Origin of the sequence: Pseudomonas sp. GW456-12-10-14-LB2 (assembly GCF_002884345.1) — a bacterium.
Classification (GTDB): Bacteria; Pseudomonadota; Gammaproteobacteria; order Pseudomonadales; family Pseudomonadaceae; genus Aquipseudomonas; species Aquipseudomonas paraglycinae.
In genome coordinates this window covers 57,672-160,466 of the sequence record NZ_POHV01000012.1, presented here as the reverse complement: position 1 = coordinate 160,466, position 102,795 = coordinate 57,672, and the positions used below count along the sequence as shown (strand labels likewise).

The 102,795-nt window shown below is 60.7% G+C and carries 91 protein-coding genes and 2 tRNA genes (1 of these 93 cut by a window edge); 46 read left to right on the top strand and 47 right to left on the bottom strand.

Annotated elements, in window-relative coordinates:
* Window positions 1–189: 189 nt before the first annotated feature.
* A complete protein-coding gene (locus C1X29_RS10890; protein WP_085611854.1) occupies window positions 190–1,866 on the top strand; it encodes an MFS transporter in 1,677 nt (558 codons plus the stop codon).
* A gap of 124 nt (window positions 1,867–1,990) precedes the next feature.
* Window positions 1,991–2,959, top strand: a complete 969-nt coding sequence (locus tag C1X29_RS10885; RefSeq protein WP_102717437.1) for an AraC family transcriptional regulator — start codon at window positions 1,991–1,993, stop codon at window positions 2,957–2,959.
* Between the two features lie 29 nt (window positions 2,960–2,988).
* Here C1X29_RS10885 and C1X29_RS10880 read toward each other — a convergent pair whose 3' ends face one another.
* Entirely contained in the window at window positions 2,989–4,899 is a 1,911-nt protein-coding gene (locus C1X29_RS10880; protein ID WP_102717436.1) for a tyrosine-protein phosphatase, read from the bottom strand.
* Between the two features lie 224 nt (window positions 4,900–5,123).
* On the opposite strand from C1X29_RS10880, the gene C1X29_RS10875 reads away from it, so the two are divergent.
* The 4 genes from C1X29_RS10875 to C1X29_RS10860 are packed head-to-tail and all read left to right on the top strand — an operon-like array spanning window position 5,124 to window position 7,053.
* Window positions 5,124–5,378 (top strand): DUF4880 domain-containing protein, encoded by a 255-nt coding sequence (locus tag C1X29_RS10875; RefSeq protein WP_102717435.1) that lies wholly within the window; start codon window positions 5,124–5,126, stop codon window positions 5,376–5,378.
* Window positions 5,379–5,433: 55 nt separating this feature from the next.
* Window positions 5,434–5,928, top strand: a complete 495-nt coding sequence (locus C1X29_RS10870; protein WP_102717434.1) for a PaaI family thioesterase — start codon at window positions 5,434–5,436, stop codon at window positions 5,926–5,928.
* 24 nt (window positions 5,929–5,952) lie between these two features.
* Complete coding sequence (locus C1X29_RS10865) at window positions 5,953–6,360, top strand: RidA family protein (protein ID WP_102717433.1); 408 nt, start codon at window positions 5,953–5,955, stop codon at window positions 6,358–6,360.
* Between the two features lie 30 nt (window positions 6,361–6,390).
* Window positions 6,391–7,053 carry a glutathione S-transferase family protein gene (locus tag C1X29_RS10860; RefSeq protein WP_102717432.1) on the top strand — a complete coding sequence of 221 codons (663 nt, stop codon included), beginning with the start codon at window positions 6,391–6,393 and terminating at the stop codon, window positions 7,051–7,053.
* A 9-nt stretch (window positions 7,054–7,062) separates the two neighbouring features.
* Here the strand turns inward: C1X29_RS10860 and C1X29_RS10855 are convergent, their stop codons facing one another.
* Genes C1X29_RS10855 through C1X29_RS10840 form a run of 4 tightly spaced genes read right to left on the bottom strand, consistent with a single transcriptional unit; the run spans window position 7,063 to window position 11,298 of the window.
* Entirely contained in the window at window positions 7,063–8,181 is a 1,119-nt protein-coding gene (locus C1X29_RS10855) for an agmatine/peptidylarginine deiminase (RefSeq protein WP_102717431.1), read from the bottom strand.
* Between the two features lie 47 nt (window positions 8,182–8,228).
* The gene (locus C1X29_RS10850; RefSeq protein ID WP_102717430.1) at window positions 8,229–9,332 is read right to left on the bottom strand and encodes an extracellular solute-binding protein; all 1,104 of its coding nucleotides are present in this window, start codon (window positions 9,330–9,332) and stop codon (window positions 8,229–8,231) included.
* Window position 9,333: 1 nt separating this feature from the next.
* Entirely contained in the window at window positions 9,334–10,242 is a 909-nt protein-coding gene (gene aguB / locus C1X29_RS10845) for an N-carbamoylputrescine amidase (protein WP_102717429.1), read from the bottom strand.
* Window positions 10,243–10,245: 3 nt separating this feature from the next.
* Window positions 10,246–11,298, bottom strand: coding sequence for an agmatine/peptidylarginine deiminase (locus C1X29_RS10840; RefSeq protein WP_102717428.1), 1,053 nt, complete (start codon window positions 11,296–11,298; stop codon window positions 10,246–10,248).
* A 137-nt stretch (window positions 11,299–11,435) separates the two neighbouring features.
* Between C1X29_RS10840 and C1X29_RS10835 the strand changes: the two genes are divergently transcribed.
* Window positions 11,436–12,323 (top strand): LysR substrate-binding domain-containing protein, encoded by an 888-nt coding sequence (locus C1X29_RS10835; RefSeq protein WP_102717427.1) that lies wholly within the window; start codon window positions 11,436–11,438, stop codon window positions 12,321–12,323.
* Here the strand turns inward: C1X29_RS10835 and C1X29_RS10830 are convergent.
* Both C1X29_RS10830 and C1X29_RS10825 read right to left on the bottom strand, forming a co-directional pair.
* Window positions 12,305–13,465 (bottom strand): radical SAM protein, encoded by a 1,161-nt coding sequence (locus C1X29_RS10830; RefSeq protein WP_102717426.1) that lies wholly within the window; start codon window positions 13,463–13,465, stop codon window positions 12,305–12,307. The genes C1X29_RS10835 and C1X29_RS10830 overlap by 19 nt on opposite strands.
* A 70-nt stretch (window positions 13,466–13,535) precedes the next feature.
* Window positions 13,536–14,483 (bottom strand): LysR family transcriptional regulator, encoded by a 948-nt coding sequence (locus C1X29_RS10825; protein WP_102717425.1) that lies wholly within the window; start codon window positions 14,481–14,483, stop codon window positions 13,536–13,538.
* Window positions 14,484–14,617: 134 nt separating this feature from the next.
* Between C1X29_RS10825 and C1X29_RS10820 the strand changes: the two genes are divergently transcribed.
* From C1X29_RS10820 to leuD, 3 genes are all read left to right on the top strand, one after another.
* Window positions 14,618–15,034: a RidA family protein gene (locus tag C1X29_RS10820; RefSeq protein ID WP_085747471.1), complete on the top strand. Its 417-nt coding sequence runs from the start codon at window positions 14,618–14,620 to the stop codon at window positions 15,032–15,034.
* A 122-nt stretch (window positions 15,035–15,156) separates the two neighbouring features.
* Window positions 15,157–16,578, top strand: coding sequence for a 3-isopropylmalate dehydratase large subunit (gene leuC / locus C1X29_RS10815; RefSeq protein WP_102717424.1), 1,422 nt, complete (start codon window positions 15,157–15,159; stop codon window positions 16,576–16,578).
* Between the two features lie 3 nt (window positions 16,579–16,581).
* Window positions 16,582–17,190, top strand: coding sequence for a 3-isopropylmalate dehydratase small subunit (gene leuD / locus C1X29_RS10810; RefSeq protein WP_102717423.1), 609 nt, complete (start codon window positions 16,582–16,584; stop codon window positions 17,188–17,190).
* Between the two features lie 38 nt (window positions 17,191–17,228).
* Here leuD and C1X29_RS10805 read toward each other — a convergent pair whose 3' ends face one another.
* Window positions 17,229–18,146 (bottom strand): LysR substrate-binding domain-containing protein, encoded by a 918-nt coding sequence (locus C1X29_RS10805; RefSeq protein WP_102717422.1) that lies wholly within the window; start codon window positions 18,144–18,146, stop codon window positions 17,229–17,231.
* 131 nt (window positions 18,147–18,277) lie between these two features.
* Here C1X29_RS10805 and C1X29_RS10800 point away from each other — a divergent pair, with 131 nt between their 5' ends.
* The 3 genes from C1X29_RS10800 (at window position 18,278) to C1X29_RS10790 (ending at window position 20,264) form a co-directional block, all read left to right on the top strand.
* Entirely contained in the window at window positions 18,278–19,615 is a 1,338-nt protein-coding gene (locus tag C1X29_RS10800) for a 2-hydroxycarboxylate transporter family protein (protein WP_102717421.1), read from the top strand.
* Between the two features lie 138 nt (window positions 19,616–19,753).
* Complete coding sequence (locus C1X29_RS10795; RefSeq protein ID WP_102717420.1) at window positions 19,754–19,960, top strand: hypothetical protein; 207 nt, start codon at window positions 19,754–19,756, stop codon at window positions 19,958–19,960.
* Between the two features lie 229 nt (window positions 19,961–20,189).
* Window positions 20,190–20,264 (top strand) — tRNA-Gln (locus C1X29_RS10790).
* Between the two features lie 50 nt (window positions 20,265–20,314).
* On the opposite strand, the gene C1X29_RS10785 is transcribed toward C1X29_RS10790, so the two are convergent.
* The 3 genes from C1X29_RS10785 to C1X29_RS10775 all read right to left on the bottom strand — a co-directional run bounded on the left by C1X29_RS10785 (window position 20,315) and on the right by C1X29_RS10775 (window position 21,935).
* Window positions 20,315–20,707: a DUF1801 domain-containing protein gene (locus tag C1X29_RS10785; RefSeq protein WP_102686720.1), complete on the bottom strand. Its 393-nt coding sequence runs from the start codon at window positions 20,705–20,707 to the stop codon at window positions 20,315–20,317.
* A gap of 153 nt (window positions 20,708–20,860) precedes the next feature.
* A complete protein-coding gene (locus tag C1X29_RS10780; RefSeq protein ID WP_085747478.1) occupies window positions 20,861–21,202 on the bottom strand; it encodes a hypothetical protein in 342 nt (113 codons plus the stop codon).
* 85 nt (window positions 21,203–21,287) lie between these two features.
* Complete coding sequence (locus tag C1X29_RS10775; protein WP_085747479.1) at window positions 21,288–21,935, bottom strand: ATPase; 648 nt, start codon at window positions 21,933–21,935, stop codon at window positions 21,288–21,290.
* A gap of 163 nt (window positions 21,936–22,098) precedes the next feature.
* On the opposite strand from C1X29_RS10775, the gene C1X29_RS10770 reads away from it, so the two are divergent.
* The 6 genes from C1X29_RS10770 (at window position 22,099) to C1X29_RS10750 (ending at window position 26,675) form a co-directional block, all read left to right on the top strand.
* Window positions 22,099–22,344, top strand: a complete 246-nt coding sequence (locus C1X29_RS10770) for a hypothetical protein (protein ID WP_085655376.1) — start codon at window positions 22,099–22,101, stop codon at window positions 22,342–22,344.
* Window positions 22,345–22,395: 51 nt separating this feature from the next.
* Window positions 22,396–23,427: an NAD(P)-dependent alcohol dehydrogenase gene (locus C1X29_RS10765; RefSeq protein WP_102717419.1), complete on the top strand. Its 1,032-nt coding sequence runs from the start codon at window positions 22,396–22,398 to the stop codon at window positions 23,425–23,427.
* Between the two features lie 153 nt (window positions 23,428–23,580).
* The gene (locus C1X29_RS10760) at window positions 23,581–24,768 is read left to right on the top strand and encodes an MFS transporter (protein ID WP_085747481.1); all 1,188 of its coding nucleotides are present in this window, start codon (window positions 23,581–23,583) and stop codon (window positions 24,766–24,768) included.
* A 104-nt stretch (window positions 24,769–24,872) separates the two neighbouring features.
* On the top strand, window positions 24,873–25,757 hold the full coding sequence (locus C1X29_RS10755; RefSeq protein WP_102717418.1) for a LysR family transcriptional regulator: 885 nt from the start codon (window positions 24,873–24,875) through the stop codon (window positions 25,755–25,757).
* A 112-nt stretch (window positions 25,758–25,869) separates the two neighbouring features.
* Window positions 25,870–26,031 carry a hypothetical protein gene (locus C1X29_RS29410; protein WP_165369527.1) on the top strand — a complete coding sequence of 54 codons (162 nt, stop codon included), beginning with the start codon at window positions 25,870–25,872 and terminating at the stop codon, window positions 26,029–26,031.
* 53 nt (window positions 26,032–26,084) lie between these two features.
* On the top strand, window positions 26,085–26,675 hold the full coding sequence (locus C1X29_RS10750) for a helix-turn-helix domain-containing protein (protein ID WP_162130482.1): 591 nt from the start codon (window positions 26,085–26,087) through the stop codon (window positions 26,673–26,675).
* Window positions 26,676–26,740: 65 nt separating this feature from the next.
* Here C1X29_RS10750 and C1X29_RS29670 read toward each other — a convergent pair whose 3' ends face one another.
* Complete coding sequence (locus tag C1X29_RS29670; RefSeq protein ID WP_007955499.1) at window positions 26,741–27,250, bottom strand: hypothetical protein; 510 nt, start codon at window positions 27,248–27,250, stop codon at window positions 26,741–26,743.
* Between the two features lie 390 nt (window positions 27,251–27,640).
* On the opposite strand from C1X29_RS29670, the gene C1X29_RS10740 reads away from it, so the two are divergent.
* Complete coding sequence (locus tag C1X29_RS10740) at window positions 27,641–28,102, top strand: DUF3574 domain-containing protein (protein ID WP_102717417.1); 462 nt, start codon at window positions 27,641–27,643, stop codon at window positions 28,100–28,102.
* A gap of 131 nt (window positions 28,103–28,233) precedes the next feature.
* On the opposite strand, the gene C1X29_RS10735 is transcribed toward C1X29_RS10740, so the two are convergent.
* From C1X29_RS10735 to C1X29_RS10670, 14 genes are all read right to left on the bottom strand, one after another.
* Window positions 28,234–29,631, bottom strand: coding sequence for an APC family permease (locus tag C1X29_RS10735; protein ID WP_102717416.1), 1,398 nt, complete (start codon window positions 29,629–29,631; stop codon window positions 28,234–28,236).
* Window positions 29,632–29,673: 42 nt separating this feature from the next.
* The gene (locus C1X29_RS10730) at window positions 29,674–32,061 is read right to left on the bottom strand and encodes a TonB-dependent siderophore receptor (RefSeq protein ID WP_102717415.1); all 2,388 of its coding nucleotides are present in this window, start codon (window positions 32,059–32,061) and stop codon (window positions 29,674–29,676) included.
* Window positions 32,062–32,448: 387 nt separating this feature from the next.
* Window positions 32,449–33,114 carry a sulfite oxidase-like oxidoreductase gene (locus C1X29_RS10725; protein ID WP_102686712.1) on the bottom strand — a complete coding sequence of 222 codons (666 nt, stop codon included), beginning with the start codon at window positions 33,112–33,114 and terminating at the stop codon, window positions 32,449–32,451.
* 9 nt (window positions 33,115–33,123) lie between these two features.
* Entirely contained in the window at window positions 33,124–34,179 is a 1,056-nt protein-coding gene (locus C1X29_RS10720) for a substrate-binding domain-containing protein (RefSeq protein ID WP_102686711.1), read from the bottom strand.
* 31 nt (window positions 34,180–34,210) lie between these two features.
* A complete protein-coding gene (locus C1X29_RS10715) occupies window positions 34,211–35,236 on the bottom strand; it encodes an ABC transporter permease (protein WP_102717414.1) in 1,026 nt (341 codons plus the stop codon).
* Window positions 35,229–36,785: a sugar ABC transporter ATP-binding protein gene (locus tag C1X29_RS10710; RefSeq protein WP_102717413.1), complete on the bottom strand. Its 1,557-nt coding sequence runs from the start codon at window positions 36,783–36,785 to the stop codon at window positions 35,229–35,231. Before C1X29_RS10710 ends, C1X29_RS10715 begins: the two co-directional genes overlap by 8 nt.
* An 8-nt stretch (window positions 36,786–36,793) precedes the next feature.
* On the bottom strand, window positions 36,794–37,465 hold the full coding sequence (locus C1X29_RS10705) for a methionine ABC transporter permease (RefSeq protein ID WP_074690781.1): 672 nt from the start codon (window positions 37,463–37,465) through the stop codon (window positions 36,794–36,796).
* Window positions 37,462–38,262 carry a methionine ABC transporter ATP-binding protein gene (locus tag C1X29_RS10700; RefSeq protein ID WP_102717412.1) on the bottom strand — a complete coding sequence of 267 codons (801 nt, stop codon included), beginning with the start codon at window positions 38,260–38,262 and terminating at the stop codon, window positions 37,462–37,464. The genes C1X29_RS10705 and C1X29_RS10700 overlap by 4 nt, the downstream gene beginning before the upstream one ends.
* Window positions 38,259–39,068 carry a MetQ/NlpA family ABC transporter substrate-binding protein gene (locus tag C1X29_RS10695; protein WP_102717411.1) on the bottom strand — a complete coding sequence of 270 codons (810 nt, stop codon included), beginning with the start codon at window positions 39,066–39,068 and terminating at the stop codon, window positions 38,259–38,261. The genes C1X29_RS10700 and C1X29_RS10695 overlap by 4 nt, the downstream gene beginning before the upstream one ends.
* A gap of 27 nt (window positions 39,069–39,095) precedes the next feature.
* Window positions 39,096–40,148 (bottom strand): isopenicillin N synthase family oxygenase, encoded by a 1,053-nt coding sequence (locus tag C1X29_RS10690; RefSeq protein ID WP_102717410.1) that lies wholly within the window; start codon window positions 40,146–40,148, stop codon window positions 39,096–39,098.
* A gap of 183 nt (window positions 40,149–40,331) precedes the next feature.
* Window positions 40,332–40,595, bottom strand: a complete 264-nt coding sequence (locus tag C1X29_RS10685) for a PAAR domain-containing protein (RefSeq protein WP_039771176.1) — start codon at window positions 40,593–40,595, stop codon at window positions 40,332–40,334.
* 86 nt (window positions 40,596–40,681) lie between these two features.
* A complete protein-coding gene (locus C1X29_RS10680; protein WP_102686706.1) occupies window positions 40,682–41,122 on the bottom strand; it encodes a hypothetical protein in 441 nt (146 codons plus the stop codon).
* 8 nt (window positions 41,123–41,130) lie between these two features.
* Window positions 41,131–41,613: a hypothetical protein gene (locus tag C1X29_RS29510; RefSeq protein WP_178084654.1), complete on the bottom strand. Its 483-nt coding sequence runs from the start codon at window positions 41,611–41,613 to the stop codon at window positions 41,131–41,133.
* Between the two features lie 60 nt (window positions 41,614–41,673).
* A complete protein-coding gene (locus C1X29_RS10670) occupies window positions 41,674–43,800 on the bottom strand; it encodes a TonB-dependent receptor (protein ID WP_102717409.1) in 2,127 nt (708 codons plus the stop codon).
* Window positions 43,801–43,944: 144 nt separating this feature from the next.
* Between C1X29_RS10670 and C1X29_RS10665 the strand changes: the two genes are divergently transcribed.
* Entirely contained in the window at window positions 43,945–44,373 is a 429-nt protein-coding gene (locus tag C1X29_RS10665) for a hypothetical protein (protein ID WP_102717408.1), read from the top strand.
* Between the two features lie 56 nt (window positions 44,374–44,429).
* Here the strand turns inward: C1X29_RS10665 and C1X29_RS10660 are convergent, their stop codons facing one another.
* Together C1X29_RS10660 and C1X29_RS10655 are read right to left on the bottom strand one after the other, a co-directional pair.
* Entirely contained in the window at window positions 44,430–44,711 is a 282-nt protein-coding gene (locus C1X29_RS10660) for a hypothetical protein (protein WP_085747503.1), read from the bottom strand.
* Window positions 44,712–44,772: 61 nt separating this feature from the next.
* Complete coding sequence (locus tag C1X29_RS10655; RefSeq protein WP_085747504.1) at window positions 44,773–45,543, bottom strand: AraC family transcriptional regulator; 771 nt, start codon at window positions 45,541–45,543, stop codon at window positions 44,773–44,775.
* A 239-nt stretch (window positions 45,544–45,782) separates the two neighbouring features.
* On the opposite strand from C1X29_RS10655, the gene C1X29_RS10650 reads away from it, so the two are divergent.
* The 5 genes from C1X29_RS10650 to C1X29_RS10630 all read left to right on the top strand — a co-directional run bounded on the left by C1X29_RS10650 (window position 45,783) and on the right by C1X29_RS10630 (window position 52,290).
* Window positions 45,783–47,414: an APC family permease gene (locus tag C1X29_RS10650; protein WP_102717407.1), complete on the top strand. Its 1,632-nt coding sequence runs from the start codon at window positions 45,783–45,785 to the stop codon at window positions 47,412–47,414.
* Window positions 47,415–47,436: 22 nt separating this feature from the next.
* Entirely contained in the window at window positions 47,437–48,363 is a 927-nt protein-coding gene (locus C1X29_RS10645; RefSeq protein ID WP_102717406.1) for a 4-hydroxyproline epimerase, read from the top strand.
* 55 nt (window positions 48,364–48,418) lie between these two features.
* Window positions 48,419–49,366: a dihydrodipicolinate synthase family protein gene (locus tag C1X29_RS10640; RefSeq protein ID WP_102717405.1), complete on the top strand. Its 948-nt coding sequence runs from the start codon at window positions 48,419–48,421 to the stop codon at window positions 49,364–49,366.
* Window positions 49,367–49,445: 79 nt separating this feature from the next.
* Window positions 49,446–51,038 carry an aldehyde dehydrogenase (NADP(+)) gene (locus C1X29_RS10635; RefSeq protein WP_102717404.1) on the top strand — a complete coding sequence of 531 codons (1,593 nt, stop codon included), beginning with the start codon at window positions 49,446–49,448 and terminating at the stop codon, window positions 51,036–51,038.
* A complete protein-coding gene (locus C1X29_RS10630; protein ID WP_102686699.1) occupies window positions 51,028–52,290 on the top strand; it encodes an FAD-binding oxidoreductase in 1,263 nt (420 codons plus the stop codon). The genes C1X29_RS10635 and C1X29_RS10630 overlap by 11 nt, the downstream gene beginning before the upstream one ends.
* 8 nt (window positions 52,291–52,298) lie before the next feature.
* On the opposite strand, the gene C1X29_RS10625 is transcribed toward C1X29_RS10630, so the two are convergent.
* Window positions 52,299–53,474, bottom strand: coding sequence for a XylR family transcriptional regulator (locus tag C1X29_RS10625; RefSeq protein ID WP_085649126.1), 1,176 nt, complete (start codon window positions 53,472–53,474; stop codon window positions 52,299–52,301).
* A 188-nt stretch (window positions 53,475–53,662) separates the two neighbouring features.
* Here C1X29_RS10625 and xylA point away from each other — a divergent pair, with 188 nt between their 5' ends.
* The 4 genes from xylA (at window position 53,663) to C1X29_RS10605 (ending at window position 58,895) form a co-directional block, all read left to right on the top strand.
* Window positions 53,663–54,979, top strand: a complete 1,317-nt coding sequence (gene xylA / locus C1X29_RS10620) for a xylose isomerase (protein ID WP_102717403.1) — start codon at window positions 53,663–53,665, stop codon at window positions 54,977–54,979.
* Window positions 54,980–55,121: 142 nt separating this feature from the next.
* The gene (xylF, locus tag C1X29_RS10615) at window positions 55,122–56,123 is read left to right on the top strand and encodes a D-xylose ABC transporter substrate-binding protein (protein WP_102686696.1); all 1,002 of its coding nucleotides are present in this window, start codon (window positions 55,122–55,124) and stop codon (window positions 56,121–56,123) included.
* 78 nt (window positions 56,124–56,201) lie between these two features.
* Window positions 56,202–57,758 carry a D-xylose ABC transporter ATP-binding protein gene (gene xylG / locus C1X29_RS10610; protein WP_102717402.1) on the top strand — a complete coding sequence of 519 codons (1,557 nt, stop codon included), beginning with the start codon at window positions 56,202–56,204 and terminating at the stop codon, window positions 57,756–57,758.
* Window positions 57,759–58,895: a sugar ABC transporter permease gene (locus tag C1X29_RS10605; RefSeq protein ID WP_102717401.1), complete on the top strand. Its 1,137-nt coding sequence runs from the start codon at window positions 57,759–57,761 to the stop codon at window positions 58,893–58,895.
* 77 nt (window positions 58,896–58,972) lie between these two features.
* On the opposite strand, the gene C1X29_RS10600 is transcribed toward C1X29_RS10605, so the two are convergent.
* From C1X29_RS10600 to C1X29_RS10590, 3 genes are all read right to left on the bottom strand, one after another.
* Window positions 58,973–61,249: a hypothetical protein gene (locus tag C1X29_RS10600; protein WP_102717400.1), complete on the bottom strand. Its 2,277-nt coding sequence runs from the start codon at window positions 61,247–61,249 to the stop codon at window positions 58,973–58,975.
* A 24-nt stretch (window positions 61,250–61,273) separates the two neighbouring features.
* A tRNA-Lys gene (locus C1X29_RS10595) sits at window positions 61,274–61,348 on the bottom strand.
* A gap of 107 nt (window positions 61,349–61,455) precedes the next feature.
* Entirely contained in the window at window positions 61,456–62,337 is an 882-nt protein-coding gene (locus C1X29_RS10590; protein WP_102717399.1) for a LysR family transcriptional regulator, read from the bottom strand.
* A 126-nt stretch (window positions 62,338–62,463) separates the two neighbouring features.
* Here C1X29_RS10590 and C1X29_RS10585 point away from each other — a divergent pair, with 126 nt between their 5' ends.
* Complete coding sequence (locus C1X29_RS10585) at window positions 62,464–63,453, top strand: zinc-dependent alcohol dehydrogenase family protein (RefSeq protein WP_102717398.1); 990 nt, start codon at window positions 62,464–62,466, stop codon at window positions 63,451–63,453.
* A gap of 88 nt (window positions 63,454–63,541) precedes the next feature.
* Here C1X29_RS10585 and ycaC read toward each other — a convergent pair whose 3' ends face one another.
* A complete protein-coding gene (ycaC, locus tag C1X29_RS10580) occupies window positions 63,542–64,174 on the bottom strand; it encodes an isochorismate family cysteine hydrolase YcaC (protein ID WP_007958138.1) in 633 nt (210 codons plus the stop codon).
* 219 nt (window positions 64,175–64,393) lie between these two features.
* On the opposite strand from ycaC, the gene C1X29_RS10575 reads away from it, so the two are divergent.
* The 5 genes from C1X29_RS10575 to C1X29_RS10555 all read left to right on the top strand — a co-directional run bounded on the left by C1X29_RS10575 (window position 64,394) and on the right by C1X29_RS10555 (window position 69,970).
* The gene (locus C1X29_RS10575; protein WP_102717397.1) at window positions 64,394–65,995 is read left to right on the top strand and encodes a sensor domain-containing diguanylate cyclase; all 1,602 of its coding nucleotides are present in this window, start codon (window positions 64,394–64,396) and stop codon (window positions 65,993–65,995) included.
* 138 nt (window positions 65,996–66,133) lie between these two features.
* The gene (locus C1X29_RS10570) at window positions 66,134–66,670 is read left to right on the top strand and encodes an N-acetyltransferase (RefSeq protein WP_085747516.1); all 537 of its coding nucleotides are present in this window, start codon (window positions 66,134–66,136) and stop codon (window positions 66,668–66,670) included.
* A 422-nt stretch (window positions 66,671–67,092) separates the two neighbouring features.
* On the top strand, window positions 67,093–67,599 hold the full coding sequence (gene msrA, locus C1X29_RS10565) for a peptide-methionine (S)-S-oxide reductase MsrA (RefSeq protein WP_011333723.1): 507 nt from the start codon (window positions 67,093–67,095) through the stop codon (window positions 67,597–67,599).
* A gap of 157 nt (window positions 67,600–67,756) precedes the next feature.
* Window positions 67,757–69,268, top strand: coding sequence for a diguanylate cyclase (locus C1X29_RS10560; protein WP_102717396.1), 1,512 nt, complete (start codon window positions 67,757–67,759; stop codon window positions 69,266–69,268).
* Window positions 69,269–69,343: 75 nt separating this feature from the next.
* Entirely contained in the window at window positions 69,344–69,970 is a 627-nt protein-coding gene (locus tag C1X29_RS10555) for a DUF4157 domain-containing protein (RefSeq protein WP_102717395.1), read from the top strand.
* Window positions 69,971–70,029: 59 nt separating this feature from the next.
* On the opposite strand, the gene gabP is transcribed toward C1X29_RS10555, so the two are convergent.
* The 3 genes from gabP to C1X29_RS10540 form a co-directional block, all read right to left on the bottom strand.
* On the bottom strand, window positions 70,030–71,436 hold the full coding sequence (gene gabP, locus C1X29_RS10550) for a GABA permease (RefSeq protein WP_007958149.1): 1,407 nt from the start codon (window positions 71,434–71,436) through the stop codon (window positions 70,030–70,032).
* 328 nt (window positions 71,437–71,764) lie between these two features.
* Entirely contained in the window at window positions 71,765–72,979 is a 1,215-nt protein-coding gene (locus C1X29_RS10545) for an aldose 1-epimerase family protein (protein ID WP_102717394.1), read from the bottom strand.
* 61 nt (window positions 72,980–73,040) lie between these two features.
* Window positions 73,041–73,955 carry a LysR family transcriptional regulator gene (locus C1X29_RS10540; RefSeq protein WP_102686688.1) on the bottom strand — a complete coding sequence of 305 codons (915 nt, stop codon included), beginning with the start codon at window positions 73,953–73,955 and terminating at the stop codon, window positions 73,041–73,043.
* Window positions 73,956–74,125: 170 nt separating this feature from the next.
* Here C1X29_RS10540 and C1X29_RS10535 point away from each other — a divergent pair, with 170 nt between their 5' ends.
* A complete protein-coding gene (locus C1X29_RS10535; protein ID WP_102717393.1) occupies window positions 74,126–75,136 on the top strand; it encodes an NAD(P)-dependent alcohol dehydrogenase in 1,011 nt (336 codons plus the stop codon).
* A 531-nt stretch (window positions 75,137–75,667) separates the two neighbouring features.
* On the top strand, window positions 75,668–76,030 hold the full coding sequence (locus C1X29_RS10530) for a hypothetical protein (protein ID WP_007958158.1): 363 nt from the start codon (window positions 75,668–75,670) through the stop codon (window positions 76,028–76,030).
* A gap of 211 nt (window positions 76,031–76,241) precedes the next feature.
* On the opposite strand, the gene C1X29_RS10525 is transcribed toward C1X29_RS10530, so the two are convergent.
* The 6 genes from C1X29_RS10525 to C1X29_RS10505 form a co-directional block, all read right to left on the bottom strand.
* Window positions 76,242–77,270 carry a DUF4238 domain-containing protein gene (locus C1X29_RS10525; RefSeq protein WP_102717392.1) on the bottom strand — a complete coding sequence of 343 codons (1,029 nt, stop codon included), beginning with the start codon at window positions 77,268–77,270 and terminating at the stop codon, window positions 76,242–76,244.
* A 74-nt stretch (window positions 77,271–77,344) separates the two neighbouring features.
* The gene (locus tag C1X29_RS29665; RefSeq protein WP_256584347.1) at window positions 77,345–78,118 is read right to left on the bottom strand and encodes a hypothetical protein; all 774 of its coding nucleotides are present in this window, start codon (window positions 78,116–78,118) and stop codon (window positions 77,345–77,347) included.
* 88 nt (window positions 78,119–78,206) lie between these two features.
* Complete coding sequence (locus tag C1X29_RS29660) at window positions 78,207–79,100, bottom strand: UvrD-helicase domain-containing protein (RefSeq protein ID WP_256584346.1); 894 nt, start codon at window positions 79,098–79,100, stop codon at window positions 78,207–78,209.
* Window positions 79,093–81,171: an ATP-dependent endonuclease gene (locus C1X29_RS10515; protein WP_102717441.1), complete on the bottom strand. Its 2,079-nt coding sequence runs from the start codon at window positions 81,169–81,171 to the stop codon at window positions 79,093–79,095. The genes C1X29_RS29660 and C1X29_RS10515 overlap by 8 nt, the downstream gene beginning before the upstream one ends.
* A gap of 172 nt (window positions 81,172–81,343) precedes the next feature.
* Window positions 81,344–82,507 (bottom strand): N-methyl-L-tryptophan oxidase, encoded by a 1,164-nt coding sequence (solA, locus tag C1X29_RS10510; protein WP_173940185.1) that lies wholly within the window; start codon window positions 82,505–82,507, stop codon window positions 81,344–81,346.
* Between the two features lie 280 nt (window positions 82,508–82,787).
* Window positions 82,788–83,711: a LysR family transcriptional regulator gene (locus C1X29_RS10505; RefSeq protein ID WP_102717391.1), complete on the bottom strand. Its 924-nt coding sequence runs from the start codon at window positions 83,709–83,711 to the stop codon at window positions 82,788–82,790.
* 105 nt (window positions 83,712–83,816) lie between these two features.
* Between C1X29_RS10505 and C1X29_RS10500 the strand changes: the two genes are divergently transcribed.
* The 3 genes from C1X29_RS10500 to C1X29_RS10490 all read left to right on the top strand — a co-directional run bounded on the left by C1X29_RS10500 (window position 83,817) and on the right by C1X29_RS10490 (window position 88,002).
* Window positions 83,817–85,784 (top strand): alkyl/aryl-sulfatase, encoded by a 1,968-nt coding sequence (locus tag C1X29_RS10500; protein WP_102717390.1) that lies wholly within the window; start codon window positions 83,817–83,819, stop codon window positions 85,782–85,784.
* A gap of 168 nt (window positions 85,785–85,952) precedes the next feature.
* The gene (locus C1X29_RS10495; protein ID WP_102686677.1) at window positions 85,953–86,801 is read left to right on the top strand and encodes a GyrI-like domain-containing protein; all 849 of its coding nucleotides are present in this window, start codon (window positions 85,953–85,955) and stop codon (window positions 86,799–86,801) included.
* A 151-nt stretch (window positions 86,802–86,952) separates the two neighbouring features.
* Entirely contained in the window at window positions 86,953–88,002 is a 1,050-nt protein-coding gene (locus C1X29_RS10490) for an NAD(P)-dependent alcohol dehydrogenase (protein WP_102686676.1), read from the top strand.
* Between the two features lie 4 nt (window positions 88,003–88,006).
* Here the strand turns inward: C1X29_RS10490 and C1X29_RS10485 are convergent, their stop codons facing one another.
* Entirely contained in the window at window positions 88,007–89,575 is a 1,569-nt protein-coding gene (locus tag C1X29_RS10485; RefSeq protein WP_102717439.1) for a winged helix-turn-helix domain-containing protein, read from the bottom strand.
* Window positions 89,576–89,826: 251 nt separating this feature from the next.
* On the opposite strand from C1X29_RS10485, the gene C1X29_RS10480 reads away from it, so the two are divergent.
* From C1X29_RS10480 to C1X29_RS10460, 5 genes are all read left to right on the top strand, one after another.
* Window positions 89,827–90,582 (top strand): SDR family oxidoreductase, encoded by a 756-nt coding sequence (locus tag C1X29_RS10480; RefSeq protein WP_102717389.1) that lies wholly within the window; start codon window positions 89,827–89,829, stop codon window positions 90,580–90,582.
* A gap of 31 nt (window positions 90,583–90,613) precedes the next feature.
* Window positions 90,614–91,027, top strand: coding sequence for a cupin domain-containing protein (locus C1X29_RS10475; protein ID WP_102717388.1), 414 nt, complete (start codon window positions 90,614–90,616; stop codon window positions 91,025–91,027).
* A 166-nt stretch (window positions 91,028–91,193) separates the two neighbouring features.
* Window positions 91,194–91,709: a GNAT family N-acetyltransferase gene (locus C1X29_RS10470; protein WP_085747531.1), complete on the top strand. Its 516-nt coding sequence runs from the start codon at window positions 91,194–91,196 to the stop codon at window positions 91,707–91,709.
* A gap of 37 nt (window positions 91,710–91,746) precedes the next feature.
* Window positions 91,747–92,787 carry a GSCFA domain-containing protein gene (locus tag C1X29_RS10465; protein ID WP_102717387.1) on the top strand — a complete coding sequence of 347 codons (1,041 nt, stop codon included), beginning with the start codon at window positions 91,747–91,749 and terminating at the stop codon, window positions 92,785–92,787.
* Entirely contained in the window at window positions 92,756–93,445 is a 690-nt protein-coding gene (locus C1X29_RS10460; RefSeq protein ID WP_102717386.1) for a hypothetical protein, read from the top strand. The genes C1X29_RS10465 and C1X29_RS10460 overlap by 32 nt, the downstream gene beginning before the upstream one ends.
* 45 nt (window positions 93,446–93,490) lie before the next feature.
* Here the strand turns inward: C1X29_RS10460 and C1X29_RS10455 are convergent, their stop codons facing one another.
* The 4 genes in view from C1X29_RS10455 to C1X29_RS10440 are tightly spaced (at most 15 nt apart) and all read right to left on the bottom strand, a layout consistent with a single transcriptional unit that may run on beyond the window.
* On the bottom strand, window positions 93,491–94,360 hold the full coding sequence (locus C1X29_RS10455) for a TauD/TfdA family dioxygenase (protein ID WP_102686671.1): 870 nt from the start codon (window positions 94,358–94,360) through the stop codon (window positions 93,491–93,493).
* Window positions 94,361–94,375: 15 nt separating this feature from the next.
* Window positions 94,376–94,582, bottom strand: coding sequence for an MbtH family NRPS accessory protein (locus tag C1X29_RS10450; RefSeq protein WP_064595662.1), 207 nt, complete (start codon window positions 94,580–94,582; stop codon window positions 94,376–94,378).
* Entirely contained in the window at window positions 94,575–95,264 is a 690-nt protein-coding gene (locus C1X29_RS10445; protein ID WP_256584345.1) for a hypothetical protein, read from the bottom strand. Before C1X29_RS10445 ends, C1X29_RS10450 begins: the two co-directional genes overlap by 8 nt.
* A protein-coding gene (locus tag C1X29_RS10440; RefSeq protein WP_102717385.1) for a non-ribosomal peptide synthetase crosses the window boundary here: on the bottom strand, window positions 95,261–102,795 show its 3' portion. The gene runs 1,561 nt beyond the window's last position; 7,535 of the gene's 9,096 nt are visible here — the last part of the coding sequence; its start codon lies beyond the right edge, outside the window; it ends in the stop codon at window positions 95,261–95,263. The genes C1X29_RS10445 and C1X29_RS10440 overlap by 4 nt, the downstream gene beginning before the upstream one ends.

The following is a 102,795-nucleotide window of genomic DNA, read 5'->3' as shown; positions in this document are numbered from 1 at the left end:
CCATCCACCGCCGCCACTGGATATCCCCCCAATCCCAATTATGCTCAATGAAACCCCGCCCTCCCGCGCGGGGCGGTGATTCTGTGCACGCTCCACGAAACACCTGATCCGGCATCCGCCACAGGCCTTGGGTACGCGACGTTGATGAAGTGCTCCGGCCTACAAAAACAAGCACGACGGAGAACACCCATGGCAGTACTCGACAGCATGTCCACAGGCAGTGCCCCGCACCACAGCGTCAGCCGGGAGGAGCGCAAGGTCATCTTTGCGTCGTCGCTCGGCACGGTGTTCGAGTGGTACGACTTCTACCTCTACGGCTCCCTGGCGGCGATCATCGCCAAGCACTTCTTTGCCGGGGTGAACGAGACCACGGCGTTTATCTTCGCCCTGCTCGCCTTTGCCGCCGGTTTTGCGGTGCGCCCGTTCGGGGCAATTGTGTTTGGGCGACTGGGTGACATGATCGGGCGCAAGCACACGTTTCTGATCACGATCGTGATCATGGGTGTATCGACGGCGATTGTCGGATTCCTGCCCGGTTACGCGACCATCGGAGTCGCGGCGCCGATCATTCTGATTACCCTGCGCCTGCTGCAGGGCCTGGCGCTGGGCGGCGAATACGGCGGCGCGGCGACGTATGTGGCCGAGCATGCGCCGAAGGGCAAACGCGGTTATTTCACGTCATGGATTCAGACCACCGCGACCCTGGGCCTGTTTATGTCGTTGCTGGTGATCCTCGCCTGCCGTACTGCGCTGGGTACCGAAGCGTTCGAGGCCTGGGGCTGGCGGATTCCGTTCCTGCTGTCGATCCTGCTGCTGGCGGTCTCGGTGTACATCCGGCTGCAACTGAACGAGTCGCCGGTGTTCAAGAAAATGAAGGAAGAAGGCAAGTCGTCGAAAGCCCCGCTGACCGAATCCTTCGCCCGTTGGGACAACCTGAAAATCGTGATCATGGCCCTGCTCGGCGGCACCGCCGGCCAAGCGGTGGTCTGGTACACCGGGCAGTTCTACGCGCTGTTTTTCCTGCTGCAAACCCTGAAGATCGACCCGCAGACCGCCAATCTTTTGATCGCCGGTTCGCTGCTGATCGGCACGCCGTTCTTCGTGATTTTCGGCAGCCTGTCCGACCGCATCGGGCGCAAGGGCATCATCATGGCCGGGTGCATTCTGGCGGCGGTGACCTACTTCCCGATCTTCCATGCGCTGACTCAGTACGGTAACCCCGACGTATTCGTCGCCCAAGAGAAGAACCCGGTCAAAGTGATCGCCAACCCCGACCAGTGCTCGTTCCAGTTTGATCCGGTGGGCAAGGCCAAATTCACCAGCTCGTGCGATCTGGCGAAAACCATCCTCGCCAAACGGGCGATCCCGTATGAAAACGTGGTGGCGGAACCGGGCACCGTGGCTCAGGTGCGCATCGGCGACAAGGTCATCGAAAGCTTCGAAGGCACGACCCTGCCGGCCGCCGACTTCAAGACCCGTAACGACGCGTTCACTGCCAGCCTCGGCGCAGCGCTGAAAGAAGCCGGTTACCCGGAAAAAGCCGACCCGGCCAAAACCAATTACCCGATGGTCTTGCTGCTGCTGACCATCCTCGTCATCTACGTGACCATGGTCTACGGCCCGATTGCGGCCTGGCTGGTCGAACTGTTCCCGGCGCGCATCCGCTACACCTCGATGTCGCTGCCGTACCACATCGGCAACGGCTGGTTCGGCGGGTTCCTGCCGACCGTGGCGTTTGCGATGGTTGCGGCCACGGGGGATATCTACTACGGCTTGTGGTACCCGATTGTCATCGCGGTGATGACGGCGATTCTCGGGATCTTCTTCATGCCGGAGACCAAGGATCGGGACATTCATCACACCTGAAATGACTTCGCTCGATGCTGTGCGTGGCGTTCACGCACAGCATCGAACGTTGTCACATCGGCGTCATTCTCCCTTGGTAACGTCCTCGCGCCCCGATGCCCCGACCACCAAGGTGACCCTCCCGGTGTACTCAAGCCCGACGCGCCAGACCCTCATCCTGCGATCCGACAACATGGCCAGTGACGACTTCGGCGCCCTGTTCTCGCGAATGTTCGGCAACCGTTATGGCGACACACCACCGCCGCCCAAAGACATCATCATTGGCGGCGTTTACGGGCGGTACGAAGGCGTGAGTTTCCGGCGCATGCATTACCGGGGCGATTTCACCGTCGCCTTCCCCGAGCCGTTCGATGAAATCACTTTCGTCATTCCCACTGCCGGCAAGATCGTGTTCAACCATGAATCCGTGGGGCTGAGCGATGTAGGGCTGGCCATCGACAAGGCTGACCTGCGCTCGATGCGTTTTATCGACAATCATGCCCAGCACGGCATGTCGATCAGCCGTGCGGCGCTCACCGAACGGCTGTCGACCCTGCTGGGCAAACCGATCGTGCACAAGTTGCATTTCGAGCCGAGGGTGGATCTGAACAGCCCGGCGTTTCAGGGCATTCGTGCGCTGATCGATCTGGCCACCGGTGCGGAATTCGATCTGCTGTTGAACGCTGGCTCGCTGATGCCGTCACGGCTGCGGGAGATGCTGGTGGACGCGGTATTGGAGGCCTGGCCACACAACTTCAGCGAGGCCCTGCGCCGACCCGAGGCGTTGATTGCACCACGGCATGTGAAGCAGGCCATCGAGTATATTCAGGCGCATCCCGAGCAGATGGTCAGCGGGACGGATCTGGCGGGGTTGGTGAACGTCAGTCTGCGGGCCTTGCAGGAAGGTTTCCGGCGATTCGTCGGCACCTCGATTGTCGCGTACCAGCGACAGGTCAGGCTGGAGCGCGCCTGTTATGCATTGAAGCAAAGCCAATCGTCATCGGTGACCGATGTGGCCTTGCAATTCGGGTTCAGCAACGTCGGCCGGTTCTGCCAGTACTTTCAGGATGCCTACGGCGTGAGCCCCGCAGAAATGCGAAAAGGACTGCGCTGAGGCAGTCCTTTGTCTTAAACGTCAGTTGGTCAGAACTGATAACTGGCCTTGAGCCCGCCGCTGAAACCGTGGCTGTCACCGCCACCACTGGCACCGACCTCGGCGCCAAGGCTCAGAGCACCGAGGTTGGCCATCAGGTTGACGCCCCCGCTGAACTGATCGCGGTTGTCGAACGCCGCGCGCTGCTCGATATCCAGCCCCAACAAATGACCTTCGCTGTCGACCTGATGATCGCCCAGCACATGCTCGTAACCAACGCGCACGCCCGGCACCAGTTGCCACGCGCCCATCGACATCGGGGCGAACGAGACGTCGAGATTGGCCACGGCGCTGCGGCGGGTTTCCTGAATGTCATCGACATTAAGGGCCAATTCGCTGCCCTTCTCCTGAAAGCCCGACAGGTCCAGACGACTGACTCGCACGCCGAGGCTCGGCTCCAGAATCACAGTATTCAGCGGCATGCGATAACCCAGCGCCAGCGTCGCGCCGCTGAGATTACCGTGGGTGTCGCCCTTCGCCGAGCCGAGGCCGCCGCCGAGGTCGCGTTTGCTGTCGTAGTCGACGTAACCGGCGCTGAGGTTGGAATCGACAAACAGGCCACGTTCCAGACTGGTGAAGCCATAACGCGCGCCAAGGTCGAGGAAGGTGAAATCGGTGTCAGCCTCCCCACCTGCGCCGCCCACCGAGCCTTTGCTGTAACCGATGCCGCCGCGAGCGCTGAATTGTTCGGAAAAACGCTGGGTGACGCCAACCATCAGCCCCTGGCTGTGTTCATTGCTGCTTTGCGCATGGGCCGAACCGTCGGTGCCGAGGTAACCGGCGAGCGCGGTGCTCCACAAGCGGTACTGGCCGACCTTGAGGTCAGTGCCGCTGGCGAACGGCGCGGCGGCCTGCTCGATCATTGCGTTTTGACGCAGCAGGTAACTCGCCGCATCGGCGTGCACCTGACCGCCGACCGTGGACTCGACACCGCCGAGGGTGCCGGCGTCGATGGCCGATTGCAGGTAGTAGTTGTAGGCGCTGTAGGTGCCCGAGAGTTTACTGTTCTGCAACTCCCGCAACAGTTGCGCACCGGCGGCAGCGTTGCCGATAAGCCCGACCTGACCCGGCAGGCTGTTGTACTCGACCATTTTGCCGCGCAGTACATAGATGGTTTCCTGGGACAGACCCAGCCCCTGTTTGAGGTAGTTGTCCATGCTGCCGTATTGCGCGGTCACCTGATCCAGACCCGCTTGCAGGTAACTGGCCTCGACGCCCAGCAGCGGCGCGTAGATCGCGGCCATGCTCGGCGGCATCATCGCCAGGGTCTTGGCAACGCGGTCGGCGGTGTAGTCGTTGGTCGCCAGGTAGTTGCTCATGATCGTCGCGTTGTCGACCCCGGCGATGCTTTGCAGCACAGCGGCCGTCCAGCCGGTGCGATCCTTGCCGGCGGTGCAATGGAACAGCGCGGCGCCGTCGACGCCGGCCAGTTCGTTGAACAGCACGCCCAACTGCCCGCGCATGCCGGCGTCGCTGACAAACGCACGGTTGGTCTCTTGCATCATCGCAGTCGCTTCGGCCGCGCTTTTGAACGAGACCGTGGTGATGTTCGCCCCCGACGTGGTGGCGCCGATGATGTCGATATTCTGATAGGTTGCACCGCTGATCATCGTGTCCGGCGTGGCCGCAATTTCGCTTGGGGTGCGCAGGTCGTAAACGGCCTTGATCCCCAGACCGTTGAGGGTCGCCAGGTCCGATGCTGTCGGCGTCAGCGCGTTGGAGCGGTAGAACACACCGGCGCGCATGGTGCCGTCATGGGTCGTCGAGTAGGCCGTGGTGATACCGGCGACATCGCGGAAGTTGTCGATGCCCGTCAGGCGCGGGGTATCGAGATCGGCGGCCTGGGCGGCAGCAATGGACAGACTCAGCACGGACAGCGAACAAACAAGACGTTGAAACACGGGGCAGCCTCACTGGAAACACGTTGGGCTGCCCACTATCTGCATTGAAATGTGACGGAATATGACAATTGCGCGAGGGCCGGAAATAGCGGCGCGATCTGTCCGTTTGCCGCGTTTTCTGTCCGTTTTATACGCACTGATCGTTTAAATCCTCGACACGTTTTGACGTTTTTTTTGCAAGCGGCAACGTAAAATGCCCTCCCCAGCCATCGTGGAAGCCGTCAATGACCGACGCAGACGAAGAAATCCTGAACCAGGCAGCGCACTGGTGCCTGCGCCTGCAGGAGGACGATTGCACACCTGACGAACGCCACGCGTTCCAGCAGTGGATTCAGCAAAGCCCGCGCCACGCCTTTGAATACGCGAAAATGCTGGAAATCTGGGACATCAGTGAGCAATTGCCGAACCACTCGACGACTCGCAAAAAACTGCTGACCGATCCTCCCCGGCCCGCCGCGAAGGAGCAATCCTCACGGTGAGCATTCGGGGTTAGAATCCGCGGGGTTCGGCTTACAGTTTAAGGATGACCCCGGCATGTCCACCCACGACACCTCCCTGCAAGACACCGCCGCCCCCGAGGGCGTCTGCTTCGGCTGCGGCAGCAGCAACCCACACGGTTTGCACATCAAGAGCTTCTGGCACGAAGACGGCGTGCACGTCATGGCCGAGCATGTGCCCGAGGCCAAATACTGCGGCTGGCCGGAGCTGGTCTACGGCGGCCTGATCGCCATGCTGGTGGACTGCCATTCCAACTGGACGGCGATGGCGTATCACTACCGGGCCGAGCAGCGTGAGCCCGAGACCCTGCCACGCATCAACTGCGTCACCGGCAACCTCGGCATCAAGTTCATCAAACCGACGCCGATGGGCGTGCCGCTGACGCTGAAGGCTAAAGTCGAAGGTGAAGTCGGGCGTAAGACCCGAGTGATCTGCGAGGTCTACGCCGGGGATGTGCTCACGGCAGTGGGCGATTCGGTGTTTGTGCGAGTGGATACCGAGCAGTTGGCTGCGGCCGCGCACGGTCGCTGAAATCCGTTACTGAAGGAAAACACGATGTCCGATCGCAAAATCATCATCCCCGACTCCATGAAAACCATCGTCGAACGCGCCGGTTACGCCCCGGCGGTTCTGGTCGGCGACACGCTTTACTGCGCAGGTCAGGTGGGCCGGACGGCTGACTTGAAGGTCATCGAAGACTCCGAGCAACAGTTCATCCGTGCCTGGGAAAACCTCGACGAAGTGCTGAAGGCCGGTGGCTGCACCTTCGACGATGTGGTGGAGATGACCACCTATCACGTCGACATGAGCCAACACATGCCGGTGTTTCGCGAAGTGAAAAACCGCGTGTTCCCCAAGGGCTTCTGCGCCTGGACTTGCATCGGCGTCAGCGAACTGGCCCATCCGGGGCTGCTGGTGGAAATCAAATGCGTGGCCGTGCGCAGGCGCGCTATACCTGAGTAACGCCATTGCCCCACATCGAGGTGTTAAACCATGAACTTGACCCTCTATTACCACCCGTTGTCGTCCTACTGCCACAAGGCGCTGATCGCCCTCTACGAACACAGCGTCGCGTTCGAAAAACGCTTGATCGACCTGTCCAGCGAAGCCGAACGGGCCGAGCTTCAAGCATTGTGGCCGCTGGTCAAATTTCCGGTGCTGCGCGATCACGCGCGCCAGCGCACGGTGCCGGAATCGAGCGTGATCATCGAGTACCTGGATCATCAACCGGGGCAGTCGCAACGACTGATTCCCGAAGACTGGGAGACCGCACTGGACGTGCGTCTATGGGACCGGTTTTTCGACCATTACGTGATGACGCCGATGCAGCAGATCGTCGCCGACCGCATCCAGTCCGCCAATGGCGACCTGAGCAGTCAGCGAGCGCTGCTGGCCACGGCGTACGGCATGCTCGAACAGCAACTGGCCGACCGCGAATGGATCGCCAGCGCGGATTTCAGCCTGGCCGATTGCTCCGCCGCGCCGGCCCTGTTCTACGCCAGCACGCTGGTGCCGTTTGCCGCCGAGCAACCGCGCCTCAGTGCCTATTTCGAACGGCTGGTGCAGCGCCCGTCGTTCAGTCGGGTCATCGAAGAAGCCAAACCGTGGTTCGACTTCTATCCCTTTGCCGAGGCCCTGCCCCAACGTTTCCGCTGAGGCTCGGCCTCACGCCGGCTGGTGACTGGTCACGCAGTGAATCCCGCCACCACCAGCCGCAATGGCGTCGATGTTGATCTGCACCACGTCGCGGTTCGGATAGAGTTTTTTCAGCAGGTCGAAGGCCTTCTTGTCCGCGCCCTTGTCGCCAAATTCCGGGGCAATCACCGCGCCGTTGATCACGAAATAGTTGATGTAACCGGCCGCGAAGTCGTCGTTGTCCTTGTTGAACTTGGTCTTGCGCGGTTTCAGCGGTGGCGAGACGGTGTGGATCTGCAACGGACGACCGTCGGCGTCGGTGGCTTTCTTCAGGATTTCCAGGTGCGCCAGGGTGACCTTGTTGTCGTAGGAGCGCGGGTCGGTGTCGAGGTTGGCGATGACCACGCCGGGCGTGACAAAGCGCGCGTAGAAATCGACGTGTGCATCGGTGATGTCCTTGCCCTTGATGCCCGGCAGCCAGATGATCTTGCGCAAACCGAGGCGTGCTTTCAGTTCCGCCTCGACGTCAGCCTTGCTCCAGCCGGGGTTGCGGTTTTCGTTGACCCAGCAGCTTTCGGTCATGATCGCGGTGCCGTGGCCGTCGACTTCGATGCCGCCGCCCTCGCCCACCAGCTCGCTGCGCTGGTAGGTCGCCTGCGCATCGGCCGCCACGCGCTTGGCGATCTTCGCGTCTTTCGAGTGCTGCTGCTTGTTGCCCCAGCCGCTGAAGTTGAAGTCCACGGCGCCGAGTCCGTTTTTGTCGTCGATGACGAAGTTGGCGCTGATGTCACGCATCCAGATGTCGTCGAGGTTGGCGATCTGGTAGGTGATGTTGGAGGTGCCGCAGATCTCTTCGGCCAGGCTGCGTTCGCCGCTGCGGCAGTAGATGGTCAGCGGTTCGTAGCGAGCGATGGCGCGGGCGATCCGGCCCAGCGCTTCCTGAACGTCTTCGGTGAAGTCTTCCCAGATCGCGTCCTGCGCGCCGAAGGCCATGTAGGCGCGCTCGTGCTTGTCGCCCTCGTCGGGCATGAACCAGCGACCTTCGCTGGCCGCCAGCACGCGCGCCGGTGACAGGCCGAGGCCCATGACGGCAGCGCCTACGCCGGCGGCGACTGAAACCTGTTTGATGAACTCGCGACGAGTCGGCATGTGTACGTTCCTGATGGGTAAGGGGCCACCGAGGCAGCCCGGAAAAATCACTGTGCAGTGGCGGTCTTGAATTTGGTCCACGTGCGCATGCGGGCGCGCATGTCGGCCTGGGGAATATCCTTGCCCGGTATCAGACGAGCATAGGTCGCTTCGTCAAGGTAGATGTCCGGGTTGTTGCGCATCGCCTCATCCACGTTTGGCCGGGCCTTGGCGTTGGAGGTCGGGTAACCGGTGAAATTGCTGATCGCGGCCATGTTCTCCGGGCGCATCACGAAGTTGATGAATTCGTAGGCGTATTCCGGATGTTTGGCATCCACCGGAGTGGCCATGGTGTCCATCCACACCGTGGTGCCTTCGCGCGGCACGCGGTACTGGAAGCGGGTCTGCTTGCCGGCGCTGTCCGAGGTGCGCTGAGCCTGGGTCATGTCGCCGCTGTAGCCGAGGGACAGACACAGGTTGCCGTTGACCAGATCGGTCACCGGTTGCGACTGGAACTTGCGGATGTACGGCCGCAGCTTCATCAGCAAGTCACTGGCCGCCGCCAGATCCGCAGGCTTGGCGCTGCGCGGGTCGCGGCCCAGATAATTGAGCACCACGGCCAGCACTTCGTCCGGCGAGTCGATCATCGAAATCCCGCAATCGGCAAATTTGGCCGCCAGTTCCGGTTTGAACAGCATGTCGAGGCTGTTGACCGGGGCGTCGGCCATGCGCTGTTTGATCTGCTCGGCGTTATAGGTCAGGCCGATGGTGCCCCAGGTGTACGGCACGGTGGCCTTGTTCGAATGCTCGTAATGGCTGCGCAGTTTTTGCAGGCCCGATTCGATATCGTTCATCGCGGTGATCTTCGAAGGATCCAGCGGCAACAGGCTGCCGGCGCGCATCAGGCGTTCGGCCACGGTGTCACCGGGGAAGATCAGGTCGTAGCCGCTGCCGCCGGAGAGCATTTTGGCTTCCAGGGTTTCGCTGCCGTCCATCACGTCGTAGATCACCTTGATCCCGGTTTCGGCGGTGAATTTGCTCAGCGTGTCTTCAGCGAAATAATCCGCCCAGTTGTACAGGCGCAAGGTCTTGTCTTCGGCGTGCACCGTCGGCATCAAACCGGCCAGCGCAAGGCCCAGTGCGCCCAGCAACCATTTGTGTGAAGTAGGCATATCAGACTCCTTGGGGATTCCAACGGGCGTTAAGGTGACGGCCGTCCTGGCTGAGCAAGGCTCCGTACATTTCCGGACGGCGGTCGCGGTAGATGCCCCAGCTCAAGCGATCTTCACGCATGGCTGCCAGATCCAGGCTTTGCACCAAGACACCGGGGCTGGCGCGGTCGGCTTCGGCGAGCATTTTTCCCTTGTGGTTGCAGATGAACGACGAACCGTAGAAATTCATTTGCAGCGTCGCATCGGTGCCCGCCACTTCGCGGCCAACCCGGTTGGAAGCGATCACCGGCAGCAGGTTGGCAGCCGCGTGGCCACGCATGGTCATCTGCCAGTGGTCCCGCGAATCCAGATTCGCGCAGCCCGGTTCCGAGCCGATGGCGGTCGGGAACAACAACACTTCGGCGCCCATCAACGCCATGCAGCGGGCAGTTTCCGGGAACCACTGATCCCAGCAGATGCCCACGCCGAGGCGACCGAATGCGGTGTCCCAGACTTTGAAACCGGTGTCGCCGGGGCTGAAATACTCCTTCTCCTGATAGCCGATGGCGTTGGGGATGTGGGTCTTGCGGTACACGCCCAGCAAACGCCCGTCGGCGTCTGCCACGCTCAGCGAATTGAAATAGGCGTTGCCGGCCTTCTCGTACCAGCTCAGCGGCAACACAACGCCGAGTTCACGGGCCAGCGCGGAGAAGCGCGACAGCACCTGACTGTCGCGGTACTCCTCGGCCAGCCCCATATGGTGGTGGCTCTGTTCGATGCAGAAATACGGCGTGGCGAACAGCTCCTGCAACAGGATCACTTGCGCGCCCTGCGCGGCCGCTTCACGCACCAACTGCTCGGCGCGATCGAGGTTGCCTTTCAGGTCCCAGGTGCACGGCATCTGGGTGGTGGCGACTTTCAATATCGTCATCGATCAACCCTCCACCGGCCAGGCTGGCTGTTGCTGGGTGATGCAGTGCACACCGCCGCCGCCATGGGCCAGGTGATTGATCTGCACCGGCACCACTTCACGTCCCGGGAAGGCCTTGGCCAGGGTTTCTGCCGCGACATGGTCGGCCTCGATGCCGTACGCCGGCATGATGATCGCGCCGTTGGCGATGTAGAAGTTGGTGTACGAGGCGCAGAACACTTCGGCTTCGGTGTCCACCGCATCGGTGGCTTCATACAGCTCGATCAGCTCGAATTTACGGCCCTGAGCATCGGTGGCCAGTTCCAGCGCACGACGGTTTTCCCGCACGACTTCGGCGTACACCGAGTTGCGATCGTGAGTCGCGTCCACCAGCAACACGCCAGGTCGGGCGAAGGCGCAGACGCCATCGACGTGGCCGTCGGTCATGTCACCCGTGACGTAATCCGGATCGCCCGGCAGCCAGATGGTTTTCTTCACGCCAAGCAGGCGGCTGAAGATTTCTTCCATCTCGGCCTTGCTCACGCCGGGGTTGCGATTGGGATTGAGCAGAACCGATTCGGTGGTGATCAACGTGCCCTCGCCGTCAACGTGGATCGCGCCTCCTTCGTTACTCAGCGCGGTGCCGAAGCATTCGCCGCCCAAATGATTGAGCACTCGGCGGGCCAGACTTTCGTCCAGATCATGGGCCGACTTGCCGCCCCAGGCGTTGAAGCGCCAGCTCACCCCGGCCAGACCTTGCTCCGGGTGAACCACGAAGCTTGGGCCGGAGTCGCGGCACCAGCTGTCGTTGACGGCCAGTGGAATCAGTTCGATGTTCGGTCCGCACAAGGCTTTGGCACGGGCGATGGCCGACGGATCGACAACCATTTTCACCGGTTCGAAACGGGCGATGGCATTGGCGACGCGGGCGAAATCTTCCTGCACCAACGGCAAAGTGACGCCCCAGCCCGACTCCCACAGGGCCTGATTGTGTGGCCAGACCATCCAGGTCGCCGCGTGCTTCACCCACTCTGCCGGCATCATCCAACCGCTGTTGTTGTTTTTGTTCTGCTGCATGGTAAAAAGCCCTTTGAGTTAAGCCATTGTGTTCAATGAAAACAGCCTTGGCGGCGTTGACGTGCATGCTAATGGCGGCCTTAAGGGCAAACAAACGATGGATTTAGCGGAAAACTGATTAGAGGAACTTATCGATCATGCTGAAACACTGGCCACCCCTCAGCTCGTTGCGCGGCTTCGAAGCCGCCGCAAGGCTGGGCAGCTTTCACAAGGCCGCCGAGGAACTGAGCCTCACGCAATCGGCCATCAGCCAGCAGATCCGCAGCCTTGAGGCGTATCTGGAACAGCCGCTGTTTTTCCGCAGCGGGCGCAGCGTCAGCCTGACCGACGCCGGCCACGATCTGCTCAGCACCACTCAGGCGATGTTGCAGCAACTGTCGGTGGGCATCCGGCGGCTGGGGCAATATCAGAAACCCAATCAACTGGTGCTCAACACCACGCCGGCGTTTGCCCGGCACTGGTTGCTGCCGCGACTGGGGGATTTCCGCCGTCAGCATCCGAATGTGGACCTGTGGATTTTCAGCACCGATGAAGTGCCGGACATGGCGACCCAGACCATCGATCTGGCGGTGCGCGACGACATCAGTTCGCAGGCTGAATGCAGCTTCAAGGTGCTGCATGCCGACCGCCTCTACCCCGCGTGTCATCCGAGCTTGTTAAGCGTGCCGAGCGCCCAGCGGACGACGCTGCACGGCGAGCGGGAAATGGACTGGAGCCATTGGGCGGTGGAATCGGGGATCGATGTCGGCCAGCAGGATCAGGGCCTGAATTTCTCTGATCCGGGCCTGTTGTTGGACGCGGCGTGTTCAGGTCTGGGGATTGCGCTGGTCAGTCAGTTGCTCAGCCGTCAGGCGCAGCAAAACGGGCTGTTGCAGCCACTGGTGGAGCAAACCATTCGCGGCCCGAACTGGGCGATGCTGACGCACCGCGACAGCGAGAACGACCCGATGGCGCGATGCTTCAGTCAATGGCTTTCAACTCAACTGGCAGAACCCGAGCCGTCGGCTCAGACGGCCGTCAAATGACCTGCACCCGGCCGGCTTTCCAGCCGCCCGAACAGTACGTAATGCTGATAACCGCTGGTGAACGCCCCGGCGGAAATCGCATTTCTGACGTCCTGGTTCAGCTCCAGATATTGCGCTTCGTCAAAGTGTTCGGCACTGACTTCACCACTGCGCCCGAGCCTGTCACTCTCGATCGGCAAGCCCATGATCGTGCGTCGCTGGAAGTCGATTATCCGGTTGACAGCGTGGCTCTGCAGCGGTCCCTGATTGGAGTGCCCCGAGTAGATGTGCAATCCGTTGTTCGCACAGCGATTGCACATGTCGACGCAGTTCGGCTGGGTGGACTTGAGCCTGGTCAGTTGTGCCAGCGGCATATCAAGGTACTTGCCCACCTGATATTCGGTCTGATTGAAAATGGAACAACACAGGATGGTGTTGCCATTGCAGTCGAGCACCAGCCAGTCATCCTTGAGCCCGCATGCCTGCTTCGGATAATGGCGAACCAGATTGACCAGGTCGTCGAAGGGTGGCAACGCGAGTCGCTGCAGGGTCTCGCGATCAGTGTCGGTCACCGACGGGTCGCGCTCGATCAGCGCCAGCGTCTTCTCCAGCGGCATCATCACTGAATACCCGGTCGAGAACTCGAAGCCCAGACGCTGGCTGAATTCGCGCATCAGCCCTTCTTCTTCCATGTTGTCGAGGTAGCGGTGGTAGTAGACCTCGATCCGCGTGTTCAAGCCATGTTGCTGCTTGAGCTCATGCAGTTTGATCATGTTGGCCTTGACGACTTCAATGTCGCCGCCTACGTGCCCCTGCTCGTACGTCTGCTGATAAAACCCGGACAGCGAGATACGGAAGAACCATGGATTGGCGAGCATCGCTGTCTCCATGTTTTTCGCCAGATTCAAATTGGAACTGATACCGCTCTGCAAACCGGCGGCATTGATGATCTCGACAAACTCGCCGATGCGCGGGTGGATCAACGGCTCGGTCCAGTTATACAGAAAAATCGACTCGACCCCTTCGCTTCGGGCCTTCTCGACGATCTTCCTGAACATGTCAACTTGCATGGCTTTCTTGAAGTTGACGTTTTCCGAGTTGCCCATCGGACACGAGGGGCAGCTCAAATTGCACGCGCCGACAATATCGATGTACATATTCATTGCGAGTGAAGCTCCTTGATTGAATAGCGGTGCATCCAGACTTGCCGACTTTATTGATCGCCGATATTCGCTATTTTTTTGACAGTCCGGGAGCGCGGTCAGCAAGTTCCGCGCCATTGGCACGCGTGGCCATCAATTCCACGATCCAATCGATAAATACCCGTAGCTTTTGGCTGATATGCCTGTTCGGCGGGTACGCAACGTACAGCGGCATCGGGTCAAGCGCCCAGCCCTCGAACAGTGCAACCAACTCACCTCGGGCCTCATGCTCCGCCGACATGTAACTCGGCAGCCAGAGCACACCCAGACCGGCAAGGCCTGCCGCCAGATAGGCATTGCCATCATCGACCGCCAGAACATGCCGGCCCTTGATCAGCAGGTTCTCCGTGGCATTGCGCAAGGCGTAAGGCACCGGTCTGCCGGTGCGCGCCCAAAGAAAACCGACCACCCGGTGATGGCTGTTTTCCAGCTCACGGGGATGCATCGGGGTGCCGGCGCGGGCCAGATAACTCGGCGCGGCGTACACGCCAAGCTGAAGATCCGCCACCTTCCGGGCCATCAGTGACTGATCGCGCAGCTCCCCGCCACGGATAACGCAATCGACGTTTTCATCGATGATGTCGACGATCCGGTCACTGACGCCCATGTCGATCTGGATCTCCGGGTAGCGCGCGTAAAACTCGGGCAGCGCCGGCACCAGAATCAGATTGGCCAAGGGGCTGGGCACATCGACCCGCAAACGGCCCTTGGGCTGGGTCGCGGCGCCGGGAAGACTCGTCTCCGCGTCGTCCATGTCCGCCAGCAACTTGATCACCCGCTCGTAATAGGCCGCACCGTCCGCCGTGGCGTTGACCTTGCGCGTGGTGCGGTTGAGCAACTTCACTCGCAGCCGCGCTTCCAGTTGCTGAATGAGCTGGGTCACGGTGGTCTTGCTCATGTGCAGGGTTTCGGCGGCCTTGGTGAAACTGCCCGCCTCCACCACTCGGGCGAAGGCTTGCATCGCGTCAAAACGGTCCATATCCCACCTCTGATAGCGGCTCGATTGTTCGGGATTTGCAAACAGTGATCGCCAAGGTTGCGCGTTTATCGTGCCGAGGCAAGTCCCTACAGTTGCTCCATCACCGGTTTTCAACCCATTGAAGGAGACACCCCATGACCCGTGCCCAGCCAAAACGCGACGTGGTTTTCCCACCTGGACGCCATGCGCTTTACGAGCGCAATCGTTATTCGCCGGCGGTTCGCTCCAACGGTTTTCTGTTCGTCTCAGGGCAAGTCGGCAGCCTAGAGGACGGCTCGCCCGAGCCGGATCTGAAACAACAGGTGCGACTGGCTTTCACCAACCTCAACGCGATTCTCGGTGCGGCCGGCGGCAGCTTCGATGATGTGGTGGACGTGACGGTGTTCATGGTCGATCCGCAATCGACCTTCGAAACCATCTGGGAAGTGGTGCCGGAGTTCTGGGGCGAGGCGCCGCACCCGACGATTACCGCAGTCGGCGTGACGTGGCTGTATGGGTTTCAGTTCGAGATCAAGGTGATTGCCAGGTTGCCGGAGGAGACACGGGCGTAGGCTTGCGGCAATTGCTCACAATCCGTGTTCAACGGCTTCACCGAAGCGCTCTTGATGCCATTTCTGCGATCAATATTCTGTCCTCATGTTGTTTTTGCCCCGGACAGAAAAGAGCGCAAGCCATGCCCAGCCCGAGAACGCTGTACCAGAAGCACATCGACAGTCACACCGTCTGCACCCTCGACGATCAGGGCCACGTGCTGCTTTACATCGACCGCCAGGTCGCCAACGAATACACCAGCCCTCAGGCCTTCAGCGGCCTGCGCGAGGCCGGGCGTACGGTGTGGCGGCCTGCGGCGACGCTGGCGGTGGTCGATCATGTGAACCCGACCGCACCGAAACGCATCGCGACCATGCCCGACGCCGGGGGCGCGCGTCAGGTGTCGTACTTCGAAGAGAACTGCCGTGACTTCGGCATCGAGCTGTTCGATGTGCTGGACAAGCGTCAAGGCATCGAACACGTCGTGGCGCCGGAACAGGGCTTCATTTTGCCGGGCATGGTGGTCGCGGCCGGTGACAGCCACACCACCACTTACGGCGCACTGGGCGCGTTCGGTTTCGGCATCGGCACTTCGGAAATCGAGCACCTGCTGGCAACCCAGACGCTGGTCTACAAACGTCTGAAAACCCTGCGGGTGACGGTCAACGGTGAGCTCGGCGCAGGCGTCACCTCCAAGGACATCATCATGGCGCTGATCGAGAAGATCGGCGCGTCCGGCGCCACCGGTTACGCCATCGAATTCACCGGCCCGGCCATCAGCGCCCTCAGCGTCGAGGCGCGCATGACCATCTGCAACATGGCCGTCGAGGCCGGCGCCCGGGGTGCGTTCATGGCGCCGGACGACAAGGTGTTCGCTTACCTGCAACGCAAGCCGCGTGCGCCCAAGGGCAAGGTCTGGGAGCAGGCAATCGAGCGCTGGAAAACCCTGCACAGCGACGAGGGCGCGGTGTTCGATCGCGAAGTCATCCTCGATGTCGCCGCGCTGGAGCCGATGGTGACCTGGGGCACCAGCCCCGATCAGGCCGCGCCGATCAAAGGGCACGTGCCGGACCCGGCCGCCCAGCCCGATCCGATCCTGCGTCAGGGCCTGCAGCGCGCCCTCGACTACATGGGCCTGACACCCGGCATGCCGCTGAACGAAGTGACGATCAGCCATGCCTTCATCGGTTCCTGCACCAATGCGCGGATCGAAGATTTGCGCGACGTTGCCCGCGTGGTGCGCGGCAAGCGTGTGGCGGCCCATGTGCGGGCGATGATCGTTCCCGGCTCGACGTTGGTGCGCAATCAGGCCGAGGACGAAGGCCTGGCGCAGATTTTTCTCGACGCCGGTTTCGAGTGGCGGCAATCGGGTTGTTCGATGTGCCTGGCGATGAACGACGACGTGCTCGCGCCGGGTGATCGCTGTGCGTCGAGCACCAATCGCAACTTCGAAGGCCGTCAGGGCGCCGGTGCGCGCACCCACCTGATGAGCCCGGCGATGGTCGCAGCGGCGGCCATCAGCGGCCATTTGACTGACGTGCGCACCGTCGCGCTGGAGGCTTGAACCATGCAACCTTTCGACACCGTCAGCGGCAGCGCCGCGCCGTTTCTTGCATCCAACATCGACACCGACGTGATCATGCCCAAGCAGTTTCTCAAGGGCATCGATCGTCAGGGGCTGGATCGCGGGCTGTTCTTCGATCTGCGCTTTCTCGCGTCCGGCGAACCCAACCCTGAATTCGTGCTCAATCAGCCGGCCTGGCAGGACGCGGCGTTTCTGGTGACCGGCCCCAATTTCGGCTGCGGCTCCAGCCGCGAACACGCGGTGTGGGGCTTGAAGCAAGTGGGGATCCGGGCCTTGATCGGCACCACGTTCGCCGGGATTTTCTACGACAACTGCCAGCGCAATGGCGTGCTGGCGATTCAACTGGATGACGCGCAGTTCAAGCGCGTGGCCGAGGCGATCAGCGTCCCGGCAACCGCGCGGATCAGCGTGAACCTGGCGCAGCAGACCCTCGAGCTGGCAGACGGCACGCGGATCGCGTTCGAGATCGATCAGTTGCGCAAACAGTCGCTGCTGCTGGGGCTGGATGCCATCGGCACCACGCTGCAACGCACCGAGCAGATCCGCGCCTTTGAAGCGCGGCATCTGGCGGACAATCCCTGGCTGGGTTGATGGCAAAAAAAACGGGCGGTTCATTGAACCGCCCGTTTTCATTCCACAGACAAATCGCGGAAGTACTCTTCCAGAAATTCCACGCACACCCGCAATTTCGCCGACTCGCTGAGCCGGGTCGGATAGACCGCCCAGACGTTGGCGCTCTGGGTGTAGCCGTCCAGCACCTGCACCAGCCTGCCCTGCTCAAGCATCGGTTTGACGTCCCACATCGAGCGCAACAGGATTCCGCCGCCGCTCAAGGCCCACTCCAGCACGATCTCGCCACTGTTGGAGGACAACGGGCCATTCACTCGCACCGTTTCTTCCTGTCCGTCCTTGCTCAGGGTCCAGATACCGAACGCGTTGTTGCGCTCCTTGAGCACCAGACAATCGTGGTCTTTCAGGTCTTCAAGAGACTGCGGCGTGCCTCGGCGTTCGAGGTATCCCGGCGTGGCGCACAGCACGCGCCGGTTGCTCACCAGTTTGCGCGCCAGATGCTGGCCCGGCAGGTCATCGCCGACGAGGATTTCCAGGTCGAAGCCCTCGCCCACCAGATCGACCACCCGGTCGAACACGTCCAGCCGGATGTCGAGTTTCGGACACGCCCGCGACAACTGACTGATCGCCGGCGCCACATGATTGCGGCCGAAACCGAAGCTGCTGCAAATGTGCAGCGAGCCCGCCGGCTGGTGCCGGGCCTGGGAAATCTCGCCGAGAAACTGATCGAAATCCCCCAGCAGCTTCTCCGCCCAGATCCGCACCCGCTCGCCATCGTCGGTCAACGCGATGCGCCGGGTGGTGCGGTGCAGCAGCTTGGTCGCCAGCGTGGTTTCCAGCACCGAGATGCGTTTGCTGACATAGGCCGGTGAGAAGCCCAACTCGTCAGCGGCGCTGGCAAAACTGTTCTTGCGGATGACGGTGAGGAAGACCTTGAGGTCTTCGGGCAAGGGAAATTGGTCACGATTCGTGTTCATAGGCCGCATGCTTCCGCTGTTTATCACGCATTTTGCGAAGGATACCATCGAATCACCGCCTCGCCACCCGAGCCCGGTGCACCGTGGTTTCCCGTCAATCCTCGATAAAAACAAACATGAGGACATGCGTCATGAGCGACTCCCTTGAGCAATCCCTGAACGTCGACGGCCCACACGCCGGCGGCTTCATCCAGCGCCTGCGTACCTACGAGATCGGCGTGATTCCGCTGCCGATCTTCCTCGGCATCGCCGTGATCGTGTTTCTGTCGGCCCACCTCGGTTTTCTGCCGAAGAACATGATCGGCGGACTGGCCGTGATCATGACCATGGGCGTGTTCTTCGGCCAGATGGGCTCGCGTCTGCCGATCCTGCGGGAAATCGGTGGCGGCGCCATCCTGTGCCTGATGCTGCCGTCGGTGCTGGTGTTCTACGGCTTCTTCGGCGCGCCGACGATCGACGCGACCAAAATGCTGATGAAGGAGGCCAACTTCCTGTACTTCGTGATCGCCAGCCTGGTAGTCGGCAGCATCCTGGGCATGAGCCGGTTCATTCTGGTCCAGGGCATGATCCGCATGTTCATCCCCTTGCTGGCCGGCACCCTGGCCGCCGTCGCGAGCGGGCTGATCGTCGGCAAGCTTGCCGGCTACAGCGTCTACCACACGTTCTTTTTCATCATCGTGCCGATCATCGGCGGCGGCATCGGCGAAGGAATACTGCCGCTGTCGCTGGCCTACTCGGCGATCCTCGGCGGCACGCCGGACATCTACGTCGCGCAACTGGTCCCGGCGGCCGTTGTCGGCAACATTGCAGCGATCATCTGCGCGGGTTACCTGGCACGGCTGGCGCTGGAACGCCCGGCCATCAACGGTGAAGGGGCGCTGATCCGGGCGAAAGCCGAAAACGATAAATTCAAGGTCAAGGATGAGTCCGCCACCGCCATCGACCTGCGACTCATGGGCGCTGGCGTGCTGGTCATTTGTGCGTTCTTCGTCCTCGGCGGCCTGCTGGAAAAGGTCGTCGGGATTCCGGGTCCGGTGATGATGATCCTCGCGGCGGTGCTGTTCAAATACGTGCGCGTGCTGCCGGAGAAACTGGAAAAAGGCGCGCAGTCTTTCTACAAACTGGTTTCCGCCGCCTTCATCTGGCCGGTGATGATTGGCCTTGGAATGTTGTATGTGCCGCTCGACAGCGTGGTGAAAGTGTTTTCGATCGGCTATGTGCTGGTGTGCCTCAGCGTGGTGGTGTCGATGACCGTCGCCGGTTTTTTCATCGGCAACCTGATGAAGATGTACCCCATCGAATCGGCCATCGTGACTTGCTGCCACAGCGGTCTGGGCGGCACCGGCGACGTCGCGATCCTGTCGGCGTCGAACCGGATGTCACTGATGCCCTTTGCCCAGATCTCTACCCGTATCGGCGGCGCTTCGACGGTGATCCTAACGACGCTGTTGCTGGGGTTCGTTGCCTGAACAAAATCGGCTTGTTGCCGGTGAGCTTCCGGCGGTTCATCAACCCGGCTCCGCAGTTTTCCGCACGGTTGCCGCTAAAAAACTAGAACTCGCGCCAAAGCGCTGCATCCAACGTTTAAGCCAACGGAGGTCAGCGCCATGAACAACGACAGTAAAGCCCCACCTACCGATACGTCCGGCAAACCGGTCGATGTGGTGAAACGCGATCTTGAAGACCCGGACGACGACACGCGCGGCGTGGATGAGGTCATCACGCCCTCGTCGACCCGCACCAAGGAGCAGGACGCTGAGGAGTTGCAACGCAAGGTCGACGAAATCGAACGCAAGGTTGCGGACGGTAATTGATCGGTTCGTCGAGGCAGGTCTTTGCCAGGTTTTCGGGCTACATCGGTCGCGCCGGTTTTCATGACGATCGCTGAAAAGCCCGAAAAACCTGACCGGCGATACCGTCCGGGAAATAAGTAGCTGTTTTGCCTGAAATTTATTGGCTTCAGGGGTTCACAGATCGCAAGAGCGCTGGTAAAGTGCCGCCCACTGTTGCAGAGGTCCTCCCGGGACTGAAACCAATAGCTACAGGGGCGTCGCCAAGCGGTAAGGCAGCAGGTTTTGATCCTGCCATGCGTTGGTTCGAATCCAGCCGCCCCTGCCATTTTTTCCTCGTTTAACCCTCCTCCGCGTCACCTCCGCCTCAACGGCAAATCACTTCTTTGAATTCAACGTAATCGCCGAACGCACCAGCGCTTTCAGAGCCTTGGCATCGATCTTGTCGTCTTCGTGAACATCAATCGCCCGCCGGGTATTGCCTTCCAGACTGGCATTGAACAGTCCTGACGGATCCTCCATCGCCGCGCCTTTGGCAAAAGTCATTTTCACCACGGCCTTGTAGGTTTCCCCGGTGCAGATGATGCCGTTGTGTGACCAGACCGGAACGCCGCGCCACTTCCACTCCTCGACGACCTCCGGGTCAGCCTCATGAATGATCGCGCGGATCTCGGCCAGCTTCTGGCCACGCCAGTCATTCAGTTCCTTGATTCTTGCATCGATCAGCGCAGAGGGATTCTCAGTCGCCGCGCCGCTGCTGTCCTTCTTCATATCCTTGTTCTCCCGAAAACCTTTTCCGCTATCCAGCGTAGCGCCGACTGCGCCAAACGCCGGGCAAAAAAAAGCCCCGCAAGGTGCGGGGCAAAGAATTGGTTGGTTGCGGCCAACCAAAGGAGCATCGTCAAAAGCGTTAACCGTCAGGCGTTACAGGCACTCCTGGGCAGCCCGTTCAAAACTCGACGGCAGGAAACTCGACGCCAGCAAGTGGCGCTCATATAAAAACACCTTGCCGCCGTCCTGTGCCTTGTAGGCTTCCAGGACGTTGTCCGCCGCCACCTTGCTCGGCACCACGATCCGGTAGCTGCGCTGGGTCTGCGAAACCGTCGGGTTCAGCGCGCTGCCCTGCAGTTTCGGCACCACGCATTCGGCGTACTGGGCGGGCGTCTTGTGCGTCTGCAGGGTCAGCGTCGGGTCGTTTGGCGCAGAAGCGCAGGCGGTCAGCAACAAACTGGCAGAAGCCATGGCAGGGATAAAAAAGGCACGCATGGATAAAATCCTGAAAATAAAAAGTTCGGTTCTTCGGCAACGTTCAGTGTCACGGGCACTGCCGTTGCCGTTTTGCTTTAGGTGTTCAGCCTGCACTTACCAAGGCTTTGAGCGAGTCATCGAACTGCTTCAAGGCACTCAGTTGCAGGTCGCGCTGCTGTTCGATCCCGGCAGCGATTTCGGGCGCTGCCTTGTTGTGTACCCACACTGACGGCAGTTGCTTCTCCACCGCGCCTTCGGCCTTGCCGATGTATTGCAGGTTGGCGTCGTAGAAGCGTGCGGCGAACCGCGCTTCGACCTGACTGTTGCGTTGGGTCAGCAGACGGTTGTGAGTGTCGAGCATCACCACCACGTCCGGATGAGCCTGCACCAGCGCATCGAGGCTGTCGTAGACGGTCACCGAGAGAAACTGTTGTTGCAGCGAACTCATCAGCCAGTCGATGGCCAGTTCCGGATCGGAGCTGTCGACGAAGGCGTCACGGATCCGCGCATCGAGCGCATCCTTGGCACCGTTCACCGCCACATCGTGGTAACGCTCGAGGTATTGCAGGTTGTCCAGGGTGTTTTCGCTGTACAGCACACCGACGGTTTGCGAGTGCTGCAGCGCGGCGCTGCTGCCGGCGACGGGCAGAAAATGGCACGATTTGGCGTCGTCTGCGTAAGCCGGGGCTACGGTGGCGGCCACCCCGCCCATCAGCAGGGCGACTACAGCCAGTCGGGTCAAAGTCTTCATCGCGCAATTCCTTCAGCGGCGTGTTCGATGGAGGCGATTTTCCGCCGATCGGCGCCAAAGCAGAACTTGCGTTTCTTGATGGTCACTATTACTTGAACCAATAGTTGCGCGGCGTGCAGACTGCTGCACACTCAATCACAACGAAAACAGATGAGGATTACCCGTGCGAACCTTTGATCTGATCCGCGATGCCGTCCTGCCCGAATTCCGCGACCGGGTGGCCGAATACCTGGTCGAATACGAAACCGTGCTGGGCCAGTCAGCGAACGATTCAGAGTCGGTGCGGGCCGTGGCCAATCAGTTGCGCGGTTATCTGCGCGGCCTCAATACCACCCGAGTGCTGGGCATGGCGGATTGGGAAGAACTCGACCGGCGCGTGCTTAACACCTGGCTAGCGCCCGCTCGATGACACGCTAGACTCTTCAGGCTGCGCCCGCAGCGCCAGACCTGGAGGTGTCCCATGAGCAATAACACCGAACCCACGACATTCACCGGCTGGGCCGCCACCTCGGCCGGCGCGCCGCTGGAGCGCTTCAGTTACGACCCCGGCCCGCTGGGGGATGAGGAAGTCGAAGTCGCCGTGGAATACTGCGGCGTCTGTCACTCCGACCAGTCGCTGATCGACAACGACTGGGGCATCAGCCAATACCCGTTCATTCCCGGCCATGAAGTGGTCGGCCGCATCGTGCGCACAGGCCCGCAGGTGCGTGGCCTGGAAGTCGGTCAGCGCGTGGGGATCGGCTGGTACAAGGGCAGTTGCATGCATTGCTCGTCCTGCATCGGCGGTTCCCATCACCTTTGCGCCACCGCCAGACCGACGATCATCGGCAGCCATGGCGGATTCGCCGATCGGCTGCGCACCCATTGGGCCTGGGCGCTGAAGCTCCCGGACAACCTCGACCCGGCCCTCGCCGGCCCGTTGTTCTGCGCCGGCTCCACGGTCTTCAATCCGCTGGTGGAATTCGACATCAAGCCGACCGACCGGGTCGGCGTGGTGGGCATCGGCGGGCTCGGTCACCTGGCGCTGCGCTTTCTCAATGCCTGGGGTTGCGACGTTACCGCGTTCACCTCTTCCCTGAACAAACAGGACGAAGCCAAACGCCTGGGCGCCCACAAAGTCGTCGCATCCACCGACAGCGAAGCGCTGAAAGCGATTGCCGGCACCCTGGACTTTCTGCTGATCACCGCCAACGCCAACCTCGACTGGACGGCCATGCTCGCCACCCTGCGCGGCAAGGGCCGGCTGCACTTCGTCGGCATCGTGCCCGACGCGATTCCGGTGCACGTGTTCAACCTGATCCCGCAACAGAAATCCCTGTCAGCCTCCCCGGTCGGCTCGCCTGCCACGGCGGCGACCATGCTGGAGTTCTGCGCGCGGCATCAGATCCTGCCGCAGGTCGAGGAATTTCCGATGAGCAAGGTCAATGAAGCGGTTGATCATCTGCGCAGCGGCAAGGCGCGGTACCGGATTGTGTTGAACGCCAGCAAATGAACCCAAAGGCGCGTGAGTCAAAAACTCACGCGCCTTTTTTTGCGCTTGCTGAAGACCCATCAATATTTTTATACCTGCACGCCAAAAACAGAATTTCATTTATAGATACGCAATCCCTAGCCTCTCGCCATCGTCCACTTGCGAGAGGCTCCCATGCCATTTGTCATTTACATCTTCACCCTCAGCGCCTTCGCCCTCGGGCTCGCTGAATTCGTGCCGATCGGCCTGACCGAGGTCATGGCGCAAAGTCTCGGCGTTAACGTCGAGGCCACCGGCGCGACCATCACTGCCTATGCCTTGGGCGCTACCGTTGCCGCACCGATCTTCAGCGCACTGACCGCCAGTTGGTCACGCAAGAACGTAATGCTCGCCACCGCATTGGTGTTCAGCGCCGGCAGTCTGGCGGCGGCGTTTTCCAGCACCCTGACGCTGATGCTGATCGCCCGTTTTATCGCCGGTATGGGCCACGGTTTGTTCCTCGCCGTGGCGTCGAGCACCGCCGCGCGCCTGGCGGGTCCCGGCCGAGCAGGCAGCGCGGTCGCCGTGGTGTTTGGTGGTTTTACGCTGGCCATGGCCATCGGCGTGCCGATCAGCACCTATCTGGGCGGCGTGATGTCGTGGCGTCTGGTGTTGGCCGCCATTGCGCTGTTCGGTGCGATCGGCTTCTTCGGCTTGCTGTTCGGCATGCGCGATCCACTGCCGACCGCCGCCGACAGCGGTTCGGCCCTCGACAGTCTCAAGGCATTGTTCAATCGCAAGCTGCTGGCCGGTGCGCTGGTCACGGTGCTCGGTTACGCCGGCTCGTTTGTGGCCTACACCTACATCGCTCCGGTGCTGACGGATGTCACCGGCACCACCGCCGCCACCGTCGGCGTGTTCATGTTGCTGTACGGCGTGATGGCTGCGATCGGCAACGTGCTCGGCGGCAAACTCACCGACGCCTGGGGCGTCGACCGCGCGAGCGCCACGCTGATTGCCGGCATTGCGCTGGTCACCGCGGGCATGTGGGCGTTTTCCGGATCGTCGGTGTTGATGGGTGTGCTGGTGGCGTTGCTCGGAATGTTCAGCTTCGCGGCCGTACCGGCCTTGCAGGCGAGACTGATCGGGATTGCCGAACAGCATGCGCCTCACGCCCACGGCGTCGCTGCCGGCCTGAACATTGCCGGGTTCAACTCCGGCATTGCCCTCGGTTCGGTGGCCGGTGGCGTGACAATCAGCCAGATAGGCCTGAGCTATGTCGGCCTCACCGGCGCCGTGGTTTCGGCACTGGGCCTGCTGCTGATTCTCGGGCAGATGTCCGCGAGCTCCGCGCCGCGTTATCGTCCGGCTGACAACGCCTGACGAACCTTGCTTCGGGAAACGCTGCAACGGCGTTTTCCCGAGGCGAGCACGCCTGCCGCCCGCCATGGTAAAAACCAGATTCAGCCCCCGGACATCGCCAACCCATGAGCCATCTCACGCACCTGCGAACCTTCCTCGAAGCCTACCGCGCCAGGTCGTTTTCCAAAGCTGCCGAGCATCTGGGCATCACCCAGCCGGCGGCTTCGATGCACGTCCAGGCTGTGGAAGCGCTGGTGGGCAAACCGCTGTTCCATCGACTGCCACGAGGTGTCGAGCCGACCGAAGCCGCCGATGAGCTGGCCCGCTCGGTCGCGCCTTACCTGGACGGTCTGGAAAACAAGATCGCCTCGCTGCGCCCCGGCCTGCTCAAGGGCGGCACGATTCATCTGGTCGGCCCTTCGGATTTCATTCACTCGCAAGTCGCCGCCCGCCTCGCACCGTTGATGGATGAAGGATTCCTGCTGCGTTTTCACACCGGCACGAAAAAGCGCATCTACGAAATGCTCGAATCAAAACAGATCGATTTCGCAATCACCGCTTCCCTGCCCGACGAACAGCCCCATGGGTTCGCCCATCTGCTGACCGAACGCATGCTGCTGGTCTACGCGCCGAGCCTGCTGGATCGCTTGGGCCAACACCCGACTCAGGAGCAACTGACCCAGGTGCCGTTGATTGCCTTCGACGAAGACCTCGCCCTGGTGCGCCCGCTGTGGTCGTCGATGTTCCAGATCGCCCCGCAACTGCAAGCGTCGCTGACCATTCCGGATCTGCGGATCATCAAAGACCTCGCCATCGGTGGCCACGGCTGGACGGTCCTGCCGGATTATCAATGTGCCGATGCGATTGCCGATGGCCGCCTGATTTCCCCGACCGTATCGGCTGAAGCGCCGGTCAACGTGCTGTACCTGGTGTGGCGCAAGAGCGCGTTGCAGAGTCCGAGCCGGGTGTATGTGCGGGACTTTCTGTTGAATGCATTCTCCCCGATGTGACAAACCAGCAAATAACCAGAAAGAATTAATAAATAAACAATCAGTATTTATCGTTATAAAAATCTCGGCGTACTCTCACCTCATCCCGTCATTGAACACAGTGAAGTGCGCCATGAAACCGACTGACAACCTGATCGACTTCGCCGTCTACCGCAAACGCCGTCACGCCCAGCAACAGGCCCGGCTGATGTGGGAAATGTATGCGCGCAATGCCGGTTATCAGGCTTGGCAGTGGGTGCAGGCCGCTCGTTCCGGCGAGACGCGTCAAGCGTGAACGCGCGTGAACCCTCGCGCTTTCTGGCGAGCGCCGATGAACCTGTGGTGGACCTGAACAACCTCGATTCCCTGGAAGAAGACCCGATCTGTGAACGTGTCGCGCAGAACCTGCAACGTCTGCGCGGCAAGCGGCATCTGTCGCTCGATGCCCTCGCCCGCCAGTGTGGCGTGAGCCGGGCGATGCTGGCGCAGATCGAATCCGGGCGCAGCGTGCCGTCGATCAAGGTGCTGTGCAAAATCGCCAAGGGTTTGAAGGTGTCGGTGGCGGCGTTTCTCGAACATCGCGCGTTTGAAGGCGTGGCCGTGTTGTCGGCGAGCCAGAGCAAGCGGCTGGTCAGCGCCAGCGGTGCCTTTGTCAGCCGCGCGCTGTTTCCCTTTGATGTGGCGCGCCAGTCGGAATTCTACGAACTGCGCCTGAGCCCGCTGGGCGAAGATCAATCCGAGGGTCATGGCCCGGGCGTGCAGGAAAACCTGGTGGTGGCTCAGGGCGTGCTGGAGATCAGCGTCAACGACGAGCGCTATCTGCTGTCGACGGGCGACTCGATTCTGTTTTACGCCGACCAGCCCCATCGATACCGCAACCCCGCCGACAGCGAAGCCGTGGCGTACCTGGTGGTGACCTACCCCGAACGCCTGGACTGACTGACAGACAACAAAAAGCCCGACCGGGAATTTCCCGGTCGGGCTTTTTCATGCGTTGCCGCAAATCAGCAGGTGCAGCACATCATCGGCATGCCGTTGCAGCTCATCATCATCGGCATGCTGCAGTCGTTCATCATTTTCATCATCAGGGCGCAGCAGTTCTTCATCATGTCCATGTTCATGCCCGGCATCGGCATGATTTTGCACATCATGCAGTCGGCCATCATGGTGCATTCCATCACGCACTTCATCGATGGCATCGGCATGCCCATCATCGGCATTGGCATCATCATGTTCATCATCGGCATGGCCATGGCCGCCGGAGACATGCACATCATGCTCATGTTGCCGCAATGCATCATCATCGGCATGCCGCAGTCCATCATCATCTGCATCATTTCAGCGCTGTTCTTGAACATGGCCATGTCCATGCCAGCGGCCGGCATCATCTTGCACATCATGCCGTCGTCCATCATGTCGCAGCTCATGGTCGCCATCATCATCGGCATGCCCGTCATCGGCATCATCGGCATGTTGGCGTTCATCGGCATTTGCATCTGCATGGCGTTCATCATGGTGTAGCTCCCTGAGGATTAAGAACTGGATGAGAAGTTGATGGAGCGGATTCTAAGGATTGGGAAATACGCAACAAGCTGTCCATCGAGCAGCAAAAACTGCTGTTCAAACGCTTCAAGTGCCGCGTTCCATGCGACTTGAACCGTTGCAGCAGCAGAGTAGACGCCATGACAGATCCGGCAAATGCGGGAGCAGGTTTTTAAATGTCATGGATATGCGATCCAACACCAAGTAAATAACTTAAAGAAATAATCGTTCTAACCAGCGGGCATTATTTTCACTGTGTTTGCTTATTCCATTAGTTCAGCAACGATCCACTTTTTAATCTTTTATTGCTATTAACCCTCCCCTCTATAATTCGGGACAGTTCTTAACAATAAGGAAGTTCCATGCCGCAACGTTTACTACTGGCAGCACTGTTCCTGGCAGTCACCGGATGTGCCAGCTCTCCTCCGGTTTCCGTGCATACCAAGGATCCCGCCAGTTCGACCCTGCAAGGCGATGCCACACGACCCGCGCAGGCGCAATGGGTGCGCACCGAGTTGTACTTCTCGGTGGGGCCGCTGGAAGGCCAGGAAGGTGTGGTGAGCCCTGCGCGCTGGCGCGAGTTTCTCGATCAGGAAGTGACGACGCGGTTCCCGGACGGGTTCAGTGTGTTGGATGCGTATGGGCAGTGGAAGGACCACGACGCGAAAGTGCCCGAGCGGCTGGCGACCAAGGTGATTGTGATCCTGCACGAAAGCAGCGCGAAACGTGAGAGTGACATCGAGGCGATTCGTTTGGCGTACAAGCGGATTACGGGGGATTTATCGGTGTTGCGGTTGTCGCAGCCCGCCGCGGTGTCCTTCTGATCGCCTGCCCTCACCCTAGCCCTCTCCCGGAGGGAGAGGGAACTGACCGTGGGATGCTTCAGAACTACGCCGACCTGAACCTGCCCTTCTGAATCCATAATCGACTCAGTGTTTCAGGTCGATGGATAGCGTCAGACAACCCGGTCGGCCCCCTCTCCCTCCGGGCGGTCCGACGTTTCGGGAGGGCTGGGGTGAGGGCCTGGCGTCAGTCGCCCTACCACTGCCAAAAGCAGAGCCCCCACCAGCAACACCCCAATCCCCAGAAAAGCGCCGAAACCAACCACCGTCACGCTGGAATACAGCATGTAAACGCACAACCCAAAAAACACCAGCGGCAAAACCGGATAAAGCGGCACCCTCACCGGCCGGGGCACCTCAGGAAAGCGCCTGCGCAGAATGATCAACGCGAGACTGCTCAAACTCAAAAACAACCAGTACACCGACGTCAGATACTCGACCATGGTGCTGAAACCGCTCTGGGTAAAACTGCCAAACACCACCAACACCAACGCCACCGCCCCCTCCGCCAGCAACGCCTTGCGCGGTACACCGTCACGCTCGTCCCATTCGCCAAATCGTCGCAGTTGCGGCACATCGCGGGCGGCGGCGTAGGTGGTGCGGGCGCCGACCAGCAAGGTTGAGTTGATAGTGGCGATGGCCGCGATGCCAACCATCAGCAGGATCAGCAGCACGCCCGGGGCACCGAAGGCGCGGTTCAACAATTCCACCGCCGGCGCGTTGCTCGCCGCCAGGCCTTCGAATCCCAGCCCTTGGACGAACGCCCAGTTCAGCGCCAGATAGATCGCCATCAACACCGTCAGCGCACCGAGCATGGCGATGAAGATGCCACGTCGACCGTCGCGCACTTCCGCCGATAACGTCGCCGCATCGCTCCAGCCGCCGAAGGCCAGAAACACGAAGATCATCGCCGCAGAAAACCCTGCCGCGCCAGTGTGCTCAGGCACCACCGGATCGCTGGGCAGCGTTGGTTCGATCCCTTGCCACGCCAGCCAGACCCCGGCGCTGGCAATGCTCAGGAACCCGAGAGCAAGCAGCCCGACCAGCACCGTCTGAGTCATGAAACCAATGTGCTTGTCCGTCAGATTCAACAGCACCAACGCAGCGATGATCGCACCGGCAAACAGCCCCGACCCGTAATGCCCCAACGGCACGACTGCGTTGAAGTAGTCGGCAAACATGAACGCCGACAACGCGATCCACCCGGTGTGCATCACCGAGAATCGCGACCAGGCAAACAGGAACCCCATGCGCTCGCCATAAGCGGTGCGCAGGAAATGATAGTCACCGCCCGGATGCGGGAACGCGGTGGCCATCTCGGCAAAGCACAAGGCCCCGGCCATGGACGCCAGTCCGCCGAGCACCCAGACCCAATAGAAATGTTCCGGCCCGACGTTCAAGGCAACGGTCGGCGCGGTTTTGAGAATGTCGGTGGTGATGACCATGCCCAGCGTGATCAGCAATGCCTGGAACACCGGCAGGTGCCGCTTGGGGCCATTGGTTTGAGTCATGAAGGTTCCCGCTGATGATCCGCCATCCATGGCGGAAAAGACTCAGAAGCCGTAGGTGGCGGTGGCGTAGTAATAAGCGCCGTTGGTGCCGATCGGCGACAGCACGTCGTACGGCAGGTTGCCGCCGTAGTTGATGGCCGAGCCGGAGCGTTCCGGGTAGTTGTCGGTCAGGTTGTTGCCACCCAGGGCGATGCTGAATTTCGGGGTGAATTTGTAGGTCACCTCGGCGTCCAGTTGCCACACCGCGCCGTAGGTTTGCTCAGGCTGCGAGTCGCCGAAATCGAACACGCGGGTGGTCTCGCCCTGACGGGTCAGACGCCCGAGCAGGCCCCAGTGTTCGCTGGTCCAGTTGGCGGAAAACACGAAACGATCCTTGGGCGCGGCGTCGGTCAGGGTGTTGCGTTCCTCGACGCCGACCAGCGCGTCATTGCCTATCCCTAAGGCGGTCAGCTGCGACGGCGTGCCCTTGGTGCTGGTGACCTTGGTGTGGTTGTAGGTGTACGCGGTGGTCAGCCCCAGTTGCCCGTCGTAGAACGGCTGATGGTAGTTGAGCACCAGTTCGGCGCCGTCGGTGCTGGTGTCGGCGGCGTTGGTGAAGAAGTTGACATCGTGCACGTCCGCCACGCCGAAGTTGTCGTTGATGTAGCTTTCCAGCGCGTCGCTGCCGATTCGCTGCGACAGGGTGATGCGGTCTTTGACGTCGATGCGGAACACGTCGAGCGACGCATCGAAGCGTTCGTTCAACTGGAACGTCAGGCCGAGGCTGAAGTTCTTCGAGGTTTCCGGATCGAGTTTTTCTGCGCCCAGGGCACGGGCAATCGGATCGTTGACCGACAGCACGCGGATATCGGTGAGCGTGCCGCCGTCGCCGAAGTTGCTGGTGGTGTTCTGGAAACCGCTCTGGGCCAGCGACGGCGCGCGGAAGTTGTTCGACACCGCACCGCGCAACGCCCATTGATCGGTCAGCTTGTAGCGACCGCTGAGCTTGCCGGTGAGTTTGCTGCCGGCGTCGTCGTAATGTTCCCAGCGCGTGGCGGCATCGACTAAGAAACGGTCGGTGAGATCACCGGACAATTCGGCGTAGGTGCCGAACACGTTGCGATCCAGGTCCGACTCTTCACTCGGGCGCAGACCGTTGGCGCCATCGGCCCCGGAACCGATGTAAGAGGCTTCGTCTCCGGCAAACGTCAGGTAGTTTTCGTAGCGATATTCACCGCCCACCGCCAGCACGAACGAGCGCCCACCGAGGCGCAATTCGCGGCTGAAATCCAGGTTGGTGGTGGTCTGGCGCAACTCATAGTCGCCAGTGTCGAAGCGGGTCGGCGAGTCCGCGCCGAGGCTGACGTTGAGGGTGCGACGGGTCGCCGATTCGAAGCGGTTGCGACCGTGGGTGACGCTGCTGTCGAAATCCCAGTCGTCGCCGATCAGGCCTTTGTAACCGGCGGTGGCGGAGATGTCGGTGTTGTCGCCCAGCGATTGCGGCAAGTAGCCGTTAGGGTAGAACTGCGGCTGCTCGGACGGGTAGCGATAGAACTCGGCGCCCGTGGTGTGGCGTTCGTTGTAGGTGCCGAAGCTGTAGGCCTTGCCGCCGGCCAGCGGCAATTCGCCGTTGAACCAGGCGTTGACGTCCCGCGCCACACCGTCGCCCATCACATAGTTGCGCTGGCCCGGGGTGTCGGCGAAACCGTCGTAGCCGGCGCGGTTGGTCGGGTTGCGATCCTTGTACTCGGTGCCGCCGCGAATGAACCCGCCCTCCTCGCCCAGCCGCGTACCGATCTTGGCGGTGGTCACGCTGTTCTGGCCGTCGGTGGTGGTTTTGCCGATGGCGTCCTGGTGGGTGTGGTAGGCGCCGTAGCTGGTGGACACTTCGCCGCCTTCAGGGGCGTCGTCGAGGATGATGTTGATCACCCCGGCAATCGCGTCCGAGCCGTACTGCGCGCCCGCGCCGTCACGCAGCACTTCGATGCGTTTGATCGCGCTGATCGGGATCGAGTTGAAGTCCACCGGCGCCGTGCCGCGACCGATTTTCGACGAGTCGTTGACCACCGCCGAGGTGTGCCGGCGCTTGCCGTTGACCAGCACCAGCACCTGATCCGGGCTCATGCCGCGAAGCTGCGCGGCGCGCACGTGGTCGGCGCCACCGGAGTTGGACTGGCGCGGAAAACTGAACGACGGCAACAGCGTCTGCAACGCCTGGCCCAGCTCGCCGCCACTGGCGCCGGCGGTCTTCAGGTCCTCGGCGGTCAGCACATCCACCGGCACCGGCGAATCCAGCACCGTGCGAGCGGTGCCGCGAGTGCCGGTGACCAGCACGGTACCCAGCCGTGTGTCATCGTCGACGCGCGCGGAAGTCTCTTCGGCTTGCGCAGGAAGTTGCCAGATTGCACTGACAACAGCGATGGCGAGTAATGAACGCGAACGGTAAATCATGCGACAGCTCCTTGAATCGCAGTTAATAACCGGCCGCTGCCGAATCATGAAGTGTCGGCAATCAGTGCACGGCAATTTCTGCTGTAGTTTTGATATTCAGAAAGGCAGCCAAGTGTGCTGAGCAACTATCGGCTGTTAGAGCGCAAGAACCCCAAAGTTAGTAGAACCCCCTGTTTACCGATCCTAGACGAGCGGTCGCACGCCGCAAAAGAACCAATAACGCTTAGGTTATGCCCGACGAACGGAGTGTTGCCTGAGCAACACTTGTGTTTGCGAAACAACATGAACACCCAACTAACCAACAACTAATCACGCACAAAAACGCAATCCACGTTGTTGTAGAGAGCGTTATTAATCAGTGTTTTTTCGGTGCGAAGTTAGATGCCGTCAGTCGAAGTCCTTTTCCCGCCAGGCATCTTCGGCAATGTCCAGCGCATCGCCGCTGAAGCGCTGCTCAATGAACGGATCGGCGTGCAAATGAAAGCCGTTGCGCTCCCAGAAGCCCGGTTGTTCCTGATCGGTGAATTCGAGCCCGCGCAGCCATTTCGCGCTCTTCCAGAAGTACCGCCCCGCCACCACCAGCCGCAGCGGCCAGCCATGCTGCGCGGTCAGCGGCTGACCGTCGTAATGGGTGGCCAGCAGGCTGTCCGGGTGCAGCAAGTCATCGAGATGCAGGTTGGTCTGGTAATCGTGATCGGCGTGGGCCATGACGAAGGACGACGTCGGCCGGATGTCCAGGGCCTGCAACAGATCTTGCAGGTGCACGCCGCTCCAGCGGGTGTCGAATTTCGACCAGCGTGTCACGCAATGAATGTCGCATTGCAACGAGCGTTGCGGCAGCGCTTGCAGATCGGCGTAGGTCAGCTCGACCGGCTTGGCCAAGGTGCCGAACAGGCGCAGCGACCACGTCGCCAGGTCATACGCCGGCACCTCGCCCTCGTGCAGGATCGGGAAGCGCTCCGTCAGCACCTGCCCCGGTGGCAGCCGTTCGCCCAGCGCCACATCGGCTTTCGGCGAACGGCTCTTGCGCAGGCGCGCAGCCTTGTCGTGCATGTCGGTTCCTCAGTTCGCCACGGGAATCCACGGTGCCCGCGCGACATTGGCGGTGTCACCGAAGGCCGGCAGTTTCTGCCCCAGATCCCGTACGTTTTTCACGTCCAGATCCAGCAGTTGCTGACGGGTAATGAGAGTCGGCGGCACCAGCACCTTGTGCCCCGGATTTTCCCCGGCAATCAGCATCGCCAGACTGCGCACGCTGATCGCCCCGGCCACTTGCGGATTGACCGCAGCGGTGGCGGCCCAGGCGCTGTCCGGTTCTTTCATGATCTGGATGTCGGCAGTGGAAATGTCGGCGCTGTAGATCTTCACCTTGCGGCTCAGACCGGCCTCGTCCACCGCGATCTTCGCGCCTTTTGCGAACTCGTCGAACGGCGCAAAAATCACGCTGATCCCCGGATTGGCCCGCAACACGGCGCTGGCCTGATCCGCCACCGAGTTGGCAATCGGCGGATTGAGCGTGCCGAAGCGCGCCTTCTCGACGATCCCCGGATTGCTCGCCTTGACCTGGCTCCAGATCTCGTCGCGGCGCTCCATCGGCGTGAAGCCGCTGATGTAGACATACCCGGCGTCGAAGCGGGTGCCGTTGTCCTTGACCGCTTGATCGAGTGCCAGACGCGCCAGTGCGTGGTGATCCTGCTCGACCTGGGTTACTTGCGGCGTGTTCAGATCGACGTCGAACGCGACGACCTTGATGCCTTTGGCGAGCGCCCGGTCAATCGGGCCTTTGAGGGTTTCCGCGAGCCCCAGTTGCACGATGATGCCGTCGACGCCGAGGTCGGCGGCCTGATCGATCATCTCGCCCTGGCTCGCCGCCTGTTGCCGCGCGTCGAACACCCGCAGGTTGGCGCCCAGCGCTTCGGTCTGTTTCTCCACGCCGCGCAGATAGGCTTCAGGGAAATCCCCGGAAAACAGATAGCCGACCAGCGCAATCTGTACCTGACCTTTATCGAACGGCGCCGGTGCGCCGGGCAGGGCCTTGGCCTGCGCATTGAGGGCCAGCGCCGAGAGCAGCGCCCCGGCGAGGCAATGACGTGCGAACTGCTTGATTGAACCGTGCATGGATCTTTCCTTGAAGCATCAATGAAACGGCTCAGCGCGCCCGATGCGCGAGGCCGAAGGTGAACATCAGGGCCAGCACCAGCACCAGTCCCTTGACGAAATCCTGCGCGTAATACGGCGCGTTGAGCATGGTCAGGCCATTGAGCAACGAAGCCACCAGCAATGCGCCGACCAGCGTGCCGAACGCGTTGGGCTTCTTCGCCCCGAGCACGGCAAAACCGATCAGCGCAGCGCCCAGTGCATCCAGCACCAGGCCATTGCCGGAGCTGACATCACCGCGCCCCAATCGCGCCGCCAGTAACAAACCGCCGAGCGAGGCCAGCAGCGCCGAGAGCACGTAAGCCAGCAACTTGAAGCGCTGTACCGGCGCACCGGCCAGACGCGCCGCCTGCTCGTTGCCGCCAATCGCATAGAACAACCGGCCGATGCGCGTGCGTTCGAGAAACAGCCACACCGCCACCGCGACCACCGCCGTGATCAACACCGGAACCGGCACGATGTCCCACAGTCGTACTCGACCCAATGCCAGAAACACTGCGCTGAACGAACCCTCGGCTTCATCGCCGTTGGGTAAAGTCATGCCCACCGCAATCGAGCGTCCGCCCGTGGGAATCAGTTGCACGCCGATCACCAGGAACATGCTGCCGAGCGTCGCGAGAATGTCCGGCACACGCATCTTCACGATCAGCCAGCCGTTGAGCAGCCCGACCAGCGCGCCACCGGCCAGGCTGATCAGCACTGCCGGCACCGCGCCCCAGCCGAGCACCACCATCACGTAACTGGCGATCATCAGGCTCATGGCGGCCACCGCGCCGATCGACAGATCCAGCCCGCCCACGGCCATGGTCAGCGTCACGCCCAAAGCCAGCAGCGCGACAATCGACACCGATTGCAGAATGCTGAACAGGTTGCCAACGCGCAGGAACGCCGGTTCCGCCACACTGAAAAACACCACGATCAACGCCAGCACCCACAGCAGGCCATATCGGATCAGCGCTTGCACGAAGCGCTCGGTCGGCGCCGGGGCGGATGACAACAGGGAACTCGAATCAGGCACTCGCTCTACTCCTTGGCGCGGCGTGAACAATAGAATTTTGCGGATCGCTGCCGGCCAGCGCGGCGACCAGGGTGGCGCGATCCAGCCCGGCACGCGGGTACTCGGCCACCACCGCGTGATCGCGCACCAGAAGGATCCGGTCGGCGATCTCCAGCGCTTCATCGACGTCCGAGCAGATCACCAGCGTGGCGCGGCCAGCGGCGCTGTCGCGCAACAACTGGCCGATCTCGCGCCGGGCACGCACATCAACGCCCTGAAATGGCTCGTCGAGGATCAGCACCCGGCCCTCGCCAAGCAGCCAGCGACCGAGCACGACTTTCTGCTGATTGCCGCCGGACAACGCACTCATCGGCACATCGATGCCGGTGGTCTTGATTCCCAGCGCGGCGACTTGCGCCTCCACCGCTGCTGCTTCGGCACGGTTGCGGATGAAACCGCCACGGGTAAAGCGTTCGAGGAAGGGTAAGGTCAGGGTTCGGCGCAAAGAAAAATCCGGCACCAGTGATTGGCTCGCGCGATCTTCGGCGGCGAAGAACACGCCGCTCTGGATCGCCTGGCGGGGCGAGCCCGGTTGCCACTCGATGCCGTCCAGTTGCAGAGAGCCGGACACCGGTTTGCGCAGCCCGAACAGCACTTCGGCGATCTCGCTTTTGCCGGCGCCAAGCAATCCGGTCAGCACCACCACTTCGTTTTCGTGCAAGGACAAATCAAAGGCGCGGGTGCGCGGCAGGACTTTTATGTCGCGCAGTTTCAGCACTTCACGCCCCGCCGCTCGCGGTGTGTAGACGTGAGCTTCCAGCGCCTGACCAAGCATCGCTTCCAGTGCCTCGGGCAATTGCCGGGCACTGAACTCACCCGCCAGTTGCCCGTCACGCAACACCACGGCGCGGTCGGCCACCCGTTGCAGATCGGACAAACGATGAGAGATGTACAGAATCGCCACACCACGACTGCGCAAGGTGTCGATCAGCCCGAACAGGCGCTGCGCCTCGGCATCCGACAGGGCCGCTGTCGGCTCGTCGAGAATCAGCAGTCGCGGTTGCAGGGCGAAGGCACGGGCCAGCACCACCAGTTGCCGTTCGGCTTGGCCCAAATGCTCGATCGGTTGCTCCAGCGGCAGCACCAGACCGAGGCCGGCGGCGATGCTCGCGGCGCGTTCCAGCAGGCGTTTGCGATTGAGCCAGAAGTCGGCGTCGGGGCGGCACAGTTCATCGAGCAGCAGGTTTTCCGCCACGCTCAATCCGGGCGCGATGCCTTCATTGATCTGTTGATGAACCGCGACGATGCCGAAGCGGCGCGCCGACAGCGGCGAACTGAAATGCCGGGGCTGGCCATCAATCCGGATCTCGCCGCCGTCGTGGGTCTGGCTGCCGGCGAGGATCTTCACCAGCGTCGATTTGCCCGCACCGTTGGCGCCGAGCAGTGCCACCACTTCAGCGGGAAAAATATCCAGGCTGACCCGGTCCAGCGCCCGGTTCGAGCCAAAGGTCTTGCTCAGTTCACGTACACGAATCAGTGGTTCGGAGACCACGGCGACAGGCGCACCCATAAAATTCCTTAACGTCGATGAGCCAGCGAACGCACCAGTCGATCGCCCAGGCTTTGCACGCCCTGAACGAGGATGACCAACACCACGACGGTGGCGACCATCACTTCATTGTTGAACCGTTGATAGCCGTAGCGGATCGCCAGATCGCCCAATCCGCCGCCACCGATGACCCCGGCCATGGAAGAAAAGCCGATCAGCATCACCAGCGTCAGGGTGATGCCCGCCAGCAAGGCCGGCAGCGCTTCGGGCAACAACACTTTGAAAATCACATGGCGGATGTCACCGCCCATGGCGAGGATCGCTTCGATCCGGCCCTTTTCGACTTCGTCCAAAGCGTTCTCGACGATCCGCGCAAAAAACGGGAAGGCGCCGATGGTGATCGGCACCACGGCGGCGGTGCTGCCCAGCGTGGTGCCGACCACCAGCCGGGTCAGCGGGATCAGGGCAATCAGCATCACCACGAACGGCAGCGAACGGCCGAGGTTGATCACCGCGCCCAAGGCCTGATTGAGCCTCGGCAACGGGTACAGACCCTGACGGCGGCTGATGAACAGCAACACCCCCAGCGGCAAACCGATCAGTAACGTGAACAGCCCGGCGAGCAGCACCATGTACAGGGTTTCGCCAGTGGCGTTGAGCACCAGTTGCAGGATTTCATTCCAGTCGATCACGCGGTTCATGAGTGGGCCGCCCGTACGCCGTATTGCCGCAGAAAACTCAAACCGGGCGCGTCATGCCCCAGCGGCAAGCCGCAACTGGGGCGCAGTGAAGCACCGAGGGCGGACTGCGGATCGGCGAGCAATCGGGCCACCGGCCCCGCCTCCACCAGTTTTCCATTGGCCATGGACGCGGCGTGATCGCAGATCGACTTGACCACGTCCAGCTCGTGGGTGATCAGCACGATGGTCAAACCGAGCTGGCGGTTGATGTCGCGCAACAGCTCCAGAATCGACGCGGTGGTTTCCGGGTCGAGGGCGCTGGTGGCTTCGTCCGAAAGCAGATACGCCGGGCGCGCCGCCAGGGCCCGAGCGATGCCCACCCGCTGCTTTTGCCCACCGGACAGTTGCGAAGGAAAGGCTTCGGCCTTGTCGCCCAGGCCCACCAGATCCAGCAGCTCGCGAACCCGTTCATGACGCTGTGGCTTGGTAACCTTGGCGATTTCCAGCGGCACCGCGACGTTGTCGAACACGTTGCGCGAATGCAGCAGGTTGAAGCCCTGAAAGATCATGCCGATGCGCTGACGCTGGCGGCGCAACTCACGGTCGGACAGCGCCGTGAGGTCTTCGCCGTCCAGCAGAATTCGTCCGGCATCCGGGCGTTCGAGCAGATTGAGGCAACGCAGCAACGTTGATTTACCCGCGCCGCTGCGCCCGAGAATCCCGTAGATCGCGCCATCGGGAATGCTCAGCGACACCTGATCCAGCGCCGGGGTCGACGCTGACGGATAGGTCTTGCTCAACTGCTCGACGACGATCATGGCTTGGCATCCGCCACCGGGATCACCGAGCCCTTGAAGTTCTCGGCGATATATTTGGCGACTTGCGGCGAGGTCAGGTCCTTAGCCAATTGCTGGATGCGCGGATCGTTTTCCAGTTTCGGCGTGGTCACCAGAATGTTGGCGTAGGGGTTGTGCTCGGCCTTCTCCAGCCCCAGCGCATCCTTGGCCGGCACCAGCCCGGCTTCCAGCGCGTAGTTGCCGTTGATTACCGCCAGGTCCACGTCATCCAGCGCACGGGGCAGTTGCGGCGATTCGATTTCGAGGATCTTCAGGTGTTTAGGGTTTTCGGCGATGTCCTTGGGCGTCGCCTGATCGGCCGCCGGGTCATTGAAGCCGGCTTTGAGCTTGATCAGGCCGTTGTCCTGCAACAGGTACAGCGCACGGCTCAGGTTGGTGACGTTGTTCGGCACGGCGACCGTGCCTTTGTCCGGCACCTGGGCGAAGGTTTTGTGGCGATGGGAATAAATCCCCAGCGGTTCGATGTGCACCGTGGCCGCCACTGCGAGTTTTTCGCCGAGGGCTTTTTCCTGGGATTGCAGGTACGGCAGATGCTGAAAGTAGTTGGCGTCCACATCGCCGTGCACCAGCAGCTCGTTGGAGTTCACGCCCTGCGGGATTTCGATCACCTTGAGGTTGAGCTGCGGATCGAGCTTCTGGATGTACGCCAGAATCTGCGCATGGGGCACCGGGTCGGCGGCAACGCGCAATGGTTCCAGCGCTCGAGCACTGAACGAAGTCACCAGCGCGCCGAGGACGGCCAGGGTCAAACCTGCTTTTTTCAACATGAGAAGAGTCCTTAAGCGAGTGATGGATCAGGCGTTGGCGGTCCTGCGAAGCGGTGTCTGGGTATTCGACGCATCGGCGTAAAAGCGCTGCGCGACATCGGGATGGGAGCGCAGTCGGCCCTTCAGGTAATTCCAGCCGACATCACGAAACAGCGGGTTGAGCGGATCACTCGCCGGGCCACGCGCCTCACGCAGCAACGCCGTCGGCAAGGGATAAAGCGGCACCACTGCATCCAGTTGCGCGCCGAGGAAAAACGCGATGGACAAGCGCTCGCTGCCCACCGGTGGCGACACCACCCGATGCACCGTGGCACGCAGATAACCGTTGGTGGCCAGCTCCAGCAACTCGCCGATGTTTACCACCAAGGTATTGTCCCGAGGCAGCGCATCGATCCAGCGCCCCTCTTCGATCTCCACTTGCAGACCGGCCTGCCGGTCTTGCAGCAGGAAGCTGAGAAAACCCGAATCCTTGTGCGCGCCGACGCCCTGATTGCTCGCCGTCGAGGCTTGCCCCGGATAGCGCATCAGCTTGATGTGTTCGTTGGGTTTGTCGCCGTACAACCGGTCAAAAGCGTCTTCCGGCAACGACAATGCCTGGGCGAATGCGCGCAGCAGGCGCAGCGACATTTGGGTCATCGCCTGTTGCCAGTCGAGCAGCAGCGGCTTGAGTTGCGGCAACGCTTCGGGCCATTGATTCGGCCCTTGCAGCCGCGCCCACAACGGACTGTCGGCGTTCAACGGCAAGACGTCGCGCTCGGCGCCCAGATCGAACTGTTCTCGTTGATCGGGCTGGCCTCGAGTGATCTCGGACGCGGCGCGGTTATAACCGCGAAAGTGCGGCGAATTGATCATGCCGACGGCGGTTTTCTCGCTGTCGGGCAAGGCGAAGAACTGGCGGGCGTGGTCCTGCACTTGTTCGAGCAGGTTGGCGTCGATGCCATGGCCGGTCAGGTAGAAAAAACCCACATCGCGGGCGGCATGGCGCAAGTCATCGAGAAAGGCCTGGCGTTGCGACGGCGTACCGTCGAGCAGGGACAGGTCAAGGATGGGTAATGCGGTGATGTCTGAGGTGTGCGGCATGATTCACTCCCGTGTGAATCAAACCTGAAGAGTCCGTGATCGATTCAGCGTGTGCCGTCATGGCAATCGGGAGGTCTATCGGTTTGATGCTTTTGATTCGTCTATGAAACAAAACTAAACGATATTAAAAACACCGAACAAATATCTTTTTTGCATTAGCTTAGGTCTGTATTACTACAGGACTCAGCTGACCACCGCGCCCTTCGGGCCGCTGGCAATAAGCGCCGCCCCACACGCAGTTTTCATGCCGTCGAGCGCGATGGGTACCCCATCGACGGTGTAGGTGCTGCTGCCCTCGGCAATCGGGAAAATCCCCTTGCACAATGGGCAACTGACCTTGTGACCGAGCCCGGCAATCGGCTTGCCGTTAAGGTCAGTCCGGGAGAAGGCTTCGAGGACCTTGCCACCGTGGGTGGTGGAGTCGCCGAGGCGGATTGCGTCTTTCATGTTGTCACTCCTTTGACCTGACTTCTGGCATGCCAAATGGGGCCGTGGAACCCATCAAACGTGAAAACGGCGGGCCTTGAGTCGTATCAGGGGAAGTAGCTTTCGATCTCCGGATACTCATCCAGGAACTCATCACTTCGAATAAAGGCGTCAAGATCCGGGGACTTCTTCGCAGCCGCGACAATCGCCTTGATCTTCTCTGCGTTGTCCGAGTTCACGACACGACCGATCAGAACAAGAGGCCATTCCTTGCCACTTGCCTGTCTTTGCAACGTTGAGAAGTTCACCGCAAGCCTTTCAGCAAAAACGCCCGCTTCAGCATGATCAAGAACACCCACCACGCGCTCTTGCACACCGTAGTCGTCTTCATCGCAAAAGGTCGACAGTAGTACATCAATGGTTTTTGCATCGAGTTCGTCGCGGACACTGCTCACGAGCGCCGAGAACTCACGAGCATCTTCCTGGTTCTCGTAGCGATCCAATGAAACCAGTTTATCTCGCCACACTTTGAACGCTTGATCATTCATGGTTTCTCTCACTTATCCAGAAATTTACGGCACTTGGCATACGCCAGCATTTCTTGCATTGCTTCATTGTACTTTCTGGGTTGTCCGACCTGAGTGGCTACACGGCGCACATCTCTGATCTCCATCGCCATTGCACCTCTCATGTCTCCCACTTCGATTTTTGACTGAACCTGAGCTCGATAGGCTTTTCCGGGATTACCCTGGTGGCCGTGACTCATTGTTTGGCTATGGTCATAGGGCTCCATTTCCTTTGAAAAATCTGCAGCCCAATCTTCACGATCCCAGTGATCGAATTCGACCTTTGACTCCTTCACCGATTTGATCCGCGCCAAACCCACGTCTATCCACTTCAGCGAATGTATGAGCTGGCAGCCGCCATCATCGGTCAGGATGCAGGACAAAAGGCTCGTGCCATCCTCGTTCACGACGTCTGAACTACAGTGCGGAAACAAGTCGCCGAACGCTTCTTCCCAGGAGAATCGCAATTTCATTTATTGGTTCCATGCACCAGAGGAAACTGATCCATAGGGTTCGACACTCACACACCAGCGTCAGAGCAAACTCCACGACACCCCGACATACATCGCCATGCCCTCACCCGGTGTGGAGCGTGCCGCGTCCAGGCCTTTATCGTCATAGCCCGGCGTAACGGTAGCGGCGTAGTGTTTGTCGGTCAGGTTGCGCATGTCCAGCCAGGTCTGCCAGTCGCCTTTCGGTGCGTTGTAGCCCAACGTGGCGCCGAAGGTGGCGTAAGGATCGGCGTAATAGCTGTTGGCGTAATCCACTGCGGTTTTCGAGACCAGTTGCGTGTTGACTGCCGCGAAGAAACCTTGTGGAAAGTCGTAGCGCAGCTCGCCCTGGTAGTAATGCATCGGCAGGCCCGGCAGGCGGTTGTCGCCGAAGCGGTCGTCGTCGCGATAGTGGAAATCGCTGAAGGTGTAGGCCTGACGCAGGCTCAACTTGCCGCCATCGTTTGCTGACCACAGGTTGCTGTTCAGGCTGGCTTCGACACCTTGGTGCACGGTCGGGCTGGCGTTGAGTTCGTAAGGCGTGGTCGCGTTGGCGTCCGGCAATACCGAGAGCAATTCGTGGCGCACCTGAGCGTAGTACCAGGCCAGGCTCCATTCACCGAGCGCACTGTCGCCGCGGCCGCCGAGTTCCAGGGTGGTCGCGGTCTGGTTTTGCAGCTTGACCGGATCGCGCTGGGTGCCGGTGGCGGCGCCGCTGCCGGCCGGGAAGCGTACGTTGGAGCTGTAGATCAGCGACCACGGATGCGGCGCTTCGACCGAACGGCTCAGGTTGCCGAACAGTTGCAGGTCCGGCGTCACCTGATAGCGCAGGCCCAGACGTGGCGCGTAATCCCAGTCGCCGAGGCTGGTCTTGCCGCCACCTTTCGGGTAGGTCACGGCGCTTTCGCGACGGGTGTAGATCGCGGCGAGGCCGGTGGTCAGCCACAGGTCATCGGCGATTTCCAGGTCGTTGCCCACGTGCAGGACAGAATCCGAACCCTGATAAGTGAAGTTGCGCATGTGAGTGCCCGGCGCATAACCGGCGGTATTGCCAGTGGGAATCCGTACCCGTTCGCTGGCACCGTCGTTGGGCAGGTGTTTGGTCACTCGCAGGCCCACGGTGCTGTTGCTCTCCATTCCCCAGAGCGTGTCGCGGCGCTTGTAGTCGAACGTGCCGCTGACATCGGTGTAGGCGACCTTCAGGCGATTGGGGCCTTCGCGCAGGTCCATCGGGTAATCGTGATAGACCAGACCGGTCTGGATGCTCGAATCGTCATCGATGTAGTACGTGGTCTTGTTGCCGATGAAGGTGCTGCCGGGCTGATCGCGGCTGTCGTTGCGCGTCACGTAGGCCGGGTTGGCCGCGCGCGGATCGTGCTCGATGGAATGTTTGGTCACCCGGCCGGCGAGGTCGTTGTCGGTCTCGCGGTGACGGATGTAGAAGCGGGTTTCCAGATTCGGATTGAAGCGATAACCGAAGTTGGCGATCACGCCCTGGCTCTTGCTGGCGGTGTGATCCTGATAACCGTCGGAATGCGCGTCGGTCATCGACAGGTAGTAATCGAAGTCGCCCAGCACCTGACCGGAGCTGACTTGCCGCTGGGCATAACCGTGGCTGCCCATGACATAGCGCACATTCAGCAGTGGCTCGTTATAGCCGGTGTGGCTGACGTAATCGACGGCGCCGCCGAGGGCCAGCGCACCGCGATCAAAACCGTTGGCACCGCGCAGCACCTCCACATGGTCGAGCCACAGCGGCTCCAGCAATTCGTAAGGCGTGCCGCCGGGGCCGGTCAGCGGCAGGCCGTCGAGCATCGTGTACAGCCCTGATGCGTGGGCGCCGGGAGCGCGGTTGATGCCCGAGCCACGGATCGAGATTTTCGTCCCTTCGTTACCCGCCGACTGGGCATAGACACCGGGCTGATACGCCAGCACGTCCTGATTGCTGGCGACCCTGCCCTGCAAAGGCTGGCGCATATCCACCACGTTGCTGCCACCCGGCACCTCGGCCAGACGAGCCTTCGCCTCTTCCACCGACGCATCTTCACCGCTCTGATCCTCGGCCCCGATCAGCACTTGCCCCAGTTCCAGCCCCTGGGATTGCGCCTTGAGCGGACAGACAAGGGCCAGTCCCAGCAAGGCAGCGGGCAGGGTTTTGAGCGAAGGCATCGGGTGAACTCCAGACAGGCGGGAACGGACAGTGACAACTGCGACGTATGAAAGAACGAAGGAAACACATGGCGATTTTGTTTTTTGTCAGGTAAACAGGCGGCTGAAATTCGGGACATTGATTTGAACAAGGGAGATGCAGGGATGGCCGAAAAGGTTCTGAAGTCAAAGATGGTCAACTTTCTGGTGACCGATGCTGAACTGAACTACGAAGATGTAGGCGAGTTCTACGAGGTCGTGGGAAGCGGCAATGTCGGCGTACTGGCCGGGGTGCTCGAGGGATTCAGAAATCACTATGGCGGATTGTGGGTGGGCGGCAGAGTCACCGTCACCGAAAACGCCGTTTTCTTGAATGCCAATGCCATGAACCGCATGGTTCAGGACGGGACACTGGATGTCGAGATACCAATGCCGGCGATCCGCAAGGTCACCGTCGAAGGCGGTTTCGTGACGAAGATCGTCCGGCTCGATACCGATGCGTACAGTGTCAAATTCCGTTGCTATGGTGCCAAGGACATTGCCTCACTGATAGCCAAACAGGCCCTTTCGCAATCATTGAGACGTTCGCGGTAGTTTTGTCGCAAGACAACAGCGCCACCGGTCGTTGGGGTGGCGCCTGGATCACCCCGTCAATTCTTGCACTTGGCCAGCACCACCTGGCAGGTGTCCGGCGTTCCTCCGGAGCGCCCGGCGTAACGCATGCAGTTGGCCATGGATTTTTGCCGGGCCATGTTCAGGCTGGAACCCCAGGCCAGACCGCCCTCCCCAACCGTCGGCAAGGCCTTGGCGTAACAGCTGTCGCCAACGCCTGATGGCGGGTAATGCGTTCTGTTTGAGCATCCCGAAGCCAGCATCACGCTGAAGGCGATCAAGAGCCACGACGAGCAGTGAAGCGCGACTGGTCTGCTCATCCCGTTTCACCCCTCGAAAGACAACCGTGATCCATGGAGTCTAGTCGCTACCGCCGGACATTCACTGGGTGGTCGCCTGCCGGTACTGACGCGGGGTGAACCCGGTCGACGCCTTGAACTGGCGAGTGAAAGCGCTGTGATCGGTGTAGCCGCATTGCAGCGCCACCTCGGTGATCGGCAGCTCGGTGTGAAGCAAGCGATGGGCATGTTCCAGCCGCACTTTCTGGATCATCTGCCTCGGCGTCAGGTGGAAGACCCGTTTGCAGTAGCGCTCCAGTTGCGCCACCGAGATACCGGCGATCCGGGTCAATTCGCCCAAGGTGACACGCCGATTGAAATGCGCGCGGATGTGTTCGTCGACCGCCGCCAGGCGCTGGAACGCTGGATGTTTTTCGCTGGCCGATTGCAGGTCCACCGAAATCCCCGCGAGGCCGATGATCTCGCCGTCACGGTTGTACAGCGGACGCTTGTGCGTCAGGCACCAGCCCGGTTCACGACTGCCGTACAGGTGCAGTTCCAGCTGATCCTCCAGCACGAAACCCTCTTCCAGCACCCGCCGATCCTGCTCGGTATAACCGGGCCCGAGTTGCGCCGGAAACACCTGCGCACTGGTTTTCCCAAGCAATGGTTTCAGGTCTTTCAGCCCACAGCGCTGCACCAGCGTGCGGTTGGCCAGGACGTACCGCGCCTGCACGTCCTTGATGAAGATCGCCGCGTTCGGAATAGCGTCCAGCATCGGCAACAACGGTGCCACGCCGCCCAGCAGTGCGTCGAGAGTATGCGGCCGATGGCGCTCATCGCCCTGACAGAGGATCGCAAACGCGTTCTGCATGTGAAGGTCTTCCCCGGTGAGTGGATCGGCCTGAAAACGTGCCCGCCCTGAGGCGTTCGCGTGCAGATTGCAGCAACGTTTGCGGCGTGTCGAGCGCCGCTGTCTTTCTTCGCAACTGTGCCGATTTCGTCATCCGCAGCTGCGCAAAACATCAATCGCCCGACGCCCGATGAGTTCACTGTTTAGCCGTTCCAGTGACTCACACCTGCCTATCCAATAACTCACAAGAAGGCGATGCCATGTCAGGCCAAGGCAAGTTCAAAAAACAACTTTCATTGATCGACCTCACCTTTATCGGGCTGGGCGCGATCTTCGGTTCCGGCTGGTTGTTCGCGGCTAGTCACGTGTCGGCGATTGCCGGGCCGGCGGGGATTTTTTCCTGGTTGCTGGGCGGGTTCGCGGTGTTGCTGCTGGGCATCGTCTACTGCGAACTGGGCGCGGCATTGCCCCGCGCTGGCGGTGTGGTGCGTTACCCGGTTTACAGCCACGGGCCGCTGCTCGGTTACCTGATGGGTTTTATTACGCTGATCGCGTTTTCCAGTCTGGTGGCGATCGAGGTAGTTGCCTCCCGCCAATACGCGGCGGCCTGGTTTCCGAGCCTGACCAAGGCTGGCAGCGGTGATCCGACCCTGCTCGGCTGGCTGGTGCAGTTCGGCCTGCTGTGCGTGTTCTTCCTGCTCAACTACCGCAGCGTGAAGACCTTCGCCAAGGCCAACAATCTGGTCAGCGTGTTCAAGTTCATCGTGCCGCTGCTGGTGATCGGCGTGCTGTTCACCTTCTTCAAACCAGAAAACTTTCAAGTTCAGGGCTTCGCGCCTTTCGGGCTTTCGGGCATCGAGATGGCCGTCTCCGCCGGCGGCGTGATCTTCGCCTACCTCGGCCTGACCCCGATCATCTCGGTGGCCAGCGAAGTGAAAAATCCCCAGCGCACGATTCCGATTGCGCTAATCCTGTCGGTGCTGCTCTCCACCGCGATTTACGTGTTGCTGCAAACCGCCTTCCTCGGCGGCATCCCGACCGAATTGCTCGCCAATGGCTGGGCCGGGGTTTCCAAGGAATTCGCCCTGCCGTACCGCGACATCGCCCTGGCACTGGGCGTGGGCTGGCTGGCGTATCTGGTGGTCGCGGACGCGGTGATCTCGCCCAGTGGCTGCGGCAACATCTACATGAACGCCACACCTCGGGTGATTTACGGTTGGGCACAGACCGGCACGTTCTTCAAGGTCTTCACCCACATCGACGCGAAGTCCGGCATCCCGCGTCCGGCGTTGTGGCTGACCTTCGCCCTGTCGGTGTTCTGGACCCTGCCGTTCCCATCGTGGGAAGCACTGATCAACGTGGTGTCCGCCGCACTGGTGCTGAGCTATGCCGTCGCCCCGGTGACCGTCGCCGCGCTGCGTCGCAATGCACCCGACATGCCGCGCCCGTTCCGGGTCAAGTGCATGGGCGTGCTGGGGCCGGTGTCGTTCATCATCGCTGCGCTGATCGTTTACTGGTCGGGCTGGAACACCGTGTCCTGGCTGCTGGGCCTGCAAATCCTGATGTTCGTCGTCTACCTGCTCTGCGGCCGCTTCGTGCCGACCGCCCACCTCAGCCTGTCCCGGCAGGTGCGCTCGTCCGCGTGGCTGATCGCCTTCTACGCGGTGACCATCGTCCTGTCGAAACTCGGCACTTTCGGCGGTCTGGGCATCCTCACCCATCCGTTCGACACCCTGGTCGTCGCCGCCTGTGCGATGGGAATTTATTACTGGGGCGCGGCCACCGGCGTACCGGCACACCTGCTGCGCCTGGAATCGGAAGAGGATGAAAGCGAGGTCGCTTCGCCGTCCCTTGCCTCCGCCGCCAACCCGCGCGCTGCCGGCGCTTACTGAAATCACTCAACGGGACCTGTCCATGAAACGAGTACACGTCATTGATTCTCACACCGGCGGCGAACCCACGCGTCTGGTGATGAAGGGTTTTCCTGATCTGCCCGGCCGCACCATGGCCGAGAAGCGCGACGCCCTGCGCAACCAGCATGACCAATGGCGCCGCGCCTGCCTGCTGGAACCGCGTGGCAACGATGTGCTGGTGGGCGCGCTGTATTGCGAGCCGGTGTCGCCGGACGCCACCTGCGGGGTGATCTTCTTCAACAACGCCGGTTACCTCGGCATGTGCGGCCACGGCACCATCGGTCTGGTCGCATCGCTGCAGCACCTGGGGCTGATCGCGCCGGGGGTGCACAAGATCGACACCCCGGTCGGCCCGGTCAGTGCAACGCTGCATGAAGACGGCGCCGTGACTCTGGGCAACGTGCCGGCTTATCGATTTCGTAAGCAGGTGGCGGTGGAAGTGCCGGGATACGGTCGTTTCCTCGGCGACGTGGCCTACGGCGGCAACTGGTTTTTCCTGGTCTCCGAACACGGCCAGACCCTGACGATGGACAACGTCGACACCCTGACTGACCTCACCTGGAAAATGCTCAAGGCCCTCGAAGAGCAAGGCATCCATGGCGAGGACGGCGCGCTCATCGACCACATCGAACTGTTCGCCGATGACGCCGAGGCCGACAGCCGCAACTTCGTGATGTGCCCCGGCAAAGCCTACGACCGCTCCCCTTGCGGCACCGGCACCAGCGCCAAACTGGCTTGCCTGGCCGCCGACGAAAAACTCGCGCCGGGCGAGCGCTGGGTGCAGGCGAGCATCACTGGCAGCCAGTTCGAAGGCCGCTTCGAATGGGAAGGCGAACGCGTGCGCCCTTTCATCACCGGCCGCGCCTACATGACCGCCGACAGCACGTTGCTGATCGACGAAACCGATCCGTTCGCGTGGGGCATCTGAGCCGCTGCGCTGCATTTTCAACCCCCTCTGAATGACCGTTCCAAGGAGAACAATAATGAGCGACAACATCTTCACCGGCTGCATGCCCGCCCTGATGACCCCGTGCACCGCCGCGCGCAAACCGGACTTCGACGCCTTGGTGTCCAAGGGTCGCGAGCTGATCGACATCGGCATGAGCGCGGTCGTGTATTGCGGCTCCATGGGTGACTGGCCGCTGCTCACCGAAGCCGAGCGTCAGGAAGGCGTGGCGCGGCTGGTGGCCGCCGGGATTCCGACCATCGTCGGCACCGGCGCGGTCAACACCCGTGAAGCGGTGTCCCACGCTGCCCACGCGGCGAAAGTCGGCGCACAAGGTTTGATGGTAATTCCTCGAGTGTTGTCCCGTGGCGCTTCGGCGGCGGCGCAAAAAGCCCACTTCGCGGCGATTCTGCAAGCCGCGCCAAACCTGCCGGCGGTGATCTACAACAGTCCTTACTACGGCTTCGCCACCCGCGCCGACCTGTTCTTCGAACTGCGCCGTGAATACCCGAACCTGATCGGCTTCAAGGAATTCGGCGGTGGCGCCGATCTGCGCTACGCCGCGGAAAACATCACCTCCAAGGACGATGCCGTGACCCTGATGGTGGGTGTCGACACCCAGGTCGTGCACGGCTTCGTCAACTGCAACGCCACCGGCGCCATCACCGGCATCGGCAACGCCCTGCCCCGCGAAGTGCTGCAACTGGTGGCCCTGAGCAAGCAGGCGGCCAAGGGTGACGCCAAGGCCCGACGTCAGGCCCGTGAGCTGGAATCGGCGCTGGCAGTGCTGTCGTCCTTCGACGAAGGCACGGATCTGGTGCTGTATTACAAACACCTGATGGTGCTCAACGGCGACAAGGAATACACCCTGCATTTCAACGAAACCGATGCGCTCAGCGACTCGCAACGCCGTTACGCAGAAGCCCAGTACACGCTGTTCCGTCACTGGTACGAAAACTGGTCGGCGGAACAGAACTTCGCCTGACCTGCCGCTGCGCTCAAGCCCGCCGCCACCCGCGGCGACGGGCCTTTTCGTGACCTGCTTTATTGATAAGGAATGCGCCATGACTCTGACGGGCCAACTGCTGATCGGTCAGCAAACCCTCACCGGCGACCGCGATGTCATCCACGGGATCAACCCCGCCACCAACTCGCCTTTGCAACCGGCCTACGCCGGCGGTTCTGCCGAGCATGTCGAGCAGGCCTGCACACTGGCCTGGGCGGCGCTCGACCGTTATCGCGAGACATCGCTCGAGGCACGGGCGGAATTCATTGAAACCATCGCCCGTGAAATCGAAGCACTGGGCGACGAACTGATCGACCGCGCCATGGCCGAAACCGGCCTGCCGCGCCCGCGCCTGTTGGGTGAACGGGGCCGCACCTGCCAGCAACTGCGTTTGTTTGCCCGCACCGTGCGGGCCGGTGAATGGCTGGATGTGCGAGTCGACAGCGCGCAACCGCAGCGCCAGCCGCTGCCGCGTTCGGATCTGCGTCAGCGGCAGATTCCACTGGGCCCGGTGGCGGTGTTTGGTGCAAGCAACTTTCCACTGGCGTTCTCGGTGGCGGGCGGCGATACCGCTTCAGCGCTGGCCGCCGGTTGCCCGGTGATCGTCAAGGCCCACGGCGCCCATCCCGGTACCAGCGAACTGGTTGGCCGCGCCGTAGCGCGGGCGGTGAAGGTCTGTGATTTGCCGGAAGGTGTGTTCTCGTTGTTGTACGGCTCCGGCCGTGAAGTAGGCATTGCGCTAGTCAGTGATCCACGGATCAAGGCAGTCGGCTTCACCGGTTCGCGCAGTGGCGGGCTCGCGCTGATCAAAGCGGCACAAGCCCGGCCCGAGCCGATTCCGGTATACGCTGAAATGAGTTCGATCAACCCGGTGCTGCTGTTTCCGGCAGCGCTGCAGAATCGCGCCGAGGCGTTGGCCCAAGGGTTTGTGTCTTCGCTGACCTTGGGCGCCGGTCAGTTCTGCACCAATCCCGGTCTGGTCATCGCCCACAAGGGGCCGGCGCTGGACGCCTTCATTGGCGCCACCACTGAATTCGTTCAACGCAGCCCCGCGCAGACCATGCTGACGCCGGGGATTTTCAATGCCTATGAGTCCAGCGTGAATGCTCTCGCGGGAAATACCCGGGCGCGCATTGCCGCCGTCGGCCAGCGCGCGACGGAACCGAATCAGGGCCAGGCTCATGTGTTCGTCACCAACGCCGCCGATTTCCTTGCTGATCATTCGTTGCAGGCCGAAGCCTTCGGCGCCGCGTCCTTGATCGTGCAATGCGCCAGCGACGCTGAAATCCGTCAGGTGCTCGAACAGCTGGAAGGCCAGCTGACCGCCACGCTGCACCTGGATGACGAAGATCTGCAACAGGCCCGCGCATTGCTGCCAACCCTGGAGCGCAAGGCCGGGCGCCTGCTGGTCAACGGCTGGCCGACCGGCGTTGAAGTCTGCGATGCGATGGTGCACGGCGGGCCGTTCCCGGCAACTTCCGATTCGCGCACCACGTCGGTGGGCACCGCGGCGATCCTGCGTTTCCTGCGCCCGGTCTGCTATCAGGATTTCCCCGACAGCCTGCTGCCGACCGCGCTCAAACACGCCAATCCACTGTCGCTGCGCCGCTTGCTCGATGGCCAAAGGGAAACCGCGAAAAATGCCGAATAACCCGCACGACATCGCCGTGGTCGGCGCCGGCATCATCGGCGTCGCCAGTGCCCTGCGCCTGGCCCGTCAGGGTTTGCGGGTGGTGGTGATCGATCCGCAGGAACCGGGCCACGGCGCCTCGTTCGGCAACGCCGGGCACCTGGCGACCGAGCAAGTATTTCCGATTGCCGACAGCTCGATCCTCAAACGCCTGCCCGCCATGCTCATGAACCCGATGGGGCCGCTGCGCCTGGACTGGAAATACCTGCCCCGCGCCTTGCCCTGGTTTGCGCGGCTTTTGCTGAACCTGCGCTCGGCGCCGTTCCAGCGTACCGTCGCCGGGTTGAGGGCGCTGAATGAAAGCTCGCTCGACGCCTGGCAGCGCTTGCTTCATGACATTCAGCGCCCCGACCTGCTGAAGATGGAAGGTTCGCTGCTGGTGTTCGAACGCCCCGACTCGCGTCCGGCCCTCGAAGCATTACAGCGACGCATGCAACAGCAGCAGGTGCCGGTCGATTGGTGGCAGGCCGGTGCGGTACGCGAGACCGCGCCGCAACTGAGCGAACAGATTCAAGGCGGACTGTTTTTCCCGAACACCGGGCACTTCATCGATCCCTACCGCGTCGTGCGTGAGTTGGTGGACGCGGCGAAAGCCAGCGGCGTGCAGTTTGTGAAACAGGCGGTTCAGGGCGGGCAACTGCATGAGCATGGCGTCAATCTGATGACCGGAACCGGCACCCTGTCAGCTCGCCAGGTGCTGATCGCCTGCGGCGCCCACTCGGCAAAACTCACCGCCGCACTGACCGGCAAAAACGTCCCGCTGGATACCGAGCGCGGCTATCACCTGATGCTGCCTCACGAACACAACCGACTGCCCTTCCCCGTCACCTCGCTGGAACGTAAATTCATCATGACACCGATGTCCGACGGGCTGCGCCTGGCCGGCACCGTCGAATTCGCCGGCCTCGAAGCCCCACCGACCATGGCCCGCGCCTGGCAGTTGCATCGGTTGAGCAAAGGGTTGTTTCGTGATGAGTTGAGTGTCGAGGCAGCCACGCCATGGATGGGATTTCGGCCGTCGCTGCCGGATTCGTTGCCGGTGATTGATCGGGTGTGTGACGGGAGGGTGTTCCTTGCGTTCGGGCATCAGCATTTGGGGCTGACGCAGGCGGCGGTGACGGCGGAGATGGTTGGGGGGATGGTATTGCCGTCGGCGCAGGACACGGCGCGTATTCTCCCGTCGAGCGAGCGCTACCGGCTGGATCGTTTTTGAGTGGCCGGCTATCGGGCGCCCTGCTGATATTCCCGGGGCGTACACCCGAACTCTCGACGGAACACCGTGTGCAGGTACTGTGCGGATTTGAAACCGCAGGTGCGGGCAACATCCGCAATCGGCGTGTCGGTTTTTTCCAGTCCGCGAGTGGCCGCCGCCAGTTTGAAACGCAGAATCTCGTCATGCACGCTGCAACCACGCACCGCGCGAAAGTGCGATTCCAGCGAGGAACGCGACACGCCGACATAAGCCGCCACTTGCGCGGTCTTGATGCCCTGGCAGGCATATTGGCGGATGAACAGCAGCGCCTGCATCACGTAGGGGTTGCCCAACGGTTGATGCAAGCTCGACACCTGCACGTTGATCGCTTCAGGCGGGATCAGGACATGCGCGCCCGTTGACGGCTTGCCGTGCAACATCTGGTGCAGCAGTTGCGCCGCGGTGCGGCCCATGGTTTCGGTGCCCTGGATCACCGAACTCAGCGGGACCCGGGTCAGGCTGCGGGTCAGCGGGTCGTTGTCGATGCCGATCAACGCCACTTGCTCCGGAACGGCGATGCCGGCGGTCAGGCAGGCTTGCAGCAACTGCCGGGCGCGAGCGTCACTCACAGCGATGATGCCAATCGGCTTGGGCAGGCTTTGCAGCCAGGCGATCAGTTGTTCGACGGCGCTGTCCCACAGCGGTGCGCTGGTGCCCATGCCGCGATAGACCTCGGCGTGCAAGCCGTCCCGCTGCATCAATTTTAGAAAAGCCTTTTCGCGCTCCTGGGCCCATCGGTTCGCCTGCGCTTCGGGCAGGCTGAAGCAGGCGAACCGTTGCAGCCCGGCCTCGATCAAGTGCTCGTAAGCCATGGTGATCAGCGCGTTATTGTCGGTCGCGACGTACGGGATGCCTTTGGGATAGGCGCGCTCATCCTGGTAAGAACCACCCACCGCCACCACGGGCAACTTGATGTCGGCCAGCGCCTCGCCAATCAGCGGATCGTCGAAGTCGGCGATGATGCCGTCACCTTGCCAACGCTCGATGCCTTTCAAGCGGCAGAGAAAATCCTCCTCCAGAAACAGATCCCAAGACGCGCGCGTGCTGCTCAGGTAGTTGCCGATGCCGCTGATGATGCCGCGGTCATAGATCTTGCTCCCGTTGAACAACAGGGCGATGCGGTGAACAGGCGGTACGGTTTTCATTGTTTTCAGGCTTGTTCCGGGCCCCTTGCCGTAGAGGCGGTCTGCACAGACTAGGCGCGCAGAGGGCGAATCTCAATACGCAAAATCGCACTCCGTGTTGGTGATTTTCGTAATCGGCAGGCACAGGGCCGTTGCTAGTATCGGGACACGCCCAAGAACAACAACCAAGAACAACAAGGACATTGCCAATGCCGTACTTCCCCGATGTCGACCGGATTCGCTACGAAGGTCCTGCCAGCGATTCTCCCCTTGCCTTCCGTCACTACGACGCCGACAAGATCATCCTCGGCAAGCCGATGCGCGAACACCTGCGCATGGCCGCCTGTTATTGGCACACCTTTGTCTGGCCGGGCTCCGACGTGTTCGGCGCAGGGACGTTCAAGCGCCCATGGCAACACGCCGGCGACCCGATGGAACTGGCCATTGGCAAGGCGCAGGCCGCGTTCGAGTTTTTCTCCAAGCTGGGTATCGACTACTACTGCTTTCACGACACGGATGTCGCCCCCGAAGGCCACTCGCTGAAGGAGTACCGCAACCACTTCGCCCAAATGGTCGATCACCTGGAACGCCATCAGGAAGAAAGCGGAATCAAGCTGCTGTGGGGCACCGCCAACTGCTTCAGCAATCCGCGCTTTGCCGCCGGCGCCGCCAGCAACCCGGATCCTGAAGTGTTCGCCTGCGCCGCCGCCCAGGTCTTCAGCGCCATGAACGCGACTCAACGCCTCAAGGGCTCCAACTATGTGTTGTGGGGCGGTCGCGAAGGTTACGAAACCCTGCTCAACACCGACTTGAAACGCGAGCGCGAACAACTGGGTCGCTTCATGCGCATGGTGGTCGAGCACAAGTACAAGATCGGCTTCAAAGGTGATCTGCTGATCGAGCCCAAACCGCAGGAGCCGACCAAGCACCAGTACGATTACGACAGCGCCACGGTGTTCGGTTTTCTCCAGCAGTTCGGTCTGGAAAAGGAAATCAAGGTCAACATCGAGGCGAACCACGCGACCCTGGCCGGTCATAGTTTTCATCACGAAGTGGCGACGGCCGTCTCGCTGGGGATTTTCGGCAGCATCGACGCCAACCGCGGCGACCCGCAAAACGGCTGGGACACCGATCAATTCCCCAACAGCGTCGAGGAAATGACCCTCGTCACTTATGAAATCCTCAAGGCCGGCGGGTTCGGCAATGGCGGGTTCAACTTCGACTCCAAGGTGCGCCGCCAGAGCCTCGATGAGACCGATCTGTTTCACGGTCACGTCGGCGCCATGGACGTCCTCGCCCTGTCGCTCGAGCGGGCCGCCGCCATGGTCCAGAACGATCAGCTTCAGCGGCTCAAGGACCAACGCTACGCCGGCTGGCAGCAGCCGTTCGGCCAGGCGGTTCTGGCAGGCGACTTCAATCTCCAGTCACTGGCCGAGCACGCCTTCGCCAACGAACTGAACCCGCAGGCCGTCAGCGGCCGGCAGGAAATGCTCGAAAACGTCGTCAACCGTTTCATCTATCGCTGATCGCCAAAGGGGACTGCGGGCGCTGTGACATTTGCGCGACAAATCTGTAGTCCGTTGCGTCAGCTGATTCTCTACAGTTCCATCAGCCCGATATTCATCGTCAGGCCGTGTCTTTCAAACAAAAATAAAAGGACGCACCACCATGAAGAATGTAAAACGCACGCTGCTGGCCAGCGCCCTGGCCCTGTTGTCGCTGCCGGTGATGGCCGACGCGGCCCATCCGAAAATCGGTTTCTCCATTGATGACCTGCGGCTGGAACGCTGGTCCCGTGACCGGGATTACTTCGTTGCGGCAGCAGAGAAAATGGACGCCAAGGTCTTCGTGCAGTCGGCCGATGCCAACGAGCAAAAGCAAATTTCGCAAATCGAAAACCTCATTTCCCGCGGCGTCGATGTCATCGTCATCGTGCCGTTCAACGCTACCGTGCTGACCAATGCGGTGGCCGAAGCGAAGAAGGCCGGGATCAAGGTCGTGTCCTATGACCGTCTGATACTCAACGCCGATATCGACGCCTACATCTCCTTCGATAACGAAAAGGTCGGCGAAATGCAGGCCAGCGGCGTGCTGCACGCAGCGCCCAAGGGCAATTACTTCCTGCTGGGCGGTGCGCCCACCGACAACAACGCGAAAGTCCTGCGCGAAGGTCAGATGAAAGTGCTGCAACCGGCCATCGACAAGGGCGATATCAAGATCGTCGGCCAGCAATGGGTGAAGGAATGGAACCCGACCGAGGCGCTGAGCATTGTTGAAAACGCCTTGACCCGCAACGACAACAAAATCGACGGCATCGTCGCCTCCAACGACGCCACGGCCGGTGGCGCCATTCAGGCCCTGGCCGCTCAGCAACTGGCCGGCAAGGTGCCGATCTCCGGACAGGACGCGGACCTGGCAGCGGTCAAGCGGGTGATCTCCGGCACTCAAACCATGACCGTTTACAAACCGCTGAAACTGATTGCCTCCGAAGCCGCCAAACTCTCGGTGCAACTGGCGCGCAACGAGAAGCCCGCCTACAGCTCGCAGTACGACAACGGCAGCAAAAAAGTCGACACCATCTTGCTCACCCCGACTCCGTTGACCAAGGACAACATCGACCTGCTGGAACAGGACGGCTTCTATACCAAGGCGCAGCTCGCCGGAAAGTGACACTCAGTGAGTGATGCCCCCGCAGGCGTTTTGCGCCTGCGGGATCAGTCCAGTATCTGTCGCTTATGAGTCTCTGCCATGTCCGACTTTCTGCTGCAAATGAACGGCATCGTCAAAACCTTCGGCGGTGTCAAAGCGCTCAACGGCATCGACCTCAAGGTCCGGCCGGGCGAGTGCGTCGGGCTGTGCGGCGAGAATGGCGCCGGCAAGTCGACGCTGATGAAAATCCTGTCTGCGGTCTATCCCCATGGCACCTGGGACGGTGAAATCCTCTGGGACGGTCAACCGCTCAAGGCGCAATCGATCAGCGAAACGGAAGCCGCTGGCATCGTCATCATTCATCAGGAGCTGACGCTGGTTCCCGACCTCTCGGTGGCCGAAAACATTTTCATGGGCCATGAGCTGACGCTGCCGGGTGGGCGGATGAATTACCCGGCGATGATCCACCGCGCCGAAGCCCTGATGCGTGAACTGAAAGTGCCGGACATGAACGTGTCGCTGCCGGTTTCGCAGTACGGCGGCGGTTATCAGCAACTGGTGGAAATCGCCAAGGCCCTGAACAAACAGGCGCGCCTGCTGATCCTCGACGAGCCTTCTTCCGCCCTGACCCGTTCGGAAATCGAGGTGTTGCTGGACATCATCCGCGACCTCAAGGCCAAGGGTGTCGCCTGCGTCTACATCTCCCACAAGCTCGATGAAGTGGCCGCAGTGTGTGACACCATTTCGGTCATCCGGGACGGTAAACACATCGCCACGACCGCCATGGAAAACATGGATATTCCACAGATCATCACCCAGATGGTCGGCCGGGAAATGAGCAGCCTCTACCCCACCGAACCCCACGACATCGGCGAGGTGATTTTCGAGGCGCGCCACATCACCTGCTACGACGTCGACAACCCCAAACGCAAACGGGTCGACGACGTTTCGTTCAGCCTCAAACGCGGGGAAATCCTCGGCATCGCCGGGCTGGTCGGTGCCGGCCGCACGGAGCTTGTGACCGCGCTGTTTGGCGCCTACCCCGGTCGCCATGAAGGCGAAGTCTGGCTGGACGGTCAGCCCATTGACACCCGCACGCCGCTCAAATCAATTCGCGCCGGCGTGTGCCTGGTGCCCGAAGACCGCAAGCGTCAGGGGATCATTCCCGACCTGGGTGTCGGCCAGAACATCACCCTGGCCGTGCTGGACAGTTTCTCGAAACTGACCCGCATCGACGCCGAAGCCGAACTGGGCAGCATCGATCGGGAAATTTCGCGCCTGCACCTGAAGACCGCGAGCCCGTTCCTGCCGATCACCAGCCTGTCCGGAGGCAATCAACAAAAAGCCGTGTTGGCGAAGATGCTGCTGACCAGGCCCCGGGTGCTGATCCTCGACGAGCCGACCCGAGGGGTGGATGTCGGCGCGAAGTACGAGATCTACAAGTTGATGGGGATGCTGGCCGCCGAAGGCGTGTCGATCATCATGGTGTCTTCGGAACTGGCCGAGGTGCTCGGCGTTTCCGACCGCGTACTGGTGATCGGCGAAGGCCGGTTGCAGGGCGATTTCATCAACCGCGAACTCACTCAGGAACAGGTGCTCGCCGCAGCACTCAGCCAGCCTGACAGCCATAACAATAAAGATCGGAAATCCGCGTAAATGAATCAGGTCAAACAACTCTTCACCCGCTACAAGATGCTCGCACTGGTGTTCGCCGTGGCGCTGATCTGGCTGTTCTTCAGCTGGCAGACCGAGGGCGGATTCCTGACACCGCGCAACCTCTCCAACCTGCTGCGCCAGATGTCCATCACCGGGATCCTCGCCTGCGGCATGGTGCTGGTCATCATCAGCGGCGAGATCGATCTGTCGGTCGGCTCATTGCTGGGCCTGCTCGGTGGCGTGGCAGCCATTCTCGACGTTGTCTATCACGTACCACTGCTGGCGAACCTGAGCCTTGTGGTGGTGTGCGGATTGCTGATCGGCCTCGCCAACGGTTACATGGCGGCGTACCTGCGCATTCCGTCATTTATCGTGGGGCTGGGCGGGATGCTGGCGTTCCGGGGGATTTTGCTGGGAATCACCGGAGGCACGACCATTGCGCCGGTGTCTCCGGAGCTTGTTTACATTGGCCAAGGTTATTTGCCACATGCAATCGGCGCCGGCCTGGGCGTCCTGCTGTTCGCACTGACGTTGTTCCTGACCTGGAAACAACGGCGCAATCGCGCCCTTCACGGCCTCGCGGCACACTCACTGGTGCGTGACGTGGCACGCGTGTTGTTGATCGGCGCGGTGCTGGCCGGGTTTGTCCAGACCCTCAACAGCTACGACGGCATTCCCGTGCCGGTCCTGCTTCTGTTGATTCTGTTGGGCGGATTCAGCTACGTGACCAGCCAGACCGTGTTCGGCCGACGCGTCTATTCGGTGGGCAGCAACATGGAAGCGACGCGCCTGTCCGGTATCAATGTGCAGGCCGTGAAACTCTGGATTTTCGGGATCATGGGCGTGATGTGCGCCCTCGCCGGCGTGGTCAACACTGCGCGCCTGGCCGCCGGCTCCCCCTCGGCCGGCAGCATGGGCGAACTCGACGCCATCGCCGCCTGCTTCATCGGTGGCACCTCGATGCGCGGCGGTTCCGGCACAGTCTACGGCGCCCTCCTCGGCGCGCTGGTCATCACCAGCCTGGACAACGGCATGTCCATGCTCGACGTCGACAGTTACTGGCAGATGATCGTCAAGGGCAGCATTCTGGTGTTGGCGGTTTGGGTGGATGTGAGTACGCGGACCGGGCGGCGTTGAAATGAAGGCATCTCTGAAAATGCGAAAAGCCTCCTTTTGAAGGCAGGCTTTTCGTTACGCCTGGAGCTTTTCGATATCTAGGAAGGCATCAGCCAGTGCCGCTCAGTGGTCCACCCGAGAAAAACCTTACAACCCTCCCGCTCTTGGTGAGCCGAAGTCAACCGACACCCAGATACCGCCATGCGCAACCCGATCATGGCGGGAAGAAATCGTCCCTGAAATGCGCCGGATTGAGCGGCGAAGTGCACTTCAATGTTTCCAAGCACGCTCTCCAATCGAGACTGATCCAGCATCGACAGATAAAACATCATCTGGCGCCACGCATACGCGGTGTTTTTCAACATGACCAGACGTGCATGGTAGAACTTGATCTGCATCTGCTGCCGGCTGCATATCCATTTGAAACATGCCTCGGCCATTGAACCCAAGCGATCATGTAACAGCGTCTTCAGGTCCAGATCATCAAACAGGATTGCCAGATTTTGCGTGGTCAATATCTGTTGCTGTTCGATGATCGTGCCGTTGTTCGCTGGACTCCATCTACCGATATCGGCATTCGCCCGCCGCGCGCACAAACCTGCCAGCACACCACTGTTGCTTCGTGAATTCCGCTGCTTGGGTAGTGCAGCCAACTGATCCATATCGATATCGTAATAGCGTGCGTAAAGAGATCCGGCCATCAGCCGGACTGAACGCTTGGCAGCCTTCACGAACTTGCCGGAGAAAGCGCCCATGAAAATGTCAGCCGCGATCTCCTCTACGAAGGGAAGATCCAGCTTGGCCGATTCGGCAAGCGAGGAAAATTCCTGAAGCAACTTGTTTGGCAGAATGGCCTGAGGAAATGCAACAAGGGTCAATGCGGACGCCTCGACCAAAGCCTGTCTGGCACCTTCAATCGCGAGAGCGCCAGCCTCGTACTCGGTCTCCAGGGCTTTCACCCAAGGCAGATCATCGACTCTCACCTGACGCTGCATGTTCAGCAGCAATAGAGAGCGTCGACGCCTGAACGCACAATAAGTTGCGACAGACAGTGCCCGCAGCGCTACGTCTCGATATCCGGCGCTACAGATTTGCGCCGTCATCGCTGGCAGCACTTTCGCCACTGTATCTGCGGATGTAATGACCCCATGTTCAATCAACTCTGCAACCGTTCCCTTTCGGCAGCGTTCGAGGCGTCGACGAATCGAAGGAGGAATGGTCTCCCCCTCCTTCAATGAATAAGCCTTCGCCTCTTCGTTGGTGATGGGCGTCAGTAACGGCGCGAAATCAGAGATGCCTTCCGAGACTGGATATCTCGCCAGTCGCGCGGAAGCAGCCTTGGCAATCAGATGGTGTGCCGAAGCTGATACGTGATGACGCTGCTGTGCGCGCTCGCTGGAATGTTCTTCGGACTCAGGGTGTCCATGCTTGGCTACAAAGTCGTCGACGATTCTGCGAATGCGCCCAACCTGGCGCCCCGTTAGCGATGCAGGATCGATAGAGCATTGCTTGAGCAATGCCAGCAACTCCGCCGCCCGATCACTGGAGTTACCCGCGCGGCGGGGATCAGCCTCAGTGGCGATATCAAATTCTTTACCGAGCACCGAAGCGCGCTCGAACCAGCCTTCAGGGTAATGCCTGCAAGGCCAACCATCGTTGTACGTCAGCAGGAACAGCGAGACCGCCGTGTCGTAGAGGGGCAACCTGCGTTCAACAACATGCTTTTGGACGGTAAGACGAGGCTGGGGTAAGAGGTCGGACAGCCGCAGGCTGATTTGACCAGCATTGAAAACTTCAACTTCAGCCATCGAGAGTGGGCGTTCGTTGGCTGCCGCGGGAAAGAAACGCACTCGTTCGAAGAAAGGCGCGATCTGCTCGATCAACGTCCTGGCTTCTTCGACGCGCTGTTGCCCCAGAAACCAGGCCACTGTCAGCAACGCGGCCTCTTCCGGTACATCGATCCGATAGTCTTCGTTCGTCAATCGCTCTTGCAGCGTTCTTACGCCTTCGTCTGAAAGATGCCACCTATTCAAATCGAGCCGTTCGTAACCCGCTCGAATGCCGGGAATCGATGACGCCAACAGGCGCTCATGAGCGGTCAACTCGCCACCGGCCAGAAGGTTGCCCGTTGCAAAGCCGCCAGTGGCCACTTCCAGCGTGATCCATTCTGGCAGGTCGGCAAACGGCGTCCGCGAGCCATACAGTGTACGGCCATGCATCAGGTTTTCGAGAACCTTTTGCCAGCGTTCGATCCTGGCAAGTGCTTTCGGACTGGCGTCATTGTCGCGTGCAGTAAGCGCGCGAGACAGTTGAAAGTGCGCATAACCGGCGTTTATTTCGCCGAACGCACCCGATTCACCCTCAGGCCTGGACATACTTCCTTGTGACCTACTATGTAGTGGGTCCGGGGGCTGGATTCGAACCAGCGCCCACCCGGTTAAGAGCCGAGTGTTCTACCGCTGAACTACCCCGGAACAGAGCGCGCATTGTCGATGAGTCGCGAAAGTATGTGAAGCTCGGATTCAGGGATTTTGTTGCGACAAATCTCTGATCGTTAAGCCTTCATCACTCAATGCAGCGCTTATCCGAACGCCCCTCTCACGAAATCGATAAAGCTCCGCAGTTTGGGGGTCAGCCTCGGATCCGGCGCATACAACAGATTCATCGGCGAAACCGGCACCTTGTACTGCGGCAGCAGACTTACCAGCGTCCCGCTTCTCAGCGAATCCTTGACCAGCTCCAGCGGCAGCATCACCACCCCCAGCCCCGCGACGGCCCCGGACAGTAACGGATCGCCCTGATTAATCGTCAATCGGCTTTTAATCGGTACATCGATACAGCCTTCCGGGCCTTCGAATCGCAGGTGTGAGCGGCCGTCCGAATAGGCGAACGCCAGACATTCATGCTCCTGAAGGTCCCAAGGCGTGGTGATGGTTGGGCGGCGTGCGAGGTAGGACGGTGCCGCGCACAACACCATTTGATAGGGCATCAGCGGCAGTGCCTTCAGGCCGCTGTCGGCGAGTTCGCCGATGCGAAATACAGCGTCGTATCCGCCGTCCACCAGGTCGACCAGTTCGTTCGACAGCGTCAGGTCCACCGACACTTGCGGATAACGAACCATGTACTCCAGCAGCTTCGGCGACAGCGTGCTGACGCCGAACGTGACGGGCGCATTGATCCGCAACCGGCCGCTGGGCACGCCCCGGGTCACGGCGGCCATTTCTTCGGCGGCGTCCATGTCAGCCAGAATCAGCTTCGCCCGCTGATAGAAGGTGCGTCCGAAATCAGTCAGGCTTTGCTTGCGGGTGGTGCGGTTGAGCAGCGAAACGCCCAGATGCTGCTCGAGCATTTTCACTTGCTTGCCGACCATTTGCGGGGACAGGTTGAGCTCGTCCGCCACCGCGCTGAAGGAGCCCAGCTCCACCGCTTTGACGAAGGTGGCCATGAGTGTGAGGCGATCCATTGGAAACTCGTTGTTTCTAGTGTTGCGCCATCCTAGGCCTTTATCCGGAGCAGGCCAAAGCCTAAATTGGCGTCCATGGCACCGGATAACGCCGGTGCAATTTCATCGATAACCGAGGAAGTACAGATGGCACGCATTGTCAGGATTCATGAATACGGTGACGCGAGCGTCCTCAAACTGGAAAACGTCGACATCCCGGCGCCCGCTGCGGACGAAGTGCAGATCGAGGTCAAAGCCTTTGGCCTGAATCGCGCCGAAGTGATGTTCCGCAACCACGCCTATCTGCAGGAAGCGGAGTTTCCCAGCCGTCTCGGCTACGAAGCTGCCGGCGTGGTGGTCGCGGTTGGCGCCAACGTCAGCGAGTTCAAGATCGGTGATGCCGTCAGCCTGATTCCGCCGCTGGACATCGCGCGCTGGGGCACTTACGGCGAACTGGCCAACGTGCCCGCCCACCTCACCGTCAAACACCCGCAGAACCTGTCGTTTGAACAAGCGGCGGCGTCCTGGATGCAATACGTCACCGCGTGGGGCGCGCTGGTCGAACAGGCCAAACTGCAAAAAGACGACTTCGTGATCGTCACCGCCGCCTCCAGCAGCGTCGGCCTGGCAGCCTTCCAGATCGCGAAAATGGTCGGCGCCACCTCGATTGCCGTCACCCGCACCCGCGCCAAGAAACAAGCTTTGCTCGACGCTGGCGCCGCACACGTGATCGTCAGCGACGAAGAAGACATGGTTGCAGCCGTCATGGCGCTGACCGACGGCAAAGGCGCGCGGGTGGTGTTCGATCCGGTGGGCGGCCCGTTGTTCGAACCGCTGACCCAAAGCATGGCGCGCGGCGGCATCCTGCTGGAGTACGGTGCCCTGAGCCCGGAACCGACGCCGTTCCCGCTGTTCACCGTGCTGGGCAAATGCTTGACGCTCAAGGGTTACCTCTACACAGAGATCGTCTCCGACCCGGCCATCCTGGCACGCGCCAAGGCTTTCATCGGCGACGGGCTGGCATCGGGTGCGCTGCAACCGATCATTGCCAGGACATTTGCCCTGGATGACATTCAGGAAGCGCATCGTTTTCTTGAGGCCAATCAGCAGGTCGGGAAGATTGTCGTCACGGTTTGAGGTGACGAGTCCCCTGCTCTGCTGTTTGGGGTAGAAACGACGAAAGCCTGCTTTTTTCAAAGCAGGCTTTCGTCTATCCGGCATCCGGTTATTTCTGATGCGCCGTCAGTGCGGCATAGCCGTTCATCAAGTTGCGGTAGTTCGGGATGCGCTGGGACAGCAGGTTGCCCAGGCCTTCGATGTCGTTGCGCCAGTCGCGGTGCAGTTCGCAGGCCACCGAGAACCAGTTCATCATCTGCGCGCCGGCCTGGGTCATGCGATTCCACGCGGCTTGCTGCACGGTGGTGTTGAAGGTGCCGGAAGCGTCGGTCACCACGAACACGTCAAACCCTTCTGCCAGCGCCGACAGGGTCGGGAACGCTACGCACACATCGGTCACGACCCCGGCAATGATGATCTGCTTGCGGCCGGTGGCCTTGATCGCCTTGACGAAGTCTTCGTTGTCCCAGGCGTTGATCTGGCCTGGGCGAGCGATGTACGGCGCGTCCGGGAACATTTCCTTGAGTTCCGGCACCAGTGGGCCGTTCGGGCCTTGTTCGAAGCTGGTGGTGAGGATGGTCGGCAACTCGAAGAATTTGGCCAGATCGGCCAGCGCCAGCACGTTGTTCTTGAACTCGTTTGGCGAGAAGTCCTGAACCAGAGAAATCAGGCCGGTCTGGTGGTCGACCAGCAGAACCACGGCGTCGTCTTTGTTCAGGCGGTTGTAGGTTGGAGTGCTCATGTGTGAATCCCTTTTTAGTTGTGGAAGTGCGTTTGCGTTCAAGATGGGCACAGATTACTGACTCGCCTGAAAGCGATAAATCGTCTGAAAAGCGTTTCACCGTCAACTCAAAACGGACAATTCGCTCTAACTGCCGAGCAGATCACACAGCCAGCCCAACCTTCCCTCCGATCCTTGTCATACTGTTCACTCGCTCACAACGACAGCCAGGGAATGTTGATGCCCGGACGCAAGACGCAAGCGCCCACCCCAGATGAAACACCGCGCGCGCCTCGCCAAGGCGTGAAGGCCGGCTCGACCTTTCGCCTGACCGTCAGTTTCATGCTGATGGTGGTCGTGGCTTTTCTGACCGTCGAGAGCTGGAGGACGTGGCGCGATTACCGTTCGGTGTTTGCTTCCGCACGCGATTCGGTGACCAACCTCGCCCGCGCCACGGCGCAACACGCCGAGGACACCATCCGTCAGGTCGATGTGCTGACTGCGGGGCTGGCCGAGCGGGTCGAAGGCGATGGTTTGCAGAACCTGGATGTGGCGCGGATTCACAAGCTGCTCATCCAGCAATCGAAAATCATGCCGCAGCTGCATGGCCTGTTCATCTACGGCCCGGACGGCCAGTGGATCGTGACCGACAAGGAGGTCACGCCTGAGACGGCCAACAATGCCGACCGCGATTATTTCCAGTATCACCGCACCCATGAAGACCGGCGCGTGCGTATCGGCCAGGTGGTGGAAAGCCGTTCCACCCATGACCTGATCATTCCGATCTCGCGGCGTTTGAATAACCCCGACGGATCGTTCGCCGGCGTGCTGCTGGGGACGGTCAAGGTCAGTTATTTCGTCGATTATTACGGTGACTTCCGCATCGATGACAAAGGCGCGCTGGTGCTGGCGATGCGCGACGGCACGATCCTCGTGCGCCGGCCGTTCATTGCCTCGGTGGTCGGCAAAAGCCTGGCGAACAGCGAGATCTTCAAGACCTACCTGCCCAACGCCAATCAGGGCATTGTCCAGATCCGGGCGGTGGTCGACGACACCGAACGCCTTTACGGCTATCGCGCCCTGACCACCTACCCACTGGTGGTCGAGGCTGGTTTGTCCCGGGATTCCATCGTTGCGCCGTGGCGCCAGGACCTGCTGAAAAACGGGTTTGTGCTGGTGTTCCTGATTCTGGTGCTCGCCTGTTTCGGGCTCATCGTCCTGAGCCAGTTGCACCAGCGGATGGCGATGGAACGGGAGATTCGCTCGGCGCACAAAACGATGCGCGACATGGCGCTGACTGACAGCCTCACCGGCCTCGGCAACCGTCGGCGCCTGGACGCGGCGCTGACGGATGAGATTCGCCTGGCCCGACGTCAGGGTTCGCCGCTGTCATTGATCATGCTCGATGTCGACTACTTCAAGCGCTACAACGACCAGTACGGCCACGCCGCCGGCGATGACTGCCTGATCGCGGTCGGCGACGGCATCCGCAAAGCAGTCAAGCGGCCTTCGGATCTGGCCGTGCGCTATGGCGGCGAGGAGTTCACCGTGCTGCTGCCCAACACCGACAGCGCCGGGGCGATTCAGGTCGCCGAAGATATTTTGCAGACCATTCGCTCGCTGGAACTTGAACATGCCGGGCATCCGCTGGGGTATGTCACTGCGAGTGCGGGGATTACCACGCGCTATCCGGTTGACGATGCGGTGACCCCGGCCACTTTGCTCAAGTCCGCCGATACCTGTCTGTATCAGGCCAAGCAGCAAGGGCGGAATCGCTGGTGTTCGGCGCAGGCATCGCGGCAGATCCAGCCGATTGCGGCGATGCCGCGGACGGATCGCTGAATGTGACTAAAACCAGCCAATTCCTGCGTCCTTCACGCACATAAGCAGCGTCCTACAGCAGCCGTCCCTCACGCCTGATTACGTGGGCACCCTCGCCTTCGATACCGTCTTCTGCCTGAACCGGACAGAACACAGACGATGCGAAGAAAAGGCAAAGGTACCGAACTCCGAAACCAAACGCTCAAATCAGAAGCCCGCAAACTTGCGCACGAAACGCTTTCCATGGATCCAGGAGCTCTGGCAGCCGGGATTGATGCTCAGTTGCTCAGGATCGACCCGATCACGCCCTTGGCAATCAACGCATACCATCAGTGGAGCGGGCCCATTGGATACCCATGGGATGATGTACTTGAGTGGAAAACAAAAGATGCAAAAGGTCTGGACTTGGCTTTCTGGTACGAAGATGAGCTGTGCGGTTTGTGCTATGCAACGCCACGAAAAAGCACAATCTGCATAAAAATCGTTCTTTTGCAGGGTCACACCTACAAGGCCCATACCCTGCGAGGCTGGATCGCACCAATGGCACTACTGACAACAGAGTTCTATGCCCGAAAGCTGGGATGTACCGAAATTGAAGTACAAGAACCTGACTCAGGTGCTATCTCCTACTACCAAACGCTTGGATTTTATTTTGACACGACTGACCGCCTTGTCTTTCCACTGGTCCACCCATAAGATCGACTCAAGCAACCCGGCACGAGAGGTGTCCATGAAACACAAGAAGCCAAAAGCCCAATCAGCGCCTGCTTCCAGACTTCGTGCCGAAGAACCCTGTTTGCCCATCAAGGTCTCCGCCAGTCAGCGGCATTTTTTGAAAGTAGCCGCAGCCTGTGGCAAAGAAATGGAGCCTGATGGTTGGCTCGCCGGTGGCAGAACCTGAATCCCGCTTTGAAAAAACCGCCTGATTGGCGGTTTTTTTTCGCTTCAATATTGGCGTGCCCCGCGCCGGGCGCTCCAAAGACAGTGACGTGAAGCAAAAGCAGGAGAATTCCGAAAGCCCGCACTTCATGGTTTATTTACCGGTTCAACCTTGGAATCGGCCCACACTCCCTCATATCAAGGAACATCTGCGACCCATTCGAGAGGAAGGACATGCCATGACCACTCAAACCGAAACTGCGATTCTCGCCGGCGGCTGCTTCTGGGGCATGCAGGATCTGTTGCGCCGCTACCCCGGCGTGCTGCAGACGCGGGTCGGTTACACCGGCGGCGATGTGCCGAACGCCACCTACCGCAATCATGGTAACCACGCCGAAGCCATCGAAATCGTCTTCGACCCCGCCGTGATCAGCTATCGGCAGATCCTTGAGTTTTTCTTTCAGATCCACGACCCGAGCACACCCAACCGTCAGGGTAACGACCTCGGTCCGAGCTATCGTTCGGCGATCTATTACCTGAACGAGCAGCAACGCGATATCGCCGAAGACACTGCGGCTGATGTCGATGCATCGGGCCTGTGGCCAGGCCGGGTGGTCACTGAAATCGAACCGGCGGGGCCGTTCTGGGAAGCGGAGCCAGAGCATCAGGACTACCTCGAGCGCATTCCGAATGGCTACACCTGCCACTTCATTCGCCCGAACTGGAAGCTGCCCAAACGCGGTTGAGGTCGAGAGGGGCTCGGTGCTGTAACCCGTTCATCTATTGCTGCAGCGACACCTGACTGCTTGTATCCTTGCGCGCGATGAGGACGAACGGCTGCCGTTATTGCCTTGATCCAATAGCCTCTGGAACGGAAAAACGGACTTTCCATAAGGTAGTGACGTGAAGCGAGATACGCACCTGGTTGTGCTTTTGCTGTTGGTTATCGGCTGTTCCCTGGCCTCACTGACTGTCTGGAAGGTGCTGGCCTCTCGAGAGCGAGCGCTGGAGGAAGTAGACGTTCACGGGTTGAACCTGACCCAGGCGCTTGTCACCTATTCCGAAGGCATTGTCCGCCAAAGTTCGGCGCTTTTGCTCGGGCTCGTCGAACGCCTGGAAACCGAAGGCAGTGGCCCCGTTCAGATCCAGCGGATCAGATCGCTGATCGACCGGCAGGAGCCGCTGATGCCACAGCTCAGCGGCATCACCATCTACGACAGTCAGGGACGCTGGCTGATGTCCTCCAACCGGCCGATTCCGGCCGGGGCAAATAGCAGTGATCGGGCCTATTTCATTCATCACCGCGATGATCCCTCCCCCGAGACCTTTATCGGTCCGCCCATTCAGAGCCGCACCAATCAGGAATGGGTCATCACCGTCAGTCGACGCTTCAATGATGCTCGCGGTGAGTTTGCCGGAGTGGTCGCGGTGACCTTGGGCATCGAAAACTTTCTGCGGCTGTTTGGAAAGATCGATGTCGGCCAGGAGGGTGCCATCGGGTTGTCTTATACCGATGGTACGTTGTTGGTTCGCTACCCCTTCCGCGAGCAGGACATGGGGCGCAATTTTTCAAAATCACCGATCTACGCCAAGTATCTGGTGGATCGCTCTGTCGGCACCGCCTCGTTCACCTCCAGCCTGGACGGTGTGGAAAGGCTCTACGCCTTTCGCAAAAGTGACCGGCTGCCGCTGATCACGACCGTCGCACTCGGGAAACGCGAAGCCCTCGCCGCGTGGCGAACGGAGGCGCTGCTATCGGCCGTGGTGGTAACGGGCCTGCTCGCGCTTACCGGTCTCATCGGTTGGTTTTTGATACTGGATATCCGACGCAGAACCCAAGTAGAAGCGGAGTTGATGGGCACTCAGCAGCAGTTGCTTTCGTCAAACAGGCAACTCGAGTTGTTGGCGATGAAGGACGCCTTGACCGGTCTGGCCAATCGACGCTGCTTCGATGTGACGCTGGACCTGGAGGCGCGACGAGCGCAGCGCGACGGCACGTCCTTGGCACTGCTGATGATTGATATCGACTACTTCAAACTGTTCAACGATTCCTACGGGCATGTTGCCGGCGACGATTGCCTGCAACGCGTTGGCAACGTCGTGGAGACGTGCGTGCGCCGTCCCTCGGATCTTGTGGCGCGGTATGGCGGTGAAGAGATGGGCGTCATCATGCCCAATACCGACAGCGAAGGTGCGCAGATCGTGGCGCAACTGATCCTCGACCGGTTGCAGCAAGCGAACATTTCCCACGAATCCAGCCCGTTGGGACGAGTGAGTGTCAGCATCGGGATTGCCACTGCCGCCGGTTCCCGACTCACCCCCGTGCAAGGTTTGATCGAAGCCGCCGATCAGGCGCTGTACAGTGCCAAGGCCTTGGGGCGAAACAGGTCGGTGAAACTGCCGGGCTTGATCTAGCCTTAAGTGAAACCACGCGGGAGAAAACCACCATGTCCCTCCCCGAGCCACTCGCGCTGACAACCCGTAGATGGAATGACTATGTATGGGGCAACGCAAAATGAAAGGGTCGTACACCGAGGGGCCTTTGGCGCGTCCTCCTTTTTGTCCTTGGTCCTTTGCTTGACGCTTGCAGCACCAGCCCAGGCTGACACCTGCCCTGCCGGCGAAAAACAAGTATGCCTCGACAGCTGCATTTGCCTGCCGGACCCGGAACGTCTGTCTGAAGACCTTTTCCGGATGGCGGCACCGGTCCTGGCGCAGGGCTTGACTCAGGCCCGCGCCGAAGCCGCCAGTACCGACATCAAACCGATTCCCCCGCACATCCGGGAGCAACTGCTGCGCTGGTATGAACCCGGCGTCCTCGATGCCGTGCACTACAAAGTCACCAACGACGGCCAATACAACGCCGCCACGGCCATCCTGCAAAATCCGGATGTCGGTGCAGTGACGCTGATCGACATCATCCTGTTCCGCGACGCTGAAACCGCAGAACACAACGTCACTCTCTGGGCGCACGAACTGAAGCATGTGCAGCAGTTTCAGGAATGGGGAGTCGAAGGGTTTGCGCAGCGGTATTCGCAGGATTTCAATGCGGTCGAGGCTCCGGCGTATGCGATACAGAGCGAGGTCAGACGTTGGCTGCGAGCCGAAGCCCGATGATCGGACATCCCCTGCGTCCATGCCGGGGCCAACCCCACCGTTCAAGCACCAGAAAAACCCTAGGCCTCGCCCGCCGAAACCGCCGCCCTCGCCTGCCCATGTTGCCGCGTGGTCACCAGCCCGATAAACGAAATCGCCAGCGCCAGCCCAATGGTCGACGTCACTTCCAGACGATGCTCGGGCGTCACCATCATCACCGCCAGCGCAGCGCAGATGAACGCGATCACCAGCCACGTCAGCCATGGAAACAGCCACATGCGAAACGTCAGCTCGACATTCTGCCGACGCAGCATCCGGCGCATGCGCAATTGCGAGACTGCGATCACCAGATACACCAGCAACGCAATCGCACCGGAGCTGGCAAGCAGAAACTGGAACAGCCCGGCCGGCATGAAATAACTGAACAGCGTCACCCCGGCGCCGATCACGGTGCTGGCAATCACCGCAGCTCTCGGCACGCCCGCAGCGGAGGTCACTTTCAGCGGTTGCGGAGCATCGCCGCGTCGGCCCAGCGAGAACAGCATCCGCGAGGAAATGTAGATCGAGGAATTCATGCAACTGGCCACCGCGATCAGCACGACCACATCGACCAGGAATTTGGCATTGGGAACGTTCATCAGCTCCAGCGCGCGCTGGTAAGAGCCGACGGACGCCAGCAGCGGATCGTTCCAGGGCACCACGGAAATCACCACGAAAATCGACAGCAGATAAAACACGCCGATGCGCCAGATCACCGAACGCGTGGCCTTGGCGATGTTCTGCGCCGGGTTGCTCGATTCGGCGGCCGCGATGGTCACCGCTTCCGTCCCGATAAAGCTGAACATGATGGTGATGAAAGCCCCGACCACCGCCGACAAACCATTCGGGGCGAACCCGCCGTGCTCTTCCATCAAACGGCTCAAACCGCTGGCCTCACGCTCCGGAATCCAGCCCATCAACACCGCAAAACCCAGCCCGATGAACCCGATGATCGCCACCACTTTGGCCATCGCAAACCAGAACTCGAACTCGCCGTACTTGGACACGCTGAACAGGTTGGTCACCACCAGCAAAATGATCGACAGCAACGCGAACAACCACGCATCGACCTGGGGAAACCACTGATTCAAGACATGCCCGGCGGCCAGCGCTTCGATCGGAATGACCAGCACCCAGAACCACCAATACAACCAACCAATGGTGAACCCCGCCCAACGGCCGATGGCCTGATCGGCATAGGTGGAAAACGATCCCGTGTCCGGATGGGCCACGGCCATTTCACCGAGCATGCGCATGACCAGCACGACCAGCAGACCGGAGAAGAGATAAGCAAGCAAGACTGCCGGGCCGGCGGCGGCAATGGCGTGGCCGGAGCCGACAAACAGCCCCGCACCGATGATGCCGGCAATGGAAAGCATGGTGACATGACGCGGCTTGAAGCCCTGCGCCAACTGACCGTTCGAGTCCTTCGAGTTCAGACTATTCATTGTTTTTGTTGTTCTCTGGTGATCGACGTTTGGGCGTACTGACGACGTGTCAGGCGATCATCATTTCTTCCTGTTGCCCTGCTCCAGAGCGGCGCACCTCAAGCGCTGCTGCGTTACAAATCGGTCGGACGACGACGCAGGGCGATGAAATGATGCGTCACCTTACGTGCCTGGAGTTGATCGCAAATAGCCTGGGAGCGGCACGACGGTGTCTGATTTCGACATGGTGAATGGCATTCGGGCCCGTTCGAGAGCGCCATCACAGAATAAAAAAGGGGCGCTGATTTATTCAGGAAAAATAAATCAGTCCCCCTTTTTCTGGCCGGTGTCAGCCCTTGGTCAGATCAACCAACGGTGTCTGCCGCACCTCGGTCTCCCGCCCGCCCTGAATGTCGCTCACCTGCTTCAAGGCCTTATCCACCGCCGCCTTATCCGCCAACAAGCTGTAGCTGATGCGGAACTGTTTGTGTTCCTTCGGCCCGATGGTGGGTACCAGGTTCAGTGGCCGCTGATAACGGCGGTTGTAGGAAAAACTCGTCCCCGGCTCCAGCCCGGTGACATAACCCTGACCTTGGGTATCGGTATTCTTCCACAGGGAAAACACCGGCAATGTCTGCGTATTGAAGCCAACCGAAACGCCCAGGCTGCCAGCCTTGTTATGCAATACGGTTAACGTATCGCCCTTGGCATCGGCGTACGGCACGACGTTGTAAACCGTTTCGTCGTAGTCCTTGGTCGGTGCGCGGTAGGTTTGCCATTCAGCCAAATCGCCCTTGGCCTTGTCGTTGAACGGCGACACCTGTTTCACCGGCGCGGCGAAACGAGCGCCCTGCTCCAAGAACGGGGTGCTGAAGTTACTGTGGTACAGCGCCTGGTACTCCTTCGGATAGTCACCGTTGTTGGTCAGGGTGTCGTTAAGGGCGAACACAACGCTGCCGGGTTCGGTGACCAGTTCGGTGGCGACGGAGAAGTCGACTTTCTTGAACGCCTGCTCTTTCAGCTCACCGCGCAGGGTGATGGCGTACGGTGGCGTTTCATCGATGTGCAGGGTGACTTTGTTCGCAGGAATGTTGGCGGCCCGGCCGTGCAGGGTCAGCAGTTCGCCGTTGTCGACGCCGGGGTGGCCGACCCATTCGTATCCGCAGCGGGTCACCAGCTCGTTGAAACCCTCCAGCCAGCCAAGACCATCGCGGCCATTGAGTTCGATGAAGGACGGATTGACCACCTCCTTGACCGGCGAATCCCAACCCATGCGCACATCGCCGACCGAGGCCTGCAAGACGTTCATTCCGCGCGTCGGCACCACCGAGAGTTTCATCGTGCCGTTATCGATGTCGACAATGCTGACGCCCTCCTGCCGACCGCCATGCAAAGTGCGCAGGCTGACGCTGAAGGGTTTGACGGTTTTCAGGCCTAGTTGCTGGCTGGTGATCTGCCAGTTCTGAGCGGCTTTGTCGGTGTCGAGCAGAACGTAATCCCAGGCCATGGCGTGGGAGGCAGCGGACAGTGCGCTGAGGGCAACAACGAGTTTGAGCGGGGTCATGGGAGCAGCCTTTTCTTGGAGTTGTGCCGTTTTTATAAACCTGCTGAAACGTTTCATCAAGCTATGTTTCCAGCCAGTCAGAATGAAGCTGCGGAAAACGCTTTTGCAGCCATTCGATAAAAACCTGAACCTGGGGTGCCAAATGCGTCCGACTTGGGTAGAGCAACGAAACAGGGCGAGGAGCTGGCCGATAGGGCTTTAGAATTTCCACCAACCCGCGACTGGCCAAATGCTCGGCAACGGTAATCCCAGGCGCCTGGATTATTCCGAAACCCGACACACCACACTGGACATACGCATTCGACTCGGTGACGGTGATGCCGGCGTTACTCACAAAGGATCGATCCTGACCTTTTAACGTGAAATGCCAAGGCAATGTCCTGTTGTTCTGACCGGACAAGAAGTTGACGCCTCGATGGGAGACCAGATCGTCGAGTGTCGCGGGTTCCCCGTACTGGTGCAGATACTCGGGCGCGGCACAGGTCACCATGGTCGCCATTGCGATTGGGCGAGCGATCAAGGTCGAATCCGGTAGATCACCAATACGCAACGCACAGTCGACGCCCTCGCCGATCAAGTCGACAGCCCGGTCAGTCACGCCCAGAACCATGTTGATACCTGGGTAGGAGGCGGTGAATTCTTTAAGGCTTTTGATGAATTCCAACTGCGCGAAAGCGGTCGGGATATCGACACGAAGTCGGCCCGTGAGCGTTGCTCCGGATCGGTCAAACATTGAGGTCGCAGCAGAAATATCCGCCAAAATCTCCTGCACCCGCTCATAGAACCTCTCGCCCTCGGCGGTAAGGGCCACCTTTCTCGTGGTGCGCTGAAACAGGCGCACGCCCAATGACGTTTCCAGCTCCTGGATATACCGGGTGACCTGGGGCCGCCCGATGTCCAGCGATTCAGCGGCTTTGGTAAAACTGCCGAGTTCCGCAAGCCTGGCAAACAGTCGCATCGATTGAAGCAGTTCCATGTCGCTACCCTATGAACCCGCTTGACCGCGAGTTGAACATGATTGTTGCTCAAGGATAGAACAATCATGTCTTTTGCCACGCATTTATTGCGCATCGTCAAAAGCGAAAAATGCACCCAAGGCAGAACCTGTCTGGTTCGAGGCCATTGACGTGTATTTGGAGATTCGCAATGAAAGCGTGGTTATTGAAAGATTTCGGACTCGACAACCTGCAATTGGGAGAGGTCGCGACTCCGCAGCCCAAGGCTGGCGAATTACTGGTGAAGGTCGGTGCTGTCTCGCTCAACTTTCGCGACAAGGCAATCGTCGACGGCATTTATGAACCGCACATGGTGCCCAAACCACTGATCCCGGTGAGCGATGCCGCCGGCACGGTGGTAGCTATCGGTGACAACGTCACGCGCTTCAAAGTCGGTGATCGCGTCAACTCACATCTCTACTCACGTTGGCTGGATGGCGAGCCAGGCCCGAACGAACCCGATTACTGCTTCGGTTCACCGCTACCCGGCGGCTTGGCCGAATACATGATCATCCATGAAGACAGCGCCGTCGGTGCCCCGGACAACATGAGCGACGAAGAGGCGGCCACACTTCCGATTGCTGCGCTCACAGCCTGGTATTCGCTGGTGGACTTTGGACAGATCCAACCAGGCCAGACCGTATTGGTTCAAGGCACGGGAGGTGTGTCGATATTTGCCGTGCAGATCGCAACTGCGCTTGGCGCGAAGGTCATCGCAACGTCGAGTAGCGATCAGAATCTGCAAACCGTCAAGGGGCTGGGGGCCGTGGCAGGCATCAACTACAGAACGACGCCGAACTGGGCGGACGAAGTGCTGAAGCTGACCGAAGGCAAAGGCGTGGATTTACTACTCGATGTGGCCGGCGGCAGCGGCATCAATCAATCGGTCGCCGCAACCAAGGCATCGGGGCGCATTGCGCAGATCGGATTTTTAACGGGGCAAACCGTAGAACTCAATCTGATGCCACTCATTTTCCGCCAGACGACCATTCGCGGAATCGCCGTGGCGCCGCGCTCATCATTCGATCGAATGAACACATTCCTCAACCAGCACAAGATCCGCCCCGTGATCGATCAGGTGTATCCGTTCGAGAAAGCACGTGAGGCTTATGAGCATCTCGCAAGGGGAGCATTTGGGAAGGTTGTGATCAAAATCGCTTGATAACCTTAAGGCGCCAATCCGGCGCCTTTTTTTGCCTGCCTCAGCGCTCAGAGGTGTGGCTGATTTCGACATCGCGAGCCGCGATCAGACCTCTGCAGCGCAGCCGATGCTTCACACAACAGATTACGGCTGGTTTCCAGAAACGAGTAAACCGGGCAGAAAGCCGCCGTGTTTAAAGCCTTTTTTGATTTGTGTTTAGAAACGCCCGGCATTACTTCCCCACGGCTACAGCGTCTTGCGTCATTGCCTACGACTACGCCAGAATCCGCCGGCTTGTGCGTCTGGGGTGCGGGTTTTATCGTTTCCGGGTCACTGAAAAACAGTGATCGGGTTTGGTAGCCCGCAGCGCTGACGCATCGCGTCACCTCATGCAGTTGCATTCATGCGACTGGATTTATGGTGGCCATGCTCAGGGCTTCTTCGGAAGCGCCGGTTCCAGTGCTCCGGTCTACCAACCTGCGTATGGTCGCCACCCCTCGTTTGGTAGCGAGAGTGGATGACTCCCATTTAATAAGTGCTGGAGATTCATCTATGTTCAAACCAACACCAAACCCACCGGAAACCGATCCGGTTTCTCCCTACAAATTTCCCGATTCCCGAACGCTCAACGAAGCGGCAGAACGCGCGCTCGATCACTACCTCACCCCGCAGCAACGGATCATGGGCAGCCACCACAAACACGACCCCATGTACATGGCCAACCCGGCCTACAACACTGAATCCCTCTTGGCCAACGCCAGCGAATCATTGGGATCGGCGAGTGAAATGCTCAACAACTTTGCTGCCACGCTGGAGCCTGCCCACCGCAAGACTGCGATCGGGATTGCGCAGTTGGTGATGTTGAGCGAGTTGGCGGTGAATCAGGCGTTGGATCATGTTGAGGTGAAGACCTAGACGCCAGCACTCTGTCATGACTGATTAGTAGGGGGCTTGAGAAAACGATGTCAGCCGAAGCTGCCATAGGGAATGGCAGCTATCGGCCAATTGATGCTTTTCACAAAAGGCCGTAATTCACAATCCATAGCTTTTCGTTGGCGAAGTGCAATCCCGCGACCATATTCGGGAACTCCCTCCCTGCTATCAACCGCCTCGAAGGCAAAATAAGTTAAAGGTTGGGATACTGTGCTTCCTCTTCTGATTGGATTGCGTGCCAATCCGACCACTGCTTAGCCTCTGCATCAAATAGCTCACGCGAGACGATGCGTGGCCTGAACTCAACGATATCCTGTGTATCCGTCGCAAATATGTAGCGGCTGGCGCCATTGATGATCATCGTACGAAAAAATGCGGCGTCGGAGAGACTAACCGTACTGCCTCGTGGAGGGGGGCGCTGGCCGACACAAGCAAATAGGAGGTGCTTGGGGCTTAGAGGAAGAAAAAGTCTTGTTCCTTTTACCCCCCAGCCGCCTTCTAGGCTCAGCTCTCCATTCGCCCCTACTCCCATCCTTGTGAACGGATTATCAGTTGTTGGCCAAGTGACTCCAGTGGGGGCGTGGAGAATGGTCCATCGATGAGTTGGCATACGATGGATTGTGTTTTTGAGGATGTGTTCGAGTTGCCAAATCCAAAACTTCCGCCCGTTCAGTACCCGTGCTTCGATACCTTCTGAGCCATCCTCATTTTTCACGCGATGGAGCTTAAGGGGGAGCTTGCTATATGGGTCTACAGCTGGTGCGGGCTCAATTTTGATACCAGAAGCCAAAGCTGCTTCAACTTTGGCAACCGACTCCACCATCGATTCAGACAAAAGAGCCTCAAGCGTTTCGTTCTGGCGCTTCATGAAGCTGTGCATGCCTGTAGGCGTCCTAATCGACTGCGCTACCGCGAAACGGAACAAATTGTTCCAATCTTCGACACTCAATTGCGTTTCTTTCACTACCTTTGTTATCGAAACCGATGCAGGTTGCTCAAATTCGCGATCAAGCCAACGCTCAATCTCATCGCTGTCCTTAGAGCCTGAGAAATAGGTATAAAGGTGCTGGTGCTTAGCAATACCTTTGGGGGAATGAGACTTCCAATGCTCGCACTTCTCATGTGGCACTAGGAGCCTATACGTGAGAATTTTTCCATTGACCACCCACTGCCTTAGGTAGGCCTGAGGTACATAGTGGTTATCTTTTTTGATACCTTCCATCGTGGCGCTTTATCCCCATTTTTGGATTTGACATGCACCGACCAACCTACACCATAAGAGCAGCACGAAAATTCTCACCCAGGGTCAGCAGGCAACTCAAGTACATGCTCAGCGCCGAACCACGCGGTGATCTGAGCTAGAGCTGCCTGGCTCAACAGTTGAGTGAAAAGCAGAGCCAAACGGACCTTGGGACGAGAGCACGCAACGTAGAAGAGATTCCGATTGCTTTCGAATTTTTCGCGCCTATTCGCCGGTGGCCCCGGCTGAAACCACTCGAGCATTTCAGCAAAATTATATTGGTTCCAGCCGCGGCCCAGTACAACGATCACGTTTTCGAATTCGGCTCCCTTTACCCCGTGTTTTGTCGCGAACGGCGTATGCCCATCAATGAATTGGTCTAGCGCTATCAGCTCCGAATAAGGAACGCCCCTTAGCTTTCGAAGCTGAGTAATCCTGCGTGGCTCGTCCTCACATGGTTCAACACCGGCGGCCTGTAACCCTTGCTCATTTCGTAGCACCGCATTGGGAAGTTGCATCTGCGGTACGGCTATGATGTGGTCAATCACCTCGCCGATGGTACCCGACAACCTCAGTTCGAGGAGCGTATCCATTGCCTCAGTCCAAGCGACTTTGTCGCTGTGCCTTCGAATCGTTGGTCGATCACTTGCCAGGTGCCCAAACATGGCGCCGTATCTACGCTGTTGATATGCGGCACATGCTGGCTCAAGCTGATCTGCAAGATACTTGATGTGCGGATCTTCCTTCTTCAGCCACTGATCGTTGAACTGTCCAAAAATTGGAGGGATCGAGGAATACCCCTGCTCACGAGCAATACCCTTGTGGTTCAAAATCAGAATCTTGGTCTTCTGGGGAGAGAGGTCCCATCCTTCGACGTTTAGCTGAGCTTTCAAGCATTCGAAGTAAGCACGAGCTGCTTCAGGACTGGTGTCGCCAGTCCAGTGCCCCCCCCCCGACTCCTGTGCGCCTTGCTCCAGGCCAGCGATTGGTATGGAACACCCGAGCTTCACCGATCAAGTCCGGATCTCTAACTTCCTGCCGCAAACCTGGTCGCATCTGATTCAACACATCGACAATCCGCGATGCTGAGCGAAAATTCGCATTTTTTTCGATCGGCTGGAGTGCCTCATGCTCTACCAGCCCGCAGCCCTCATCGTAAATCTTTTGCCAATGGTCACCAAATAGACCAATCATCGGCCCCTCACCACGATCTAAAAACCACGATTTCAGTGCTCCGACAAAGTGTTCATCCGTGTCCTGATACTCGTCGACAAACAGGATCGGATATCGGGAGGTCAATACGGCTCTGAACTTCGGAGACGGAAGCGCCTTAACCATCAAGGTCAGGACATCTTCATGTCGAATCGAGACCTCGTCCTCGGATACGCGTGGAATACCCATTTCGTAATGGATGCGCCTATTGCCTACGCCACCAACTGTTTCAAGACGCTCTCGCCAAAAAGATTCAGCACCAAGGAATTCTCTCAGTGATGTTTGAAAATCTCGGAGCAATGACCAACAGAAACCATGCACGGTCTCGGCGCGGATCGCAGGGTGCGCCTGGAACCGAGAGATGATCTCGTCTTTTGCCACATTGGTGTAAGTGATACACGCGATTTGCTGACGCTCCCGGATCAATGCCTGACCTCTTTGCTCAATCAATCGGCTCAGAGCCTTCTCGAGTGAGTACGTCTTACCAGCTCCAGCACCTGCTTCCAGGCGAAAGCTTTGACCTTCTTCCAAACAGGCGAACATACGCTCCAACGCTTCCCGCCCGGCTCTGTCCGCCGGGCTTTCGTGATTGTTAGGCATCGCCTTGCTCCCCTTCAGCGACCACTGCCTCGCCAGCAGCTTCAACCACTGCTGCCATGGCCCGAGCAACCATTTTGGCATCGACGTCCGGCGCCCCAACTGCGAGCCAACGCAATCCCTCAGCAATGTATTTAGGTACGCTCCAGTTCGTATCATCGATTGCGTAGTTCAATGCGAAGGCTGACTTTTTCTGATCTGCTGCGTGCTCGTAAGCTAGGGTGGCAACATCACCCTGTCCTAGCTCAAAGCGATTCAGGTTCGCCAGAATAAATGCGTCCTCAAAGCTTCTGCCTGATGGCCCTGGATCAACCCCTTCCGGAATTTGGTAGGCGAGACGCGTTAACCCTCTGGTCTTCTCTGCTGGTGTTTTCGCCAGCAGTTGGGCAGGAGTGACTTCGGCCTCAAACCAGTCTTTGAGGCAGGCATTGCTCGTGTACAGCCCCTCTGCAACAGGACAAGCTTTTCGTTTTCTATCTGCGTTCGGCTTAACGGAATCAATGTCAGTTACGATCAGCGTACGCAGTTCCAAGAAAGTAAGCAGATCATGGAACCGGTGTGCATACGCGCCGCCAACTTCCATAACCGTCAAGTACTGACTTGCCAGCTGAGGTTCACCGACCGCCGCTGCGTCAGTTTTGGCGATCATGGTTGGCAGCAGCAAGCGCTCTGATGTCCCCTCGATCAAGATGGCTTTGTCTGCAAAGAATAGGTCGCAGCGGGTGAGCGTCAGGTACTGATATAGAAAATCTCTATCCGGTGCGGGAGCCCCGCCCATACCCTGCCTCAGGTCTTTGATCTTGGACTGCCGGATCCCGTTTTCGTCGGTCACCGAGAGAAAGTAACGCATGGTTTCGAAGCGCGCTTCGTTGGCCATGTGTGGCGAGTGGGTGGAAATTACAAACTGCACTGGCCAAGGACGGCTGTCATTCAGTTGCTGCTCGAACGCGCCCTTGATCAGATGCAATTGTCGGATGAAGACCTCCTGCATTTGCGGATGCAAATGAGCTTCAGGCTCTTCAATGAAGATGAGGTGTACGCTTGCTGCTGCCGGTGTAGCTTGGAATTCCCTGAAGAATTTCAGTAATTGCAGAAGTATGTACACCAGGTTGCGGACGCCGAGTCCATTGTAGCTTTCCGGAAGAGTCAGGCCGTTTACACCCCGGTATCTAACCTGCGTGTGATCTTTGAGCAGGCGCTCGACATCGAAGGTCGTCACAGTGGTGAGGCCTGGGTCATCTAGCCCGGGGTAACCGAAAAGCTCGAATGTTGGGAGCAGTGAAGTCAGTCCCGCGTTGAAACCGTCATGCAATTCCTTTTGAATTTTCTCCACCGCTCCATGGAGCTGTTCGGCTGTGGTTCGTTTCTCGGGATCTGTGGGGTCAGTCAATGCCGATTGGAACAGCACCTCCACCACCTTCCCAAGAACATCGCGCTCTCTGTGTGTATCGTCATCTAGGCCCCGTTGTGCATTGATGAATCCGCCGCGGATTAACGTAGTGAGTGATTTTAGATCGAGGTCCTTTCGGTTCGTAGGATCGTTGGGGTCAACCGCTTCCAGACGGGGCTCGTAGGCCGACGCCAAACGTTTCTTGATCAGGCTGAAGAAGCTAGGACGTAGATCCTCCTGCTCAGCGTCTGGGACATTCATTTCCGCGAAAAGCGAATCAAGGCCTGTCGCACGCGGTCCATACGTCAAGACGATGCGCGCACAACAACAATCTGGATCTAGGTCTACTATGCATTCGCTGAGCGGCCCCAGGTCTGGGTCATCTACGTCATAGGAAATGTCCAATGTGACCCTGACAACGGGAAGCATGGCAGCAACGTCGGAGCGAGCTATTCCGTCGTGAAACGCATTGAATGCCGTCCAAAACTCTTCGTGACTACCTAGGGAGAAATCCTCAAGTCTGAATGAGGGAGTCCGGTCTGAAAGGAGCCGGCGGAACACCTCAGCGATGGAGGTTTTGCCGCAGTTGTTGCGTCCTACGATCAGCGTCGTGCCGTCTTCTAGGCCAAGGCCGACGTTCTGAAGCAGTCTGAAATTTTGAATCTCAACGCGCTCGATCTGCATGATGTCCCTACCGTGAAATCGTATAGCCATCACTGTAGATGCTGAATTGGAGTAGTCAATGCAGGGACAATTCTCCTCAAAGCACTCGCTGTCCGCGACCGATAGGTTTGGCTCGATAGTGGTCAGACGCGGCCGGGGGCTTTTGGCCGATAGCATTCACGCGCAAGCACCGTCACTCCCACTCAAACCGCCCCACCCAAAACAACGAAAGATCCAGCTCACTCTCCCCCCGCAAACACCACTGCGCAAACGCCTCCCCCAGCGCCGCCGAGTGTTTGAACCCGTGCCCGGAGCACGCCGACACCACCAACGTATGCTGCAACCGTGGATGCTCATCAATGATGAAATGCCGATCCGGCGTAACGGTGTAGGCGCAAACCGCTGACTTCACTACCCGATCCGTCAGCCCGGCGATCCGCCCCTGCACCTGCTGTTCGTACATCTCGCGCTCTTCCTCGGCCGAGACTGTGCGATCCAGAGTTTCAGGCGTGGACGTGCTGTGATATTGCGCCGTCGCCACCTTCAAACTGCCCTCCTCCGGCAATGCGGGAAAGCCGTAGAAATCGTCGTCCGGGCCGTGGGTGAAGATGAACGTGGGCGAGTGGCCGACCAGTCCGGCGTCAGGCTCGGTTTCGAACCAGAACAGTTTTTGCCGATAGACGCTGAGCAGTTTGTCGAACGGCGCGCCCAGCAAACCGCCCGCCCAGTTGCCGGCGGTGACCACCAGTTTGTTCGCCCGCACGGTGCGCTGGTCGGTGGTGACTGTGACGCCCTGCTCGTCCGAGCTGATGTGGGTCACGGTCTCGCCCTTGTACAGCGTGGCGCCGTGTTGTTCGGCCAATCTGAGTTGCACGTCGATGCAGCGTTCGGGCCGAACAAAACCGCCTTCGGGCTCGAAGTAGCCAATGGCGTCGTCGCGCACCTGGGCAAACTGCGGAAAGCGCTGGCGGATCTGGGCAGCGTCGAGGACTTCGTGTTCGATGCCGTAGGTCTGTGCCAGGGCGATGGTGCGCAGGGTGAAGTCGGTTTCGTCGGTGGGGTCGAAGTCGGGGCTCGAGGTCAGCACCAGCAGGCCGGACTGTTCGAACAGGGACTCGCCCGACAGCGCTTCCAGCTCGCGCCAGATGCGGTGGGAGTTGCGCACGATGGGCACGTACTGCGCGCCCTCGCCCACGGACAGCCGGGTGATGCGGGTGTCGCCATGGCTGGAGCCGAATGTGTGCGGCGGATGGTGACGGTCGATGCCGACCACGTTGACCCCGGCCTTCGCCAGTTGATACACCGTGGCCGCGCCCATGGCGCCGAGGCCGATGACCAGTGCTTCGCATCGTTCCATGATTGATTTCCGCTCAGGCAAAAGAGCCACAGTGAAGCGGATCAGGCGATAGAAAACAATCCGCTGAAAGCCGCGCTCAGGCAAAAATGCGGGAGCCGGGCTAATTCAATCAGGTTGTCTGTCGGTACTAACTGTAATCAAACGAAATTTGAGGTTGGGAACCCGGGGAATGTCCTTTTGACCAGCCACTGATTGTCCTTTCGTTCATGCATCGGCATCCCCTCGCAAGAGGCCGCACGACGTTAACGAAGCAGGAAAATCGTGGCTGTAGGACGTATCTCTAAAGAGGTGGGGATTGTTCGACGTGAACGGATTGCATCTCGGCAACAACCGCCTCGATCACACACAAAGCCGTCGGTGACAGGCTTCTACCCTGCAAACTCACCACCCCGATTTCAGAATGAAATTCCGGCCTGTCCACAACATGAAGCTCGATCAAACGCCCCACCCGAATGTCTTCAGCCACGGCGCCATGAATGACGCCGAGGATGGTGTCGGTTGAACCAGCGACGGTTTTGAGCAGGGCCACGTCGTCGCACTCCAGCACGATGGGCAGCGCATGGCGGGTGGAGATGCCGAGGGTTCGGGCGGTCTCGAGTTTCACGACTTCGGGCAAGCGCGTCGTGGCGATGCCATAGCCTTCCAGCTCGCCCATCGCCACTTTACGCCCGGCCAGCGGATGCTCCGGACGCACGAAGAAGCCTGCCGAAACCTGGCCCAGCGAGCGGATCAAAAGATCGGATTCCGCGGTGAAGTTACGGATATCGGCAACAAAGAATTCGATCCCTTCAGCGCGCAGCCGCGCTTCGAGAATCTGCCAGTTGTTCACTTCAACACGCAGGGTGACCGCCGGGTGATCCAGGCGCAGTCGCGGCACGACTTGATGCATCAACATGGCCGCCGGGAACGGGCCGACGCCAAAGGCGAGGCTGCCCAGTTGGCGATCGCTGTAGAGCGCCATGTCCCGCTCCAGCGACCGGGCATCGAACAGGAGCCGCCGCGCTCGCTCGATCAGAAACTCCCCCGCCGGCGTCGGGCGGACGTCGCCGGTGTCGCGATCGAACAGGCGCTGCCCGGTTTCGCTTTCCAGCGCCTGAATGCTGCGGCTCAGGGCCGGTTGGCTGAGGTGAACGCGCTCGGCGGCGCGACCGAAATGGCGTTCATCGGCCAGCGCGAGAAGGTGTGACAGTCGTTTGAGGTCCATTCACCCGATGCTAGCGACGCATTATCCGGATGTAAACAATGCATTGGATACATCACCGCCCTGCCCCTAGGCTGGAGCGCATTCGACCCTCGGAGAACAACAAGAATGAAACCGACCCTCTACACGATCATCGCCCTCACGCTGGTGTCCCTCGGCGGCTGCGACAACAAACCCAACGTCGTGGCCGGCGACGCCACGCCCGCCACGGCAGCGGTGATCCAGGCGTCGATCAAGGGCCTGGACCTCAGCGACAACCGCGACATGGAAGATGCCCAACGCGGTTTCATCGCCCGACCCACCGGCAAGATCCTCGGCTCCGACGGCAATGTCCTGATCGATTTCGACGCGTACCGCTTCGTCGAAGGCCAGGCGCCGGCCACCGTCAACCCGAGCCTGTGGCGCCACGCGATGCTCAACGCACAGATCGGTCTGTTCAAGGTCCGCGACGGGATTTACCAGTTGCGCGGTTTTGACATCGCCAACATGACGCTGATCGACGGGCAGACCGGCTGGATCGTGGTCGACCCGCTGACCTCCCGTGAATCTGCCGCAGCGGCGTTGGCATTTGCGCGCGAGCATCTGGGCAACAAGCCCGTCACCGCGATCATTTTCACCCACGACCATGCCGACCATTTCGGCGGTGTGCTGGGCATCACCTCAAGCAGCGAAGTCGCCCAGCGCAATATTCCCATCGTCGCGCCTGCCGGGTTCATGGAGGAAGCCACCAGCGAAAACATCCTGGCGGGCCCGGCGATGGCGCGGCGTTCGATGTATCAGTTCGGCAAGAACCTGACGCCGGGCGCCACCGGCATCGTCGACACCGGTCTGGGCAAAAACGTCGCCTACGGCAGCATGGGCATCCTGCCGCCGACGCAGATCATCGACCAGCCGATCCAGCCGCTGGTGCTCGACGGCGTCAGCTTCGTGTTCCACAACATGCCCGGCGCGGAAGCCCCGGCCGAGCTGACCTTTTCGATCCCCGCGCTCAAGGCGTATGGCGGTGCGGAGCTGCTGGCGCAGACCATGCACAACCTCTTGCCGATCCGTGGCGCCAAGGTGCGCGATGCGCTGCGCTGGTCCGAATACACGCAAATCGCCCTCGACGAATTGGGCGACACTGAGTTCTATTTCGGTCAGCACAACTGGCCGATCTGGGGCAACGAGCGGATCCGCGAATTCATCACCAAACACCGCGACGTCTACAAATACCTGCACGACCAGACCGTGCGCCTGATGAACGCCGGCTACACCCCCAACGAGATCGCCGACAAGATCCAGCTGCCGGATTCGCTGGCGTCGTACTTCGGCACCCGTGGTTATTACGGCGACCTGCGCCATAACGTCAAGGCGATCTACCAGCTGTACCTGGGCGCCTACGATGGCAACCCCGCGCACTTGAATCCGCTGGTGCCCAAGGAATCGGCAAAGCGCTACGTCGAATTGATGGGAGGCAATGCCAAGGTGGTCGAGGCCGCGCGCGAGGCCTATGACAAGGGCGAATACCGCTGGGTCGCCGAGCTGCTGGATCAGGCCGTGCTCGCCAACCCCGACGACACGGCCGCCAAAGAACTGCTGGCCCGCGCGTACGAACAGATGGGCTATCAGGCGGAATCGGCGACCTGGCGCAACAGCTACCTGACCGCGGCCATGGAGCTGCGCAACGGCCCGCCAGCCAAGGGCGTCAAACGCTCCGACCTGATCGAACTGATGAAGCAGACGCCCACTGAGCGCTTCCTCGAAGCCATGGCCGCAAGCCTCGACGGGCCGGCGGCGGATGGCAAGAACTGGACGTTCAATCTGGTGCTGACCGATACGAATGAATCGTTCGTGCTGTGGATCGAGAACGCCGTGCTGCACTATCGAAAAGGCCCGACGGCAGAGAATGCCAACGCAACGCTGACTGTCACCAAGGACCTGTTCGTCCAGTTGCTGGGGGGCACCGCCGGGCTGAAGGAAACGCTTACCTCCGATGATCTGAAGGTGGAAGGCAGCAAGGTCGATCTCGTGAGGTTTCTGGGGCTGCTGGAAAAGGCGCCGGGGAATTTTGCGATTGTTGCGCGGGCGCGCGACTGATTCACAACGCACCGTGCGAGTGTAATGATTCGGCCAGTCGGTGCAGTGTGTCAGCACCGACTTTCTGCCTTGAGCAAATACGGCTAGGCGCATTCAGGCCGCGATCGTCGATGCTAAGGCCGACCGAATTTCCAGGACTTCCACACCGTGCCCGACACTCCGACTCAAATGGCCTACGCGAGACGCTTCACGGCGGTACTCGCCTACATCGACGCCAACCTTGAAGGCGACCTGTCGGTGAAGGCGTTAAGTCAGGTTGCGAACTTTTCCGAGTTCCACTTTCACAGGCAATTTACGGTATTCGTCGGCGTGCCCGTTTCTCGTTATGTGCAGTTGATGCGCCTGCGTCGTGCGGCGCACCGCTTGATCGCCCTGCCTCACCTCTCGGTGATGGACGCCGCGCTGGATACGGGCTTCGAGAGTCCCGAGGCGTTTTCGAGGGCATTCAAGCGAGCCCTCGGCCTCTCGCCCGGGGCCTTTCGCAAGGCACCGGACTGGAAGGTCTGGCATTCGGTCTTTGCCATTCCGCATTTCTCAAGGAGCATTGCCATGCAGGTACGAATTGTCGACTTCCCCGAAGTTCGCGTCGCCGCACTCGAACACCGCGGCCCGCCAGGGCTTCTCAATCAAAGCGTGCAAACGTTCATCCGGTGGCGCCAGCAAAGTGGCCAGTCACCCGTGGCGTCGAGCCGCACGTTCGGGATTCCCTATGGCAATCCCGACACGACACCAGCGCAAGACTTTCATTTCGCGATTTGCGGTGAGATTCACGACACCGTGGCGCCCAATGCATTCAATGTCGGCGAACTGATCATTCCCGCCGGTCGCTGCGCCGTCGTCCGTCATGTGGGCTCCACCGATCACATCGGCGAAACCATCTACCCGATCTACCGTGACTGGTTACCGGCCAGCGGCGAAGAATTGCGTGATCACCCACTGTTTTTCGAATACTTGAGCATCAGCCCCGAGACCCCGAAAGATCAGTGGCAAACGGATATCTACGTGCCGCTGCGCTAGCCTGCTCATGCCCGATCTGCTCGTGCAGCAGGTCGGGCAAATGCGCACGACTGCGAACAGAATCAGGCAAGCAATCCGGAGAAATGCGCTAACAGAATGGGGACACGGAACGTGAAGATGGCTGTCCGACTGATCCTTCGAGGACGTTCCCATGCTTGTACACGCCTACGGTGCCCACGCCGGCGATAAACCCCTTGAGCCGATGCAGATCAATCGCCGCGCGCCGGCGGCCCATGATGTGCAGATCGACATCGCCTTCTGCGGCATCTGCCACTCCGACCTGCACCAGGTGCGCGCCGAATGGGCCGGGACGCAATTCCCCTGCGTGCCGGGGCACGAGATTGTCGGCCGCGTTTCGGCAGTCGGCGCCCATGTGTCCGACTACAAAGTCGGTGATCTGGTGGGTGTCGGCTGCATCGTCGACAGCTGCAAACACTGCGAGGATTGCGAGACCGGTCTGGAAAACTACTGCGACGGCATGATCGGCACCTACAACTTCCCGACCCCGGACGCACCGGGCTGGACCCTCGGCGGCTACTCGCAAAACATCGTGGTGCATGAGCGTTATGTCCTGCGTATCCGTCACCCTGAGGCGCAGTTGGCCGCCGTCGCGCCGCTGCTGTGTGCGGGCATCACTACGTACTCGCCGCTGCGTCACTGGAACGCCGGGCCGGGCAAAAAGGTCGGTGTGGTCGGTATCGGTGGCCTGGGCCACATGGGCATCAAACTGGCCCATGCGATGGGCGCGCACGTCGTGGCGTTCACCACCTCCGAGTCCAAGCGCGAAGCCGCAAAAGCACTGGGCGCCGATGAGGTCGTGGTATCGCGCAATGCCGAAGAAATGGCCGCGCACACCAAGAGCTTCGACTTGATCCTCAACACCGTCGCCGCGCCTCACGATCTCGACGCGTTTCTGGTGCTGCTCAAGCGTGACGGCGCCCTGACGCTGGTCGGTGCGCCCGCCTCACCGCATACGTCACCGAACGTGTTCAACCTGATCATGAAGCGCCGGACCATTGCCGGTTCAATGATCGGTGGCATTGCCGAGACCCAGGAGATGCTGGATTTCTGTGCCGAACACGGCATCGTTTCCGACATCGAGCTGATTCGCGCGGACCAAATCAACGCGTCCTACGAGCGGATGCTGCAGGGTGATGTGAAATATCGTTTTGTGATCGATAACTCGACGCTGGCTGGCTGAGCCCTTACTCCGGCAAACCCGCCAACCGCAAACCTTCGGCAAACCGGGCGACGTCTTCAGGCCGTTGAATGGGCAGCCACGCGCTCAGGCTGGACACCCGCAATGTCGGGTCCAGCTGACGCAGCCGTTCCATGGCCTGCCCGGCTTTGTCGGTTCGCCCGCCGAGCGCGTGGCTGGCGGCGATCAGGGCCGCCGCTACCAAAAGACTGGGAAGATTTCCCTGCGCTTTCTCGGCCCAGGAAGTCGAGAGCTCGAAGCGACCCGCAAAGAAGTGTGCCAGCGCCATCCCGACCTGCATGCGGAACATTTCCGGATCCAGCGGGCTCAGGCGCACGGCATGCTCGAGGTTGGCAATGGCGGCTTCGGTTTCGCCACCCAAGGCGCGCAGGATACCGCCGAGATACCAGGCCGGCGCCAGATTGGGGTTGAGCACTCGAGCCCGATCCAGCAAAGCAATGCCACAATCGACATCCCCGGTCAGATGGGCCAGGGCATGACCGCAGCGGGTCAGCGCCACGGCGTCATCGCGCCCCAGTTCCACACCCATTCGCGCCAGCCGCGCACCTTCGGCGATTTCCCGGGGCCGGTCGGTCATCCAGCCGTTGAGCTTGCGCCAGAAGTGGCACCACGCGGCCATGCCATACGCCGAGGCGAATTCCGGATCCAGTTCAATCGCCCGGGAGAACAACGCCAGTGCCTGCTCGATCGCCTCTTGGGTGCCGATGTGCAGTTTGGCCGTGCCCCGCAGGTAGTAATCATAGGCATCGAGGCTGTCGGTGGGCTTGCGTTTGGCCCGCTCGATTTCCGCGCGTTCAAGCTGCGGCGCAATGGCGCCCACTACGCTCTCGGCCACTTGATCCTGGAGTTCGAAAATATCGTCGAGCAGGCCTTCGAAGCGCTCGGCCCACAGGTGCGTGCCGCTGCACGCATCAATCAACTGGCCGGTGATGCGGATCTTGTTGCCGCTCTTGCGCACGCTGCCTTCCAGCACGTAACGCACACCCAGTTCCTGACCGACGCCTCGCGCATCCACCGCCCTGCCCTTGTAGGTGAAACTGGAGTTGCGGGCGATGACGAACAGCCAGCGCAGGCGCGACAACGCGGTGATGATGTCTTCGACGATGCCGTCGGCGAAATAGTCCTGCTCGGGGTCGCCGCTGAGGTTCTGGAAGGGCAGGACGGTGATCGAAGGTTTTTCCGGCAGGACAAGTGTCGTGGCCACTTCGGGTATCGCAGGCGCTTCGGGCGCATTGACGGGGCTGTCGCTCGAGGTGATTTCACCGACAAAGCGATAGCCCTTGCGCGGCACCGTGCGCACCAGGCGCTGCTGCTCGCCGGTGTCGCCGATGGCCTTGCGCACGGCGTTGATGTGGCTGGTGATGGTCGATTCGGAAACGATCCGGCCGCTCCATACGGCGCTCAACAGTTCGTCCTTGCTCACCACCCGCTCGCGGTTGCTGACCAGCAGCAACAGCAGATCGAAGACCTGCGGCCCGACCGTCACGACTTGCCCGTGACAGGTCAGTTCCCGGCGCTGCTGGTCGAGCAGGTAGTCTTCAAACACAAATTGCACGGTGGCTGTTCTCTGGTCTGGCGCCCGCGACGCCGTGTCCGGGCAGGCGATTGTTTTGCGCTCGATCATACGGCAGACCTCGGGCCGCCGCACCGGTCTGCACACTGGTCTACGCATCTGCCGACGGATTGGCCTGTCTGGACAAAAAACCAAGACAAATCCAAGGTCACCACAAGGATTTGCCCGAGCGCCGCAAGCATGCTCAACCCACATCGACAGCAATGGTTGCCGTCGGCAAGTGGAGAGTTGCCATGAAGATCGTCGTTATCGGAGGCACCGGCCTCATCGGATCGAAACTTGTGAACAATCTGCGCGAACGCGGCCACGACGCCCGCGCCGCCTCCCCTAACACCGGCGTCAACAGCATCACCCGCGAAGGCCTTGCCGAAGCGATGGACGGCGCCCAGGTGGTGGTCGACGTTTCCAACGCCCCTTCGTGGGAAGACCAGGCCGTACTCGACTTCTTCGAGACCTCCACTCGCAACCTCCTCGCCGCCGAAGCCGCCGCTGGGGTTCGCCATCACGTGGCGCTGTCGATCGTCGCCAGTGAGCGCTCGCCTGCCAACGGCTACTTCCGCGCCAAGGTCGCCCAGGAGAACCTGATCAAGGCCTCGAGCATTCCGTACACCCTAGTGCGGGCCACGCAATTCTTCGAATTTGTCGGCGGCATCGCCCAATCCGCCACCGTCGGCGAGGAAGTGCGCCTGTCGCCGGCACTGATCCAGCCCATGGCCTCCGACGATGTCGCCGCTGCCCTCACCGACGTTGCCTTGGCAGCGCCGATCAACGGCACGCAGGAAATCGCCGGCCCCGAAGCCATGCCCCTCGACGAGCTGGTGCGGCGTTTTTTCCGCGCCACTCACGACACCCGCAAAGTGATCCCGGACGTGCACGCCCGCTACTTCGGCGGCGAGCTCGACGACCAGTCGCTCACCCCCGGCAGCAGCAACCCGCGCCTGGGCCCGACGCGCTTTGAAGACTGGCTGGCGAAATCGACCCAGCGCTGAAACACCCCACCTGATTTGAAGGAGTATCGCCATGTTCAGCCGAATCCTGCTGGCCGCCACGTTTGCGGCCGTTTCGATTTCATCTGCCTCGGCCGCCGAACCGCAGGCGGGCAAGGTCACCGTGGTGTTCGACCGCGCCCTGCCCAACGTTCCGGGCAAATCCATGCGGGGCGTGCTGGTGGAATACGCGCCCGGTGGATCTTCGCCGGCGCACTTTCATCCGAAGTCCGCGTTCATCTACGCCACGGTGCTTGAGGGCGCCGTGCGCAGCAAGGTCGGTGACGGGCCGGAGAAGGTCTACAAGGCCGGGGAAAACTTCGTCGAGCTACCGGGTGACTTCCACGCGGTGAGCGCCAATGCCAGCACCACTGAGCCGTCCCGTCTGCTGGCGGTGTTCGTGCTCGACAGCAGCGAGACCGACCTGGTCAAACCCGTCAAGCCGTAACCGATCCTTACGCCAATCCACCTCCGGCAGCGTGGCTGCCGGAGAGTACCGCTACGGGGCGCGATCAAGGTCGGCGTTGCAAAACATGCCCGATCAAAGCATTGATCTTTCGCCCCACACCCAGTAAAAAACCGTCTTCCCTTTCCGCCCTTGCAAGGAGCAGCGGATGCTCGAACTCGCCACGCAACGCCTTGACCTGCGCACGATGGTCGAATCCGACTGGCCGCTGTTCCTCAGGCTGCACTCCGAGCCGCAAACCATGCAGTACGTGTTCGGTGAAATCGCCGAGGACCAGGTGCGCAAAGGCTTCGAGCATCGGCTTCCGGCCTGGGGGCCGCAGTCGGATCACTGGTTGTGTCTGGTGGTGACCGACAGGGCCAGCGGGCAGGAACTGGGCGTGACCGGATTCCGCATTCTGTCGCCGGGGCATGCCGAGGTGGGTTGCCTGCTGTTGCCCGAGCATCAGGGCAAAGGCTTTGGCACCGAGTCGCGCCAGGCGATCATCGACTATGCCGCCGCCATCGGCCTGGACTCGTTGGAGTCGACCGTGACCGACGGTAATATCGCCTCCTGCAAGGTGTTGGAGAAATGCGGTTTTGTATTCGAGCGCCGCGTGCCACAGGCCTATCAGATTGGAGATCGGTGGTTTGACGACCTGATCTACCGCTATCAAATCAGCTGACCCCGTTTTATCAGCGACCGCCAAGGAGGCCCTCGTCGTGAATCCTTATCAATGCCTGCCACCCCGCGCTTTCTGGCGCACCGCCGTGGCTGACAAGCCCGCGCTGACCATCGATCAACTGTGGACGCCGCAGTTCGAGATCGGCAACAAGGACGCCATCGTCACCGCCGGCTCGTGTTTCGCCCAGCACATCGGTCGTGCGCTGGTGGAGCGCGGCATGAACTGGCTGGATGCGGAACCGGCCCCGGCCGAATTGCCCGCAGCCGACTGGAAATCCCACAACTACGGGGTGTTCTCGTTCCGCACCGGCAACCTGTACACCCCGGCGATGCTGTGCCAATGGCTCGAATGGGCCTTGGGCGTGAGCCTGCCCCCCGACGAAACCTGGGCCCATGACGGGCGTTTCTTCGACCCGTTCCGCCCCGCCGTGGAGCCCGAAGGTTTTGCCAGCGAGGACGCGCTGTTCGCATCGCGCGAAGCCACCCTCGACGCCATCCGCACCGCCCTGCGCCAGGCCAAAATGTTCGTGTTTACCCTCGGCCTGACCGAAGCCTGGCAAAACCGCCAGACCGGACTGGTGTACCCCGTGTGCCCTGGCACCGTGCGCGGCACCTTCGATCCGCTGCTTCACAAGTTCTGCAACTTCGGATTCATGGACACCTATGGCGATATGGTCCGGGCGCTGGAGTTGATGCGTTCGATCAACCCGCAACTGCGCCTGCTGCTCACCGTGTCACCGGTGCCCCTGACGGCGACCGCCACGGGCGAGCATGTGCTGAGCGCCACCACCTATTCCAAATCGGTCCTGCGCGCCGTCGCCGGGCAGCTGTGTGAAGACCTGCACGACGTCGACTATTTCCCTTCCTACGAAATCATCACCGGCACACCGTTCAAGGGCGCGTTCTATCAGCCCAACCAGCGGGAAGTCACGCCCGAAGGCGTGGCGTTCGTCATGCAGCAGTTTTTCGCCGGGCTCGATGCGGTTCAACCGGTGCACACGCCGGCCAGCGTTCCTTCCACCTGCGTGTCCAGCGAGGAGCTTGTCTGTGAAGACGCCGTGCTCGATTACTACGCCTAGGTTTCTGCTGCTGGGCGACTCCCATGCCGGGGTCATCGGCAAGGCGGCGCAGGCCCGCGAGCTGCCTTTCAGCGGCGGCCCGCTGGGCACCGGCCGGGATTTTGCGGTCGACTTTTTCAGCCTGACCCGCCATGACGTGGTGTTTCGGGAAGCCGAGATGGAGCGCCTGTATCGCCAGGCCCTTGAGCCGTTCGAAGTGCCGCAACTGGCGAAGGTCGGCGTGCCGCTGGTGAGTACCATTGGCCTGAGCCTGCACTACCTCGCGACCGCGCCGAACTGGACGTGCTACCAGACCCTGGACGGCGAATTCGACGAAGGTTTTTTCGCCGGGCCGCTGTTCGAATCCATTGTCGACACCCTGTCCCGGCCTGCGCTGGCGTTCTATGAACAGGCCCGGGCGATGAACCTCAAGGTGTTCGCCGTGCTGCCGCCGCAACGGGTGCCAGAGTTGTCCGACTCACGAGTGTTCATGGCCGCGCAGGCGCTGCTGATCGAGCGTCTGCAAGGACTTGGCATCGAGCTGATCGACGTGCGCACGGCGGCGAATGATGAGCAGGGCTTTCAGCGTTCGGCGTACTGCGAAGTGGATGACCCGCTGCACGGGAATCTGGCGTTCGGCGAGTTGATCGTCGAGCAACTGCTCAAACAAGGCCTGTGAATGACCGGTGGGAACGGCACCGCCGCTCCCGCCGTTTTTTTAGATTCAAGCTTTCGGCTGCGTCCCCAGAATCGTCACCCGCTCGCCATACCGCGAGTGCGGAAAATAATCCCAGACCGCATGGTGCTGGGTGCAACGGTTGTCCCAGAACACCAAGGTATTCGGCGCCCAGCGCACGCGACAACTCAGAACTGGTTCGCGAGCCACCAGATCGAACAGCATGTTCAACAGCACCTGGCTTTCCCCGCCGGATAACTGGACGATGTGCGACGTAAACCCGGAATTGACGAACAGCGTTTTGCGACCGGTTTCCGGGTGGCGAACCACCACCGGGTGCTCGGTTTTCGGCAGGTTGGCCGGCGCCTCATAGCCCTTCCACGGAATCGCGCCGTCGTGGATCGCTGTCAGTTCTCCGAGAAACTGCTGCATCGTCGGCGACAGCATTTCCAGCGCCAGGTGCATGTTGGCGAACAGCGTATCGCCGCCGGTGCCGATGGCCGGGGTTTCCTTGACGTACAGCATCGAGCCCATGGACGGCGCCAGATCGGCGGTGCCGTCGGTGTGCCAGGTTTCGCCGGCCACGTAGCGCGATTGCGCATTGGCGCGGATCACCACCAGCTCCGGGTCATCGCCGTCGATGTCTTCCACCGGTAGCGCCCGCAACTCACCGAACAACCGGCCAAACGCCTTGTGCTCGTCCACCGTCAGATGTTGATCGCGGAACACCACCACGTGGTTCTCCAGAAAGGCCCGGCGGATTTCCGCGAGCTGCTCGTCGCTCAACGGTTGCGACAGATCGACGCCGCCGATCTCGGCCCCGATGATCGGCGTGATTCGCTCGACCGTGATGTGCTGATACGGCGCGCGCCGTTCGGCGGCGATGCGCTCGATTGCCTTGAGTGCCAACTGATCCATGTTCCCTCACCTTTTTTATTGGAACGACACCGATGATTGCTCGCGCAGCGAACGCGGGCGCATGTCGATCCAGTGTTCGTTGATGTAATCCAGACAGACCTGGCGCTCGCCGCGCATCCCCGCCTCGCTCCAGCCGCTGGCCATCGGCTTGCCCGCCGGCCACAGGGAATACTGGCCCTGAGCGTTGATCACCACATCGAATTGCAGGTGTGCGTCATTCATGTCGTTCTCCTGTTGAACGGGATTGCAGTGTGGCCAGACTTCGCTCGAGCCCGGTGGCGAGATGGTTGAATACGGCATGTCGCTGTTCGTCGTTCTGCGTGCAGGCCCCGACGTAAACCCGTACGGATGCCGCGCAAATCTGCGCGCAGGTGTCTGCGTCGTCGTCCGCGAAGGCCCGGGCCGACACTTCGGCGTTGGCGCTGGCATGCGCGTGGGCAAACGCGGTGGCGGCGGCCTCGGTATTCAGTTGCGCGTAGTACTCGGCGAACGCCTCGGCATCGCCGAAGTGCTCGGCAATCATGGCGCTGTTGGCCGGCGCGAGGCCGTAGGTCAGCGCACTGGCGTGGGCCTTGGCGTAAGCAGCGTCGTAGGCGTAGGCCTTGCGATACAGCGCCAGCAACACCGGTTTGAGCGTGGCTCGCCATTCGCCCTGACGCCCGATCACGCCGAGCGCCGCCCGCTGATGCAGGCTTTGCAACGCGAGCAGCGCCTGCTGATGTTCCGGCACGGCTTCGCAGAGCATCGGCATGACCATGTCGGCCTGCCAGAGATGAAACAGCCGCAGCGGCACGGGCCCCTCGCCATTGTCTATTCGCGCGCGCAGGTCGTCGGCCTGTCCGGTTTCGCACAGCACTTGCACTAAATTCAGCAGCCATCGCGGCATCGAGATCGGTTCACTCATGGCGATGGCTCATCCGTACCGATGACTTCGGCCAGCAACCGCGCCCAGCGGCCCGCCACGATGCCGTAGTGATCGGTGTCCAGGGTTTGCCAGCTGCGCAACTGCGGCAGCAAGGCCTGCCAGTTGCGTTGCAGGTCGTCCGGGTTCCAGTCGTTGCCCAGCCCGTAAGGATTGGCGTGCCCGGCGCTGAACAGCCGCACCACTGTGGTCGCCAATGCTGGCGGCTGGAAGTCGATCATGCTGGTCATGTTGTTGCGGCAGCACACCGTCAGCCGTTGCAGATACGCCTGGCGTTCTTCGGCCATGCCCTGCCCTTCGACCTCCGGCCAGCGTTGGGCAAACTCGCGCTGGAACACCTGCTCGATGGTCTGCTCGTCGATGTCGGCCAGTTCGCTACCGGCATCCGGCGCGGGCGGGTCGATCAGGTACAGCAACGGTTGCCGGAAACCGTCGACTTGGGCCTGATGACACAGCGCCTGCGCCACCCATGCACCGAATGACCAGCCGGCCAGACGCCAAGTGCTGCCGTGCGGAAGATGCTCCTTGATCGCCTCCAGATACCAGCGTGCACGTTCCTCCACGCTGACGTTCGGCAACTGCGGCAGACGCAGCGCCGGATCGCCGATCACGCACACGCCCAGTTCCGCCGGCAGCGCCGAGACCAGTTCCCGATAGGCCTGAACATCGCCGCCCACCGGGTGGATCAGGTACAGCCAATCACGGCCGTCACCGGCATGCCATTGATCGATCCGCACTGCGTCGTGCCAGCCCTGCAGTGTTACGCCGGGAGCCTCTTCAACCGTGGCGGTCGAGACCAGCCCCAGCACTTCGCTCAGGCTGACCTTGTGGCTGAATTGCGACAGCTGGAACACCTCACCGGTGGCCGCTTGCAGTTCGTCGATCAGGTCGAGCAGCGTCAGCGAATCCGCGCCCAGGTCGTACAGCGAATCGTCATCTTCCAGCTCGGCCACACCGAGCCACTTGCACAGGCACTCACGCAAGCGCACCGACAGATCCACGCCCTTCGGCGCCTCGACCACTGCGGCCACGGCACCATGGCGAACCGGATAAAACCGCCGCGCCGTGTCGATGCCGGTGGTGGAGATCAGCAGCTGCGGCAACTGCGTCGCCATCGCCAGATCGAATACTCGGCAGCCCTCTGCCGCCGAGAGACCGACCGTCAGATGCTCCAGATGCGCGGCGTCTCCACCGTTGCTGGTGGTGGCCATGCCGATGTCGCGCCAGATGTCCCAGTTGATCCCCAGACGCAGGCAAGCGTCGGCCGGGTTCGGGCGATAGTGAGTGAAGCCGTCGAGCACCCCGCTGGCCGCCGCGTAATCCAGATGCCCCGCGCCGCCGAACAGTGCCGACATCGACGAGCAGTACAGGACAAAACCCGGTGTCAGGTGCTCGATCAACGCCTCGACCGCCAGCATGCCGCGAGTCTTGGCGGCCATGGTCTCGGCCATTTGCCGGGCATCGCGGTGGCGAATCAGGCTGCCCGCACCGACACCCGCCGCGTGAATCACCCCGCTCAGGCGACCGTAACGAACGGCCAGTTGATCGAGGATCTGCGGCCAGCGTGGCAGGTCGGCAATGTCTGCTTTGATGCAGTCGATCCGCGACGCGTACGCCGCCAATGACTCAGGCAATTGCCCTTGGCGCGAGATCAGCACCACACGGCGCGCGGGTGCCCGTAGCAGGTGTTCGCACAAGGTCCGGCCGATGCCGCCGCTGCCGCCCAGCACGAGGAATGTTCCATCTTCCGGTAAAAGTGACGTCGTTGCCGGGCCGGTCAATGGCTGAGGCATCAAGCGTGGCTGCCAGAGGTAACCGTCGCGCACCGCCATTCGCCGAGGCAACGAAACCGGATCGGCAAGCAACGCTGCCAACTCGCTGGCCTGCGCTTCGAGACGTGGCGACGGCCAGTCCAGCCAGTGGCAACGCACCGGGTATTCCTGCGGCACCACTTCGGTGATGCCGGCCAGCGCTGCCAGCTCGGGACGCTGAAGCGCGCCGTCCACCGGGCACGCCTGCCATGACATCAACCACAGTCGCAGGCGTGTCGTGCGCGCGGTCTGCCCCCAGGCCTGCATCAATGCGCTGACCGTGTCCAGACAGGCCCACTGCGCCAGATCCAGCGATTGCTCGTTGACCGCGCCCGACACCGCCAGCGGCAAGGCATGCAGCCAGTCGAGTTCGCCGAGGACAGATTCTGCAACTTCGGCGAGCAACCGGTTCAGGGCTTCGGTGTCCAGCGGATCAAGCTCGAAACGGTCCGGGCTCAAGCGTTTGAAGCCATTACCGGCGCGCACTTGAATCACGCGTCGATAGACAGTGTTCAGGCTCGCCAGCAAGGTCGATTCCGGCGCCTCATGGCTGCACAGAATCAGCACCTCACGGGATTGCGCCGTCGCTGTCGTGCTCAGGCGCCGGGTGCGCACCCATTGTCGTTGGTGAAACCAGTCCGCCAGCGGTTGTTGCACAAGGGCTGGCGCTTCAGGTTCAGCAGCCACAGGCGTCTGGAAACGATAGGTCTGAAGATCGAACGATGACGGCGGCAAATCCCACGGCGGCGGTGCCGAGCGCTGCGGCCACTGGATATTCGCGCCTTCGTACCACGCGTCCAGCAGTTCCTGCGGCGATTGATCACGGGAGATCAACTGCGCGCTTGAGACCCCGACTTCCTGGATCGCTGTCGGCTGCAACGGAATGTCGTCACCCGACCGGCAGACCATCGCGAAGCGCCAGCGCAGTTGCCGGCGACCTGACTGCAAGTGCCGCAGCAACGCGGTGCGCTGCTCAGGATTCTTTTGCAGATATTCGCGAATCGCCGCGATATCGCGCAGCAACTCCGCCCGGCTGTGAGCCGAGATCATCAACAGCGGCAACGTTTCCTCGCCCCCTTCCTGCGCCGCGGGGGCAGCACCAACGATGACATGCGCATTGGTCCCGCCAATCCCGAAACTGCTGACACCAGCCAGTCGCCGCCGCCCTTCCGGCCATGGCCGCGAGGTGGTCGGCACATAGAACGGCGAATGCTCCAGATCGATCTGCGGATTGATCCGGCCAAAGCCGAGGTTCGGCGGCAGCACGCCATGGAACACCGCGAGGCTGGCGCGAATCAGCCCGACCACCCCCGCCGCCGCGCCCAGATGACCGATCTGGCTTTTCACCGAAGCCAACGCGCAATGGCCGGCCGGTGCGTCACCGAAAGCCTTGGTCAACGCCGCGACCTCGATCGGATCGCCCAGCAAGGTGCCGGTGCCGTGGGCCTCGATGTAGCCGATGTCGGCACCGGTCAATCCGGCCCGGTTCAAGGCATCACTGATGACCGCGCTCTGCCCCGCCACCGACGGCGCGGTGTAACTCATCTTGGCCCGGCCATCGTTGTTCAGCGCCGAGCCTTCGAGCAGCGCATAGATCCGGTCACCATCGGCCCGCGCCTTGGCCAACGGCTTGAGCACCACCACGCCGTAACCACTGGCGCCGAGGGTGCCGCTGGCATCGTCGCTGAACGGACGGCACAGACCGTCGGCGGAAAAGATGTGCTGCGAGCGATGCCGGTAGCCCTCGGTCAGGGTCGGGTCGATCAGCACCCCGGCCGCGAGCATCACGTCACTGTCGCCCTGGCGCAGCATCGAACTGGCCAGGTGCACGGCGATCAGCGAACTGCCGCAAGCGGCCTGCACGCTCAGGACCGGGCCGTTGAGGTCCAGGTGATACGCGGCTTTGGTCGCCAGAAAATCCTTGTCGTGGTGCAGCGCCAGTTGGAAGCCGTCCGGCAGATCGTCTTCAGCGGTTTCGCGCAGCATCTGCTGGAAGTACGTGGTTTCGCCGCAACTGGCGATCAGGCCAATGCGCGGGCCGTCCGCCGACGGGACGATGGCCGCGTGTTGCAGGGCCTGCACGCACGCCATCAACAAATGCCGCTGTTGCGGGTCCATCAGCCGCGCTTCCTGGCGGCTGATGCCGAAGTACTCGGGATCAAAATCGAGCATGCCCGCCAGCTGACTGCGGGCGCCGACCAGGCCTTCTTCGGCAGCAAAGTGCTCGATGCCCAACCCGTTGCCTTGCACCATTGCCCAGAACTCGGACAGGTTCTGCGCCCCGGCCACATTGACCGACATGCCGATGATCGCCATCGGCTGATGACCCGCATCGGTCTGCCGTACCCGCTCCGCCGCTGCCACCGGCGCGGTGGACAGATGCGCCGCCAGACGCCGCACTGTGACGTGTTCAAACAGATCGGCCATCGTCACCTTGTGCGGCAGCTCTTCGGCGTAACGGCCATGCAAACGCATCAGGCCGAGACTGGTGGCGCCGGCCTCGAAGAAGGTCTGTTCCGGCTCGATGTCCCGGCCGATCACGGCCTGGAACAACTCACTCAGTTGCCGCTCCAGCGCACTTAATTGAACAACCGGTTGTGGCGTGTTGCGACGCTCCAGCGCCTCGCCCAGATTCGGCAAAGCCTTGCGGTCGATCTTGCCACTGGGGGTGCGTGGCCAGCGGCCGATCCGGCGGTATTCATCGATCCGCACATGGGCCGGCAGCAGCCGCGCCACCTGACGATCCAGTTGTTGCGACGTTGCAGGTTCGCCTTCGAGTTGCAACCAGGCGATCAGCCGTGGCGGATCGGCCTGAACGGCGACCACCGCGTTGACCACTTCCGGCACCTGCATCAGCGCCGCCTCGATCTGCCCCAGTTCCAGACGATGGCCGCTGAGTTTGATCTGCTGATCGTCACGTCCCAGGTAGTGCAGGCAGCCTTGGGCATCGGCCCACGCCAGATCGCCGGTGCGATAGTACAAACAGCCGTCTGCCAGCTCGACAAACCGCGCGGCATTCAGCGCAGAATCTGCCAGATAGCAGCGGGCAACCATCGGCCCGGCTACCAACAGATAACCACGACTGCCGATCGGCACCGGGCGGTCGTATTCATCCACCAGCAGCAACCGCGCATTGCCGACGGCATGACCGATCGGCGCGCGCAACGGCCAGTCCCGCGCCACGGGCGGCAGGCGCAAGGCGCTGACCACGTGGGTTTCAGTCGGGCCGTAGTGGTTAAACAGCGAGGCCTGCGGCATGCCGCCGAACCAGTTGCGCAGCGCATCGGTGCAGAGCAGTTGCTCGCCGGCCGTGACCACCTCACGCAACGCCGACGGGTAAATGCCCCGGTTCACAGCGGTTTGCGCCAGATGCTGCAGAGCCACGTACGGCAGGAACAGGCGCTCGATCCGCGCCTCGACCATGTAATCCAGCAACGCCTCGGCGTCCTGACGCCAGCGCGGCGTGATCAGGTGATAACAACCGCCCCCGCACAGGGTGCTGAAAATCTCCTGAAACGATACGTCGAACGACAGCATCGAGAACTGCAGGGTCAATGCTTTCGCCGGCAATTGCCCTTCGGTGCGCTGCCATTGCAGCAGGTTGCACAGAGTTCGCTCGGACACTTGCACACCTTTGGGCGTGCCGGTGGATCCGGAGGTGAACAGCGTGTACAGCGGCCGTTCGCCGGCGTGGCGTGGGCGTTCGAACGAGCCGGCATTGGCGTGCAAATCGACTCGATGCGTGGCGAATCGTCCGGCGTTCAGGTCATCGAGTGCGGCCGCCGTCGTGTCGCTGAACAGCACGCAATGCGGTTGCGCCTGTTCCAGCACCTGACGCTGGATCGCCACCGGATAAGCAGGGTCGAGCGGCACGGCGGTCAGGTTGAGTTTGGCCAGCGCCAGCAAGGCGACGACATGTTCCACCGAGGCATCGAGGAACAGCACGACATGCAGCGGCGCGTTCCCGGCTGGCACCGGATGACGCTCGATCAGGGTGGCCGCCAGAGCATCGGCCAGCGCATTCAGCTCGCTGTAGGTGAGACGGTGCTGGCCTTGAACCAGCGCGACCGCCTCCGGTGTGCAAAGCACTTGATGCTCGAACCCGTCCGCCAATGTTTTGAACGGAAGCGCGATCTGCGGACCTTCGCTGGCCGGTGGCAGGCTGCTTCGATACGGACCGAGCAAATCGTTGAGATTGGCCGTCGGGGTTTCCAGCAACAGATCCAGGCCTCGGCGAAACAGCGCGTTCACCGCCCGAACCTGTTCGGCATCGAAATAGCTGCACTGATATTCCCACCAGCATTCCAGCTGCGAACCGCTGCCCACCATCAACAACGTCAGCGGGCACTTGGCGTGCAACTGCTCGTTGAATTCCAGCGTGGCGCGCAGGCTGGAATCGGTCAGCGCCGCGTAATCGGTGTTTTCCAGCACGAACATGAAATCGAACAGCAAGGGGCTCGACGACAGCCGCAGGTCTTCCACCAGATCCGCCAGCGCCACGTCCTGCAACGCCAGCACTTCGCGCACGGTGGCGGTCTGCTTGCGTAACTGCTCGCTCAGGGGCAATGGGTTTTCAACGGTGGTGGGGATCAGCACGGTGTTGGCAAACATGCCGACGGTGTCTTCGAACTCCGCCAGCGGCCGGTTGGACACCGGGCTGGCGATCCGTGGCCGCTCGCACCCGGTCAGGGCGTACAGGCTCCAGGCGAAGACGCTGAACAGCACTTCGAAACGGGTCAGTCGTTGTTGGGTGCAATAGCGTTCAAGGGCAGCGCTACGGAGAGTGCCCAAGGGTTCGCGGTGCAACCGGGCGTCCGGGCTGATTTCGCGCATTGGCATCAATGCAGGCGATCGTTCCTCCTGACGGCGGTGCAATTCGGCGAGGGCGCGGCGCTGATCGCGATAATGCGGATCGACGCTCCAATGGCGCTGCCACTGGCCAAACTCCAGCGTCGTCAATCGGGCGTCCGGCGGCGGGCTGTCTTCGCCTTGCAGGACATCGGTGTAAAGCTGCGTCAGGTTCTCGAACAGCAGGTTCACCGACCAGCCATCGACGATGATGTGATGCAGGTTCAGCAACAACCGGCAGCTGCCATCGGCGAACGGCAACAGCCAGGCCTGAAACAGGTTCGGGGTGGTAAGGTCGAACGGCGCGGTGAAGACCAGCTCGGCGAAGGCCTGCCAGTTGTCCTCGGTGAAATGCCCGACCGCGAAGGTGCGACAGGTCGGGCCCTGCTCGGCAATTACTTGATCGAGTCCGTCGCTACCGGGTGCAAAAGCCGTGCGCAATCCAGGATGACGCTGTACCAGTCGCCCGACGGCTTCGGAAAGTGCGGCGACTTCGACACCCGCCGCCAGTTGCAGAATCAGCGGCACGCTATAAGCCGTCGAGGTCGGCGAGCGTTGTTGCAACAGCCACAAACGGCACTGTTCGGCGGTGGCTGGCAGGCGTTTGGCGCTACTGATCGGGGGCGCAGGTGGGTAGATCGAATCGCCGTTCGTTTTACCGGTCAGTTGTTCGGCCAGTGACGAGAAAGGCTCGTTGAGCAACGTGTCGAGAGCGATCTCGCGCTGCCAACGAACACGAATCGCCGAGCGCAGGCGCATGGCCTTGAGCGAATCGCCGCCGCTGCCGAGCCAGTCGTCCTGCGCGCTCAGAGCCGGTTGGCCGAGCAGCGAACGGGCTTGTTTCAGCATCCAGC

Coding starts and splice junctions, on each gene's coding strand:
- C1X29_RS10890 (WP_085611854.1), top strand. CDS start 190: ATGGCAGTACTCGACAGCATGTCCACAGGCAGTGCCCCGCACCACAGC.
- C1X29_RS10875 (WP_102717435.1), top strand. CDS start 5,124: ATGACCGACGCAGACGAAGAAATCCTGAACCAGGCAGCGCACTGGTGC.
- C1X29_RS10870 (WP_102717434.1), top strand. CDS start 5,434: ATGTCCACCCACGACACCTCCCTGCAAGACACCGCCGCCCCCGAGGGC.
- C1X29_RS10865 (WP_102717433.1), top strand. CDS start 5,953: ATGTCCGATCGCAAAATCATCATCCCCGACTCCATGAAAACCATCGTC.
- C1X29_RS10860 (WP_102717432.1), top strand. CDS start 6,391: ATGAACTTGACCCTCTATTACCACCCGTTGTCGTCCTACTGCCACAAG.
- C1X29_RS10855 (WP_102717431.1), bottom strand. CDS start 8,181: ATGCCGACTCGTCGCGAGTTCATCAAACAGGTTTCAGTCGCCGCCGGC.
- C1X29_RS10850 (WP_102717430.1), bottom strand. CDS start 9,332: ATGCCTACTTCACACAAATGGTTGCTGGGCGCACTGGGCCTTGCGCTG.
- aguB (WP_102717429.1), bottom strand. CDS start 10,242: ATGACGATATTGAAAGTCGCCACCACCCAGATGCCGTGCACCTGGGAC.
- C1X29_RS10840 (WP_102717428.1), bottom strand. CDS start 11,298: ATGCAGCAGAACAAAAACAACAACAGCGGTTGGATGATGCCGGCAGAG.
- C1X29_RS10835 (WP_102717427.1), top strand. CDS start 11,436: ATGCTGAAACACTGGCCACCCCTCAGCTCGTTGCGCGGCTTCGAAGCC.
- C1X29_RS10830 (WP_102717426.1), bottom strand. CDS start 13,465: ATGAATATGTACATCGATATTGTCGGCGCGTGCAATTTGAGCTGCCCC.
- C1X29_RS10825 (WP_102717425.1), bottom strand. CDS start 14,483: ATGGACCGTTTTGACGCGATGCAAGCCTTCGCCCGAGTGGTGGAGGCG.
- C1X29_RS10820 (WP_085747471.1), top strand. CDS start 14,618: ATGACCCGTGCCCAGCCAAAACGCGACGTGGTTTTCCCACCTGGACGC.
- leuC (WP_102717424.1), top strand. CDS start 15,157: ATGCCCAGCCCGAGAACGCTGTACCAGAAGCACATCGACAGTCACACC.
- leuD (WP_102717423.1), top strand. CDS start 16,582: ATGCAACCTTTCGACACCGTCAGCGGCAGCGCCGCGCCGTTTCTTGCA.
- C1X29_RS10805 (WP_102717422.1), bottom strand. CDS start 18,146: ATGAACACGAATCGTGACCAATTTCCCTTGCCCGAAGACCTCAAGGTC.
- C1X29_RS10800 (WP_102717421.1), top strand. CDS start 18,278: ATGAGCGACTCCCTTGAGCAATCCCTGAACGTCGACGGCCCACACGCC.
- C1X29_RS10795 (WP_102717420.1), top strand. CDS start 19,754: ATGAACAACGACAGTAAAGCCCCACCTACCGATACGTCCGGCAAACCG.
- C1X29_RS10785 (WP_102686720.1), bottom strand. CDS start 20,707: ATGAAGAAGGACAGCAGCGGCGCGGCGACTGAGAATCCCTCTGCGCTG.
- C1X29_RS10780 (WP_085747478.1), bottom strand. CDS start 21,202: ATGCGTGCCTTTTTTATCCCTGCCATGGCTTCTGCCAGTTTGTTGCTG.
- C1X29_RS10775 (WP_085747479.1), bottom strand. CDS start 21,935: ATGAAGACTTTGACCCGACTGGCTGTAGTCGCCCTGCTGATGGGCGGG.
- C1X29_RS10765 (WP_102717419.1), top strand. CDS start 22,396: ATGAGCAATAACACCGAACCCACGACATTCACCGGCTGGGCCGCCACC.
- C1X29_RS10760 (WP_085747481.1), top strand. CDS start 23,581: ATGCCATTTGTCATTTACATCTTCACCCTCAGCGCCTTCGCCCTCGGG.
- C1X29_RS10755 (WP_102717418.1), top strand. CDS start 24,873: ATGAGCCATCTCACGCACCTGCGAACCTTCCTCGAAGCCTACCGCGCC.
- C1X29_RS29410 (WP_165369527.1), top strand. CDS start 25,870: ATGAAACCGACTGACAACCTGATCGACTTCGCCGTCTACCGCAAACGC.
- C1X29_RS29670 (WP_007955499.1), bottom strand. CDS start 27,250: ATGATGAACGCCATGCAGATGCAAATGCCGATGAACGCCAACATGCCG.
- C1X29_RS10740 (WP_102717417.1), top strand. CDS start 27,641: ATGCCGCAACGTTTACTACTGGCAGCACTGTTCCTGGCAGTCACCGGA.
- C1X29_RS10735 (WP_102717416.1), bottom strand. CDS start 29,631: ATGACTCAAACCAATGGCCCCAAGCGGCACCTGCCGGTGTTCCAGGCA.
- C1X29_RS10730 (WP_102717415.1), bottom strand. CDS start 32,061: ATGATTTACCGTTCGCGTTCATTACTCGCCATCGCTGTTGTCAGTGCA.
- C1X29_RS10725 (WP_102686712.1), bottom strand. CDS start 33,114: ATGCACGACAAGGCTGCGCGCCTGCGCAAGAGCCGTTCGCCGAAAGCC.
- C1X29_RS10720 (WP_102686711.1), bottom strand. CDS start 34,179: ATGCACGGTTCAATCAAGCAGTTCGCACGTCATTGCCTCGCCGGGGCG.
- C1X29_RS10710 (WP_102717413.1), bottom strand. CDS start 36,785: ATGGGTGCGCCTGTCGCCGTGGTCTCCGAACCACTGATTCGTGTACGT.
- C1X29_RS10705 (WP_074690781.1), bottom strand. CDS start 37,465: ATGAACCGCGTGATCGACTGGAATGAAATCCTGCAACTGGTGCTCAAC.
- C1X29_RS10700 (WP_102717412.1), bottom strand. CDS start 38,262: ATGATCGTCGTCGAGCAGTTGAGCAAGACCTATCCGTCAGCGTCGACC.
- C1X29_RS10695 (WP_102717411.1), bottom strand. CDS start 39,068: ATGTTGAAAAAAGCAGGTTTGACCCTGGCCGTCCTCGGCGCGCTGGTG.
- C1X29_RS10690 (WP_102717410.1), bottom strand. CDS start 40,148: ATGCCGCACACCTCAGACATCACCGCATTACCCATCCTTGACCTGTCC.
- C1X29_RS10685 (WP_039771176.1), bottom strand. CDS start 40,595: ATGAAAGACGCAATCCGCCTCGGCGACTCCACCACCCACGGTGGCAAG.
- C1X29_RS10680 (WP_102686706.1), bottom strand. CDS start 41,122: ATGAATGATCAAGCGTTCAAAGTGTGGCGAGATAAACTGGTTTCATTG.
- C1X29_RS29510 (WP_178084654.1), bottom strand. CDS start 41,613: ATGAAATTGCGATTCTCCTGGGAAGAAGCGTTCGGCGACTTGTTTCCG.
- C1X29_RS10670 (WP_102717409.1), bottom strand. CDS start 43,800: ATGCCTTCGCTCAAAACCCTGCCCGCTGCCTTGCTGGGACTGGCCCTT.
- C1X29_RS10665 (WP_102717408.1), top strand. CDS start 43,945: ATGGCCGAAAAGGTTCTGAAGTCAAAGATGGTCAACTTTCTGGTGACC.
- C1X29_RS10660 (WP_085747503.1), bottom strand. CDS start 44,711: ATGAGCAGACCAGTCGCGCTTCACTGCTCGTCGTGGCTCTTGATCGCC.
- C1X29_RS10655 (WP_085747504.1), bottom strand. CDS start 45,543: ATGCAGAACGCGTTTGCGATCCTCTGTCAGGGCGATGAGCGCCATCGG.
- C1X29_RS10650 (WP_102717407.1), top strand. CDS start 45,783: ATGTCAGGCCAAGGCAAGTTCAAAAAACAACTTTCATTGATCGACCTC.
- C1X29_RS10645 (WP_102717406.1), top strand. CDS start 47,437: ATGAAACGAGTACACGTCATTGATTCTCACACCGGCGGCGAACCCACG.
- C1X29_RS10640 (WP_102717405.1), top strand. CDS start 48,419: ATGAGCGACAACATCTTCACCGGCTGCATGCCCGCCCTGATGACCCCG.
- C1X29_RS10635 (WP_102717404.1), top strand. CDS start 49,446: ATGACTCTGACGGGCCAACTGCTGATCGGTCAGCAAACCCTCACCGGC.
- C1X29_RS10630 (WP_102686699.1), top strand. CDS start 51,028: ATGCCGAATAACCCGCACGACATCGCCGTGGTCGGCGCCGGCATCATC.
- C1X29_RS10625 (WP_085649126.1), bottom strand. CDS start 53,474: ATGAAAACCGTACCGCCTGTTCACCGCATCGCCCTGTTGTTCAACGGG.
- xylA (WP_102717403.1), top strand. CDS start 53,663: ATGCCGTACTTCCCCGATGTCGACCGGATTCGCTACGAAGGTCCTGCC.
- xylF (WP_102686696.1), top strand. CDS start 55,122: ATGAAGAATGTAAAACGCACGCTGCTGGCCAGCGCCCTGGCCCTGTTG.
- xylG (WP_102717402.1), top strand. CDS start 56,202: ATGTCCGACTTTCTGCTGCAAATGAACGGCATCGTCAAAACCTTCGGC.
- C1X29_RS10605 (WP_102717401.1), top strand. CDS start 57,759: ATGAATCAGGTCAAACAACTCTTCACCCGCTACAAGATGCTCGCACTG.
- C1X29_RS10600 (WP_102717400.1), bottom strand. CDS start 61,249: ATGTCCAGGCCTGAGGGTGAATCGGGTGCGTTCGGCGAAATAAACGCC.
- C1X29_RS10590 (WP_102717399.1), bottom strand. CDS start 62,337: ATGGATCGCCTCACACTCATGGCCACCTTCGTCAAAGCGGTGGAGCTG.
- C1X29_RS10585 (WP_102717398.1), top strand. CDS start 62,464: ATGGCACGCATTGTCAGGATTCATGAATACGGTGACGCGAGCGTCCTC.
- ycaC (WP_007958138.1), bottom strand. CDS start 64,174: ATGAGCACTCCAACCTACAACCGCCTGAACAAAGACGACGCCGTGGTT.
- C1X29_RS10575 (WP_102717397.1), top strand. CDS start 64,394: ATGCCCGGACGCAAGACGCAAGCGCCCACCCCAGATGAAACACCGCGC.
- C1X29_RS10570 (WP_085747516.1), top strand. CDS start 66,134: ATGCGAAGAAAAGGCAAAGGTACCGAACTCCGAAACCAAACGCTCAAA.
- msrA (WP_011333723.1), top strand. CDS start 67,093: ATGACCACTCAAACCGAAACTGCGATTCTCGCCGGCGGCTGCTTCTGG.
- C1X29_RS10555 (WP_102717395.1), top strand. CDS start 69,344: ATGACTATGTATGGGGCAACGCAAAATGAAAGGGTCGTACACCGAGGG.
- gabP (WP_007958149.1), bottom strand. CDS start 71,436: ATGAATAGTCTGAACTCGAAGGACTCGAACGGTCAGTTGGCGCAGGGC.
- C1X29_RS10545 (WP_102717394.1), bottom strand. CDS start 72,979: ATGACCCCGCTCAAACTCGTTGTTGCCCTCAGCGCACTGTCCGCTGCC.
- C1X29_RS10540 (WP_102686688.1), bottom strand. CDS start 73,955: ATGGAACTGCTTCAATCGATGCGACTGTTTGCCAGGCTTGCGGAACTC.
- C1X29_RS10535 (WP_102717393.1), top strand. CDS start 74,126: ATGAAAGCGTGGTTATTGAAAGATTTCGGACTCGACAACCTGCAATTG.
- C1X29_RS10530 (WP_007958158.1), top strand. CDS start 75,668: ATGTTCAAACCAACACCAAACCCACCGGAAACCGATCCGGTTTCTCCC.
- C1X29_RS10525 (WP_102717392.1), bottom strand. CDS start 77,270: ATGGAAGGTATCAAAAAAGATAACCACTATGTACCTCAGGCCTACCTA.
- C1X29_RS29660 (WP_256584346.1), bottom strand. CDS start 79,100: ATGCCTAACAATCACGAAAGCCCGGCGGACAGAGCCGGGCGGGAAGCG.
- C1X29_RS10515 (WP_102717441.1), bottom strand. CDS start 81,171: ATGCAGATCGAGCGCGTTGAGATTCAAAATTTCAGACTGCTTCAGAAC.
- solA (WP_173940185.1), bottom strand. CDS start 82,507: ATGGAACGATGCGAAGCACTGGTCATCGGCCTCGGCGCCATGGGCGCG.
- C1X29_RS10505 (WP_102717391.1), bottom strand. CDS start 83,711: ATGGACCTCAAACGACTGTCACACCTTCTCGCGCTGGCCGATGAACGC.
- C1X29_RS10500 (WP_102717390.1), top strand. CDS start 83,817: ATGAAACCGACCCTCTACACGATCATCGCCCTCACGCTGGTGTCCCTC.
- C1X29_RS10495 (WP_102686677.1), top strand. CDS start 85,953: ATGGCCTACGCGAGACGCTTCACGGCGGTACTCGCCTACATCGACGCC.
- C1X29_RS10490 (WP_102686676.1), top strand. CDS start 86,953: ATGCTTGTACACGCCTACGGTGCCCACGCCGGCGATAAACCCCTTGAG.
- C1X29_RS10480 (WP_102717389.1), top strand. CDS start 89,827: ATGAAGATCGTCGTTATCGGAGGCACCGGCCTCATCGGATCGAAACTT.
- C1X29_RS10475 (WP_102717388.1), top strand. CDS start 90,614: ATGTTCAGCCGAATCCTGCTGGCCGCCACGTTTGCGGCCGTTTCGATT.
- C1X29_RS10470 (WP_085747531.1), top strand. CDS start 91,194: ATGCTCGAACTCGCCACGCAACGCCTTGACCTGCGCACGATGGTCGAA.
- C1X29_RS10455 (WP_102686671.1), bottom strand. CDS start 94,360: ATGGATCAGTTGGCACTCAAGGCAATCGAGCGCATCGCCGCCGAACGG.
- C1X29_RS10450 (WP_064595662.1), bottom strand. CDS start 94,582: ATGAATGACGCACACCTGCAATTCGATGTGGTGATCAACGCTCAGGGC.
- C1X29_RS10445 (WP_256584345.1), bottom strand. CDS start 95,264: ATGAGTGAACCGATCTCGATGCCGCGATGGCTGCTGAATTTAGTGCAA.